The sequence below is a fragment of the Pseudarthrobacter phenanthrenivorans genome (genome assembly GCF_036455295.1).
Taxonomy (GTDB): Bacteria; Actinomycetota; Actinomycetes; order Actinomycetales; family Micrococcaceae; genus Arthrobacter; species Arthrobacter phenanthrenivorans_C.
This window is the reverse complement of sequence record NZ_JAYXNX010000003.1, coordinates 115,344-227,923: the sequence shown is the minus strand read 5'-3', so window position 1 is coordinate 227,923 and position 112,580 is coordinate 115,344. Positions and strand designations below refer to the sequence as shown.

At 66.4% G+C, this 112,580-nt stretch carries 110 protein-coding genes (2 of these 110 cut by a window edge); 52 read left to right on the top strand and 58 right to left on the bottom strand.

What is annotated here, in order from left to right; genetic code table 11:
• From VXJ37_RS05275 to VXJ37_RS05250, 6 genes are all read left to right on the top strand, one after another.
• On the top strand, nt 1–520 hold the end of the coding sequence (locus VXJ37_RS05275; RefSeq protein WP_331322020.1) for a sugar-binding protein. Its footprint begins 575 nt before the window's first position; 520 of the gene's 1,095 nt are visible here — the last part of the coding sequence; its start codon lies off the left edge, out of view; it ends in the stop codon at nt 518–520.
• 166 nt (nt 521–686) lie between these two features.
• Nucleotides 687–1,757, top strand: a complete 1,071-nt coding sequence (locus VXJ37_RS05270; protein WP_331322019.1) for a Gfo/Idh/MocA family protein — start codon at nt 687–689, stop codon at nt 1,755–1,757.
• A 198-nt stretch (nt 1,758–1,955) separates the two neighbouring features.
• Nucleotides 1,956–2,924, top strand: a complete 969-nt coding sequence (locus VXJ37_RS05265; protein ID WP_331322018.1) for a hypothetical protein — start codon at nt 1,956–1,958, stop codon at nt 2,922–2,924.
• A gap of 88 nt (nt 2,925–3,012) precedes the next feature.
• Complete coding sequence (locus VXJ37_RS05260) at nt 3,013–4,878, top strand: hypothetical protein (protein ID WP_331322017.1); 1,866 nt, start codon at nt 3,013–3,015, stop codon at nt 4,876–4,878.
• A 286-nt stretch (nt 4,879–5,164) separates the two neighbouring features.
• A complete protein-coding gene (locus tag VXJ37_RS05255; RefSeq protein WP_331322016.1) occupies nt 5,165–6,442 on the top strand; it encodes a serine/threonine-protein kinase in 1,278 nt (425 codons plus the stop codon).
• Nucleotides 6,439–6,933 (top strand): hypothetical protein, encoded by a 495-nt coding sequence (locus VXJ37_RS05250; RefSeq protein ID WP_331322015.1) that lies wholly within the window; start codon nt 6,439–6,441, stop codon nt 6,931–6,933. Before VXJ37_RS05255 ends, VXJ37_RS05250 begins: the two co-directional genes overlap by 4 nt.
• Before the next feature lie 96 nt (nt 6,934–7,029).
• Here VXJ37_RS05250 and VXJ37_RS05245 read toward each other — a convergent pair whose 3' ends face one another.
• Complete coding sequence (locus VXJ37_RS05245; protein WP_331322014.1) at nt 7,030–9,249, bottom strand: NADP-dependent isocitrate dehydrogenase; 2,220 nt, start codon at nt 9,247–9,249, stop codon at nt 7,030–7,032.
• A gap of 332 nt (nt 9,250–9,581) precedes the next feature.
• Here VXJ37_RS05245 and VXJ37_RS05240 point away from each other — a divergent pair, with 332 nt between their 5' ends.
• Nucleotides 9,582–10,559 carry a trypsin-like serine peptidase gene (locus tag VXJ37_RS05240; protein ID WP_331322013.1) on the top strand — a complete coding sequence of 326 codons (978 nt, stop codon included), beginning with the start codon at nt 9,582–9,584 and terminating at the stop codon, nt 10,557–10,559.
• A 22-nt stretch (nt 10,560–10,581) separates the two neighbouring features.
• Nucleotides 10,582–10,710 carry a hypothetical protein gene (locus tag VXJ37_RS05235; protein ID WP_331322012.1) on the top strand — a complete coding sequence of 43 codons (129 nt, stop codon included), beginning with the start codon at nt 10,582–10,584 and terminating at the stop codon, nt 10,708–10,710.
• Between the two features lie 136 nt (nt 10,711–10,846).
• Here the strand turns inward: VXJ37_RS05235 and purH are convergent, their stop codons facing one another.
• Complete coding sequence (gene purH / locus VXJ37_RS05230; protein WP_331322011.1) at nt 10,847–12,532, bottom strand: bifunctional phosphoribosylaminoimidazolecarboxamide formyltransferase/IMP cyclohydrolase; 1,686 nt, start codon at nt 12,530–12,532, stop codon at nt 10,847–10,849.
• 142 nt (nt 12,533–12,674) lie between these two features.
• Here purH and VXJ37_RS05225 point away from each other — a divergent pair, with 142 nt between their 5' ends.
• On the top strand, nt 12,675–14,027 hold the full coding sequence (locus VXJ37_RS05225) for an MFS transporter (RefSeq protein ID WP_331322010.1): 1,353 nt from the start codon (nt 12,675–12,677) through the stop codon (nt 14,025–14,027).
• A 25-nt stretch (nt 14,028–14,052) separates the two neighbouring features.
• On the opposite strand, the gene purN is transcribed toward VXJ37_RS05225, so the two are convergent.
• The gene (gene purN, locus VXJ37_RS05220; protein ID WP_331322009.1) at nt 14,053–14,634 is read right to left on the bottom strand and encodes a phosphoribosylglycinamide formyltransferase; all 582 of its coding nucleotides are present in this window, start codon (nt 14,632–14,634) and stop codon (nt 14,053–14,055) included.
• 39 nt (nt 14,635–14,673) lie between these two features.
• Here purN and VXJ37_RS05215 point away from each other — a divergent pair, with 39 nt between their 5' ends.
• On the top strand, nt 14,674–15,105 hold the full coding sequence (locus VXJ37_RS05215) for a hypothetical protein (RefSeq protein ID WP_331322008.1): 432 nt from the start codon (nt 14,674–14,676) through the stop codon (nt 15,103–15,105).
• A gap of 14 nt (nt 15,106–15,119) precedes the next feature.
• Here VXJ37_RS05215 and VXJ37_RS05210 read toward each other — a convergent pair whose 3' ends face one another.
• On the bottom strand, nt 15,120–16,436 hold the full coding sequence (locus tag VXJ37_RS05210; protein WP_331322007.1) for a cell division protein PerM: 1,317 nt from the start codon (nt 16,434–16,436) through the stop codon (nt 15,120–15,122).
• Between the two features lie 427 nt (nt 16,437–16,863).
• Nucleotides 16,864–17,721 carry a PRC and DUF2382 domain-containing protein gene (locus VXJ37_RS05205; protein ID WP_331322006.1) on the bottom strand — a complete coding sequence of 286 codons (858 nt, stop codon included), beginning with the start codon at nt 17,719–17,721 and terminating at the stop codon, nt 16,864–16,866.
• 258 nt (nt 17,722–17,979) lie between these two features.
• Between VXJ37_RS05205 and VXJ37_RS05200 the strand changes: the two genes are divergently transcribed.
• Entirely contained in the window at nt 17,980–19,137 is a 1,158-nt protein-coding gene (locus VXJ37_RS05200) for a glycosyltransferase family 4 protein (protein ID WP_331322005.1), read from the top strand.
• Complete coding sequence (locus tag VXJ37_RS05195; RefSeq protein WP_331322004.1) at nt 19,134–20,507, top strand: UDP-glucose dehydrogenase family protein; 1,374 nt, start codon at nt 19,134–19,136, stop codon at nt 20,505–20,507. The genes VXJ37_RS05200 and VXJ37_RS05195 overlap by 4 nt, the downstream gene beginning before the upstream one ends.
• Nucleotides 20,508–20,542: 35 nt before the next feature.
• On the opposite strand, the gene VXJ37_RS05190 is transcribed toward VXJ37_RS05195, so the two are convergent.
• Nucleotides 20,543–21,406: an HAD family hydrolase gene (locus tag VXJ37_RS05190; RefSeq protein WP_331322003.1), complete on the bottom strand. Its 864-nt coding sequence runs from the start codon at nt 21,404–21,406 to the stop codon at nt 20,543–20,545.
• A 178-nt stretch (nt 21,407–21,584) separates the two neighbouring features.
• On the opposite strand from VXJ37_RS05190, the gene VXJ37_RS05185 reads away from it, so the two are divergent.
• Entirely contained in the window at nt 21,585–21,854 is a 270-nt protein-coding gene (locus VXJ37_RS05185) for a GlsB/YeaQ/YmgE family stress response membrane protein (protein WP_331322002.1), read from the top strand.
• A 152-nt stretch (nt 21,855–22,006) separates the two neighbouring features.
• Nucleotides 22,007–24,178 (top strand): putative bifunctional diguanylate cyclase/phosphodiesterase, encoded by a 2,172-nt coding sequence (locus VXJ37_RS05180; protein WP_331322001.1) that lies wholly within the window; start codon nt 22,007–22,009, stop codon nt 24,176–24,178.
• A 27-nt stretch (nt 24,179–24,205) separates the two neighbouring features.
• Here VXJ37_RS05180 and VXJ37_RS05175 read toward each other — a convergent pair whose 3' ends face one another.
• Nucleotides 24,206–24,715 (bottom strand): hypothetical protein, encoded by a 510-nt coding sequence (locus VXJ37_RS05175; protein WP_331322000.1) that lies wholly within the window; start codon nt 24,713–24,715, stop codon nt 24,206–24,208.
• Between the two features lie 224 nt (nt 24,716–24,939).
• On the opposite strand from VXJ37_RS05175, the gene VXJ37_RS05170 reads away from it, so the two are divergent.
• On the top strand, nt 24,940–25,488 hold the full coding sequence (locus tag VXJ37_RS05170) for a dihydrofolate reductase family protein (RefSeq protein ID WP_331321999.1): 549 nt from the start codon (nt 24,940–24,942) through the stop codon (nt 25,486–25,488).
• A gap of 2 nt (nt 25,489–25,490) precedes the next feature.
• Here the strand turns inward: VXJ37_RS05170 and VXJ37_RS05165 are convergent, their stop codons facing one another.
• Together VXJ37_RS05165 and mmuM are read right to left on the bottom strand one after the other, a co-directional pair.
• On the bottom strand, nt 25,491–25,778 hold the full coding sequence (locus VXJ37_RS05165) for a hypothetical protein (RefSeq protein WP_331321998.1): 288 nt from the start codon (nt 25,776–25,778) through the stop codon (nt 25,491–25,493).
• Between the two features lie 115 nt (nt 25,779–25,893).
• Nucleotides 25,894–26,826 (bottom strand): homocysteine S-methyltransferase, encoded by a 933-nt coding sequence (gene mmuM, locus VXJ37_RS05160; protein ID WP_331322149.1) that lies wholly within the window; start codon nt 26,824–26,826, stop codon nt 25,894–25,896.
• A gap of 123 nt (nt 26,827–26,949) precedes the next feature.
• Here mmuM and VXJ37_RS05155 point away from each other — a divergent pair, with 123 nt between their 5' ends.
• Genes VXJ37_RS05155 through VXJ37_RS05145 form a run of 3 tightly spaced genes read left to right on the top strand, consistent with a single transcriptional unit; the run spans nt 26,950 to nt 28,945 of the window.
• Complete coding sequence (locus VXJ37_RS05155; protein WP_331321997.1) at nt 26,950–27,399, top strand: hypothetical protein; 450 nt, start codon at nt 26,950–26,952, stop codon at nt 27,397–27,399.
• Entirely contained in the window at nt 27,396–28,145 is a 750-nt protein-coding gene (locus VXJ37_RS05150; protein WP_331321996.1) for a cyclase family protein, read from the top strand. Before VXJ37_RS05155 ends, VXJ37_RS05150 begins: the two co-directional genes overlap by 4 nt.
• 29 nt (nt 28,146–28,174) lie before the next feature.
• Nucleotides 28,175–28,945: an IclR family transcriptional regulator gene (locus VXJ37_RS05145; protein ID WP_331321995.1), complete on the top strand. Its 771-nt coding sequence runs from the start codon at nt 28,175–28,177 to the stop codon at nt 28,943–28,945.
• A 24-nt stretch (nt 28,946–28,969) separates the two neighbouring features.
• On the opposite strand, the gene VXJ37_RS05140 is transcribed toward VXJ37_RS05145, so the two are convergent.
• Nucleotides 28,970–29,743 (bottom strand): IclR family transcriptional regulator, encoded by a 774-nt coding sequence (locus VXJ37_RS05140; protein WP_331321994.1) that lies wholly within the window; start codon nt 29,741–29,743, stop codon nt 28,970–28,972.
• A gap of 144 nt (nt 29,744–29,887) precedes the next feature.
• Nucleotides 29,888–31,330: an amino acid permease gene (locus VXJ37_RS05135; protein ID WP_331321993.1), complete on the bottom strand. Its 1,443-nt coding sequence runs from the start codon at nt 31,328–31,330 to the stop codon at nt 29,888–29,890.
• A 287-nt stretch (nt 31,331–31,617) separates the two neighbouring features.
• Here VXJ37_RS05135 and VXJ37_RS05130 point away from each other — a divergent pair, with 287 nt between their 5' ends.
• A complete protein-coding gene (locus VXJ37_RS05130; protein ID WP_331321992.1) occupies nt 31,618–32,670 on the top strand; it encodes a homoserine dehydrogenase in 1,053 nt (350 codons plus the stop codon).
• Nucleotides 32,663–34,075 carry an aldehyde dehydrogenase family protein gene (locus VXJ37_RS05125; protein ID WP_331321991.1) on the top strand — a complete coding sequence of 471 codons (1,413 nt, stop codon included), beginning with the start codon at nt 32,663–32,665 and terminating at the stop codon, nt 34,073–34,075. The genes VXJ37_RS05130 and VXJ37_RS05125 overlap by 8 nt, the downstream gene beginning before the upstream one ends.
• Nucleotides 34,076–34,135: 60 nt before the next feature.
• Here VXJ37_RS05125 and VXJ37_RS05120 read toward each other — a convergent pair whose 3' ends face one another.
• Nucleotides 34,136–34,597: an Lrp/AsnC family transcriptional regulator gene (locus VXJ37_RS05120; RefSeq protein WP_331321990.1), complete on the bottom strand. Its 462-nt coding sequence runs from the start codon at nt 34,595–34,597 to the stop codon at nt 34,136–34,138.
• A 73-nt stretch (nt 34,598–34,670) separates the two neighbouring features.
• Here VXJ37_RS05120 and VXJ37_RS05115 point away from each other — a divergent pair, with 73 nt between their 5' ends.
• Together VXJ37_RS05115 and rlmC are read left to right on the top strand one after the other, a co-directional pair.
• Nucleotides 34,671–35,354 (top strand): HAD hydrolase-like protein, encoded by a 684-nt coding sequence (locus VXJ37_RS05115; RefSeq protein ID WP_331321989.1) that lies wholly within the window; start codon nt 34,671–34,673, stop codon nt 35,352–35,354.
• Nucleotides 35,355–35,464: 110 nt separating this feature from the next.
• Nucleotides 35,465–36,592, top strand: a complete 1,128-nt coding sequence (rlmC, locus tag VXJ37_RS05110) for a 23S rRNA (uracil(747)-C(5))-methyltransferase RlmC (RefSeq protein ID WP_331321988.1) — start codon at nt 35,465–35,467, stop codon at nt 36,590–36,592.
• A gap of 3 nt (nt 36,593–36,595) precedes the next feature.
• Here rlmC and VXJ37_RS05105 read toward each other — a convergent pair whose 3' ends face one another.
• Both VXJ37_RS05105 and VXJ37_RS05100 read right to left on the bottom strand, forming a co-directional pair.
• Entirely contained in the window at nt 36,596–37,219 is a 624-nt protein-coding gene (locus tag VXJ37_RS05105; protein ID WP_331321987.1) for an FMN-binding negative transcriptional regulator, read from the bottom strand.
• 10 nt (nt 37,220–37,229) lie between these two features.
• Nucleotides 37,230–38,156 carry a DMT family transporter gene (locus VXJ37_RS05100; protein ID WP_331321986.1) on the bottom strand — a complete coding sequence of 309 codons (927 nt, stop codon included), beginning with the start codon at nt 38,154–38,156 and terminating at the stop codon, nt 37,230–37,232.
• On the opposite strand from VXJ37_RS05100, the gene VXJ37_RS05095 reads away from it, so the two are divergent.
• From VXJ37_RS05095 to VXJ37_RS05080, 4 genes are all read left to right on the top strand, one after another.
• Nucleotides 38,155–39,567: an aminotransferase-like domain-containing protein gene (locus tag VXJ37_RS05095; protein WP_331321985.1), complete on the top strand. Its 1,413-nt coding sequence runs from the start codon at nt 38,155–38,157 to the stop codon at nt 39,565–39,567. The two genes, VXJ37_RS05100 and VXJ37_RS05095, sit on opposite strands and share 2 nt — an antisense overlap.
• Before the next feature lie 136 nt (nt 39,568–39,703).
• Nucleotides 39,704–40,723 (top strand): DUF6454 family protein, encoded by a 1,020-nt coding sequence (locus VXJ37_RS05090; protein ID WP_331321984.1) that lies wholly within the window; start codon nt 39,704–39,706, stop codon nt 40,721–40,723.
• A 59-nt stretch (nt 40,724–40,782) separates the two neighbouring features.
• On the top strand, nt 40,783–42,501 hold the full coding sequence (locus VXJ37_RS05085) for a phospholipase C (protein WP_331321983.1): 1,719 nt from the start codon (nt 40,783–40,785) through the stop codon (nt 42,499–42,501).
• 211 nt (nt 42,502–42,712) lie between these two features.
• The gene (locus VXJ37_RS05080) at nt 42,713–43,486 is read left to right on the top strand and encodes a hypothetical protein (protein ID WP_331321982.1); all 774 of its coding nucleotides are present in this window, start codon (nt 42,713–42,715) and stop codon (nt 43,484–43,486) included.
• 8 nt (nt 43,487–43,494) lie between these two features.
• Here the strand turns inward: VXJ37_RS05080 and VXJ37_RS05075 are convergent, their stop codons facing one another.
• The gene (locus VXJ37_RS05075) at nt 43,495–44,319 is read right to left on the bottom strand and encodes an SDR family NAD(P)-dependent oxidoreductase (protein WP_331321981.1); all 825 of its coding nucleotides are present in this window, start codon (nt 44,317–44,319) and stop codon (nt 43,495–43,497) included.
• Nucleotides 44,320–44,567: 248 nt separating this feature from the next.
• Here VXJ37_RS05075 and VXJ37_RS05070 point away from each other — a divergent pair, with 248 nt between their 5' ends.
• A complete protein-coding gene (locus VXJ37_RS05070; protein WP_331321980.1) occupies nt 44,568–45,974 on the top strand; it encodes a GntT/GntP/DsdX family permease in 1,407 nt (468 codons plus the stop codon).
• Complete coding sequence (locus tag VXJ37_RS05065) at nt 45,974–46,585, top strand: gluconokinase (RefSeq protein ID WP_331321979.1); 612 nt, start codon at nt 45,974–45,976, stop codon at nt 46,583–46,585. The genes VXJ37_RS05070 and VXJ37_RS05065 overlap by 1 nt, the downstream gene beginning before the upstream one ends.
• A 76-nt stretch (nt 46,586–46,661) precedes the next feature.
• Here the strand turns inward: VXJ37_RS05065 and VXJ37_RS05060 are convergent, their stop codons facing one another.
• From VXJ37_RS05060 to VXJ37_RS05035, 6 genes are all read right to left on the bottom strand, one after another.
• Nucleotides 46,662–47,483: a plastocyanin/azurin family copper-binding protein gene (locus tag VXJ37_RS05060; protein WP_331321978.1), complete on the bottom strand. Its 822-nt coding sequence runs from the start codon at nt 47,481–47,483 to the stop codon at nt 46,662–46,664.
• A 617-nt stretch (nt 47,484–48,100) separates the two neighbouring features.
• Entirely contained in the window at nt 48,101–48,304 is a 204-nt protein-coding gene (locus VXJ37_RS05055) for a cold-shock protein (protein WP_015936345.1), read from the bottom strand.
• A gap of 213 nt (nt 48,305–48,517) precedes the next feature.
• Complete coding sequence (locus VXJ37_RS05050; RefSeq protein ID WP_331321977.1) at nt 48,518–48,865, bottom strand: PRC-barrel domain-containing protein; 348 nt, start codon at nt 48,863–48,865, stop codon at nt 48,518–48,520.
• Complete coding sequence (locus VXJ37_RS05045; protein WP_331321976.1) at nt 48,852–49,262, bottom strand: hypothetical protein; 411 nt, start codon at nt 49,260–49,262, stop codon at nt 48,852–48,854. The genes VXJ37_RS05050 and VXJ37_RS05045 overlap by 14 nt, the downstream gene beginning before the upstream one ends.
• Nucleotides 49,259–50,485 carry an Nramp family divalent metal transporter gene (locus VXJ37_RS05040; RefSeq protein WP_331321975.1) on the bottom strand — a complete coding sequence of 409 codons (1,227 nt, stop codon included), beginning with the start codon at nt 50,483–50,485 and terminating at the stop codon, nt 49,259–49,261. The genes VXJ37_RS05045 and VXJ37_RS05040 overlap by 4 nt, the downstream gene beginning before the upstream one ends.
• Nucleotides 50,482–50,973: a hypothetical protein gene (locus VXJ37_RS05035; RefSeq protein ID WP_331321974.1), complete on the bottom strand. Its 492-nt coding sequence runs from the start codon at nt 50,971–50,973 to the stop codon at nt 50,482–50,484. The genes VXJ37_RS05040 and VXJ37_RS05035 overlap by 4 nt, the downstream gene beginning before the upstream one ends.
• Nucleotides 50,974–51,211: 238 nt before the next feature.
• Between VXJ37_RS05035 and VXJ37_RS05030 the strand changes: the two genes are divergently transcribed.
• The 6 genes from VXJ37_RS05030 to VXJ37_RS05005 all read left to right on the top strand — a co-directional run bounded on the left by VXJ37_RS05030 (nt 51,212) and on the right by VXJ37_RS05005 (nt 55,816).
• Entirely contained in the window at nt 51,212–51,619 is a 408-nt protein-coding gene (locus VXJ37_RS05030; RefSeq protein ID WP_331321973.1) for a TfoX/Sxy family protein, read from the top strand.
• Between the two features lie 2 nt (nt 51,620–51,621).
• On the top strand, nt 51,622–52,884 hold the full coding sequence (locus tag VXJ37_RS05025; protein WP_331321972.1) for a flavin-containing monooxygenase: 1,263 nt from the start codon (nt 51,622–51,624) through the stop codon (nt 52,882–52,884).
• Between the two features lie 21 nt (nt 52,885–52,905).
• The gene (locus tag VXJ37_RS05020) at nt 52,906–53,328 is read left to right on the top strand and encodes an alpha/beta fold hydrolase (RefSeq protein ID WP_331321971.1); all 423 of its coding nucleotides are present in this window, start codon (nt 52,906–52,908) and stop codon (nt 53,326–53,328) included.
• Nucleotides 53,214–53,669, top strand: a complete 456-nt coding sequence (locus VXJ37_RS05015) for an alpha/beta fold hydrolase (RefSeq protein WP_331321970.1) — start codon at nt 53,214–53,216, stop codon at nt 53,667–53,669. Before VXJ37_RS05020 ends, VXJ37_RS05015 begins: the two co-directional genes overlap by 115 nt.
• Before the next feature lie 112 nt (nt 53,670–53,781).
• A complete protein-coding gene (locus tag VXJ37_RS05010; protein ID WP_331321969.1) occupies nt 53,782–54,690 on the top strand; it encodes an SRPBCC family protein in 909 nt (302 codons plus the stop codon).
• Between the two features lie 43 nt (nt 54,691–54,733).
• Nucleotides 54,734–55,816: a tellurite resistance/C4-dicarboxylate transporter family protein gene (locus tag VXJ37_RS05005; protein ID WP_331321968.1), complete on the top strand. Its 1,083-nt coding sequence runs from the start codon at nt 54,734–54,736 to the stop codon at nt 55,814–55,816.
• A 4-nt stretch (nt 55,817–55,820) separates the two neighbouring features.
• Here VXJ37_RS05005 and VXJ37_RS05000 read toward each other — a convergent pair whose 3' ends face one another.
• Nucleotides 55,821–56,522 (bottom strand): hypothetical protein, encoded by a 702-nt coding sequence (locus VXJ37_RS05000; protein ID WP_331321967.1) that lies wholly within the window; start codon nt 56,520–56,522, stop codon nt 55,821–55,823.
• 339 nt (nt 56,523–56,861) lie between these two features.
• Between VXJ37_RS05000 and VXJ37_RS04995 the strand changes: the two genes are divergently transcribed.
• The 3 genes from VXJ37_RS04995 to VXJ37_RS04985 all read left to right on the top strand — a co-directional run bounded on the left by VXJ37_RS04995 (nt 56,862) and on the right by VXJ37_RS04985 (nt 58,520).
• Nucleotides 56,862–57,401 carry a hypothetical protein gene (locus VXJ37_RS04995; RefSeq protein WP_331321966.1) on the top strand — a complete coding sequence of 180 codons (540 nt, stop codon included), beginning with the start codon at nt 56,862–56,864 and terminating at the stop codon, nt 57,399–57,401.
• Between the two features lie 18 nt (nt 57,402–57,419).
• On the top strand, nt 57,420–57,743 hold the full coding sequence (locus VXJ37_RS04990; protein ID WP_331321965.1) for a hypothetical protein: 324 nt from the start codon (nt 57,420–57,422) through the stop codon (nt 57,741–57,743).
• A gap of 90 nt (nt 57,744–57,833) precedes the next feature.
• Entirely contained in the window at nt 57,834–58,520 is a 687-nt protein-coding gene (locus VXJ37_RS04985) for a response regulator transcription factor (RefSeq protein WP_331321964.1), read from the top strand.
• Between the two features lie 10 nt (nt 58,521–58,530).
• Here VXJ37_RS04985 and VXJ37_RS04980 read toward each other — a convergent pair whose 3' ends face one another.
• The 7 genes from VXJ37_RS04980 to VXJ37_RS04950 all read right to left on the bottom strand — a co-directional run bounded on the left by VXJ37_RS04980 (nt 58,531) and on the right by VXJ37_RS04950 (nt 67,377).
• Complete coding sequence (locus VXJ37_RS04980; protein WP_331321963.1) at nt 58,531–60,210, bottom strand: GAF domain-containing sensor histidine kinase; 1,680 nt, start codon at nt 60,208–60,210, stop codon at nt 58,531–58,533.
• 123 nt (nt 60,211–60,333) lie between these two features.
• Nucleotides 60,334–61,509, bottom strand: a complete 1,176-nt coding sequence (locus tag VXJ37_RS04975) for an HAD-IC family P-type ATPase (protein ID WP_331322148.1) — start codon at nt 61,507–61,509, stop codon at nt 60,334–60,336.
• Nucleotides 61,398–63,005 (bottom strand): HAD-IC family P-type ATPase, encoded by a 1,608-nt coding sequence (locus VXJ37_RS04970; protein ID WP_331321962.1) that lies wholly within the window; start codon nt 63,003–63,005, stop codon nt 61,398–61,400. The genes VXJ37_RS04975 and VXJ37_RS04970 overlap by 112 nt, the downstream gene beginning before the upstream one ends.
• A complete protein-coding gene (locus VXJ37_RS04965) occupies nt 63,002–63,679 on the bottom strand; it encodes a class I SAM-dependent methyltransferase (RefSeq protein ID WP_331321961.1) in 678 nt (225 codons plus the stop codon). Before VXJ37_RS04965 ends, VXJ37_RS04970 begins: the two co-directional genes overlap by 4 nt.
• 40 nt (nt 63,680–63,719) lie before the next feature.
• Nucleotides 63,720–64,424: a hypothetical protein gene (locus VXJ37_RS04960; protein ID WP_331321960.1), complete on the bottom strand. Its 705-nt coding sequence runs from the start codon at nt 64,422–64,424 to the stop codon at nt 63,720–63,722.
• 92 nt (nt 64,425–64,516) lie between these two features.
• A complete protein-coding gene (locus VXJ37_RS04955; protein WP_331321959.1) occupies nt 64,517–65,572 on the bottom strand; it encodes a 2,3-butanediol dehydrogenase in 1,056 nt (351 codons plus the stop codon).
• 14 nt (nt 65,573–65,586) lie between these two features.
• Nucleotides 65,587–67,377, bottom strand: a complete 1,791-nt coding sequence (locus tag VXJ37_RS04950; protein WP_331321958.1) for an NAD(P)/FAD-dependent oxidoreductase — start codon at nt 67,375–67,377, stop codon at nt 65,587–65,589.
• A 142-nt stretch (nt 67,378–67,519) separates the two neighbouring features.
• On the opposite strand from VXJ37_RS04950, the gene VXJ37_RS04945 reads away from it, so the two are divergent.
• A complete protein-coding gene (locus VXJ37_RS04945) occupies nt 67,520–68,809 on the top strand; it encodes a GAF domain-containing protein (protein ID WP_331321957.1) in 1,290 nt (429 codons plus the stop codon).
• A gap of 9 nt (nt 68,810–68,818) precedes the next feature.
• On the opposite strand, the gene VXJ37_RS04940 is transcribed toward VXJ37_RS04945, so the two are convergent.
• Nucleotides 68,819–69,598, bottom strand: coding sequence for an SDR family oxidoreductase (locus VXJ37_RS04940; protein WP_331321956.1), 780 nt, complete (start codon nt 69,596–69,598; stop codon nt 68,819–68,821).
• A 350-nt stretch (nt 69,599–69,948) separates the two neighbouring features.
• Between VXJ37_RS04940 and VXJ37_RS04935 the strand changes: the two genes are divergently transcribed.
• A complete protein-coding gene (locus VXJ37_RS04935; RefSeq protein ID WP_331321955.1) occupies nt 69,949–72,189 on the top strand; it encodes a PKD domain-containing protein in 2,241 nt (746 codons plus the stop codon).
• Nucleotides 72,190–72,258: 69 nt separating this feature from the next.
• Here the strand turns inward: VXJ37_RS04935 and VXJ37_RS04930 are convergent, their stop codons facing one another.
• The 6 genes from VXJ37_RS04930 to VXJ37_RS04905 all read right to left on the bottom strand — a co-directional run bounded on the left by VXJ37_RS04930 (nt 72,259) and on the right by VXJ37_RS04905 (nt 78,237).
• Nucleotides 72,259–73,101, bottom strand: a complete 843-nt coding sequence (locus VXJ37_RS04930) for an esterase/lipase family protein (protein ID WP_331321954.1) — start codon at nt 73,099–73,101, stop codon at nt 72,259–72,261.
• A 281-nt stretch (nt 73,102–73,382) separates the two neighbouring features.
• Entirely contained in the window at nt 73,383–74,420 is a 1,038-nt protein-coding gene (locus VXJ37_RS04925; RefSeq protein ID WP_331321953.1) for an AAA family ATPase, read from the bottom strand.
• Nucleotides 74,421–74,513: 93 nt separating this feature from the next.
• Nucleotides 74,514–75,194 carry an SDR family NAD(P)-dependent oxidoreductase gene (locus VXJ37_RS04920; protein WP_331321952.1) on the bottom strand — a complete coding sequence of 227 codons (681 nt, stop codon included), beginning with the start codon at nt 75,192–75,194 and terminating at the stop codon, nt 74,514–74,516.
• Nucleotides 75,191–76,432 carry a sialidase family protein gene (locus tag VXJ37_RS04915; RefSeq protein ID WP_331321951.1) on the bottom strand — a complete coding sequence of 414 codons (1,242 nt, stop codon included), beginning with the start codon at nt 76,430–76,432 and terminating at the stop codon, nt 75,191–75,193. Before VXJ37_RS04915 ends, VXJ37_RS04920 begins: the two co-directional genes overlap by 4 nt.
• 1 nt (nt 76,433) lies before the next feature.
• Nucleotides 76,434–77,213, bottom strand: coding sequence for an HpcH/HpaI aldolase family protein (locus VXJ37_RS04910; RefSeq protein ID WP_331321950.1), 780 nt, complete (start codon nt 77,211–77,213; stop codon nt 76,434–76,436).
• A 34-nt stretch (nt 77,214–77,247) separates the two neighbouring features.
• Nucleotides 77,248–78,237, bottom strand: coding sequence for an aldo/keto reductase (locus VXJ37_RS04905; protein WP_331321949.1), 990 nt, complete (start codon nt 78,235–78,237; stop codon nt 77,248–77,250).
• A gap of 246 nt (nt 78,238–78,483) precedes the next feature.
• Here VXJ37_RS04905 and pdxA point away from each other — a divergent pair, with 246 nt between their 5' ends.
• The 4 genes from pdxA (at nt 78,484) to VXJ37_RS04885 (ending at nt 84,044) form a co-directional block, all read left to right on the top strand.
• Nucleotides 78,484–80,859, top strand: a complete 2,376-nt coding sequence (gene pdxA / locus VXJ37_RS04900) for a 4-hydroxythreonine-4-phosphate dehydrogenase PdxA (RefSeq protein WP_331321948.1) — start codon at nt 78,484–78,486, stop codon at nt 80,857–80,859.
• A gap of 98 nt (nt 80,860–80,957) precedes the next feature.
• Nucleotides 80,958–81,734, top strand: a complete 777-nt coding sequence (locus VXJ37_RS04895; RefSeq protein ID WP_331321947.1) for a DeoR/GlpR family DNA-binding transcription regulator — start codon at nt 80,958–80,960, stop codon at nt 81,732–81,734.
• Nucleotides 81,735–82,052: 318 nt separating this feature from the next.
• Nucleotides 82,053–83,387, top strand: coding sequence for an MFS transporter (locus tag VXJ37_RS04890; protein ID WP_331321946.1), 1,335 nt, complete (start codon nt 82,053–82,055; stop codon nt 83,385–83,387).
• A 354-nt stretch (nt 83,388–83,741) separates the two neighbouring features.
• Nucleotides 83,742–84,044 (top strand): YciI-like protein, encoded by a 303-nt coding sequence (locus VXJ37_RS04885; protein WP_331321945.1) that lies wholly within the window; start codon nt 83,742–83,744, stop codon nt 84,042–84,044.
• 352 nt (nt 84,045–84,396) lie between these two features.
• Here VXJ37_RS04885 and VXJ37_RS04880 read toward each other — a convergent pair whose 3' ends face one another.
• The 3 genes from VXJ37_RS04880 to VXJ37_RS04870 are packed head-to-tail and all read right to left on the bottom strand — an operon-like array spanning nt 84,397 to nt 86,261.
• Complete coding sequence (locus tag VXJ37_RS04880) at nt 84,397–84,903, bottom strand: gluconokinase (protein ID WP_331321944.1); 507 nt, start codon at nt 84,901–84,903, stop codon at nt 84,397–84,399.
• Complete coding sequence (locus VXJ37_RS04875) at nt 84,903–85,214, bottom strand: putative quinol monooxygenase (RefSeq protein ID WP_331321943.1); 312 nt, start codon at nt 85,212–85,214, stop codon at nt 84,903–84,905. Before VXJ37_RS04875 ends, VXJ37_RS04880 begins: the two co-directional genes overlap by 1 nt.
• Before the next feature lie 12 nt (nt 85,215–85,226).
• On the bottom strand, nt 85,227–86,261 hold the full coding sequence (locus VXJ37_RS04870) for a LacI family DNA-binding transcriptional regulator (protein ID WP_331321942.1): 1,035 nt from the start codon (nt 86,259–86,261) through the stop codon (nt 85,227–85,229).
• A 234-nt stretch (nt 86,262–86,495) separates the two neighbouring features.
• Here VXJ37_RS04870 and VXJ37_RS04865 point away from each other — a divergent pair, with 234 nt between their 5' ends.
• The 4 genes from VXJ37_RS04865 (at nt 86,496) to VXJ37_RS04850 (ending at nt 91,838) form a co-directional block, all read left to right on the top strand.
• Nucleotides 86,496–87,848, top strand: coding sequence for an NAD(P)H-dependent oxidoreductase (locus VXJ37_RS04865; RefSeq protein WP_331321941.1), 1,353 nt, complete (start codon nt 86,496–86,498; stop codon nt 87,846–87,848).
• Nucleotides 87,849–87,893: 45 nt separating this feature from the next.
• Nucleotides 87,894–88,928, top strand: a complete 1,035-nt coding sequence (locus VXJ37_RS04860; RefSeq protein WP_331321940.1) for a DctP family TRAP transporter solute-binding subunit — start codon at nt 87,894–87,896, stop codon at nt 88,926–88,928.
• 76 nt (nt 88,929–89,004) lie between these two features.
• Entirely contained in the window at nt 89,005–90,924 is a 1,920-nt protein-coding gene (locus tag VXJ37_RS04855) for a TRAP transporter large permease (RefSeq protein ID WP_331321939.1), read from the top strand.
• 5 nt (nt 90,925–90,929) lie between these two features.
• Entirely contained in the window at nt 90,930–91,838 is a 909-nt protein-coding gene (locus tag VXJ37_RS04850; RefSeq protein WP_331321938.1) for an NAD(P)-dependent oxidoreductase, read from the top strand.
• Nucleotides 91,839–92,126: 288 nt separating this feature from the next.
• Here VXJ37_RS04850 and VXJ37_RS04845 read toward each other — a convergent pair whose 3' ends face one another.
• The 13 genes from VXJ37_RS04845 to VXJ37_RS04785 form a co-directional block, all read right to left on the bottom strand.
• Nucleotides 92,127–92,606 carry a nucleoside deaminase gene (locus VXJ37_RS04845; protein WP_331321937.1) on the bottom strand — a complete coding sequence of 160 codons (480 nt, stop codon included), beginning with the start codon at nt 92,604–92,606 and terminating at the stop codon, nt 92,127–92,129.
• A gap of 37 nt (nt 92,607–92,643) precedes the next feature.
• Nucleotides 92,644–92,934, bottom strand: a complete 291-nt coding sequence (locus VXJ37_RS04840; RefSeq protein WP_331321936.1) for a hypothetical protein — start codon at nt 92,932–92,934, stop codon at nt 92,644–92,646.
• 100 nt (nt 92,935–93,034) lie between these two features.
• Nucleotides 93,035–93,511, bottom strand: a complete 477-nt coding sequence (locus tag VXJ37_RS04835) for an SRPBCC family protein (protein WP_331321935.1) — start codon at nt 93,509–93,511, stop codon at nt 93,035–93,037.
• Between the two features lie 20 nt (nt 93,512–93,531).
• Entirely contained in the window at nt 93,532–94,269 is a 738-nt protein-coding gene (locus VXJ37_RS04830) for a mycothiol-dependent nitroreductase Rv2466c family protein (RefSeq protein WP_331321934.1), read from the bottom strand.
• Between the two features lie 163 nt (nt 94,270–94,432).
• Nucleotides 94,433–95,281, bottom strand: a complete 849-nt coding sequence (locus VXJ37_RS04825) for a class I SAM-dependent methyltransferase (protein WP_331321933.1) — start codon at nt 95,279–95,281, stop codon at nt 94,433–94,435.
• A 94-nt stretch (nt 95,282–95,375) separates the two neighbouring features.
• On the bottom strand, nt 95,376–95,696 hold the full coding sequence (locus tag VXJ37_RS04820) for a putative quinol monooxygenase (RefSeq protein WP_331321932.1): 321 nt from the start codon (nt 95,694–95,696) through the stop codon (nt 95,376–95,378).
• A gap of 67 nt (nt 95,697–95,763) precedes the next feature.
• Entirely contained in the window at nt 95,764–96,936 is a 1,173-nt protein-coding gene (locus tag VXJ37_RS04815) for a Gfo/Idh/MocA family protein (protein WP_331321931.1), read from the bottom strand.
• Between the two features lie 63 nt (nt 96,937–96,999).
• The gene (locus tag VXJ37_RS04810) at nt 97,000–97,821 is read right to left on the bottom strand and encodes a sugar phosphate isomerase/epimerase family protein (protein ID WP_331321930.1); all 822 of its coding nucleotides are present in this window, start codon (nt 97,819–97,821) and stop codon (nt 97,000–97,002) included.
• Nucleotides 97,818–98,972: a Gfo/Idh/MocA family protein gene (locus VXJ37_RS04805; RefSeq protein WP_331321929.1), complete on the bottom strand. Its 1,155-nt coding sequence runs from the start codon at nt 98,970–98,972 to the stop codon at nt 97,818–97,820. Before VXJ37_RS04805 ends, VXJ37_RS04810 begins: the two co-directional genes overlap by 4 nt.
• A 5-nt stretch (nt 98,973–98,977) precedes the next feature.
• A complete protein-coding gene (locus tag VXJ37_RS04800) occupies nt 98,978–99,964 on the bottom strand; it encodes an ABC transporter permease (RefSeq protein WP_331321928.1) in 987 nt (328 codons plus the stop codon).
• A 2-nt stretch (nt 99,965–99,966) separates the two neighbouring features.
• Nucleotides 99,967–101,475 (bottom strand): sugar ABC transporter ATP-binding protein, encoded by a 1,509-nt coding sequence (locus VXJ37_RS04795; protein ID WP_331321927.1) that lies wholly within the window; start codon nt 101,473–101,475, stop codon nt 99,967–99,969.
• 73 nt (nt 101,476–101,548) lie between these two features.
• A complete protein-coding gene (locus VXJ37_RS04790; protein ID WP_331321926.1) occupies nt 101,549–102,709 on the bottom strand; it encodes a substrate-binding domain-containing protein in 1,161 nt (386 codons plus the stop codon).
• Nucleotides 102,710–102,754: 45 nt separating this feature from the next.
• A complete protein-coding gene (locus VXJ37_RS04785) occupies nt 102,755–103,237 on the bottom strand; it encodes a hypothetical protein (RefSeq protein WP_331321925.1) in 483 nt (160 codons plus the stop codon).
• 220 nt (nt 103,238–103,457) lie between these two features.
• Here VXJ37_RS04785 and VXJ37_RS04780 point away from each other — a divergent pair, with 220 nt between their 5' ends.
• Both VXJ37_RS04780 and VXJ37_RS04775 read left to right on the top strand, forming a co-directional pair.
• Complete coding sequence (locus VXJ37_RS04780) at nt 103,458–104,519, top strand: LacI family DNA-binding transcriptional regulator (protein WP_331321924.1); 1,062 nt, start codon at nt 103,458–103,460, stop codon at nt 104,517–104,519.
• 316 nt (nt 104,520–104,835) lie between these two features.
• Complete coding sequence (locus VXJ37_RS04775) at nt 104,836–105,324, top strand: HNH endonuclease (RefSeq protein WP_331321923.1); 489 nt, start codon at nt 104,836–104,838, stop codon at nt 105,322–105,324.
• 21 nt (nt 105,325–105,345) lie between these two features.
• Here VXJ37_RS04775 and VXJ37_RS04770 read toward each other — a convergent pair whose 3' ends face one another.
• Together VXJ37_RS04770 and VXJ37_RS04765 are read right to left on the bottom strand one after the other, a co-directional pair.
• Nucleotides 105,346–106,236, bottom strand: a complete 891-nt coding sequence (locus VXJ37_RS04770; protein WP_331321922.1) for an SDR family oxidoreductase — start codon at nt 106,234–106,236, stop codon at nt 105,346–105,348.
• Nucleotides 106,233–106,682 (bottom strand): nuclear transport factor 2 family protein, encoded by a 450-nt coding sequence (locus tag VXJ37_RS04765; RefSeq protein ID WP_331321921.1) that lies wholly within the window; start codon nt 106,680–106,682, stop codon nt 106,233–106,235. The genes VXJ37_RS04770 and VXJ37_RS04765 overlap by 4 nt, the downstream gene beginning before the upstream one ends.
• 98 nt (nt 106,683–106,780) lie before the next feature.
• On the opposite strand from VXJ37_RS04765, the gene VXJ37_RS04760 reads away from it, so the two are divergent.
• Both VXJ37_RS04760 and VXJ37_RS04755 read left to right on the top strand, forming a co-directional pair.
• A complete protein-coding gene (locus tag VXJ37_RS04760; RefSeq protein ID WP_331321920.1) occupies nt 106,781–107,443 on the top strand; it encodes a TetR/AcrR family transcriptional regulator in 663 nt (220 codons plus the stop codon).
• A 102-nt stretch (nt 107,444–107,545) separates the two neighbouring features.
• Nucleotides 107,546–108,328, top strand: a complete 783-nt coding sequence (locus tag VXJ37_RS04755) for a GntR family transcriptional regulator (protein ID WP_331321919.1) — start codon at nt 107,546–107,548, stop codon at nt 108,326–108,328.
• A 46-nt stretch (nt 108,329–108,374) separates the two neighbouring features.
• Here the strand turns inward: VXJ37_RS04755 and VXJ37_RS04750 are convergent, their stop codons facing one another.
• Both VXJ37_RS04750 and VXJ37_RS04745 read right to left on the bottom strand, forming a co-directional pair.
• Nucleotides 108,375–108,611 (bottom strand): hypothetical protein, encoded by a 237-nt coding sequence (locus tag VXJ37_RS04750; RefSeq protein WP_331321918.1) that lies wholly within the window; start codon nt 108,609–108,611, stop codon nt 108,375–108,377.
• 192 nt (nt 108,612–108,803) lie between these two features.
• Complete coding sequence (locus VXJ37_RS04745) at nt 108,804–109,934, bottom strand: epoxide hydrolase family protein (RefSeq protein WP_331321917.1); 1,131 nt, start codon at nt 109,932–109,934, stop codon at nt 108,804–108,806.
• Between the two features lie 107 nt (nt 109,935–110,041).
• Between VXJ37_RS04745 and VXJ37_RS04740 the strand changes: the two genes are divergently transcribed.
• Nucleotides 110,042–110,719, top strand: coding sequence for a TetR/AcrR family transcriptional regulator (locus tag VXJ37_RS04740; protein WP_331321916.1), 678 nt, complete (start codon nt 110,042–110,044; stop codon nt 110,717–110,719).
• Between the two features lie 88 nt (nt 110,720–110,807).
• On the opposite strand, the gene VXJ37_RS04735 is transcribed toward VXJ37_RS04740, so the two are convergent.
• Entirely contained in the window at nt 110,808–111,809 is a 1,002-nt protein-coding gene (locus VXJ37_RS04735) for a nucleoside hydrolase (protein WP_331321915.1), read from the bottom strand.
• Nucleotides 111,810–111,835: 26 nt separating this feature from the next.
• Nucleotides 111,836–112,580, bottom strand: partial view of an MFS transporter gene (locus VXJ37_RS04730; RefSeq protein ID WP_331321914.1) — the 3' portion only. Its footprint extends 698 nt past the window's final position; 745 of the gene's 1,443 nt are visible here — the last part of the coding sequence; its start codon lies off the right edge, out of view — the gene reads right to left on this strand; its stop codon occupies nt 111,836–111,838.

The following is a 112,580-nucleotide window of genomic DNA, read 5'->3' as shown; positions in this document are numbered from 1 at the left end:
TGCCATGAGCGTCCTGAAGCCCAAGATCGACGACGGCACGCTCAAGGTAGTCTCCGGCCAGACCAGCTTCGAGCAGGCCGTGACCCAGGGCTGGAAGGCTGAAAACGCCCAGCGCCGTATGGACACCCTGCTCAGCGGCAGCTACACCAGCGCCAACCTCGACGGCGTCCTGTCCCCCAACGACACCCTGGCCCGCGCGATCCTGACCTCCGTCAAGGCCGCCGGCAAGCCGATCCCCGTTGTTACCGGCCAGGACTCCGAAGTTGAGTCGGTCAAGTCCATCCTCGCCGGTGAGCAGTACTCCACCATCAACAAGGACACCCGCAAGCTCGTTGAGCACGCGATCACCATGGTCAAGGACCTGCAGGCCGGCAAGAAGCCTGAGGTCAACGACGACAAGTCCTACAACAACGGCAACAAGGTTGTTCCCGCCTACCTGCTGGAACCGGTCATCGTGACCTCCGCCAACGTCAAGACGGCCTACACGGACGATCCCGTACTCGGCCCGATCACCAAGTAACACCTTGTAATACCCGCCGGATACAACCGGCAGCAGGAAGGCCCGGTCCCCTCACGGGGGCCGGGCCTTCCTGTATGTGGGCACAGCAGGCTCTTTCCACTGGCCGGCGCTGCGCAAGGCCCGGGGTTCCAGGGCCGCGCTGCGGCCCTGTGACAGGATTGCAGCTATGACTGCCCCCATCGCCACACCGTGGCTTTCCAGCCAGCCCAACCAGGACCCCCGGTCCGGCACCGGAGCGCCGCTGCGCTGGGGAATCATCGCCACCGGCGGCATTGCCCGCGCCGTCTCGCAGGACCTGGCGCTGCTTGAAGACGCCGAGCTCTACGCGGTCAGTTCGCGGGCGCAGGACACGGCGGACGCGTTCGCCGTCGCCTACGACTTCGCCAAGGCCTACGGTGACGACGGCGGCGTCCCCGGCTACCAGCGGCTGCTCGCCGACGATGCCGTGGACGTCGTCTACGTCGCCACGCCGCACGCCCAGCACCACGAGATGGTCCTCGCCGCCCTCAAGGCCGGCAAGCACGTGCTCTGCGAGAAGGCTTTCACCATCAACGCGCGGGAAGCGGCAGAGCTCATCGATCTGGCCCGGAGCCGAAAGCTCTTCCTGATGGAGGCGGTGTGGAGCAGGTTCCTGCCCTCAATGCAACGTGCTTTCGAGATCGCCGCTTCCGGAGAGCTGGGAGACATCCACTGGATTACTGCAGACTTGGGGTTCCCGGCGCCCTACTCCCCCACGGCCCGGCTGTGGGCCCGGAACGATGGCGGGGGCGCCCTGCTGGACCTCTCCGTCTACCCGCTCCTGTGGGCGCTCGGCACCCTTGGCTTTCCACAAACAGTCAGCGCAACAGGCGTTATCAATGACGATGGCGTCGATGCACAAAACGTCATGACCTTGGGCTACGACCACGCTGCCCAGGTCCAGCTCACCTCCTCGCTGCTGGCACACGGACCGCGGACCGCAACCGTGGCCGGGAGCCTCGGCTTCCTGCAGAGCGTAGGCTCCATCAACAACCCCCGCGAGCTCCTGATCGCCAAAGGGTGGGAGGACCGCCGGACGGAAACCTTCGACGTCGTCGGCAAGGGGTATGCCTACGAGCTGCGCGAGGTGATGCGGTGCATCCAGCGGGGGCTGACCGAAAGCCCGGTCATGCCGCTGGAGGACACCTTGAACACCATGCGGCTTTTTGACGGCGTCCGGGCCCAGCTAGGGGTGACCTACCCCAACGACAGGCACTAGGCATCGCATAAAAAGCACGACGGCGGTGTTGCCACCTTTGGAAATGGTCACGAAGATTGCGGGGACATGACCGGTGATGCTTTTCATGCCTGTCGGCAGCATTCGTAAAATCCCTTGAGCAACATCTGGACTTCCGGTAATAAGCAGTCTTAGGATTTAGGCAGCATCGATTGCGCCGGTCACTGGGGGGTGGTACGCATGGCTCGTAAGAGTACGCCATGGCGTGCCCTGCGCCCGGCGCTTCTGGCCGGGGCCGCAGCGATTACCTGGCTGACCCTGTCATCCACCGCTGCCTCAGCCGATGCCGGTACGGAATCCCCGCCCCTTCTTGGCGGTGTCACCAGTTCGGTTTCGTCCTTGGCCCATGATCTTTCGGTTGCAGTGTCACCGGTTCCTGCCGGCTCCCCGGCTGGAGCCGTTGCTGGCCCCGGGCTGCTGCAACCTGCAGTAACGCCCGTCTCGGGCCTGGCAGACAACGTCATCGCGTCAGTTCCGGTGGTCAACCAGGTGGTCCCGGTGGGAACTGTTTCCTCAGTGTCCACTCCCCTTGCGGGCGCCGTCGACGACGTCTCGGCAGGTGTTGCGCAGGCTGTTGTCGCCCCTGCCGCCGAAGCCGTTCCCGTACTCGAACCGGTACTGCAGCCGGTGTCTGACCTTGTGACCGGTTCTGCTCCGCTGCCCGTTGCGGTCCCTGATGCGCCAATTGATGCTGGACCCGCGCAACTTCCCGTTGCAGCAAACCTGGCTTCGGCAGATGCCGCCCTTTCAGCGCCGGAAGCCACTGCGGACATTGCCGCGACGGCCGCGGAGCCGGACGAGGCTGCAGCAGCCTCGCCTGCCGCGGCGCCTGCCGGCAGCAGCAACGCAGCTCACCAGCAGCTCGATTCGGTCCCCTCGGGATATTTCCTGCACTTTGACGTATCCGCGGTCTCTGCTCCCGTGGATCCGCCACTTACCAGTGACCCGGCTCCCCTGCCCGGACAGGTCCCCGCGGCCCCCGGATCCGGAACGGGCAGCAGCGGGTCATCGGCCAACCCGTCCGGTGCCGCCGCATGGTTGAGCCCTTTCGATCTTGGTCTTGAACGTCCCGGCGTCATACCCGTCGGTGACCCTTCCCAGCACCTCCCTGCACCGGTGTCATTCGACCCCGGTTCTTCTCCTGACTAGTTGAGGCCACCTGCCCCTTCCGGCAGCACGTGGCTTTGCGGGCAGCTGACCTGCGCCCGGACAACATCAAATTCTCAGGAGAACCATCATGAACTGCACCCTTCGCAGGGGGCTGCTTAGCACCCTCTTTGCCGGCGGCCTTCTGGCCTTCGGCTGTGCCGCGGCAAACGCCGCAGACACCACCAGTGGGACGGACCTTTCCGCTTCCGCCCTCATCTCGGCAGCGGCACCCGCTGACTCGACGTCGTTGGGCCTGCTGGGTGACTCAACGCCGGCCAGTTCAACTGGTGTCGCTGCCGCAGTAGACGTCAACCTCGGCCTCGGCAGCACCAGCACCGGCCCCGCAACCGCAACCACCGGCACCACGGCGGACCTCGCCGCAACCGTAAACCTCGGGACCGGCGGGGCCACCACCGCCCCTGCAACCACCGGCACCACGGCCCTGGCCACCGCAGCCGACGTCAACCTCGGCAGCACCAGCATCGGAACCGGCACCACGGACGGCACCACGGCGGACCTCGCCGCCACCGTAAACCTCGGGACCGGCGGGGCCACCGCCCCTGCAACCACCCGCACCACGGCCCTGGCCACCGCAGCCGACGTCAACCTCGGCCTCGGCGGCACTGGCACCGGCCCCGCAACCGCTACTACCGGCACCACGGACGGCACCACGGCTGACCTCGCCGCAACCGTAAACCTCGGGACCGGCGGGGCCACCGCCCCTGCACCCCCCCGCACCACGGCCCTGGCCACCGCAGCCGACGTCAACCTCGGCCTCGGCGGCACTGGCACCGGCCCCGCACCCGCGACTACCGGCACCACGGACGGCACCACGGCTGACCTCGCCGCAACCGGAAACCTCGGGACCGGCGGGGCCACCGCCCCTGCACCCCCCCGCACCACGGCCCTGGCCACCGCAGCCGACGTCAACCTCGGCCTCGGCGGCACTGGCACCGGCCCCGCACCCGCGACTACCGGCACCACGGACGGCACCACGGCTGACCTCGCCGCAACCGGAAACCTCGGGACCGGCGGGGCCACCGCCCCTGCAACCACCGGCACCACGGCCCTGGCCACCGCAGCGGACGCCAACCTCGGCAGCACCAGCATCGGAACCGGCACCACGGCAGACCTCGCCGCCACCGTAAACCTCGGGACCGGCGGGGCCACCGCCCCTGCAACCACCGGCACCACGGCCCTGGCCACCGCAGCGGACGCCAACCTCGGCAGCACCAGCATCGGAACCGGCACCACGGCAGACCTCGCCGCCACCGTAAACCTCAGGACCGGCGGGGCCACCACCGACCCTGCAACCACCGGCACCACGGACCTGGCCACCGCAGCCGACGTCAACCTCGGTCTCGGCAGCACCGGCACCGGCACCACCGCAGACCTCGCCGCAACCGTAGGCCTTGGCGCTGGTTTGGGCAGCGGAACTGCGGGGACCGGAACTCTTGATCCTGCGGTCGATCTTGCCATCGACCTGGGCATCGGAGCCGGCGCCAGCACCAGCACGGGCACCCCAGGCACCGACCTGCCAGGCACCACGGACCCCGGTACCACGACCCCGGGTGACGGCACCATCGGAGACGCCGGCACCCTTGTCCCGGGCGCCGTCGATCCAGGCACCACGGACCAGGGGCGGGGTGACCCTGCCGGCAACGGGAGTGGGACGACCGCCGGCAATGATCAGACGGGCGTGATTGGCGATGCCGGGACGGCAGGGATGGGTGATGTCCCAGCAGCACCGGCCGGTTCGAGGGCTGTCAGCGGAGCCATCGCCCCCGTAACAGCATCGGGCCACACGGCAGCCAACGGCCGCTCGGCCCTTGCCAACACGGGCGCTGCCCACACCGGCCTCGCCGCGACGGGCTGGGACGGCACCCTGGTCCCCGTAGCCCTGCTGCTCCTGGCCGCCGGACTGCTGGTACTCCGCAAGCGCAAGGTGTCCTAGAAACCGCACACAGGAACGTTGAAAACAGCCCGCGAAGGTGCGCCTGAAGCGGCAGCGCCCTGCGGGCTGGAGAGAGGAGGACCGCAGCCCCGAAACGAAACAACCATACAAAACATGTCATCAGCACACATGTCCTTGTAGCCAATGGTCCGGCGGCGAAAGTGTTTGCAATCGCCGCCGGACCGTCGGCGTGGAAATGCAGAAGCCTGGGTCAATCGCTGGTTCCGGTGTCCCGCCCGTATAATTTGAGGTACGACAGTGCCGCAGAGCACCGGGAGGAACGGTCATGGTGGCGGAATCGCCTAGCTCCATCAAGAATGAAGTTGTCGGCGGTCGCTACCGTTTGGGTGATGTCATCGGGCGCGGGGGGATGTCCTCCGTGTACTGCGCCCGCGATGAGAATCTGGGGCGCGATGTCGCTCTGAAGCTGTTCGCTCCCCAGGCTCCGGACGCCGAGGAACTGAAACGGCAGGAAGCCGAAATCCGGCTCCTTGCCACCCTGAACCACCCCGGACTGGTAACGCTTTTCGACGCCGGCATTGATGACCGGATACCGGACGAGCCGCGCCCGTTCCTGACCATGGAGCTGGTGGAGGGCCAGGACCTCCGCGGCCGCATACGGCACAGCCGGGTGCCCCTTGAAGAACTTGCCGTCATTGGTGCCGGGATCGCCGATGCGCTGGCCTATGTGCACGGCCTCGGCATCATCCACCGCGACATCAAACCCGGCAACATCCTCCTGGTCCAGATCCGTCCGGGCGAGCCGCTGCGTCCCAAGCTCACGGATTTCGGCATCGCCAGGATCGTCGATTCCACCCGGCTGACGGCAACGGGAACCATGGTGGGGACCGCTGCCTACCTCAGCCCGGAACAGGCCCTCGGCAAGCCGCTGTCGTCGGCCACAGACATTTACTCCTTGGGCCTCGTGCTGCTGGAATGCATCAAGGGCACCGTGGAGTATCCCGGCAGCGCGGTGGAATCCGCCGTGGCCAGGCTCCACCGCGCCCCGGAGGTCCCCGACGACGTTCCTTCCGAATGGGCGGATCTCATCCGTTCCATGACGGCCATTGAGCCGCTGGAGCGGCCGAATGCTGTGGACATTGAGACTGCCCTGCGCCAGGCTTTGGTTTCCCCAGCATCAACGCCGGGAGAACTGGATACTGAATCCACCCGGGTACTGCCGGCGATGCCTTTCCACCCTCCCACCATCACTGCCGAAGAATCAGTGGATGAAGTGCGTGAGGCCGCCGAAGCCACGGGCGCGATGGTTCCCGAACCCCCTGCCGGGGTATCCGACCGGAATGCGGCCGCAGCTGCTGCCCGGCCCCCTGCTTCGACGGCCACAGCCGCTTCGCCCGCGGCCACGGCCACTAAGAAGCCCCGACTTCCATGGAGCCGGCGCGTCTGGCTGGCTGTTGTCATCGGTGTGTTGGTGATCGCCGCGGCGGCCGCAGCGGTGATAATGAGCGTCTCGGCGCGGCCCGCAGACGTGGTGCCGTACCCCACGGTGACAGGCGTTTTGGGCGACCACCTGCAGGAGCTTCAGAAGAGCGTGGAGCCGTGACCCTTGCAGCGGGTCGCGGTGGCCGCGTCCTCACCGGGTGCCTCGCGTTCGTTGCGGCGGCAGGCGTCCTCAGCGGATGTGCCCCGAGCAACAACGGGCTGCAGCGCGAAGCCGCCACACAACTCCAGGCGCGGGTGCTTGAAGTGACCGCGGCGGCCTCCCAGAACGACCCCGCCACCGCGCTGAAGGCCCTCGAAGGGCTGGAGACGGACCTGTCGGCGGCGCAGTCAAAGGGCCAGGTCTCCGAGGAGCGGCGCCGCAGCATCACCACTGTGGCCACTGCTGTCCGTGCTGACCTGAACGACATCCTCGCCGCCCAGCAGGCTGCGGTAAAGGCAGCCCAGGACGCCCCCACCCCCACAGGCCAACCGACACAAGACACTCCCCCCGCGCCGCAAGCTCCTGTGTCCCAGGCAGCTCCTGCCCCGGGACCTGGCAACGCCGGGGACGCTGGGAAGAACAACAGTGACAAGGGCAAAGGCAAGAACTGACCCCGGGCGGACAAACCAACTACTAAAGAAGCGGTGCTCCGGTCATGGACCGGAGCACCGCTTCTTTTATGTCAAAGCTGCGGCAGCAGCCCGTCGCTAGCTCAGGCTGCCGATGACCTTGTTGAGCGTGGCGGAAGGACGCATCACGGACGAAGCCTTGGCGTCGTCCGGGCGGTAGTAGCCTCCGATGTCCACCGGAGAGCCCTGGACCTCGGCGAGCTCGCCCACGATCGTTTCCTCCTTGGAGGAAAGCTCGCCGGCGACCGAGCTGAACGCGGCGGCCAGGTCGGCGTCGTCGGTCTGCTTGGCCAGTTCCTCTGCCCAGTAGCGGGCCAGGTAGTAGTGGCTGCCCCGGTTATCCAGCTCGCCGGCGCGGCGGCTGGGGGACTTGTTCTCCAGCAGGAAGGTGCCGGTGGCGCGGTCCAGGGTGTCGGCCAGCACCTGGGCGCGGGCGTTGCCGGTGGTGGTGGCCAGGTGCTCGAAGCTGACGGCCAGCGCCAGGAATTCACCCAGGCTGTCCCAGCGCAGGTGGTTTTCCTTCAGCAGCTGCTGGACGTGCTTGGGGGCGGAGCCGCCGGCGCCGGTCTCGAAGAGCCCGCCACCGTTCATCAGCGGAACGACCGAGAGCATCTTGGCGCTGGTGCCCAGTTCCAGGATGGGGAACAGGTCCGTGAGGTAGTCGCGGAGCACGTTGCCGGTGACGGAGATGGTGTCCTCACCCTTGCGGATACGCTCCAGGGTGAAAGCAATGGCCTTGACCGGGGACAGGATCTGGATGTCCAGGCCCTCAGTGTCGTGTTCCTTGAGGTACTCGTTGACCTTTGCGATGAGGTTGGCGTCGTGGGCGCGCTCCTCGTCCAGCCAGAAGACAGCGGGGGTCTGCGAGGCGCGGGCGCGGGTGACAGCAAGCTTGACCCAGTCGCGGATGGGGGCGTCCTTGGTCTGGCAGGCGCGCCAGATGTCGCCCACGGAGACCTCGTGCTCGATCAGGACGTTTCCGGAGCCGTCCACGACCTGGACCTTGCCGGCTTCCTGGATCTCGAACGTCTTGTCGTGGCTGCCGTATTCCTCGGCCGCCTGCGCCATGAGGCCCACGTTGGGGACGGTGCCCATGGTGGTGGGGTCGTAGGCGCCGTTGGCCCGGCAGTCATCGATGACAACCTGGTAGATGCCGGCGTAGGAGCTGTCCGGCAGGACTGCCAGGGTGTCGGCTTCCTTGCCGTCCGGGCCCCACATGTGGCCGGAGCTGCGGATCATGGCGGGCATGGAAGCGTCCACGATGACGTCGCTGGGAACGTTCAGGGTGGTGATGCCCTTGTCGGAATCCACCATGGCCAAAGCGGGGCCGTCTTCCAGGCCCTTCTTGATCAGGTTCTGGACACCTTCACGGACGTCCGAGGGCAGGTCCTCGAGGCTGCTGAGGATGGCTGCCAGACCGTTGTTGGCGCTGATGCCGGCTGCGGCGAGCTGCTTGCCGTAGGTCTCGAACAGTTCCGAGAAGTAGGCCTTGACCACGTGGCCGAAGATGATGGGGTCCGAGACCTTCATCATGGTGGCTTTGAGGTGTGCGGAGAACAGCACTCCCTCTTCCTTGGCGCGGGCCACCTGGGCCTTGAGGAATTCGTCCAGGGCGCCAGCACGCATCACGGTGCCGTCGATGACCTCGCCGGCCAGGACCGGGAAAGCCTTCTTCAGGACCTTCACCGAGCCATCCTCGCGGACCAGCTGGATGGAGATGGTTCCTTCGGGCTCGATGACCACCGACTTCTCGTTGGAGCGGAAGTCGTCCTGGCCCATGGTGGCCACGTTGGTCTTGGAGTCGGGGGTCCAGGCGCCCATGGAGTGCGGGTTCTGGCGGGCGTAGTTCTTGACGGACAGGGGTGCGCGGCGGTCCGAGTTGCCTTCACGCAGGACCGGGTTCACGGCGGAGCCCTTGATCTTGTCGTAGCGCGAGCGGATGGCGGTTTCCTCGTCCGAAGACGGGTTGTCCGGGTAGTCCGGCAGCGCGTAGCCCTGGCCCTGCAGCTCTGCAATGGCCGCCTTCAGCTGCGGGATGGAGGCGCTGATGTTGGGCAGCTTGATGATGTTGGCTTCCGGCGTCTTCGCCAGCTCACCGAGTTCAGCAAGGGCGTCACCGATCTGCTGCTCGGGGGTCAGGTAGTCACCGAAGACGGCAATGATGCGGCCGGCGAGCGAAATGTCGCGGGTCTCCACCTCCACACCTGCTGTCGAAGCGAAGGCCTCGATGATCGGCAGGAACGAATAGGTAGCCAGCATCGGCGCTTCGTCGGTGTGGGTGTAGATAATCTTGGACATGCGCGGGCGTCTCCCTGTGGGTCGGCTTGGTTGTGAAAAATTCGGTCTATTTCACCATGTACAACTTACCCGAGGACGACGGTTCGAACCTTAACGGGGCTCCCGCATTACCGCGCTTGAGAGCAGGATTACAGCGATAGAGAACGTCCGACGGCGGCCCGGCGCACCCGGCTGCCCGGACCCGCCGTCGTCACTGGCCCGGGCAAGGAGACGCAGGAAGGGGCGTAAGGCCTTTTCTGGTATCTCATTACTGTGTACAAACTTGCCGGGTAACGATAAATTCGCTGAGTCACTCCCGATCCCGGGCCCAACCCCGTTCAGACAGGACAATAATGACACGCAGAAGGTCTCTGGCCTCCAGCCTCCTCACTCTCTCGGCCGCCGCCGCGCTGGCGCTTGTTTCGGCTGGTGGGGCGTCTGCCGCGCCGGCCCCGTCCGATGGGAAGGCCAGCCCGTCCATCGCCAGCGTCGCAGTGGACGGCAGCGGTGCAGCAGATTACTGGACTCCTGAGCGCATGCAGGCCGCAGTGCCCGGCGACACGCTGGCCGGCAAGGCGCTGGAACGCGGCAACCGCTCAAACCCTCTCCTCGTGGAAAAGGGCAAGGCCACAACCACCAAGGGGACCAAGGGCAAGCCCAGGATCGCACAGAGTGAAAGCCCCGTTTCACACATCGGCAAGGTCTTCTTCACCATGGGCACCACCAACTATGTGTGCTCCGGCAACGCTGTCACCTCGGGTAACCACAGCACCGTGGCCACCGCCGGGCACTGCGTGAATGAGAGCGGCGCGTATGCCACCAATTTCGTCTTCGTTCCGGCGTACGACAACGGCGCGGCGCCGTACGGCAAGTGGGCCGCCAAGGGTCTTTATGCTCCCACCCAGTGGGTTTCCAACGGCGACATGACCTACGACACCGGCTTCGCGGTGGTCAACCCGGACAGCAAGGGCGAGCTGCTCACTGACGTCGTTGGCGGTTCCGGCACTGCCTTCAACCAAGCCTATGGGCTGACTTACAAGGCCTACGGCTACCCGCAGGCCTCACCGTTCGACGGCACGTCCCTGTGGAGCTGCACCGGCAAAGCCACGAAGGACACCAACAATCCCCAGTTCGGCACGCAGGGCATCCCCTGCGACATGACCGGCGGGTCCTCGGGCGGTCCGTGGTTCATCCAGACGAACTCCACCACCGGGTCCGATGGCCTGCAGAATTCCATCAACAGCTACGGCTACAACGGCTCAGCCGTGATGTACGGCCCGTACTGGGGCGAGACCATCCAGGATACCTTCAACCTTGCAGCAGCCTCCTAAACCTCAGCCCGACGAGGGTTCCGTGAGCCACGCAGACGTGAACCAGTCCCCCGAGGAAGTCCTCGAGTACTGGACGGAAGAGCGGATGGCGGAAGCCAAGCCCCGGGAAATTCGGCTCCCCCAGCCGCAACCACCTGAGGAGCAGGACTAAGCAAGCACAACGACGACGGCGCCCGTCCCCTGCGAAGGGAACGGGCGCCGTCGTTGTTGTGTCACTATCCATTGCTCCGTACTTGTCGTTATCACGCTCGAAAACGACAGTTACGGAGCAATCGATGGGTGTGGTTTCAGTGGAAGAAGTGCCGGGCACCGGTGAAGTACATGGTGAGGCCGGCCGCGTTGGCGGCGGCGATGACTTCCTCATCGCGGACGGAGCCGCCGGGCTGGACGACGGCGCGTACGCCTGCGTCGATCAGGATCTGCAGGCCGTCGGCGAACGGGAAGAACGCGTCCGAAGCTGCCACCGCACCGCGGGCACGCTCGGGTGCGCCGCTCGCGTCGGCGTTGGAGGCACCGCCGGCACCTTCGACGTCGGACTCCACCGTCACGCCAAGGGTGTTGGCCCGCTCCACAGCCAGCCGGCACGAATCCAGGCGGTTGACCTGGCCCATGCCGATGCCAACAGCGGCGCCGTTCTCCGCAAGGAGGATGGCGTTGGACTTGGCGGCCCGGCACGCGGTCCAGGCGAAGGCGAGGTCCGCGAGGGTCTTCTCATCCGCAGCCTCACCCGCTGCGAGGGTCCAGTTGGCGGGGTTGTCGCCCTCGGCGTCCACCTTGTCGGCGACCTGGACCAGCATGCCGCCGGAGACCTGGCGGAACTCCGTGGGGTAGCGGCCGTAGCCCTCGGGCAGGGCCAGGAGGCGGATGTTCTTCTTCTTGGAGAGGATTTCCACGGCCTCGGGCTCGAAGCCGGGGGCGATGACAACCTCAGTGAAGATGTCCTTGACGGTGTTGGCCATGCCGGCCGTAACCGTGCGGTTGGCAGCGATGACGCCCCCGAACGCGGAGACGGGGTCGCAGGCGTGGGCCTTTGCGTGGGCATCAGCGATGGGGTCGGCGGCGTCGGCGGAACCCACGGCGACACCGCAGGGGTTGGCGTGCTTGATGACGGCGACGGCGGGTTCGCTGAAGTCGTAGGCGGCGCGCAGGGCGGCGTCGGCGTCCACGAAGTTGTTGTAGCTCATGGCCTTGCCGTGCAGCTGGTCTGCCTGGGCGATGCCCACCGGCGCAGCCTTGTCCACATAGAGCGCAGCCTGCTGGTGCGGGTTCTCGCCGTAGCGCAGGACCTCGGAGCGTTCCAGGGACAGGCCGGCGTAGGCGGGCCAGTCGATGACGCCGTCGCCGTCCTCGTCCAGGAACTGGCTTGCGGTCCAGGTTGCCACGGCGTTGTCGTAGGCAGCCGTGTGGGCGAAGGCCTTGGCGGCGAGGCGGCGGCGGGTCTTCAGGTCAAAGCCGCCGGCTTGGGCAGCCTCCACGACCTGGCCGTAGAAGGACGGGTCCACCACAATGGCGACGGCGGCGTGGTTCTTGGCTGCCGACCGCACCATGGCGGGGCCCCCAATATCGATCTGTTCCACCACGTCGTCCTGCGCGGCACCGGACTTGACGGTCTCCACGAACGGGTAGAGGTTTACCACCACCAGGTCGAAGGCCTCAATGTCCATGCTGGCCAGGGTCTCCATGTGCGCCGGAACGCGCCGGTCGGCGAGGATGCCGCCGTGGACGCGAGGGTGCAGGGTCTTGACGCGCCCGTCCAGCATCTCCGGCGAACCGGTGACTTCCTCCACCTCCTGCACGGGGATGCCTGCGGCGGCAATCTTCTTGGCAGTGGAACCGGTGGACACGAGCTTGACGCCCGCTGCATGCAGGCCCTTGGCGAGATCCTCCAGGCCGGTCTTGTCGTAAACCGAGATCAGGGCCCGGCGGATGGGTACACGGTCAATGGATACGCGCTCATGCTGCGTGAAGCTCACAAATGTCTCCGTCTTATCTCGCGGACCACGGCCGCGGTTGGTGGGGATAGGGCCAGTTTATCGCGAAGGGCGCGGTTGCCCGGTGCGTCCTCCGGAGTGTGAACGCGGCGGGGCCCGGCTAGAGTTTCAACAGGAGGCGGCGATGAACACTTACACCACTGTGCCCAGCGGCGAACAGGTGGTCCAGGAACTTCCCTGGCGATGGAAAGTCCAGGGCAGGATTTTCCTGGTCGGCGGCCTTGGCTTCATGTTCGACGCCTGGGATGTGACGCTCAACGGCATCCTGATTCCCCTGCTGTCCAAGCACTGGTCCCTCTCCGCCGGCGAGGCCGCCTGGGTGGGAACATCCAACCTCATAGGCATGGCCCTGGGTGCCTTCATTTGGGGAACAATCGCGGACACAGTGGGACGGAGGAAGGCCTTCACCGCAACGCTGCTTCTGTTCTCGGTGTTCACCGTGCTGGGCGCGCTCTCCCCCGACTTCATCTGGTTCTGCGTCTTCCGGTTCCTGGCTGGCTTCGGACTGGGCGGCTGCATCCCCGTGGATTACGCACTGGTGGGCGAGTTCACGCCGCGGAAACAGCGCGGCAGGGTGCTCACGGCGATGGATGGCTGGTGGCCGGTGGGTGCCGCCCTCGCCGGGTTTGTCTCGGCCGGGCTGGTGGCCCTCTCCGGCGACTGGCGGCTGACCCTGCTGGTAATGGTGCTGCCGGCGCTCCTGGTCTTCTGGGTCCGGCGCAGCGTGCCGGAGTCCCCGCTGTTCCTCATCCGCAAGGGCCGGCGGGAGGAAGCGGCCCGGATCATTGACGGGCTGGTGGAAGCAACGGGGGCGGAGCCACGGGCCTACAGCCTCCCCGACGCCAGGGACGTACCGCGCCTCTCCGCGGGCAGCGCCTGGACGCAGCTGCGCTCTGTCTGGCAGTTCAACTGGAAAATCACCGCTGCCGCCTGGTCTCTTTTCTTCAGCATCCTGCTGGTCTACTACCTGTCCCTGACCTGGATGCCGCGGATCCTGATCGGCGCGGGATTCGCCGAGTACAAGGCGTTCGTCACCACCGCGTCCATGGCCGCGGTGGGATTTTTAGGCGTGGTGGTGGCGGCGCTCCTGGTGGAGCGCGTGGGCCGCAAGTGGATCCTGGCCATCACCGGGCCGCTGTCCGCGCTGGTCCTGGTGATCGTGGCGTTCGTGGTGGACATCCCCACGGCCGCGGTGTTCTGGCTGCTGGTGTTCGGCTTCGTGGTGCAGGTGGCCATCCCGGTCCTGTATGCGTACGTGTCCGAGCTCTACCCCACGGAACTGCGCGGTACCGGGTTCGGGTGGGCGTCCACGTTCTCCCGCCTGGGCGCAGGGTTCGGACCGCTGATCTTTGCCAACTATTTCTGGCCCGAGCTCGGTCTGGCCACCTCGTTCGCCCTGGCCGGTGCGCTGGTCCTGGCGTCCGTGCTGTGGATGGCGTTCTTCTCCCCCGAGACACGCCGGCGCCGGCTGCAGTAGCGGCCGGGGTTCCCGACGCGCGGGTCTAAGACGCGGATAAAGCCGGGTCTGCGGCCAACGCGGCCAGCGTGGACACCAGGAGCCGTCGCTCCACCACCTTGATGCGTTCGTGCAGGGTATCCTCGGTGTCGGTGTCCTCGATGGTCACCGCTTCCTGGGCAATGATGGGTCCGGTGTCAACGCCGGCGTCGGCCCAGTGCACGGTGCAGCCGGTGACCTTCACCCCGTACGCCATCGCGTCCCGCACACCGTGGGCTCCGGGGAAGGCAGGGAGCAGGGCGGGGTGGGTGTTGAGGTACTTGCCGTTGAATGCCTCGATGAAGTCCGGGCTGACGATCCGCATGAACCCGGAGGACACCACCACGTCGGGCCGGTAGGCGGCCACGGCTTCTGTGAGCGCGGCGTTCCAGCCGGCGCGGTCCGGGTAGGCCCTGAAGTCCACCACGAAGGTGGGGATGCCGGCGGCGGCCGAGCGTTCCACGCCGTAGGTTCCCTGGCGGTCGGCGCCAACCGCTGCGATCTCCACATCCAACTCCCCTGCCTTGACGGCATCGATGACTGCCTGGAGATTGGACCCGGTTCCGGAAACGAGGACGACGATACGCATTGGTCCAGCTTAGGTGCAGGCTCGCGTACGCTGGAAAACATGAACAGCGAACGGGGCCGGAGCGGGCAGCAGCAGGTAAAGCCCCCGCTCAGCGACGCGGCGAAGGCCTCGCTGGCCAAGACCCACACCCTGTTCCGGACGTTCGTGGTCTCTGTCCTTGGTTCGTTCTTCGTGTACCAACTCGACGTCGGTTATCTGTGGCTGACAGCCCTGCTTACCGCAGCGAGCCTGGTCCTGGGAGCGGTCCTCCTGGTGCGGGCCATCCGGTTGAAGGAATCCAGGCTGATTCTCGTGGGCACCATTTCCGGCCTGGTGGTGGCCGCGGTCATGGTGCTGCTGACCGTCACCACGATGGTCTTGTTCGACCAGGTGCGCGAGTACCAGGCCTGCCTGGGGCGGGCGCTGACGGACCAGGCCTCCCATGCCTGCATGGTGCAGTTCCAGAACGTCCTGCCCACGACGGTCCGCTAGCCGCGGAGCGGTCCCTAATGGACCAGTTCGCCGTGCCGATCCGCGCCTGCCGTGTTCTCCCGTTCCAGCCACGGTCCCGCTGCGTAACCGATCACGACGCCGACGCCCACCTCTGCAGCCACCCAGAGTCCCGTCCACAGGGGGTCGGGGCCGATGTCTGTCAGGCGCCCAAGGCCTGCTGATCCCCTGGCGATCCATGCCAGGCAGGCCGTCAGCAGGCCCGCCGCCACCCCCACGAGCGCACCGAGCACCAGGGTGGAGAGGGTTGCCGTGAACCAACGGGCATGCACCTTGATGGCGAGCCACTCGTCGAAGTGGTTCTCCCCCTCGCGGAGGAACCACCAGCCTGCCATGACTCCTGCCAGCACCGGAACGATCAGGGCGACGAACGCGTAGTCCAGGGGGCCCGAGGGGATGGCTGCCAGCAAGGGAATGGACGGGAGCGGCCCCACCGCTGTGGCCAGCGGACCGACCTGGGAACCGGCCCCCATCGCAAAACCTGCCCCGGAGGTCCACGCCAGGGCAAAGACCACCAGGTTTGGCAGGAAGCCCAGCTCCGCAATGGTGAGGGCGGCGCCTCCCACGGGCCCTGCGCCGAGCGCTTCGTAAACGGAGACCACGAGGTTCCAGTGGATGAACAGGTCCACGGCCAGCAGTGCTGCGGCGAGGGTCAGCGCGGAAACCGCCGCCACGAATCCTGCTTTCGCGGCCGATGCCAAATAGGAGCCGGCCCAGCGCGAATGCTGGCTGGTGCGGGAAATCCAGTCCACGGCGTCGACGCCGATGAGCCGGCTCCAGGAGCCTGCTTCCCGCCGGGCGCCAACCACCATGCCCAGCCCGTACGGAATCAGGGGAACCAGCATGGCGTACCAGAGGTTGATGGAGACGTCGGCAGTGCGGCAAACGAAGCCGGTGGCGACGCCGAAGGCCGCATAAACCGCCCATGAACCGAGCAAGGCCTGCCATAACTGGTCGGTGTAGGAGGCACGGGCGAGCCGGCGGCCGGCACGCCAGGCGAGGAGGAACGGGATCAGGGTAAGGCCCAGGGGAATCAGGCTCAGGACGCCCGAGCCGCCATGGCTGGCAGTAGCGGGTCCTGCCCCCGAAAGCCCAAGCGGCACGCCGTGGACCAGGAGCCAGGACTGGCCGGCCAGCCGGGCGAGCACTTCGAACTGCCCGTTCTGGAAACCGGCGGTGGCCCACACGGCAACGATGGGCGCCACCACCACCAGCGCGGAGATGACGGCCGCCTGCGCCGTTTCAAGGGCTCCCTGCAGCCACAAGGGCATGGGAAGGCCACGGTCTCCGGTCTGATCAGCGCGCAGTTTCATCGTGTTCCATGGTGTCACGGAGGGTGCGCCGTGCCCGCGAACGACAGGCTCTGCCGCCGTACTGATCGTCAATCAAACGTCTGGCCCGTCGGCGCTTTTTCCTGGGTCCGGCCGTAAAATTGGTAGAAACCGACACCCGCCCCCGCCGAGGGGGTACCGCGATTTCTGCTGGCCGCCGGCCGCCCGGCGCCAGCGAGGGCCCGGATTGCCGTAAGCCGGGAAAACAGGAGCCGCGAATGAGAGATGAACTGTAAGTTCTGAAGATATTCGTCCTACTGGCTGGTGCAGCCGCCGCTTCCAGCGCGGCTGCACCAGCGTTCTTAAACGCGACGGCGCCGGGAGCCTCCAAGTAGGCTCCCGGCGCCGTTCACCGTGGCAAGGGCGCTGATCCAGTCAGCTTGCCCGCCGGCGGTGGATCCCTGCCGGATCAGCGGCGGGTGTCGCCGTCCGTTTCGATGTTTTCCTTGCGGACTTCCTCGTTGACCGTGACGTCGTCCCGGACAACGTCCTTGTCCAGGCGGACCCGCTCCACCGGAACGGCCTCCTTCTCCACTACGGGGCGCTCCTCGTGCAGGACCACCTCATGCTCTTCCTCGCTGATGGCCGGGCCGTCAAGAGCCGAACCGCGGTTGGCGTCCGTGATTGGTTCGCGCTCGATGCGGACTTCTTCACGTTCCACGGGAATGGTCTTGGTGACGTTCTCCGTGGTGACGTACTTCCGCAAACGGGCGCGCCCGGTGGCTTCGCGCTCCTTGCCAACGTGCAGCTGCTCCTCGGAGCGCGTCATGGCATCGTCCGTCGTGGGGCCGGACGTATCGTGCCCCACTGCCCCGCGTGCCTCGGTGTCGCGGTCGTAGGTGTCGCGTCCTGCGCCAATACCGGCAGTAGGCGTTCCTGCGTTCAGGTCGGCGTCGCCCTGGAGGTCCACGTCCCCGGCGGTGCCGGACTGGGCTTCACTGTAGGTGCGTGCGCCACGGTCGTAGTACGTGTGCAGCCGGTCCTCTTCCTCAGGGCTGAGGTGGCCGTCCGCATCCACGCGGGGGGCGTCCTTGACATGTTCCTTGGAGAACGGAACCACCAGGTCCTCCCCCTGGCTGTGCGCGCCTTCGACGGGGACGAAGGATTCAGAGGTGCCGAAAAGGCCCGTCTTGACGGTGACCCATGTGGGCTCACCCGTGTCGTCGTCTGCGTACAGCTGTCCAATCGAACCGATCTTGCTGCCGTCGGAACCGACGACGTTGCCGCCCTTGGTGAGCAGGTTTTCAAGGTTTTCCCTGTTAAGCATGACGTCTCCTTGGATTGTCTTTGCATTGGGGGCCAGCAGTGGATATCCCGGACCGGGGCGATCTCCCGACATCCGGCCTCCGCCCCGGCTGCTTGAGGCTCTGCGCTGACTGCCCCACTACCGTAAGCATGCTTAGCATCAAATGCCAAGCCTACTTAGTAATTTTTTTGGGGAGAGTGAGCAGTTGTTCATCCGGCCTTTTCCTCCGGGTAACGCTCCCTCCCCCGCCATTTCAGGGAAGGCGCCCACGGTTGAGGGGTGAGGATCGCAATCGTTGCAGAATCTTTTTTGCCCTTGATGAACGGCGTCACGCATTCCATCCTGCGGGTCCTGGACCATCTCCAGGAGCGCGGCGACGAGGTGCTTGTCATCGCCCCTTCGGCCCATGACGGCGAGGCGGCCGCCCATGTGAAGGGAGCGGAGGTTCACAGGCTTCCGGCCGTTCCGCTGGCCGGCTATACGAACGTGCGGGTGGCACTGGGAGGGGTGTACCGGGTCAAGCGAATCCTTGCCGAGTACGCACCTGACGTGGTGCATCTTGCCTCGCCGTTTGTCCTGGGCTGGCGGGCCGCCCAGGCTGCGGAGCAGTTGGGCATTCCCACGGTGGCGGTCTACCAAACCGAGGTTCCCAGCTACGCTGCACGGTACGGGGTGCCCTTCCTGGAAAACTGGGCGTGGAGCCGGGTGGAGAACATCCATCTGCTGGCCACGCGCACGCTGGTGCCCTCAACGTTCGCGCTGAACCAGTTGCGCGGCAGGGGCATCCCCAGGGTGCGGATGTGGCGCCGCGGCGTGGACACGGCGCGTTTCTCACCGGAAAAGCGCGACGCCGGCTGGCGGGCAACGGTGGCCCCCAACGGTGAGCGGATCATCGGCTACGTTGGCAGGCTCGCCGTCGAAAAGCAGGTGGAGGACCTTGCCGCCCTCACCGACATCCCCAACACAAAGCTGGTAGTTGTCGGCGATGGGCCGCAGCACGCGATCCTCAGGGACGCACTCCCGGGCGCCCTGTTCACCGGGTTCCTCGGCGGTGACGACCTGGCCCGGGCCATGGCGTCCTTCGATTTGTTCGTTCATCCCGGCGAGTTCGAAACCTTTTGCCAGACCATCCAGGAGGCCATGGCATCAGGGGTGCCGGTAGTGGCCACGGGGCGCGGTGGCCCCCTGGACCTGGTGGAGAATTCGCGGACCGGATGGCTTTACGAACCCGGGGACCTGGCCGCGATGCGTTCCCGTGTCCAGGACCTGGTGGGTGACGACGCCAAGCGCCGGGCATTCGCGGCGGCTGCGCAGGCCTCAGTGCAGGGCAAGACATGGCCGGCGCTTTGCGCTGAACTGGTCCAGCACTACCAGGACGCCGTCGCGGCCGTTCCCGCGGTGGCCGGCCCAACGAGCCACAAGGGGGCACAACTGTGAAAATTTCGGTGATCGGCTGCGGCTACCTGGGCGCTGTCCACGCTGCAACCCTGGCTTCCATGGGCCACACAGTGGTTGGAGTCGACGTGGACCCGGGCAAGGTGCGGCACCTGGCAGGGGGCGTGGCGCCCTTCCACGAGCCCGGCCTGGACGAACTCCTCCGGGACGGCAGGGCCAGCGGCAGGCTGCGGTTCTCCACCAACCCAGCGGACGCCAGGGACGCACAGGTACATTTCCTGTGCGTGGGGACCCCGCAGGGAAAGACTTCCGACGCCGCAGACCTCACCTATCTGGTCTCCGCCACCCAAGCACTGCTGCCGCACCTGGCCGCGGGCGCCGTCGTCGTCGGTAAATCCACGGTGCCCGTTGGCACTGTGGAGATGCTCCGCGGCGAACTGGCCACCCGGCCGGACGTGCTGCTCGGCTGGAACCCTGAATTCCTGCGGCAGGGTACCGCGGTGAAGGACTCGCTGGTGCCGGACCGGCTGGTGTATGGCGTGGAAGGCGGGCGGTGCGCAGCCTTCCACCCGGCCACCGGTGCAGCGCTGGGAGTGACGGCCGCGCTGGATGCGGTCTATGGACCGCTGCTCGCCGCCGGCATCCCGCGGCTGGTGTGCAGCTTCGCCACGGCAGAGCTCATCAAGTCCGCCGCCAACGCGTACCTCGCCACCAAGGTCAGCTTCATCAATGCGGTCGCCGGCCTGTGCGACGCAGCCGGCGCCGACGTCACCGAACTCAGCGAGGCCATGGGGCTGGACCCAAGGATCGGCGGCCGCTACCTGCACGCAGGACTGGGTTTCGGCGGTGGGTGCCTGCCCAAGGACATCCGCAGCTTCCGGGCGCAGGCTGCCATGCTGGGCATATCCGCCGTGGAGGACTGGATGGGCCTGGTGGATGCGGTGAACGTTGGCCAGCGAATGCGCACGGTCAGCCTGGCTGGGCAACTGTGCGGCGGGTCGGTGGCCGGGCGTGCGGTCACCGTCCTGGGCGCCGCCTTCAAACCCGACACTGACGACATCCGCGACTCCCCTGCCCTGGACGTCGCGGACCGGCTGGCCGCCGCCGGCGCCCACGTCACCGTCACGGATCCCAAGGCCGTGAACAATGCGTGGCTGCGCCATCCAGGCCTCCGCTTCGAGTCTTCAACGCCGAAGGCGCTCCAGGACGCTGAGCTGGTGCTGCTGTTGACCGAATGGGACGAGTACCGGCACCTGTGCCCGGCCACGGCCGGGCAGCTGGTGCGGCGGCGGGTGGTCCTGGACGCGCGGAACGTGCTGGATGCCGCTGCCTGGCAGGAAGAGGGCTGGGTGGTGCGCGGCCTGGGAACCGCAGCCACTTCGGGCGGCGTGACGGCAGCGGCGTCCCGCTGACGCCCGGCCCCGTGCAGCTGGGGCGGGTTCCGGACCTACCCCAGGAGTCCCAGTTCGGCGAAGGCCACCGCAACGCCGTTGCCGGCTGGCGGGGCGGTGACCCTGTCCGCCACGGCAAGCACTGCGGGGTGGCCGCCTTCCACCGCGATGCCGACGCCTGCGTACTCAAGCATCTCGATGTCGTTGGCGCTGTCACCGATGGCGATGATGTCCGCCCGGTCCAGGCCCAGGCGTTCTTCCACCACCTGGATGCCCACCGCTTTGTGGGTGCCCGCCATGAAAATCTCCCCCGCGCGCTCGCCCAGGGCGGACAGTGAACTGGGGATCAGTCCAACCTCCGGGCCAAAGTGGTCCATCATCCGGCCGAGCGGCACGGGCGAATCGAAGCAGGAGATTTTTGCGTACGAGGTTGACCGCAGGTCATCGCTGTACTGCATTGGTCCCAGGATGTCCTCGAGCGGATCCACGTCCGTGCTCAGGATCCCATCATGCTGCGGGCGCCCGGCGAAGATGGGGCCAAGCACCTCCCTGAGCCGCTGGTCCACGCCGGTGCGTCCATAGAGAGCCTCCGGGGCTTCGAGGATGTAGGCAGCGTTGTGGGCGTCCAGGGCGTCCACGATGCGCGCCGCCAGTTCCGGTTCGAACCGCGCATCCTTGAGGATCTCGCCGTTAACTTCCACCCTGGCGCCGGCACCCGTAATGGTGCCGTCAAAGCCGGTCTCCAGGATGTGGCCGGGAACCATGGCCAGCGGCCGGCCCGTGCAGACAAAGACGAGGTGGCCAAGCTGCCGGGCAGTCCGCACGGCATCCACGTGGGCTTCGGGGGCGAGGCCGTGGTCGGCGTAGGTGCCGTCAATGTCAAGGAAGATGGCACGGGACCTGGCGGTGCGGCTGGGCATTCGTGTGCTCCTTGGGTCTGCTGCAGAGGGTGCCATCATACGGGCGAAGTGCTTATTGGCGCCGGAAACTGACAGCCATCCTGTGATATTCAAAGTCTTGCAGAATAGTAAGCCTGCTGATTGAATGATGGAACCGGAAATGGGGACCCGGCACAACTGACTGACAAGGAGTGGCAACATGGGCATTATCGGATTTCTTATTTTGGGCCTGATTGCTGGAGCCATTGCAAAGGCCATCCTGCCGGGGCGCCAAGGCGGCGGCTGGGTGGTGACCATGGTCCTGGGCGTTGTGGGGGCCATCCTGGGCGGCTGGATCGGATCGTTGATCTTCGGCGGCGGCCTGGCGGAGTTCTTCGACATCAGGACGTGGCTGCTGGCAATTCTCGGGTCCATCATCGTCCTGCTGATCTACGGCGCCGTGACCAACCGCAGCGGCCGCAGGGTATAGCCGCTCCACGAATAAAAACATCAGTAAGAAGCGCCGGACTCCAAAAGGGAGGACGGCGCTTTTTACGTTAAGCATCCACACGTCCTATTTGCCCTTCGCCATTCACGCCCAATTAATGCCATCGCCCTTTATGATGGCGAAGGGGTGGTGCAATGACCGGTTTTCTGGAGCATGGCAACAATGTGGCATTACAGAGTTTTGGCGTGGTCCTGGACGCCAGCCCGGACGCGCTGCTCGCGTTGACCGCTGAAGGCACCGTCCTGGCAGCGAACGCCGCGGCAGCAAGGCTCTTCGGATTACAGCGGGATGCCTTCACCGGACTGGACCACCGCCTCCTGATCGCGGAGGGATTCCGCGAAGAGGTGGGCCAGCTGCTGCAGGAGATCCTCAGGCAGCCGGACGCTCTTCCGCCACCGCGTGAGGTTCAGGGGCTGCGCAGGGACGGAACCGAGTTCCCGCTGGAAGTGGCCGCCGCCCTCCTCCCCCGGACAGGCGGGGCCGGGGCGCCGGATTCCCATACGGCCCCGGCGGACGCGCCCGGTGCCCGCTTGGTGTTGTCTGCCCGCGGAACAGCGCACCGCAAGGCCGCCGACGCCAACCTCCGGGAGGCAATGTCACTGCTGACGGCCACCCTGGAATCAACTGCCGACGGCATCCTGGTGATAGGCACCGACGGCCGGGTGGCAGGGTACAACGAACAATTCCTCTCCATGTGGCGGCTTCCCCCTGATGTCATGGAGGCGGACAGTGAGGAGCCTGCGCTGCGGCTGGTCATGGAGCAGGTGGCCGACCCTGAATCCTTCGCGGTCCGGCTGGGTGAAGTCCAGGGTGATCCGGCGGCGGAAAGCCACGACGTGGTCGAGCTTCGCGACGGCCGCACCTTCGAGCGTTACTCCCGTCCCCAGCGGGTGGGCAGCAGGATCGCGGGTCGGGTATGGAGCTTCCGCGATGTGACGCCCCGGCGGAGAGCACAGGAACAGGCGCACCGGGCCATGATGGACCTCGCAGTGCAGGCTGAAAAGCTGCGCGCCATGGCCTTCCAGGACCCCCTGACCGGCCTCGCCAACAGGGCTGTCTTCAATGACGCCCTTGCCGAGGCATTGCAGGAACCGCGGCTGAAATCGGTGGATGTCCTGCTCCTGGACCTGGACGACTTCAAGGAAGTCAACGACATCCTGGGCCACCAGGCCGGCGACGACATGCTGATCGAAGTGGCACGCCGGCTCCGCGGCTGCGTCCCCACGGCGGACGTGGTGGCCCGGCTGGGCGGCGACGAGTTCGTGGTGCTGCTGACTGCCTGCCCTGACGCGGACGCGATTGCGGCCTGCATCGTCCGTTGCCTGCACGTGCCCGTAACCATCAACGGCACGGTCCAGCGTCCCAGCCTGAGCCTTGGCGTGGCCTCACTGGGCCAGGACAGCGTAGGCCCCTCCGAGCTGCTGCGGCATGCGGACATTGCGATGTATGCGGCCAAGGCTGCCGGCAAAAACCGTTTCCTGCGGTTCCATCCCGACATGATGCAGGCCCTGGTGCAGCGCACGCATATGGAGGGCGGGCTGCAGTTGGCCGTCTCCCGCAATGAAATTACCGTCGACTTCCAGCCAATCGTTTCGCACCGGATGGGCCAGGTGGTGCAGTTTGAGGCGCTGGCCAGGTGGGACCGCGGTGGCGAACGGGTGCCTCCATCGATCTTCATTCCCCTCGCCGAACGCACCGGGCTGATCGGCGAGATCGGCACCGAAGTAATGGCCACCGGGATGGTGCAGCTGGCGGGGTGGCTCAGCAGGGATCCCTCACGCTCCCTGGCGGTGAACGTCTCCGGTGTCCAGCTCCAGGAACCGGATTTCGCCAGCACCGTCCTGCAGCTGGCCGAAGCCAGCGGCGTGGCGCCCTACCAGCTGGTCCTGGAGGTGACCGAGAGCGTATTTTTCGACGCCGACTGCGGCCTGATCCAGCAGATGAGCATCCTGCGGGACGCCGGGGCCCGGGTAGCGCTCGACGATTTCGGCACCGGCTACTCCTCGCTGGGCCGGCTGCAGGACCTGCCGGTAGATACGGTCAAAATCGACAGGACGTTCGTGTCGATGGTGCGGACCGGCAACGAGCGCCTGCCCATCTTGAGCTCCATGATCAACATGGCCCACAGCCTGGGCCTCACCGTCACGGCCGAGGGAATCGAGACGGCGGCGCAGGCGGACTATCTCGCAGCCCTGGAGTGCGACTCTCTGCAGGGCTACCTCTTTTCGCTGCCGGAGCCCGGCGAACGGCTTGGCCACGCCCTCCACCACGCCGAAGAGGCGCTGAACGCCTTGAAGGGGCGGTAGCAGGAGGACCGGAAACCGGGTACGGTCCTAGGCTGCCTTGCGTCCGGGCCGCGGCGCCTTGGTGGGCGGGGACGGTGAAGATGCAGGCTGGGAAGCACCGGCAGAAGGAGCGCCCTGCCCGGATGCGTGAGGGCCGGAGTCCGACGGCGCCGCATCACCCACGGGCGCAGCAGCAGGTTCGGCACTGGCGCCCTGGACAGTGCCGGCCTCCTGGACAGCGACGCTCTCCTGGACACTGACGCTTTCCTGGATGGTGCCGGCTGCCTCGACGGCGCTGGTTGCGGGGCTAAGGGCGGCAGCACGGTTGCGGCGCCAGCGGCGCAGCAGGTCTGCGGCGGCCAGCAGCCCGGCGATGGGGGTCAGCACGGCGGCGGCGTAGACGAACAGCAGCCAGGTGAGGGTGGTCAGCGGCGGCTGGTTGTTGTTGAGCAGGGACAGTCCACCCAGCATGCCCACCGCCCAGAACAGCAGCACGCCAGTCAATACGGCGCCGGCAGGGAAATACTGGTTGGTCACGACTTTTTTCAGGGTTTCCATGCACTTCCTCCTGCCTGGCCGGGGGGACGGCAATAAAGCCGTTCAAAGACCAGTATGGGGCCCCGCCGGGACGAAACCGCGCAAGGCAACACGGCGAGTGATGAAGCTAACGCGACCACCCGCCGTCGTACTCCACGCAGGACGGAAAGGTAGCCCGAAAGCCTTCCCGGATGGCACCGCGCCTAATACCGTAAGGCCTGTCCCCTCAAACTTTTGGAGGCTCCATGCGCAACGTCACTGCCGGACTGTTCCACTCCGTGGACGGAGTGGTGTCCGAACCGTTCAAGTTCCAGTTCGACAGCTTCGACGACGAACTCGGCGAGGGGCTGGCGCGGATGATGAACACGGTGGACACCGTGGTGCTGGGCCGTATCAGCTATCAGGAATGGGCAAGCTACTGGCCGAACGCCTCGGCAGACCAGGACTTCGCAGCCTTCATCAACCCGGTGGAAAAGTACGTCGCCTCGCGCACTTTGACCGGGCCGCTGGAGTGGCGGAATTCGCAGTTGATGGACGCGCCGCTTGAGGAGTTCGTGGGCCGCCTGAAGGAGCGCGAGGGTGGGGAAATTGCTGTGTGCGGAAGCATCTCGGTAGTGCGGCAGCTGCTGTTCGCCGGGCTGCTGGACTCGCTGCAGCTGATGACCCATCCGGTCATCGCGGGGACAGGCCGGCGGTTGTTTGAAGACGGCGATCCGCTGACGCGCCTGGTGCTGCAGGAGCAGAAGACCACCAGCAAGGGCAACGTCCTGAGCACTTACGGGGTACGCGCGTAGGCTCAGGCCGCCAGCTGCGCGCCGAACAGCTCCCCGGCAAGCCTGGCAAGGTGGTCAGGGATGTCCGCCTCCGCACCGTGTTCGCCGCGGCCCAGGAACACCGCGGTGCCGCGGATCCCGTCAAGGTCCAGGCCACATTCATGCATCATCTGCCCGGCGCGGAAGTTTACCGGGAGGAGCATCGTGACGCTTTCCGCATTCAGGTAGACGTGCCAGTCGCCGCGGATTACCGACTCCAGGGCCGCCCACCAGTGCTTCCAGAGCGTGCGGATCCGGGTCCACCTGCCCAATGCGTATGGGCTCCGAGTTGGCGGCCGGTACTACAAGTGCCGAGTAAGTCCTGCTGTCCATCGTTCTCTTCTCCATAGCTGTTAACACCTATGGAGAGCCCGGTGTTCCCGGCTGCTATGCGTGTGCGGCCACGTGCGCGATGTCCCGGGGCGTGGTCCGGCAGCAGCCGCCCACGATGCGGGCACCCAGTGCCAGCCATTCCCCGGCACTGCCGGCAAGGCTTGAAGGGGCTTCGGCACGGACCTCGTTCCACGTCTTGGTGGTTGGATCGTAGGTCTCCCCCGAATTGGGATACGCCACCAGCGGCTTGTCCGTGTGTCTCCGCAGGACGGCGAGCGCCGGGCCCACCAGATTAAGCGGCACGCAGTTCACCCCCACCGCCGCGACGTGGGCCTGTCCGTCCACCAGCTGCGCCACGTCGGCTAGCGGCGTTCCGTCGCTGATGTGGCCGCCGTCGCGAAGTGAGAAGGAGAACCAGGTGTCGACGCCGGATGCCCGGCCGAGCTCCATCAGCGACTCCGCTTCGGCGAAGGACGGCAGCGTCTCGAAGGCGAGGAAGTCCACACCGGCATCAACCAGCGCTGCTATGCGGGGAGCATGGAAGTCCTCGAACTCCCCCGGGGTAAGGGCGTAGTCCCCCCTGTACTCGGAACCGTCTGCGAGATACGCGCCATACGGTCCAACGGAGCCGCCAACCAGCAACGGCCCGGCATCCGGATGGTCCGCCAGGTGCTCCTGCCGCGCCTCATCCGCCAGCCTGGCGGACAGCGCGACCAGCCCGAGGGCTTCCTCCCGGTCCAAACCCCGCGCAGCGAAACCCTGCGGTGTGGCCTGGTAGCTGGCTGTGGTGGCGATGGTCGCGCCGGCAGCAAAGTAATCCCGGTGTACTTGCCGGATCAGTGCGGGTGTTTCGAGGAGGACCTTGGCGGACCAGAGGGGGTCGTTCAGGTTGCAGCCGCGGGCTTCCAGCTCCGTGGCAAGGGCCCCGTCGGAGACCAGCGCCGCCCGGCGTGCAATGAGACCGGACAGGGATTCACGGTGGGTCATGGTGGCTCCCGGGGATCGACAGTAAGTTCTGATGTTCATTATATGCAATTTTGCATGCTTGTAATGAACATCACTCTATGCCACTATGACAGGCATCTACCCGTCACCATAGGAGGACCGCACGTGAGTGTGCAGCTGAATACCGTCCGCAAACTTCGCGTGCACTGGCCCATCAGCGCGGAAACTTTCACCCGCATCGCCGCCGGGGAAGCCTCGGCGCTGCAGCTGGACCCGGGCGTCGCCGACCTGCTGAACACCGTTGAGCAGTTTCAGGACCTGGGCGACTTTGGGAACTATCAACATGTCTTCGAGTCGGGGCTCGGGCTGGAAGGGTTTACCTGCGGCGAAGGCGCCGAACCAACTCTCGGCAGGGTCGGGGAAAAGACCGTTTCACCCACCTTTGTCTTCACCACCTACTTCGACGCGGCCACGGAGAACGCTGTGGTGGAACAGTTCCTGCAGGAGTTGGTGGACATCCACCCATGGGAACTGCCCGTCATCGAAGTCACGGGGCCCCTGACCGTTACCGGTGGCCTGCACAGCAAGGCGCACTCCGGGGCGGCGGCATCATGATCGACACCGCTACAGGCCTTTGGCCCATGCTGAAGTCCGCACTGAGTGGGAAGACCTTCATCGACCTCACCCATGCCTTCCATTCCGGCCAGCCGCATTTTCCTGCCTTTCCGGATGAACAGCGTGAGACCCTTTTCGACCTGGAAAAAGGCGACGGCTTCACTGCCCACCGGTATTCCATCGTCGGTCAATGGGGAACCCACGTGGATCCCCCGTCCCACTTCATCCGCGGTGGCCGCACCCTGGATCAAATCCCGGTGCAGGACATGATCCTGCCCCTGGTGGTCCTCGACATCACCCACCGCGTTGACACCGACCCGGACGCCACCCCCGTCCTGGCGGATGTCCGGGCATGGGAGGACCGGAACGGGAGAATTCCGGAGGGCTCCTTCGTGGCCCTGAGGACAGGCTGGAGCCGGCGCTGGCCGGACAGTGCGGCCATGGCCAACCGGGATGGTGACGGTGTCAGCCATACTCCCGGCTGGTCCCGGGAAGTGCTCTCCTTCCTTGTCGAGGAGCGGGCGATTTCGGCCATCGGCCACGAGCAAACGGACACGGACCCGGGTGCAGCAACGTCCAAGGGAGACTTCGGCCTCGAGACCTACATCCTTGCGCAGGACCGCTGGCAGATTGAACTTCTGGCCGACCTCGCCGGCGTTCCGGAAGCAGGCGCGGTAATCGTTGCAAGCTGGGCCAAACCACGTGAAGGAAGCGGGTTTCCCGCACGCGCGTTTGCCATCTGCTGACCGAAGGGACAGTCATCTAGACTCGGACCATGTCGAGGACTTCAAGCATGGGACGGGGACTTTCTGCAGTCCTGGCTGCCGGGGAGCGCCATGCACGGGGCCTCCCCGGCGGCACTGTGGCAGAGATCGCCGCCGACCTTGGAAGGGACCGCAGCCAGGTTTCACGCAGCCTGCGGACAGCAGAGCAGGAAGGGTTCCTGCGGCGCACCCCGCAGCGGACGTTCGCCCTTGACTGGAGCCTCCTGACCGACGCGCACCTGCTGACGCGGCGTCGCCTGCACACCGACGGAATGCTGGCCCTGGAGCAGCTCTCGGACGAAACAGACGAAGGATGCTTCCTTGGCGTCCTTAGTGGGGACAGCACGGTGACGGTGGGCGAAAGTATCCCGGCAAGCAGCAAAATGGTGGGTTCTTGGCTGGGACGGCCCTACCCCGCGTATTGCAGCGACGCCGGGCAGGCCCTCTTCTGGGAGGCGTCCGACGTGGAGATCCGCAAAGTTTTCGCCAAAGTCCCTTTTCAGCGGCACGGCCCGAACACGCCCACCAACGTAGAGGATTTCCTGTCGCGGCTGGACGCCGCCCGGTCGCGCGGCTACTCGGTCGTCGATGAGGAAGCGGAACCGGGCCTGTATTCGCTGGCTGTTCCCGTCCGGGACTTCAGAGGCGAAGTGGTCGCTGCGCTGCAGGTCGTCGGCCTGAAGAGCCGGCTTGAACCGCTGGCGGACCACCATTCCCGCGCCTTGGTGGCCCGCGGGAAGTGGCTTGAAGCCATGCTGGGCTGCCCTGCCGCGAACAACTAACAGACGGCGCCGCCTTTCAGCACGTCATGCTCCCCCGCCGGGACGAGCAGAGCCCAGCCTGGTGGAAGCCTGATGAAGAACGCCTGCGAGTTCGCCGGCACGGGAAGCAACCTCCGCACTGCTGCCCAGGACGCTGAGCGAGGCCAGGATTCCGCCCCGCGCCTCCCGGACGGGCACCGCCACTTCGACGATGCTGTGTTCGAACTCCTCCACCGCGGTAACGAAACCCTGTTTTTTGTCCCGGACCATCAGCTCCCACACGTCCTGGGCGGAATGGGCGGCCCGGGGTCCGCCCACCCCGACGAAGTTCACGTCGGAGAGCAGCGCCTCGACGCCGTGCTGCTTATGGTCCCACAGCAGGGCGCGGCCGGCCCCCGTGCACCAGACGGGCGTCACCATGCCTGGCTGCACAAAGCTGCCGGCCCGGGAATCGTTGCTGGATGCCAGCAGGAGAATGACCCTGAATCCGTCCCGGACCGAGACCCGGGCGCGCAGCCCCGTGGCAGCCACCAGCGCTTCCAACTCCGCTCCGGCGTCGCGCAGCCACCCGATATTCAGTGTTGCCGCAAGGGCGAAGAAGCCGCTTCCCACCCGGAACGGGCCACGTTCCCGGCGCTCCAGGAGGCCCAGGTCGCAAAGCTCCTGCGTCAGGCGCGATACCCGGCTTTGGTCCATGTCCAACTCGGCGGCCAGCTGGGAGACCCCCAGGAGTTGCTTGCCGGCCTTTTCCCGGTCAACCACCACGCGCACAATCCGCAGTCCCTGCGCCAGCGACGACGCCTCGGGGGAGGTATCCACCCTTGCTGCTCCTTCCGACCGGCAACCAGCCTATCTTCACACGGACAACGCTCCGGGCAGGCAGGACAACCCGGGCGATACGCAGCTGTGGCCCGGCGCAGGCGGCGCCGCCGCCTGCGCCGGGCCACAGAGGTGCGGGTGGTTCTACGCTGCCGGCTCGTGGGTGCGGGCCCTGCGTCCATACCTGAAGTGGAAGTAGACGTAGCAGGCTGCAACGAAGGGAATCCCGAAGTAGAGGGCCGCTACCTGGGTGGGGTCAAGTGCGATGCCCACAAGGGAGACCAGGCAAAGCGTAAAGGCCAGGATGGGCACCAGGGGGAAGAACGGGGCGCGGTAGGAAAGCCCGGCCACGTCCCCTCCGTTCCTGACAAATGACCGCCGGTGGAAGAAATGCGAGGCGGCAATGGACATCCATACCCCCACGACGGCGAAGCCCGCCACCGATACCAGGGCGAGGTACACCGTCTCCGGAGCGACCACGCTGCTGATGAGTGAGGCCAGCCCTCCAAGCATGCTTACCGAGAGGGCGATCATGGGAATACCCCGCCGTGTCAGCTTCTTCAGGGCCTGGGGCGCATGGCCTTCATCGGCGAGTGAGTAGAGCATTCTGGCGCACGAGAACAATCCGCTGTTGCCGGCCGAAAGCAGCGCCGTGATGATGACGAAGTTCATGATGTCGGCGGCGAAAGGAAGACCGGTGGCCGTAAATACCGTCACGAACGGGCTCTCGTCGAGTCCCACCTCCTGGTAGGGGATGGTCGCGGCGATAACGGCAATGGCACCGACAAAGAACACGAGAAGGCGGATGACGGTGCTCCGCATTGCCTTGGGGATGCTGGTGGCGGGATCTTTGGTCTCGCCTGCAGCCACACCGATGAGTTCGGAGCCGGAAAAGGCGTAGAAGACGGCGAGCGCCGTCACCAGAACGCCGGTGAATCCGTTCGGAAAGAGTCCGCCGTCCGTGTTGAAGTTTTCAAAGAGGAACGGGTGGTTGCCGGTTTCACTCAGCGGGTGGAAGCCCAGGAGCGCCGCACCGCCCAGGACGATGAGCGCGATGATGGCACCGACCTTGATGATGGCAAACCAGAACTCCGACTCGCCAAAGAACCTGGACGACACAGCGTTCAGGCCGAACAGCGTGGCCGCGAATACGAGGCACCAGACCCACACGTCCACCCCGGGGAACCAGCGCTGCATGAGCAGGCCGGAGGCAGTGAATTCCGAGCCGATGGCAACCGCCCAGCACAACCAGTACAGCCACGCGGTGGTAAAACCCGTGGCAGGGCCGATGGAACGGGCCGCGTAGATGTGGAACGCACCCGACACCGGATAGGCAATGGCCAGCTCCCCCAGGCAGGCCATCACCAGGTAGACCACAAAGGCGCCCACCAGGTAGGCGATGACTGCCCCAAGGGGGCCCGCCTGGGAGATGGTGTAGCCGGAGCTGAGGAACAGGCCTGAACCGATCACGCCGCCCATGGCGATCATGACGAGGTGCCGCGGCCCCATGGAGCGGCGAAGGCCTGATTCCGCCGAAAGGGATGCGCCCCTCTCTGGCTTGAGCGGGACTGGGGTAGAAGTTTCCAAGAGATGCCTCCAGTGGGGGGATGGTCGGAAGGACGGCCGCAATTCGGCTGCCGTGTCCAGGAAGAGCTAGAGCGCGTCGACAGTGACGAAAGTAACACAAACACCGCTTTTTAGTCATCAAAATCATACGAGGATGCCAATGTTGCACGTTTACTACGGTTACCTCTTATGTCGATGTGGCGGTGGAATGGTCGTTTCGCCTGCCCCTCAGTGCGTTTGGACATGGGGTCACGGACAGCCGGCGGGGCCACGATTGGAGCATCCAATCACCAAAGCGAAGGAACACCATGACCACTTACGACATCGCGCTGATCGGTTTCGGCGGCGTCAACAGGACACTCGCCGAACTGATCGCGACCAGGGGCGGCGAACTCAGCCGTGATCTTGGCTTCGGTCTCCGGGTTGTTGCCATCACGGACCTTCGGCTTGGCTCACTGGTGCGCAGCGAAGGCATCGACCTCGAAAAGGCCCTGCGGCTGGTGCCGGGTGAGGCGACGTTCCGGGACCACGGGGGTTCCGCGGAGGCGGACAACGAACGCGTCATCCGGACGTCCCCCGCGGACATCATCTGCGAGGCGACGTTCACCAACCCCGCAGACGGCGAACCGGCAGCCTCACATGTCCGCTGGGCCCTTGACGCAGGCAAGAGCGTTTGCACAACCAACAAGGGTCCCGTTGCCCTGCACGGCGCAGAACTCAAGGCCATGGCCCGGCAGAACGGACTGCATTTCGAATTCGAAGGCGCCGTGATGAGCGGGACACCGGTCCTCCGCTTCGCAGAGCGGCTGTTTCCAGGCCTTTCCGTTCAAGGGTTCGAAGGCATCCTCAACGGCACCAGCAACTACGTTCTGGGCAGGATGGAAGACGGCCTCCGCTTCGACGAAGCGGTCCGGGAAGCCCAGCAACAGGGTTACGCGGAGGTGGACCCCACTGCCGACATCGAAGGCTACGACGTCCAGCTCAAGGTCCTGATCCTGGCAAATGAACTGCTCGGCGCGAACTTGACGCTTGCGGACGTGAAACGCGAAGGCATTTCCGCGCTGACCCCCGCCGACCTCAGGCAGGCAAGGAGCGAAGGCCGGCGATGGAAGCTGGTCGGCTCCGCCCGGCGGAATCCGGACGGCACAGTAACTGCGGAAGTCGCCCCGGCAGCGCTGCCCCTGGACCACGGGCTGGCGGGGGTTTCCGGGGCCAACAACGCCGTGTCATTCAGCACCGATCTCCTTGGGACGGTAACGGTTTCCGGCCCCGGGGCAGGACGGATGGAAACGGCATACGCCCTGCTGTCGGACATTATTGCCATGCACCAGGCACGGAGCCGGGAGACGGCAAATGCGTGAATCGACTCTGGTACCCCTTGACCAGGTACTGCCCGCCTTCCGCGAGGTGCTGAGTCCCTACGATGGCCGGGTGGTTGGTGCAGTTCCCCTGTCCCCGCCCGGGGCGGTGGACCGGATCGTGGCCACGGCCCGGTCCGGAGCGGCGCAGGCCCGGGCCCTCTCGCGGCATGCCAGGGGGAAAATTCTCGATGACGCCGCCTCGATGATTGACCGGCAGCGCGAGGACTTTGCGAAGACCATTACGGCGGAAAGCGGGAAAACCATCCGGCAGGCACGCAAAGAAGTCCTGCGGGCGGTTAACACGCTGAGGTTGTCCGCAGCCGAGGCACGGAGGAACGCCGGCGAGACCATCCCGTTTGACTCCTATCAGGGCTCTGAAGACCGCACCGGCTGGTTCACGCGCGAACCCTTGGGCATTATCGCGGCCATCACGCCGTACAACGATCCCCTGAACCTTGTGGCCCACAAGGTGGGTCCCGCCATCGCAGGAGGAAACGCTGTCATCCTCAAGCCATCGGCGCTGACACCATTGTCCGCGCAGATGCTGGCAGACGTCCTCGCCAGGGCCGGCCTGCCCGGCGGAGTCCTTACGGTGGTCCATGGAGACAGGGAAGTTGCGGAGGCGATCGTCAGGAACCCCGCGATCCGCATGGTGTCTTTCACGGGCGGATTCTCCACGGGCGAAGCCATCGCCCGGACGGCAGGGCTCAAGAAGCTTTCCATGGACCTTGGCGGCAATGCGCCGGTCATCGTCATGGATGACGCGGACCTGAGTGCCGCCGTTGAGGCCTGCGTCTCCGGAGCGTTTTGGGCCGCGGGCCAGAACTGCGTTGGAGTGCAGCGCATTCTCGTGGCCGACTCCGTGTACGGCGAGTTCCGCCGTCGTTTCCTGCGGGCGACGGCCCAGTTGCGGGCCGGCGACCCTGCCGGCGAAACCACCGACGTCGGTCCCATGATCACTGCGGGCGCCGTGGACCACCTCACGGCCAAAATCGATGCGGCCGTCGCCGCCGGGGCGGAGGTCATCGCCGGCAACATCCGGGAACACAACGTGCTGCACCCCACGGTCCTGGAAAACGTGCCCGAGGGCAGCCGGCTGTGGACGGAGGAAGTGTTCGGACCGGTGGTAATGCTCCAGCCATTCGCGACCCTCGACGACGCTGTGGCACTTGCGAACGCCGTCGACTTCAGCCTGCACGCCGGAATCTTCACCAGTTCCCTTGGTACGGCGCTGAAGGCGGCCGGCAGCATCGACGCCGGCGGGGTCATGATCAACGATTCCTCGGATTACCGTTTTGACGGCATGCCGTTCGGCGGATCCAAATACGGGAGCATGGGCCGCGAAGGAGTCAGGTTCGCTTTCGAGGAGATGACCCAGCCCAAAGTTGTCTGCATTAAACACTAGGAGGGAAGGTGCCCGGCCTCCCCCACCGACCGGGAGGACGCGGAGCGTGAAAGCGTGGTCCTACGTTGGCATCAGCGGTGCAGCCCGGCGCACGTAGTTGGACAGCGTCATCGCCGTAACGGTATCCGCGACGCCGGGGGTGGCTGCTATTTGCTCCCAGATTTCCTGGATGCGTTCCAGGGAGCGGGCTTCCACCCGGACCAGCAGGTCGAAGTCACCGCTGACCACATCACACAGGACCACTTCCGGGATTGCCTGCAGTACGGCGATAACGTCCGCTCCGCGGACCCTGTCCTTCCGGTAAACCATGAGGAACGCGGAGACGAGGCCCTGCCCGGGTGCACCGGCCACCACCGTATAGCCCTGGATGTACCCCTGCCGTTCCATCCGGTCGATCCGTTGTCGGACGGCATTCCGGGACAGCAGCACCTTCGCTGCAAGCTCCGCGTGGCTGATCCGCGCGTTGCGCGTCAGTTCGGCCAGGATGCTCTGGTCGATCCGGTCAAGACTCGCCCGATCCATGTCCACCTCTCACCGCATGACTTGCCAACAGCAGACAAGAGTCGGCCCGGCTCCAGAACGAAAGCACAAAGAGATGATACTTCGGCACCAGCCCGTCCAAAGCCGCCGGACGGCAGCCAGCTGCGTGCTGTTCGACATGGATGGCACCCTCCTGGACTCGGCAGCGGGCGTGACGGCCAGCGCCGCGCAGGCCCTTGCGGCCGTGGGGGCACCCGTCCGGGAGGAGGAGCTGCTCCGGCTGGTGGGGCCGCCCATGCTCGAATCCTTCAGGGATCACCTGGACAGGGACGAGGTCCGTTCCCGGCTGGCGCTGGAGCATTACCGCAGGATCTATGCGGAGCAGGGGGCGCAGCAATCAGTGCCCTACACGGGGGTTCGGGAATTGCTGGAGCAGCTGCGCCTTGCCGGTATGCCGATGGCGGTGGCCACATCGAAAGCGGAGGACCAGGCACTCCTGATGGCCCGCCGCTTTGGCCTGGACCACTATTTCGTCAGCATCTGCGGTGCGTCGGACCACGACAGGAGATGGACCAAGGCGGAGGTGATTGCCGAGGTGCTGGACAGGCTGGCCGCGGCGGGCGTGGACGTGTCCCGTCCGCTCATGGTGGGCGACCGGAGCTATGACGTCGCGGGAGCCGCCGTCCACGGAATTCCCGCCGTCTTCGCGGGGTGGGGCTACGGTGCCGCGGAGGAAGAAGCCGGGGACGCCTTCGTGGCATCCTCACCTGCCGCAGTCCTTCCGGCCGTCCTGGGCTAGCGGCCCGGGCGGGAAGGTTCCTTCAAGGCACGACGACGGCGCTCCCCCGGGGGCCGCCGTCGTACCTTCCCGTCGTGGCCGGGAAGGCGACCGGGTAAACTTGACCAGTCATGCGCTGTTCCTACTTTGATGCCGGCACCTGCCGCTCCTGTACCCAGATGGGCACGCCGTACGCCGAACAGCTGGCCGGTAAGCAGCTGCACTGCCAGGGCCTCCTGTCCGATCACACGGAACTGGAATGGCTGGAGCCAGTGGCCAGCCAGGAGTCCGGCTTCCGCAACAAGGCCAAGATGGTGATCGGCGGCACGGCGCAGAACCCCACCATCGGCATCCTTGACGCCGACGGGCACGGCGTGGACCTACGCAAGTGCGGCGTCTGCTCCCCCGGCCTGCGGGCCGTATTCCCCGTGCTGGCCACCTACATCCGCCGCCTGCGCCTGACCCCCTACGACGTCCCGCGCCGCACCGGTGAACTCAAGCACGTCATCATCACCGAATCCCCGGACGGCGCGATCATGCTCCGCCTGGTCCTCCGGTCCGAGCAGACGCTGCCGCGGATCCGGAAACACCTGCCGGACCTCCTGGCCGACCTGCCGCAGGTCGACGTGGTCTCCGTCAACCTTCTCCCCGAGCACAAGGCGGTCCTCGAAGGCGAGCGCGAGATCCTGCTGACGGAGCAGTCCACCCTGGAGATGCGGGTCAATGACATCAACCTGCACCTCCGCCCGCAGAGCTTCTTCCAGACCAACACCGACATGGCCGCGGCCCTGTACCGGCAGGGACGCGAGTGGGTCAACGAGCTGGCACCGGCCTCCGTGTGGGACCTGTACTGCGGCGTGGGCGGATTTGCCCTCCACAGCGCCGCCCCGTCCCGCACGGTCACCGGCATCGAAACCAGCAGCGAGGCGATCGTCTCGGCCCGGCTCAGCAGCGTCGAGGCAGGACTGGACGGGGTGGAGTTCCACGCCGGCGACGCCACGGCCTTTGCCCTCGCGGCGGAGCAATCGCCGGACCTGGTGATCGTGAACCCGCCACGGCGCGGCATCGGCCGGGAGCTGTGCGGCTGGCTGGAATCCTCGGACGTGCAGCACGTGGTGTACTCCAGCTGCAACGCCCAGTCGCTGGCCCGCGACCTGGCCGCCCTCCCCTCCTTCACGGCGCGTCGGGCCCGGGTCCTGGACATGTTCCCGCAGACCACGCACTACGAGGTGATGGTGCTGCTGGAACGTGCCGCCTGAGGCTCACCCCATCCGAACGCGTTCGACGGCGGCCGCAGCGGCTTCCCGCCCTTCGGCCCGGAGGCCCGCCGCCACCCCTGCGGCGTCCGCGTCGGACCGGTTCTGGCTGAGTTTTTCCTTGGCCTCGATCCTGGTGATTATCAGTTCCACGCCCACAATCGCCCGCAGCTGCCCGGCGATAAATTTTTGCGGGGCATCCTCCACGGCCCACGGATGCTCGCGGCCGCCCTCGTGCAGCCCGGTCAGGTGGCGGACGTGCCGTGCCAGCCAGCCGGCGTCGTCATGGATGGTGAGTTCCCCGTACACGTGCAGGGTGCTGTAGTTCCACGTCGGCACCACGCGGCCATGCCCGGCTTTGGACGCGTACCAGGACGGCGAGATGTAGTCGTCGGGGCCTTGGATGATGGCGAGCGCCTCCCCTGTTGCCGGGGTGGACCACTGCTGGTTGTTCCGTGCCATGTGCGCCTGCAGCGCACCGTGCTCCCCCACCTCGGGCGTGAAGGCGAAGGGCAGCAGCGTGGCCAGCAGCCCGGCGTCGGTCATGGTCACCAGGTTGGCGGCGCCGGGGCGGGCCAGGAGGTCCTGGATGGCGTCGGGGCCGGCGGCGAAGTGGGCGGGGATGTACATGGGGACCCTTTCATGAGGCGGGGGTGAGCCGGACGCGGACGGCCGCGGCGGCGAAGAGGATGACGGCAAGGGCGCCCATCGCTGTGGTCCAGGCGAGTGCTTCGCCCAGCAGCAGCGCTGCCCAGGCAATGCTCATCAATGGCTGCAGCAGCTGGATCTGGCTCACGTGCGCCATGGGGCCCAGGGCGAGGCCGCGGTACCAGGCAAAGAAGCCCAGGAACATGCTGACCACAGCGAGGTAGCCAAAGGCGGCCCACTGGACGGGAGAGGCCGACGGCGGCTGGTCCAGGAGGGAGAGCACTGCCAGGACCAGCATGGCCGGCAAGGCGAGGACCAGAGCCCAGGCGATGGTCTGCCAGGAGCCAAGTTCCCGGGCCAGCAGGCCGCCTTCCGCGTATCCGACGGCGGCGCAGGCCACGGCGCCGAGCAGCAGGAGGTCCGCCCATTGCAGGTGCCCCACCCCGCCGGACTGCAGGAAGGCAAAACCGATTGCCGCCAGCGAGCCAAGCACCATGACCACCCAGAAAGCGGCCCGCGGCCTCTCGCCGGTGCGCAGGACGGCCACTGTGGCTGTGGCGGCGGGGAGGAGCGCGATGACCACGGCGCCATGCCCCGCCGGGACAGCGGTCAACGCGTAGGACGTGAGCAGCGGAAAGCCGGCGACGACGCCGGCGGCCACAAGCGCCAGGCGCGCCCAGTTGCGGGGGTGGGGCAGCCGTTGGCGGGTGAGTGCGAGCGCCGCGGCGGCCAGGACGGCGGCCACCACGGCCCGGCCCGAGCCGATGAACAGCGGCGGCATCCCCGCCACGGCCACGCGGGTGAAGGGGACGGTGAAGGAGAAAGCTGCGACGCCCAGGAGGCCCCACCAGATGCCGGCGCCCGAACGGGACAGTATCACTGGGGTGTTCAACCGAGTAGCGCTACTATATTCTTTCATGAATAACGATAGCAGCTCCCGGATCACCGCTGCCCTGCGGCAGTGGATCGCCGGAGCGGCACCGGGAGCGAAGCTGCCGTCGACCCGCTCCCTGGTGGCCGAACATCAGGCGAGCCCGGTGACGGTCCAGAAAGCACTGCAGGCGCTGGCCGCTCAGGGTTTGATCGACAGCAGGCCGGGAGTCGGGACGTTCGTCAGTGCCGTCCGCACGGCCCGCCCGTCGGACTATGGCTGGCAAACAGCAGCGCTCCGCTCGCGGTCCTCCCCGCTCCCGTCGTCGTCGGGCACCATGCGCAACGTTCCGGGCGACGCCATCTGGTTCCATTCCGGCTACCCTGACCGGGAGCTGTTGCCCGAACGGCTGGTCCGGTCGGCCCTCGCCCGCGCCGCCCGCGGTGATGCGGCCCTGTCACGGCCGCCTGCGGCGGGCATGCCGGAGCTGCAGCAATGGTTCGCCCGGGAACTGGGATTGGCCACCCCGGTGGGAGTGACGCCGCCGACGCCGAATGACGTGATCATCCTGCCCGGCAGCCAGAGCGGCCTCAGCTCCATGTTCCGTGCACTGGTGGGAGCCGGGCAGCCCATGCTCATCGAATCGCCGTCGTACTGGGGCGCCATCCTGGCCTCCGCACAGACCGGGGTGCGGCTGGTCCCGGTGCCCACGGGGCCAGACGGGCCGGACCCTGCCGACGTTGACCGCGCCTTCGCCGAGACGGGAGCCCGAGCGTTCTACGTCCAGCCCAACTATTCAAATCCCACGGGGGCGCAGTGGGCACGTGACAGGGTCGACGAAATCCTGGACGTGGCCCGCCGGCACGGTGCTTTTTTGGTGGAGGACGACTGGGCCCACGATTTCGGCATCGCCTCGGACCCCGTACCGCTGGCAACCCGGGACGATTCAGGCCACGTGGTGTACATCCGGTCACTGACCAAGAGCGTCTCCACCGCGATCCGCATCGCCGCCGCAGTGGTGCGCGGACCGGCGCGCGAACGCATCCTGGGCCACCGCGCCGCCGAATCAATGTACGTCAGCGGGCTCCTGCAGGCCGCCGCCCTGGACGTAGTGACCCAGCCCGGCTGGCAGACCCACCTGCGCAGCCTCCGCCAGCAGCTCCAGTCACGCCGGGACCTGCTGGCCACGAGTATCCGGGAACACGTGCCGCAGGCACAGCTCGCCACCCTGCCCAAAGGCGGGCTGAACCTCTGGCTGCGCCTGCCGGACACCACCGACCTGCCGCGGCTGGTGCGTGATTGCGAAGACGCGGGAGTGATCATCGCCGCCGGAACGGAGTGGTTCCCGGCCGAACCCGCCGGCGCCTTCATCCGCCTCAATTACTCCGGCCCCAACCCAGGCGCTTACCCGGAGGGTGCACGCATCATCGGTGAGGCCCTGGCGCGGAATAGCGCTTAGGGAGGCCTGGCGGCCGCTGCGCCCCAACCCGACAATCCCGCGACAGCGGCAGTTCACCGGGGGGCCACGCCCGGTTCATTACCCATTAGTAACTTGAGAGCTCCTGTTGAGACCCCAACCTTAAGAGGCCCCCACCATGAGCTCCAAGCCTTCCCGACGCGCCCTCACCGTCGCGGCGTCCCTGATAGTCGCTGCCTGCGCCGCCGCCGGTACTGCCGCGGCGCAGGCCACAGTTCCGGAGCAGGCCCCCGCACCCGCCGCCGGAACCCACCATGAAACGAACACCGACCTGGCCGACGCGTTCGACTCCGTTACCCGGACCACTGCCTGGCAGCAGACGTCCAAGCTGAAGCTGAACTTCCCTACCTACCACACCGAGGGAATCGCCTACAGCCAGGACCACATCTTCCTCTCGGCCGTCCAGATCCTTGAACCCACCGTCAAGTACCCCACGCCCCAGGACGGCTATGACCGCACGCCCGGCAAGGGCATCGGCCACCTCTTCGTCATGGACAAGGGCGGCAACCTGCAAAAGGACATCATCCTTGGCGAAGGCGACATGTATCATCCGGGCGGCATCGACTTCGACGGCACCAATGTCTGGGTGCCGGTAGCCCAGTACCGGCCGGACAGCAGCGCCATCATCTACAAGGTGGATGCGCAGACCCTGGACGTCCACAAGCAGTTCGAGGTCAAGGACCACTTCGGCGGGATCGTCCTGGACAAGCAGACCGGCCACCTGGTGGGGAACACCTGGGGCTCGCGGCGGTTCGCCGAGTGGGACCTGCAAGGCAAGCAGCTGTCCACGTGGGAGAACCCGAACTACTTCATCGATTACCAGGACTGCCAGTACGTTCCCAACGCCAGGATGCTCTGCGGCGGGGTCACCAACCTTCCGCAGACCCCGGCTGCAGGCGGGACGGCGGCCACCTACGAACTGGGCGGCATGGCGATGATCGACCTGAAGTCACACCAGGTGACCCGTGAGGTTCCGTTCCAGCAGTGGTCAACGGCCGGCCACGCGGCGACGCGCAACCCGTTCAAAATGACCGCCGACGGCGGCCACCTCACCATGACGGTGGCCCCCGATAACGGTGACGAAGGCAACGGCACCGAGATCATCACGTACCAGGCCGACGTCACCCCGGCCCACTAGCACTTCCCCACCCTGCCGCGAACAGCGGCCGGGAACCCACAGGAATGATTGGATACCCCATGCCTTACCCGGCACCAAGATTCACAAGGAAAAGCGTCACTGCCGCCACCGGCGCGGCTGCCCTGGCGGCCTCAGCGCTGACGGCCGGGCTGGTCGGCTTCAGCGCCGCACCCGCCACCGCCGGCACCCATGACCAGACCGCGACGCCGATCAAGCATGTCGTAGTGCTCTTCCAGGAAAACGTGTCGTTCGACCACTACTTCGCCACCTACCCCAAGGCCGCCAACACCGCCGGTGAGACCCAGCAGGGCTCCGGCGCCGCCGCGGCCGCGTTCACTGCCGCGGAAGACACCCCCAAGGACATCAACACCCTTGCTAATGCCGGGCTGCTGGCACCGAACAACCCCAATTCCGTCCAGCCCGCACGGCTCTCCCCGATGCAGGCAGTCACCTGCGACCAGGACCACGGCTACAAGGCCGAACAGAACGCCTACAACGGCGGGGCGATGGACAAGTTCGTCCAGTTCACCAGCCGCGACGCCTGCGGCACCAACCAGTACGGACGCCCCGGCCTGACCATGGACTACTACGACGGAAACACGGTCACCGGCATCTGGAACTACGCCCAGAACTACGCCATGAGCGACAACCACTTCAGCACCGTCTTCGGCCCTTCCACCCCCGGTGCACTGAACCTGGTCTCCGGCCAGACCCACGGCGTCAAGGAGTACAACGCCGCAGGCCAGCCCGTGGCCACACCGGCAACCGGATCCAGCGCCGTCCGCCAGCCTGACGCCAACGGCGTGGGCACCGTCATCAACGACCCCGACCCCGTCTACGACGACTGCTCCAACAACAGCCACGCCAAGGCCAACAACCTGGCCGGAATGACCGGCAAGAACATCGGCGACCTGCTCAACGCGCAGGGAACCTCCTGGGGCTGGTTCCAGGGCGGCTTCGCGCCCACCACCCCCGCCACCAACAGCACCCCGGCCTCATGCATGGCCAGTCACACCAACGCCGCCGGCGCGTCCGTGGTGGACTACTCCCCGCACCACCAGCCCTTCCAGTACTACGCCTCCACCGCCAACCCGCACCACCTCCCGCCGGCATCGGATGCGGAAATCGGGCACAACGGCCAGGCCAACCACCAGTACGACCTCAGCGACTTCGGCAAGGTGGTGGACAGCGACAACATGCCCGCCGTGTCCTTCCTCAAAGCGGGGATGTTCCAGGACGGGCACGCCGCCTACTCGGATCCCGTGGACGAGCAGAACTTCGTCACCAAGACCATCAACCAGATCCAGCAGTCCAAGAACTGGGACAACACCGCCGTCGTGCTCGCGTATGACGACTCCGACGGCTGGTACGACCACGTCGCCGCCCAGCCGAAGAACGCCTCCATCGGCACGGACGACGCCGCATGGTGCCTGAACGCCGCAGCAAACGGCGTCCCGGCAGCAGGAGGCTATGCAGACCGTTGCGGCCCCGGCCCCCGCCAGCCCCTGGTGGTCATCTCCCCGTTCGCGAAGAAGAACTTCGTGGACCACACCGAAACCGACCAGGCCTCCATCCTGCGGTTCATCGAGGACAACTGGCACACCGGCACCATCGGCGACTCCTCAGCCGACGCCACCGCAGGGTCCATGAATGCCATGTTCAACTTCCACCACGAACGCAACGACAAGGTCCTGCTCAACGAACAGACCGGCGCCGTCGCATCCATCAGCCACAACGGGAACATCCAGGGCAACGAATCGGAGCCCGCCAACCGGTAACCCCATCCTGCACCACCGGGGCCGGGCTGCGAACTTCGCGGCCCGGCCCCTTCTTTGCGGCGCGCGAGGGCCGTTTTCAAAGGTTGCCCAAGGATTAAATCAAGATTGCCGCTTAACCCGTTCTGCCCAAGCTTGCAGGGCTACGCTGGCCGTGCCACTCGCACCGGTACACGTAATTGGGGGACGCATGCCTGCAATCCACAACTTTTCCATGCCTCGCGGACACCGCAGGGAAAGCTCGCTCCCGGCAGGAACTGCCCCGCAGAAGGGGCCGAACAAGGCCCTGGGCACCGCGGCCGCCGCCGCCGTCGTGCTTCTGCTTGCAGCCTGTGGCAGCCCGCAGGCGTCTCTTACCTCCGCCGCCGGGACCGCCAGCGCGACCGCCACTGCCACTGCCACTGCCACTGCCGCTGCCACGGCAAATCCCGTCGCCAACACCACGTGCGGTACTGCCAACGCGCAGCAGGCTTTCGCAGGCACCAGCTATGTCTGCACCAAGGATGAGTCCGGGAGGCTCGTGTGGCTCGACGCCGCCCAGTCCAAGCTGGTCACCGACAAAATTGCCGCAGCAGCTGCAGCGAAGGCTGCGGCAGACAAAGCGGCTGCAGACAAAGCAGCATCGGACAAGGCGGCAGCTGATAAAGCGGCCGCGGACAAGGCAGCGGCGGACAAAGCAGCTGCAGACGCCGCAGCTGCTGCCCGGCAGGCCGCCGACGCCAAAGCCGCGCAGGACGCCGCCGCAGCCCAGGCCGCCGCTGCGGCGGCAGCGAAGGCTGCTGCACCACCGGCCCCCGCGGCCCCGGCCGTTCCCGGAACCAATCCGGGCTGCGATCCCAACTATTCAGGATGTGTTCCCATCGCCTCGGACGTGGACTGCGCCGGCGGAAGCGGCAACGGACCGGCATATGTCCGTGGCCCCGTGCAGGTCATCGGCCGCGACATCTACGGCCTGGATGCAGACCATGACGGCGTGGGCTGTGAGTAACCCCGCGGTCAGGCGGAAGCCTTGACCAGTTCCTCGCTCTTCTCCCACAGCCCCCGGGCCAGTTCGGCGTCGTAGGCCTGGGCGTTGGCCTTGGCCAGGGCGCGCTTGGCGTAGTAGGCGCCGGAGATCCAGTCCGTCCCGGCGGTGCCGTTGATGAGCCAGAGCATGGTGTCCGCCCCCTGGTCCGGGCTGAGCATGAAGCGGTTGAGCAGCGTGGTGTACACGTGCCGGAACGGGCTTGAAGACTCCGCCGCGAAGTTGGTGCGGACCACGCCCGGGTGGAATGCCGCCGTCGTGATCCCCTTGTCGTGGAACCGGCGGTGCAGCTCGGAGGTGAACAGGATGTTGGCCAGCTTGCCCGTCCCGTAGGCCCGGTTGGTGCTGTAGCCGCGCTCGGCCGTGAGGTCGAACAGGTCCAGCTTGCCGAAGTTGTTGGCGGCACTGGACGTGTTGATCACCTTGGCGCTGCTGGCAATGAGGGTATCCATCAGTAACGTGGTGAGCAGGAACGGGGCCAGGTGGTTAACCTGGAAGGTCGATTCGTTCCCGTCCACCGTGAGTTTCCGTTTGCCCATGATGCCGCCGGCGTTGTTGGCCAGCACGTCGATGCGCGGGTACTTGGCCTTCAGTTGGTCAGCGAGTTCGCGGACCTGCGCCAGGTCGGCAAAGTCTGCGAGGTAGTGGTCCGCGCCGATCTGCCCGGCGAGGGCGCTGGTCTTCTGGGCGGATCGGCCAACGACCACCACCTGCTCCCCCGCCTTGGCGAGGGTCCGTGCGGCTGCCGCTCCGATGCCGTCGCTGGCGCCGGTGATCACAATGGTGCGAGGAGTCAAGGGGTGTCCTTTGCTGGGTGCCGTTCCGCGCAGAGTAGCACGCGCAGGAAACAACGACGGCGCGGCGCCGCCTGTTCCCTGCCGGAGCCCAGGTTGGCGGGGGCCGGTTCTTTCGCGCCCGTAGGCGCCCCGACGGCTCGAGGCACTTCTAAAGTCCTACTTATTCACTTTTTTGGTGTCATACGTCATACTTATTGGTAGCCCGCCACCAGCACCGTTGGCGGTTGCACTCCAACCGAGGAAGCCTCATGCAATCCCTTCTCCTTCCCGCCGCCGCAGAGCCTTGGAACGGACACGACACCCAACTGGTCGTAGTCGCCGCCATCGGCATCGCGCTGATCGTTTTCCTGATCGTCAAACTCAAGCTCCACCCGTTCCTGTCGCTGGTCCTCGGATCCGCGTTCGTGGGCCTCGCGTCCGGGGTTGAACTTGGGAAGGTCATCAGCAACTTCGAAGATGGTGTCGGTGGCACCCTGAAAGAAGTAGGCCTGCTGATCGCGCTCGGCGCCATGCTGGGCAAGCTCCTGGCGGATTCCGGCGGCGCCAACCGGGTGGTGGACACCCTGCTGGGCAAGGTCTCCCCGAAAGTCCTGCCGTGGGCCATGGCGCTGGTCGCCGTCATCATCGGTTTGCCGATGTTCTTTGAGATCGGCCTCGTCCTGCTGCTGCCGGTCATCGTCCTGGTCTCCCAGCGGTCGGGCCGGAAGCTGATGCGGGTAGCCATTCCGGCCCTCGCAGGCCTCTCGGTCCTGCATGGCCTGGTCCCGCCGCACCCCGGTCCGCTGGTCGCCATCGCCAGCCTCAACGCCCCGCTGGGCATCACCCTTGCCCTTGGACTCCTGATCGCCATTCCCACCGTCATCATCTGTGGCCCGCTGTTCGCCATCTACGCCGCCCGCTGGGTCCCCGTGGACGCCCCGAAGGTAGCCGGCGGCATCGACACCGAGCACACCCAGGCCGATCCTGACGTCAAGCGCCAGCCCACGTTCCTCGTGACCCTGCTGACCATCGTCTTCCCCGTGGTGCTGATGCTCCTCAAGGCCGTGGTGGACATCGTTGACCCCAACTCCAAGAACCCCAGCGCGGCCCGCGTCTTCTTCGACTTCATCGGTGAACCCCTGGTGGCCATGACCCTTGCAGTCCTGCTGGCACTGGTGACCTTCGGCTACGCAGTGGGCTTCACGGGCACCAAAATCGGCACCAAGATCGGCGCATCCGTTGGCCCCATCGCGGCCGTGATCCTGATCGTGGGCGCAGGCGGCGGCTTCAAGCAGACCCTCATCGGAGCCGGAGTCGGTGATGCCGTTGCCAAGTGGGCCACCGGGGCCAACATCTCCGTCCTGGTCCTGGGCTTCCTCATCGCTGTCGCCATCAGGCTCGCAACCGGCTCAGCCACCGTGGCAACGGTGACGGCGGCAGGCATCGTTGCACCGCTGGCGTCCAGCCTCTCCCCCGGCCACGCCGGCCTGCTGGTCCTGGCCGTGGGCGCCGGTTCCCTGTTCCTCTCCCACGTGAACGATGCCGGTTTCTGGCTGGTCAAGGAACTCTTTGGCCTGACCGTAGGCCAGACATTCAAAACCTGGTCAGTCATGGAGACCCTCATCTCCGTGGTCGGCTTCGCGCTGGTCATGGTCCTCTCAGTGGTGGTCCCCTGATGGAGGCCGCACCCACCCCCGAGTCCGTCCAGCAGCCGGTCCTGGTCATCATGGGTGTGTCCGGCTCGGGCAAGTCCACGGTGGCGGGCATCCTTGCCGGCCAGCTGGGCTGGGACCTGGAGGAAGGCGACGACCTGCACCCGGCCGAAAACGTGGAAAAAATGGCTGCCGGGATCCCTTTGACCGACGACGACCGCTGGCCCTGGCTGGACACCATCGCCTCGTGGATCATCGAGCACACCATGGCCGGGATCCCGGGCATCATTACCTGCTCCGCGCTGAAGAAGATCTACCGGGACCGGCTCCGCGAAAAGAACGTCGTGTTCGTGCACCTGTCAGGCTCCAAGGAACAGATAGGCCGGCGGCTGACGGCACGCATGGACCACTACATGCCCGCTTCCCTGCTGGATTCGCAGATCGCCACCCTGGAGCCGCCGGGCCCGGATGAGAACACCATCGTGGTGGATGTGGGGCGGACCCCCGCCGAGGAAGCCGCCGAGGTGGTCAGCCGCCTTGGCCTCGCTCCGGCTTCCGGTTCAACCGCGCTGGGCCACCCCCGCCCGGGCCGGTCGTCCGCACCGGGACAGCCCGGGGACCTGGCCGTTTCCTAGGCCTGTTCGTCCCAGGATGTGCAAATGACAACGTGCCCGGCTGGAGCGTTCGCTCCGGCCGGGCACGTCGATTTGGTTAATCTACGACTTTCACGTGGCCCACCATGCCCATGTAGTCATGGAGTGCGCAGATGTAGTCGAATGTTCCCGTCGCCTGGAACGTCACGGTGAAAGAGCCGCCGGGAGGAATGATTCCCGAACTGAGGTCGCCGCCCGTGAAATTCGACGGCGAGCCGGACGGCGCGAAGACGTTCGCCGGTTCAGTACCAAAAGTGACGGTATGCGGAGCGCCCATGCCGGAGTTGGTGAATACCACCGACTCGCCGCGGTGCACCGTCACGGTCGGCCGGACAAAGCGCATGACCATTGCGACGCCGTCGTCACCGCCGGCCATCACCTTGTGGTTGGTGGCCTGTTTGGCCAGTGAGGCGTCCAGCTTATGACCGTCCCGGAGGATGGACCGCTCCTGCGCCCTGGATGACTTGTCATAGTCGGCCTGGCTGTACGGGTAGTGGGTGCCCTGCTCGCGGACATGCACCATCCCCTTCATCACCATGCCGTGGACCAGGCAGTAGTAGGTAAAGTCACCTTCCCGGGGGAACGTCAGGGTGTAGTCCCTGGCGACAGGGAAGCCGGGCACGTCAACGTTGGCCAGGAGGCCTGAGTTGTAATACGAATGCCCGTCGTAGCTGCTTCCCCCGCGCTTCAGCAATTCGTCGGCGTTTCCCGGGTTGAACGGCTGTGTGGACTCCAGCGACTGGCCGGTCGCAAGGAATGTCACGGTATGGATTTCCGCGGCATTCGCCTGCCACTCAATGCTGTCGTGCTCGTTGATGAAAATTTCTGATGGAAGGAAAGCCATCCCCTGGATTTCCTGGTCGCGGGATTCTGAACCCACCTGCACCTCCCAGGTGCGCGGTCCCCAGCCGCTTGCTGCTGCAGGCCCCGCTGACGCCAATGACGCCAGGACTGCAACAGCACAGGCAACAATAAATGCGAGTTTGTCGGATCTCGAATTGATTCCCCGATGATGCTTCATAGCAATGCCTTCTTGAACGGCTATCGGCGAGGTGCCGATATATGGCTGCAGCCGGTTCAAGCCACTTCTTTTGGACAGGACCGGCCACGATTCTTCGGAGTGAAGGTGCCGGCTGCCGGTGCCGGGAAGGGCTGGTAGCCGGTGCCGGCAGGAGTTGCCGGACCTGCACCACCCCAACTGGTGCCGCGCTGATCCAATTAATTCCACACGCCCCAGCAGGCGTCGGGTTGGCACGCTGGAAGCGTACGCACCTAACAGATTGCTCCTTCGACGGTCTTTTGTCGAGGTCGGAAATTGGCCTTGCCGCACGCCGCACAGGCGGCTTCACGGCATGACCGGCCTGCCCGTCACAACCGCTGCAGCGCAGCACCGCTTATCCGGTAAAGGGCCGCTTTTTCGACACAAAAAAGCAGGGCCTGCCGAAAATCGGCAAGCCCTGCTTTTGAGAAACCTAACGGTCCCGGAACTCTAGGGAATTAGAGAGCCTGGATGTTGGTGGCCTGGGGACCCTTGGGGCCCTGCTCGGTGTCGAAGGAAACCTTCTGGTTCTCTTCGAGGGAGCGGAAGCCGGAGGAGTTGATCGCGGAGTAGTGCGCGAACACGTCCTGCGAGGAGTCGTCCGGGGAGATGAAGCCGAAGCCCTTTTCAGCGTTAAACCATTTGACGGTACCAGTAGCCATTATTTTGTCCTTCGTGAAGGTGGAGGGAATGTCCCGACTTTCGGGCCCTCCGGCGTGGGGTGTTCAAAAACCGCTACTTCAGAAGAACACGGACTTGCGACCGCGCGTACTGCCTGAACTACCAACTGCATAAACACAACAACAGGTTCAAGACTACAGGAGATTGGGCCCACACCTAATCGCTTCCCTGTTCAGGGCCGGATCAGGCCCGGATCAGGCCTGCGCGTGGTCATCCAGTGCAGTGCTGTAGCGGGTGAACCCGGGCCGGAGCCGGACGGAGCGGTTGCCCACCACCGCAATGTCCTCCCACAGCACCAGGAAGGATCCGCGGTGCCGCCACCGGAGAATCCGGGCAATCATGCGGGGCCGGGTGAGGCCTTTCCGCTCGTAGCCCATGAATGAGGCCGCACTGTGCGGGCCCACCACCAGCCCCAGCAGCCGCGGTTCGGCCATCAGCTGGTGCGGCGTCCCGTCCAGCACAAATCGGACGTCGGCCACGCGGCCCAGCCGGCCGCCGTCGGCATCCAGCACGGGCGTGCCCAGCAGGTCACCGAGGATCATGGCGGCCTCCTGGAATACGCGCGATGATCTTGTCCCGGACCCATCGCTCCACCCAACTGGCGTCCAGGGGCTCACCCTTGACCCCCAGCCGCACCACCACGCCAACCTCCGCCACGTCCTTCCACGGGATGCGGATCAGCCGGGACGACGGCGGCCTGCCGCCGAAGATGCGCGTGCCCAGCACTGAGCCGGTCAGCAGCGCGGTGAGCACCGGCGCGGGAGCCCCCGGCGCAATCTCCACGTCCACGGCAGGCCCGCTCACTTCAAGGTCGTCCACGGTGGTGACCGGGACGCCGTCGTGGTCCAACACCTGGCGGTCCATCAGGTGCAGCTGGGCATCGAGGATGCGCCCTCCCACCCCGGGGGCCTTGGGCAGCGGGGCTGACGCGGACGTCATGAGCCTGCTCCTGTCACGATCATGAGGGGAATGGCGGCAATGGAGGCCACCAGGATGATCACCAGGTAGACCATGCCCAGCACGTTCACGACGCGTCCGTTGACGTGCTCGCCCATGTATTGGGGATCGTTGGACACGATCAGGATGGGCAGGTAGGTCAACGGGAGGGCGATCGCGGAAAACACCACCGAGTATTCGGTCACCAGGACGGGGTCCACCCCGGTGGCCAGGACAGCCATGCCCACCAGCAGGCACACAATCATGGACAGGTGGAAGCGGGCGGCCTGGGCGGGACGGCGGAACTTGCCCCAGGACCAGCCAAAGAACTGCGCCAGGGTGTACCCGCTGGAAAGGGTGGTTTCCAGCGCTGCGCCGAAGGTTGCCGCCACCATGCCCACCAGGACGAAGGCCAGCCCCAGCTTGCCGGCGCCCTCGGCCACGGGCAGGACCACCTGGGACAGCGAGGTCACCGAAACCCCTGCCGGGAGGAGGACGATGGCGGCGCACACTGCGATGGAGACGGACAGCAGGCCGCCCAGGGGGAAGCCCACCAGGACGTTGATCCGGGACTGGGCCAGGTCCTTCACGCTCCACTTTTCCTCCACGGCGCCGGAGGAAAAGAAGAAGACTTCATACGGTGTCATCGCGGCCCCGAACAGGGCGATCGCGTAATAGCTGTAGCTCCAGAACGTTTCCTGTTGCGGCACCGTGGGCGCCAGCTGCCCCGCGAGCGACCCCCAGTCCGGCTTGAGCAGGAACACTGCCACGGCGAAGATGACCAGCGTCAGCCCCAGCAGGCCGGTGACGTTTTCCATGATGGAGAACCGGACGCGCCAGATCACCAGCCACACCGCCACCGCCGCCACGGGAATCCACAGCAGGTAGTCCACGCTGCTGGCCAGTTGCAACGACAGTGCGATACCCCCGATCTCCGCGGTCACGGTCATCAGGTTGATCAGGAATGATGCCGCGAGGTTGGCGAGCCCCGCCCGTGCGCCCAGCCGTTCGCGGATCACCTCGAAGGTGGCGCGGCCGGACACCGCGGCAACACGGCCGGACATGTTGGCGAACAGGCAGATCCCCACGACACCGATGGCCACCACCCACACCAGGGACAGGCCAAAGCGGGAACCCACCACGGCGTTGGTCACCAGGTCCCCGATGTCCACGAACCCGCCGATGGCGGTGAGGATCCCAAGCGCGACGCCGAGCAGCCGCTTCACTTTGATCCCACCTTGTCTTCGAGCTGCTTGAGGGCGTCCTGGGCGCCGGCGAGCGCCTTGTCACCGTCAGGGAGCGAGGGCGTGCCGCCGTCGCCCGTTGCCAGCGCGGCCCGGGCGGTGGCGAAACCCGCGGCGCACTGGTCCAACACGTCCAGCGCCTGCTTTTGGGTATCGCTGTCCTCCGGGGTGGCCGGTGAGAGCTTCAGGACCGTGCCCCGGCTGGACTGGATCTCCTTGAGTTCATCGTCAAGGGTGGTGGAGGTGGCGGCCCGGGTCAGCTTGCCGTCCATGTCCTGTCGAAGTGCGATCCGGGCGGTGGCGACGGCGGAGGAGCTGTCCTTGACGGCGGTGGACACCGACGGGCTGGTCCCGCCGCTGCAGGCGGTGAGCAGGACGAGTCCTGCGAGGGCCATTCCGCCATATAGGCGCTTCCGGCAGGACCGGCCGCGCCATCCGGCCGCCCGGGCACGGGCTGCGGTGATCAGCACCCTTGCCTCCAGCCCCCGGGGGGGAAGCCCCGGATCCTCGGAATCCGCCCTGTGCAGGCAGCCTAAAAATTAGTTGCCTACGGTCAGGTATAGCACCCACCGGAGAAGTTTGTCCTGCTCAGGCGCCGATTAATTGCCAGTTGTACGCTGCCACTTGTGGCCCCTATCGGCCGCCGGCAAAGAGGCATATCCTGCATCCAGATCCTGCGGAAAGACCCTGCCACCGGGAGATGAAGCCATGGACATGCCCAAGGCAACGGAGGAAGAAAAAGAGCGGTTCCGCCGCGTGGTCCCGGACCATCCGGACGTGGTGGTGAAACCGATGTTCGGCAACCTGGGCGCGTTCGTCAACGGCAACATGTTCGCGGGACTCTTCGGTCCCACTATCGGCGTGAAGCTCTCCCCGGAGGACAGGGAGTTGCTGGAGTCGTCCGAGCGGACCGTGCCCTTCGGCCCGGCGGACAGGCCCATGGGCGGGTACACCGGGCTGCCGGACGTATGGAATGAAGAGGGCGACGGCGATGACGCCCGGGCGAGGGCCTGGGCCGGCAAGGCGTTGGATTATGTCGCCTCGCTGCCCGCCAAAGCACCTAAGGAACCCCGGGCCCGGGCCGCGAAACCAGCCTCCCGCGGGGCGGCGAAGTAGCCATGTCCGCCTCCGCAGTACCCGGCAATGACGTCAACACGGTGGTGGTCGGCGGTGGCCAGGCCGGACTGGCCACCAGCTACTGGCTGACGCAGCGGGGCGTTGAACACGTGGTCTTCGACCGGCGTGAAGCGCTGGGGGGCGCCTGGCAGGACAGGTGGGACTCCTTCTACCTGAACACGCCCAACTTCGGCCTTGAACTTCCCGGCCGCCCGTACACGGGCACCGACCCCGACGGCTTCATGTCCCGCGACGACGTGGTGGCACTTTTCCGGGACTACGCCCGGAAGACCGCAGCGCCGGTGCAGCTGGGGACGGACGTCACCCGGATCGGGCAGGCGGACGGCGGTTTCGTCGTGGAGACCGATACACAGAATTGGCGGGCGCGGAACGTGGTGCTGGCAAACGGCGCCTTCCAGCGGCCCAGGATGCCGGCCCCCGCCGATATCCCCCGCCACGTCGTGCAGCTGCACAGCCACAATTACCGCAATCCCGCCCAGCTGCCGGACGGCGCCGTGCTGGTGGTGGGGACGGGACAGTCCGGCGGCCAGATCACGGAGGACCTGCTCGACGCCGGGCGCACCGTTCACCTGTCTGTTTCCACCTGCCCGGAGGCGCCCCGCCGGTACCGTGGCCAGGACATCTTCCATTGGATTGTCCAGGTCAACGTGCGCGGTCCCGAGTACGGCATCAATGCACTACAGGTCGGGGCGCTGCCCTCGCCTGCCGGCCGTTTCCAGTGCAATCCGCTACTGTCCGGCACCAACGGAGGGCACAGCGTGCGCGTGCGGGAGCTGGGCCGGCGGGGCGTCCGGCTGCACGGCAGGTTCGAGGGGACGGACCACGGCGTGCTTGCCTTCACTGACGACCTCCCCCAGCGTTTCGCCCTGGTGGAGGCGGGGTTCAGCCAGCGCCTTCAGCGCCTGGCCGATGCCTTGATCGCCGCAGCCCGGATGGAGGTGCCCGCCCCGGAAGAGCCTGTGGAGGACCACTGGCTGCCGGCCGAATCAGGAGCGAGGCTGGACCTGGCAGCGGAGGGCATCACGTCCATCATCTGGTGCACGGGATACGGGCTGGACTTCGACATGCTGGACCTTCCCATCCTTGACGAGTGGAACTACCCCCGCCACCTGAAAGGCGTGACGGAGCACCCGGGCCTGTACGCCGTCGGGCTTCCTTGGCTGACCCGGCACATCTCCGCCACCCTCGTGGGTGTGGGTCCGGATGCCGAGTACGTCACGGAACACCTGGCGGGGCGGGGCTGACCGGAAGTGGAAGGTAAAGGCATGGACCCGTACCGCGTCATCCTGCTGCCCGGAAGCGTGCTCCCCGCCGGGCCCGCGTACGGCCGGCTGCTGGAGGTTCTGGGACCGGCCGTGGACGCGGTGGCAAAGGACCTGGAGCTCTACGCCACGGACACGCCGCCACCGGACTGGAGTCTGGACACCGAGGTGGACGGCGTGCTCCGCGAGGCCGATTTACGCGGCTGGGACACCTTCCACCTGCTGGGATACTCCGGCGGCGGCGCCGCTGCCCTGGCGCTCGCCGCAAGGCACACTGAGCGGCTCCGCAGCCTGGCCCTGCTGGAGCCGGCATGGGCAGGAAACTGGGACTGGAGCTTGCGCACACCCGGCTGTGGCAGCGCTACGGGGACCTTGACGGGTTGCCGCCGGACCAATTCCTGCCGGCCTTCACCAGGCTGCAGGTGAAGACCGACGCCGTCCTGCCGCCTCCGCCGCCCGGGCCGCCGCCGCCGTGGATGGCCAAGCGCCCCGCCGGGATCACCGCCTTCCTGCGGGCGTTCAATACATATGGCCTGGCCAGGGAAGGCCTGGCCGCCTTCACCAAACCCGTGCTGTTTGTCCTGGGCGGCATGAGCAGCCCGGATGAGCAGGGGGACAACGCCGCGCGGCTGTCCCGGGTCTTCCCCGATTTCCGGCTTGAGGTCTTTCCGGAACGCCACCACTTCGATCCCCCGCACAGGGCGGAACCTGAGCGAGTCGCAACGCTGCTGCGGGAGCACTGGGCCCGGGCAGACGCGGCTTCCTAGCTGCGGCTTCCTAGCTGCGGCTGGGACCTTGTCCTCTGGCCCCGCGTCCCTCCGGGGACTGCACTGGAATTGCCAGCGCAGGAACCCGCGCGCGGCGGAAAGGAGAGACAACATGACCAGGAACATCCTTCAAAGCACCGTGATCAACGCCCCCGTGGATACCGTGTTCACCTTCCTCAGCGACCCGACGAACTGGATGAAAGCCTTCCCGGGAGACAGCGATGTCACCCAGCTGGATATCAAGCCCGACGGCGTGGGCACCTCCGCGCGCTGGTCCGCCAAGACATGGGGCGTCCCCATGCACGTCACGCACGAATACCGGGACGTGGTGCCCAACAAGCGCATTGTCTCCAAGGCATCCGTTGGCCCCGTCATCACGTTCTCCCTGGAACCGGTCAATGGCAGCGGCACGGAACTGACGGTGGAGTCCGCCCTGGAGATCGCAGCACCCGTGGTCCGGGTCCCCGCGCAGGCACTGTTCGTCCGGCTGACCGAAGACGACATCCAGGGCATGGTGGCCAACGTCAAGAGCCTGGTGGAGACCGGGAAGAAGACGGTTCCGGAAGCAAGCGAAGCCAAGTTCAGCCAGACCCTGACGTGGCGGGACAGCATCACGATCGCCGCGCCGGTAAGCCAAGTCTTCGACCTGGTCAGGGATCCGGCAGTATGGCTGGGGCCCGACGTGCAGGTTTCGGACCTGAAGACCACACCGGAAGGGGTGGGAACCACTTTCCAAGTAGTGTGGAAAGTCCTTGGCATTCCCCTGAAGACGACGCACGAATACACGGAGTTCGTCCAGGACCACCACTTCACGTCCAAGGCCGCGCTGGGTCCCGTCTTCAAAGTGGAGGTGACGCCCGAAGACGGCGGAACCAGGCTCAACATGCGCTCCGATGTGGTCCCCCGGAACATGGCCGACGCCGCCGTTGACGCGCTGGTCATCAAGATGTCCGAGCGCAGCCAGGCTGAGCTCCTGGCCAGCATCAAGGCAAGAGCGGAAGCCCAGCCCGGCGCACGCTGAACCGCATCCGCACCGCAGCATTTGCCGGTCCTAAGCTTGGTGCATGGACACCGCCACTGACGACCGGCACTCCTTCGGCTCCCGCGCAAAGCAGGCGGTGCGGACGCTTACCCCCGGCTACTTCGCCCTCACCATGGCCAGCGGCATCATCTCCGTGGGGCTTGAACTGGAAGGATTCCATGCCCTGTCGCTGGCCCTCCTGGCGGTGTGCGCGCTCTCCTTCCTGGTGATCCTGGCACTCAGCGTGCTCCGCCTGGCCCGGTTCCCGGCGGACATGCGCGGCGACTTCCTGGATCCGGGCCGGGCGTTTGGCTTCTTCACGTTCATTGCCGGGACGAACGTGCTGGGCACGCGCCTTGGCATGGCGGGATGGCAAGGCACGACGGCGGCCCTCCTGGTGGTTGCGGTGCTCGCCTGGGTGGTGCTCGGCTACATCGTGCCCTGGACGGCCGTGCTGGGCAGGTCCGAACGGCCGGTGGTGAAGGACGCCAACGGGTCGTGGTTCATCTGGTGCGTGGCCAGTCAGTCCGTGGCGGTCGCGGCCGCGTCCATCGAGCCGGAGGCCGCACCGGACTGGCGTGCGGCCCTGGCCCTGGTCGCCGTGGTTGCCTGGTCGGTGGGACTGGTCCTGTACGCCGCGGTGGGGATTTTCGTCTCGCTGCGGCTGATGACCTACCCCATCCGGCCGCAGGACCTGCGTCCGGCGTACTTTGTGGCCATGGGTGCCATGGCCATCAGCGTCCTCGCAGGGGCCCGGATCGTGGAGATGGCCGGAGCGCCCATGGTGGATGCGACGCGCGGGCTGGTGGCCGGCGCCTCGGTGGTGTTCTGGTCCTTCGCCTCATGGCTTTTCCCCGTGCTCCTGGCAGCCGGCTGGTGGCGGCACCTGGTCCACCGGGTGGCGTTGGCCTACGAGCCGGGCCTGTGGAGCGTCATTTTTCCCCTGGGCATGTACGCCGTGGCTGGCATCTACCTGGGCCGCGCCGACCAGCTGCCGCTGGTGGCTGCCATTGGCCGCGCTGAACTGTGGCTCGCCGTTGCCGCGTTCCTGGCCACCCTGGGCGGCATGCTGTGGCACCTGTGGGCCACGCTGCTCGGACCTTCCATGGTGCGAACTGGTCCGTAGGGGTTCAGCCTGCCTTGGGCCCGGGGCCGTGGGCCCCCTGGCGCCCGTCGCGGTGGGCGAGGTAGGCGTAGACCATGAGGGCGATGCCGGCCAGGATCATCACCGCGGGGAAGGCGAAATCCACGGGGATAAGCACGGCCATGGCCTGCAGCACGAAGATCAGGCCCATTACGGCAAGGATTCCCGCCGGAATCAGCGGCCACCTCATCCGTTCCCTGTGGTTGCTGGCCTCATCAACGCGCACCGGGATCAGGGACAGCACGCCGAAGGTGGCCGCCAGGCCCAGGAAGAGGACGGCAGCCGTAGGCGTGCCCTGGAGTGCCTGCGGCAGGGCCACGATGACCGCCAGGGTGAACATGACGCCGGACGGGATCAGGGCCCACCAGTTCCCGGGCTCCCGCAGGAACACGGCCGCGAAACCGGCACCCATGAACAGGAACAGGAGCGCCGCACCCCAGGCGCCGGCCGTGAGCTGGGTGGCGGTGATGACGGCAGCCAGGCCCAGGAACACGGACCCGGGGATGGCCGCCCACCAGTTTTCCCGGCGCCGGACGAACAGCGACAGGAACAACGCGCCAACGGCCGCGAAGATCAGCGGCGCCACGAATGCTCCCGTGTCCGTCACGCCCAGCCGGTCCAGCAGCAACAACAGGCCCAACGCGATGAGGATGACCCCTGTGATGATGCTTGCGTTTGCCGATTTCACCGTATGCCTCCCGGGTCCGGCACGCGGCCGTACGCCGCGCATCCTTTGTTCAGGCTAGGACCGGCCCCGTGCCGGAAACAGGGCATAAAGCCCCCGCCTTCCACCGGCCCGCAGCCAGCAGACCAGTAGGGGACCTGGCGCGAGACAGGACCTTTAGCCCTATAGCGGGGTTCAGGATGCTTGGCATGCTTGTAAAAGCGCCACCGGGTCCTCAAGCAGCGAGGCCGGAAGGCATCTCCCAGAAGACCCCAGCGACACTCCGTGCGGTGGCAGCAAAGAGGTTGCCCCACCGCCGTGCAGGCGCCCCCTGCGCGCTGGCTGGATTTTGAAAGGACCGGCATGTCCGCTGACATCCTCACGTTCCGTCCCGTTCCCGTGCCCCGGGCCGAAGCAGCGCGCCGGAGGGCGATGCTCCTGCACCCGTCCAATTTCAAATCCGCAGCGTCCACCGGAACCGAAGCGGGCGCGAGGGCACAGGAACTCCGCACCCGTTTCGACTGCCTTTACGCGGACCTCATGGGCCGGGGGCTGCCTGCAAACGAGGCCCGGACGGAAGTAGCGCGCATCGCAGCCCGCGAAGTGTGGGACGGCTTTGCCGCCGAACTGCGGAACCACCGGACAGCCGGCCGGCAGATGGACGCCAACATCCTTGCTGTCGCCTTGACCTCCATCCAGTGCGTGACCCGGGCACTGCCGCGCCACCCAGGGGAGCTGGAGTACGCCGGCCGCGCGGTGGGAACGGCCCGGCGCCGTCTCCAGTACAACGGCGGGCTCCTGCACCGCCTCCATCCGCACCGCAACCCGGCGTTCGAGGACGCCGTGGCCACCTTTGAGCAACTGGAAGACTTCCTTCTCCATCCGCAGCCGAAGGCGGCCTGATCCCGGATGGGAGAGACCATGGCAACCCTGGAAGAGTACAAGGCTGTGAACGGCGGGAACGAGCCGTCCAACGGGCAGCCTGGTGCCGCAGAGTTGGGCGACGGCGGATGCAACGTCATCTCCAAGGACAACGGCAAGGTGGTGGGCCGGTGGAGCTCGTGGGAGGCGGCCAGCGATGCGCTGGACCAGCTCCAGCAGCTTGGCGGCAAATATGGGTACCGCCTGGAGGAAGCGCACCAATGGGTGAAGGGCCCGGAGCACACAACCGTGTGCCCGGCGTGCGGCGCCAGGCGGGAGCTTCCGGCGTCCGCCGGGACCAACTTGGGAATTGAGTGGCCTTAGATGCCGGATGATTTACTGGAGTTCCTTTCGTATGGGGCGGCGGCCCAAAGTGGCAGCCGGGGAGGGCGTCGATTCGATGAGAGCGTCTTCATGGACACACAAGCAGCACCCCCGGATGAGACCAGATCCTCTGCCCTGCCCACCCGCGTCTTTATCCTGAATGACCACAAGATGGTCAGGCGGGGCCTGAGCGACCTGCTGGAACATCATGGGTTCGAGATCGTCGGCGGCAGCGGATCAGCCGCGGAAGCCATCCAACTTATTCACGTGCTGCAGCCGGACATCGCGGTGCTGGACGACAGGCTGCCGGACGGAACGGGCATCGAGGTGTGCCGTGAGCTTCGCTCCGCCGCCCCCGACGTGAAATGCCTGATCCTGACCAGTTGGGATGAGCAGCATGCAGTACGGGCAGCGGTATTGGCAGGGGCGTCTGGTTACGTGATCAAGCGGATCGGAGACCATAACGACCTGCTCAACTGCATCCGCAGCACCGCCGCGGGAATTCCGCCCATCAGGCCCAGCGTCAGGGAACGGGTGGCCGGGAACCTCCACGCCACTGCCTCGGCCCCGTGGTTGAAAGACATGACGCAGACAGAGCGCACGGTGCTGGCCCTCATGGCCCGGGGTTCGACGAACCACCAGATCGGGCAGGAACTGACGCTTCCCGATGCCACCGTGGCCGGATGCGTGTCCTCCGTGCTCCAGAAGCTGGGCTTCCGGCGGCGGGGCCAGTTGATCCCCGTGCCCATCCCCCGTGCGTGGGAACTGCTGCACTGATGTTTCCGGCCTAACCGGCAGTGGGTGCCGCCCAGGTCACGCTGGTGCCTTTGCCGGGGACGCTGTCGATGATGCAGGTACCGCCCACTTGGGCAGCGCGGTTCTTCATGTTGTTCAACCCGCTGACCCGTTCCGGATCCTTGAATCCCCGCCCGTGATCGCGCACTGTCAGGACGACTTCGCCCTCCTGCGCGGCAAGCAGGACCGAGATATCCTCGGACCCCGAATGCCTGACGGCGTTGCTGACGCTTTCATGGAGCACCCGCAGCAGCTGTTCGGCCACGTCGTCGCCCACTGCGTCATCGACTGGGCCCGAGAGCTGGATCCTGGGGGAGAACCCTGCAGCGTTGGCGGCTTCCTGGACGGCGCGCAGGACGCGGCCGCTGAGGAGTTCCCTGTCCGGTTCGCGGGCCTGCAGCGAGTAGATAGTGTCACGGAGCTGATGGATGCAATCGTCCAGCTCCCCCGTAATCCCGGCAATCCGGCGCTCATGCGCAGCGGGGTCCGAGGTATACCGCCGCAGGCCCTGGATGCTCAGTCCTGCCGCGAAAAGCCGCTGGATCACCAGGTCGTGCAGGTCGGCCGCTATCCGTTCCCGGTCGATGAACAGCGCGTGCTCTTCCCGCAACTGGTTCGCCTTCAGCAGGTCCAGGGTCAGCCCAATCCGGGAGGCGAAAACAGTACTCTGTTCAATGTCGACGTCCGTGTAGCGGACCCCTCCGGAGGCCCGGGCCAGGACCAATACGCTTTCGCGGTGGCCATCGCTGTTGCTGCCCAGCGCGGCCACCAGAACCGGGCCAAGCTTCTCAGCCGATGTGGGATCAAAAACCTGGAGTGGATCCCCCAGCGCCATAGACTCCCCCGTCTCCAGCACCTCGGAAAGGATTGCGGCAGCCGGCAGTTCCTCCCCGCGCGGCACCGACTGGGCGCCCACAGACGTCCGGCACCGGATCACTCCGTCCGCGCCTGAGGATGCGATCATGGCCAGCACCGACGAGGAGGCCTTTAAAGCGCGTTCCGCAATCATGTCCAGGTTTTCGGTATCGGACCGCGGCTGGTCCTTCAGGGAATCGCTGACTTCCATCCCCGCTTCCAGCCACCGCTGGCGCCGTTTGCTGTCGTCGAACAGTTTGGCGTTCTGAATGGCCACGCCGGCGGCAGCCGCCAACGCAACCGCCAGGTCCTCGTCCTCACCGGTGAAGTCCTGGTCGCCGATCTTTTCCGTCAGGTAGAGGTTCCCGAAGACTTCGTCCCGGACGCGCACCGGAACGCCCAGGAACGTGCCCATGGGCGGGTGTTTCGGGGGGAATCCGACAGCTATGGGGTGTTCGCCCAAATCGTGGAGCCGTAACGGTTTGGGTTCCCGGATCAGCTCGCCCAGCACGCCGTGGCCGGTGGGCAGGTCGCCGATGACCCGGGCGCCTTCGTCGTCAATGCCCACGGTGATGAAGTGGCTGAGCTGCTGGTCGTCCCCGATCACGCCAAGGGCGCCGTAGCGCGCGCCGACAAGTTCGCAGGCCGACTGCACCAGCCGGTCCAGCACTGCCTCCAGGCTTAGGTCCTCGGTCATGGAGACCACCGCGCCGAGCAGGCCCTCAACATGTTCCTGGGCCCGCACAAGATCGTCCGCACGCTCCACGAACTCCCGCAGAAGTTCCCGGGTCCGCCGCCTGATGGGTTCACGCCACATGAAAAAACGCTCCAAACATCGAACGCATCCACGGCGGACTGCATCACCTTTGAATACATTTTGAGGAGCCCCCAGCGTCCCTACCACCATGCTAACAACCCCCGGCTGCCGACGCCTTAACGATTACGGCACGGTCCTCCGCCGCCTCCGGGCGGCCTGCCCACCCACCGCCGGCAGCCTGAGCGGGGGCACCTTGACGGGGATGCTGAACCGGAATGCCCGCCGGGCGATGTGGTGCGTGGCGTGCCTGCGCTGCACCGGCGGCGGCGGGGCAGGCAGCTGCTGCGCGTCACGGGCGAAGAACCATTGCTTGGCGAACTCCACCAGCACAAGGTAGACCACCACCATGGCCAGGAGTGCCAGGAAGAAGGGCACCGGCAGCGGGTCGAAGCCCAGCACGCCGGCAAGGGGCGAGAGCGGCAGGAACACCCCCAGGGCCACAACGCCAAGGGACGCTGCGAGCAGCCCCGTGGACGGCCGGCTGCGCAGGAACGGGACGCGCCGCGTGCGGATGGCGAAGATGATCAGGGTCTGCGTGGCGATGGATTCGATGAACCAGCCGGCCCGGAACTCGCCGGGCGCGGCGGTGAACACGAACAGCATCAGGGCGAACGTGGCGAAGTCGAACAGTGAACTGATGGGTCCGAACAGCAGCATGAACCGGCGGATGAACGCGATGTTCCAGTGCGAGGGCGCCCGCAGCTGCTCCTGGTCCACGCGGTCCCCCGGGATGGCCAGCTGGCCGGAATCGTAGAGCAGGTTGTTGAGCAGGATCTGGCCGGGCAGCATGGGCAGGAAGCTGAGCACCACGGATGCGGTGGCCGCGCTGAACATGTTGCCGAAGTTGCTGGACGTGCCCATCAGCACGTACTTGATTGTGTTGGCGAAGATCCGCCGGCCCTCCATCACACCGTCGGCCAGGACGCCCAGGTCCTTGTCGAGAAGGACGACGTCGGCAGCGTCCTTGGCCACGTCCGTTGCGGTGTCGACCGAGATGCCGATGTCCGCCTTGTGCAGGGCCAGGGCATCGTTGACGCCGTCCCCCATGAATCCAACGGCGCCGCCGCTTCGCCGCAGGAGGGTGATGATGCGTGCCTTTTGTTCCGGGGATACGCGGGCGAAGATGGTGGCCGTCCGCGCTTTGGCGGCAAGGTCGGCGTCGGACATTGCCTCAACCTCGGCACCTGTCAGCGTGCCGCCGGAGATGACGTCAATGTCCGCGCAGACCTTCTCCGCCACCTTGGCGTTGTCACCGGTGGCAAGCTTGACCGAGATGCCCAGCGCTTCAAGCCGGTCCAGCGACTCCCGGGCGTTGGCCTTGGGCCGGTCGAGGAACACCAGGAACCCGGCCAGGGTGAGGCCCTGCTCATCAGCGGGGGTAAGCCGGCTGAGCCCGGGTGCAGGGCGGCTGGCCACGGCAACCACCCGGGCGCCGGCGGCGTGGGCCCGCACAGGGCCAGGACGTCCTCGGGTGCGCCCTTGGTGATCAGCAGCGCAGGGCCTCCGGCGTCGCGGACCAGCACCGTGGTGCGGCGGCGCTGGTGGTCGAACCTGATCAGGTCCAGCCGCTCGAACCGTGAAGGTTCAAAGGCGGCCGCTCCAGGACTTTCCCACAGCGCGGCGTCCAGGGGGTTCTGGCCCGCGGAGGAAACCCGGGCGCCGGCATAGTTCGCTTCGGTGGCGAGCAGGCCCAGGGTGAGCAGGCCGCCGTCGGACGTCGTGTCGCTGGCGGGAATCGCGCGGGTGAAGCTGATCTTTCCCTCGGTCAGGGTGCCGGTCTTGTCAGTGACCAGGATGTCCATGTCCCCCAGGTCCTCGATGCATACCAGCCGCTTGACCAGCACTTTCCGTTTGGCCAGCTGGCGCGTTCCGGTGGCAAGGCTGGTGCTCACCACTGCGGGCAGCAGCTGGGGCGTGATGCCCACGGCGATGGCCAGGGAGAACAGCAGCGATTCCAGCACGGGGCGTTGCAGCAGCAGGTTGGCCACGAAGATCAGCGATGTGAGCACCAGGGCCACCTGCAGCAGGAGGAAGGAGAACCGTTTGAGGCCCAGCTGGAATTCGGTCTGCGGCTGCCGCTCCCCCAGGCCCAGGGCGATCCGGCCGAACTCCGCACGGCCGCCGGTGGCCACCACGACGCCGCTGCAGCCGCCGGACTGGACCACTGTCCCCATAAACACGCAGGAGGTGAGGTCGGCAAGTGGGGAGCCGGCGGGAACGGGGGCCGGGTCCTTGGCCGCAGGCTGGGACTCCCCGGTGAGGATGCTTTCGTCGCAGTGCAGGTTCTCGGCGGTGAGGAGGCGGATGTCCGCCGGAACAATGGCACCCAGGGAGAGATGGACGACGTCGCCTGGCACCAGGGCGGTGACGTCCACCTCCAGGGTGGTTCCGCCGCGCTGGACGGCTGCTTTGTGGGTGACGCGGGAGTGCAGGGCCTCGGACGCCAGCTCCGCCCGGTATTCGTTGGCAAACCCCAGCCCCACGCTTACCAGCAGGATCACGCCGATGACGATCGAATTGGTGGCGTCGCCCAGGAACAGGGACAGGCCGGCGGTGACGATCAGGAGAATGAGGATGGGGCTGGCGAACTGCCGCCCCAGCACGGCCCAGGCGTTGGCCCGATGGGTGCGCACGGCGTTGGGGCCCAGCTGCTCCAGCCGGGTGGCCGCTTCATCCTCAGCGAGGCCTTCAGGCCCGGAACCCAGCCGCACCAGAGTCTGGTCCGCCGTCAGGCTGGCGGCCTCGGTGATGGGAAGCTGGAGGCTGCTGCGCTCCTGGACGTTCAGGTCTGTCATGCCGGATCCGTTCGTGTTCCCGGGGGCCCTGGACTGGTGGCCGTGCCCAGGATGTGGGCGAGGGAAGGGTTCAGCCGCTGGACGGCGAAGCCGAACCGCTCGTTGTCCTGCACATTGAAACCCGCCGCCGTGATGGCCGCAAGGGTGTCCCGGTTCAGGTGACAGCCGCCCATGAACCGCCCCCACACCGGGGTCAGCACGTCTTCCGCCTTCGCCAGCACAGGATGGGCGGACCGGACGTGCTCGTAGTAGGCCAGGGTTCCGCCGGGGCGCAGGACCCGGCGGATCTCGGCGAGCACCGCGGCCTGGTCCTCGACGCTGCAGAGCACAAGGCTGGCCACCACGGCATCGGCGCTGCCGGTTTCTGCGGGGATGTGCTCTCCGGCGGCAGCGACGACGGTCACGGGGACCCTGGCGGCGGCCGCCTGTTCCTGTGCCACACCCCGCAGGTAGTCATCCGGTTCCAGGGCCAGGACGTGGGTGACCGCTGGCGGGTACAGCGGAAAGGAGGATCCCGCGCCCGCTCCGATTTCGATCACTGATCCGTGCAGGCCCACCAGCATCCGGCGGCGGTGCTCAGCGGCGCCCCGCCGGTCAATGGTCCCCACCGCGCGCGCAAACGCACGGGCGAACAGCGGGTGCTGCAGGCGCTCCGTCCCGTCCCTGCCCGTCATCCGGCTGCGTCTTCCCGGTGCCCCGGGTGGTGGATCCGCGTCATTTGAGGCTGAGAACCTCGTCAATCGGCCGCCCGTTCACGAACACCTGCGCGCTGGTGGCGCCCGACGCGCTCATTGCCGTGTACTCCAGCTGCGCCTTGGCCCGCGGGATGTCGCAGACGCCGCCCAGCATGAACTGCCCGGACAGCCAGATGGTGATGGTGCTGCCGTCCAGCTCCCCGCCCAGGTACGTGAGGCTGGACTGGTACAGCACATTGATCAGCCCGGACATGCCGATGTCGCGGCTCTTGTTGGCGAGCAGGGTCTTGATGCTCGGTCCCACCTGGTCGGTGAAGGTCACGGGCGCCGTGGTAGTGGCCACCAGGCTGTCACCGCAGCCGATTTTCGGCCCCGAGACGCCGTTGTCCCCGACTGCCACGTAGTAAATGGTCAGCGGGGCAGTCTGTTCAGGGAGGCCCGTGGGAGTGGGTTCCTGGGTTGGCGGTGGGCTGGCGGGGGCGGACGACGGCGGCACGGCAGGTGTGGTGGTGGGCGCGGCTGAGGTGCCCGGCGGCGCAGTGGTGGTCGCCGGGGTGGTGGGAGTCGCCGTCGCACTGGGGCTGGCGCTGCTGGCCGTGGCGCTTGCCGTTGCGGTGGCGGACGTGTTGGTGGGGGACGGACTGGGCGGGCCGAAACAGCCGGTGAGCATCATCAGGCCGCTGAGCCCGAGAACGCTGAAGACGGTACGCCTGGGCCTGGTCATCGTGCTCCCCCTTGAATGTGGGCCCGCCGTTGCGGGACCCACATTCAAGCTACGCCTGAGGGTTGCGCGGGAACAGGGACTTAAGCCGCCCTTTAGGGATGCACCAGCACCTTTACCGCGGTGTCCTTGTGGTTGATGAGGGTGTCGAAGCCCTGTTCCACCAGGTCCTCCAGCGCGATCCGGCCGGTGATGAACGGCTTGAGGTCCACCTTGCCGTCCTGGACCATCTTGATCACGGCCGGGTGGTCGCGGACGTAGGCGATGGTGCCCCGCAGGTCGATCTCCTTGAGCACGATTTTCTGCATATCGACGGTGGCCGGCGCGCCCCAGATGGACACGTTGACCACCACGGCGCCGGGCCGGACGGCGTCGAGCATGGTGTCCAGCACGGCGTTCACCCCCGCGCATTCGAAGGCAACGTCCGCCCCGGTGCCGCCGGTCAATTCGCGGACCCGTGCCGGGACGTCCTCCTTGCTGGTATCCAGCACATGGTCGGCAACGCCGCTGGACGTTGCCTTCTCCTTGCGGGCCTGCCTGAGTTCGCTGATGATCGTGGTGACGCCCATGCCCTTGAGGACCGCCGCGGTGAGCAGGCCGATGGGCCCCGACCCGCCCACCAGCGCCGTGTCGCCGGCCTTGACGCCGCTGCGCGCTACCGCGTGGTGCGCCACTGACAGCGGCTCGATCAGGGCTGCCTCGTCCAGGGGAATGCTGCCGATGGGATGCACCCAGCGCCGGTCCACCACGATCTTCTCGCTCAGCCCTCCCCCGCCGCCGGACAGCCCGATGAACCCCATCTGCCGGCACAGGTGGTAGCTGCCCGCCTGGCACATGTCGCAGTCGCCGTCCACGAAATAGGGTTCGACGACGACGTTGTCACCCACTGCCAGCCCGTCCACGCCTTCGCCGACTTCAGACACGGTCCCGGAGAATTCGTGCCCCAGGGTCACCGGGGATTCCTCGTGGGACAGCGGGTGCGGGTGCCCGGGCGCGGGGCAGAAGATGGGCCCTTCCAGGTACTCGTGCAGGTCGGTGCCGCAGATGCCGCACCACGCGACGTCGATCTTCACGGCGCCTGCCCGGAGCTTCGGTTCCGGGATGTCTTCGATCCGGATGTCCTTGCGGGCATGGAAGCGTGCTGCCTTCATGATGGTCCTTCCATTCAGCGGGTGTGGTGGCTGGGCTGCAGTTCGTAGACGGGGGTGTCGAGTCCTTCCATCCGGGCCTTCAGCTGCAGCGCCAGGTAGGCGGAGTAGTGCCGGCTCTGGTGCAGGTTGCCGCCGTGGATCCAGAGGTTGGGGACGTTGGTTGGTTTCCACATATTGCGCAGCTCCCCCTCCCATGGGCCAGGGTCTTTTGGCGTGTCCGAGCCGTACCCCCAGCACTTGCCCACCTGGTCCGCGATCTCGGGAGAGACCAGGTCCGCCAGCCAGCCGTTCATGGACCCGTAGCCGGTGGCATAGACGATCAGGTCGGCTTCGAGTTCCGTGCCGTCGGCCATGACCACGGCATTGCCGGTGATCTTGGCGACCTGCCCGGACTTGAGCTTGACCCGGCCGTCGATGATCAGCTGGGAAGCGCCGACGTCGATGTAGTAGCCGGAGCCGCGCCGCAGGTACTTCACGAACAGGCCCGAACCGTCCACGCCGAAGTCCAGGTCGAAGCCTGCCGCCTCCAGCTGGGAGTAGAAGTCCGCGTCCCGCTTGGCCATCTCCTGGTACACCGGCACCTGGGCTTCCGGCAGGACGCGCATGGGCAGCGAGGCGAACAGCAGGTCCGCCTTCTCCGTGGTCACGCCGGCGGCGAGCGCCCGCTCCGAGTACAGGTCCCCCAGTGCCAGGTCCATGAGCGATTCGCTGCGGGCAATGTGCGTGGAGGAGCGCTGGACCATGGTGACGTCGGCGCCGTGCTCCCAGAGGTCCGCGCAGATGTCGTGGGCCGAGTTGTTGGAGCCGATCACTACCGCCTTCTTGCCCGTCCAGTCCCCGCCGCCGGGATGCTGGGAGGAGTGCCGCTGCTCGCCCAGGAAGGTCTCCGCGCCATCGAACGCAGGAATGTTCGGGTATCCGGAAACTCCCAGGGCGAAGATGAGCTGCTTGGGCCGGAGGGTCACAGGTTCGCCGTGGCGAAGGACGCTGACCTCCCATTCCTGGGTGCCGTCGTCGTACGCTGCCTTGACGCACTCGGTGCCGGACCAGTAGTTCAGCTCCATGATGCGGGTGTAGTGCTCCAGCCAGTCGCCGATCTTGTCCTTGGCGGCGAAGACCGGCCAGTCGTCCGGGAATTTCAGGTAGGGCAGGTGGTCGTACCAGACGGGGTCGTGCAGGTGCAGTGACTTGTAGCGGTTGCGCCAGGAGTCCCCGGGGTTCTGGTTCTTTTCGACGATGATGGTGGGCACGCCCAGCCGCTTGAGCCGGGCGGCCAAGCCAATCCCGCCCTGGCCGCCGCCGATGATCACGCAGTAGGGCTGCTCCTCGTAGCCAAGGCGCGCTTCCTGCTCCTCCTTGAGCTCCTTCCAGGACCGGCGGCCGCGGACAATCTCGTGCGCCACGCCCTGCTCGCGCCGCGGGCCTTTCTTCTCCTCGAAGCCCTTCAGTTCCTGCATAGTGGTGAGCAGCGTCCAGCACTTGCCGTTCCGGAGCCGGAGGTGGCCATAGCCCCGGGCGGCACCGGTTTCGAACGTGAACCACGCTTCCACGTTCTCCGCGTCCCCGGTGGCGTCCTCCGAGAGCGCCCAGTTCGCCGGCTGCACATGGTCCAGCGTGGCCTCCAGCATGCGGCGGACGTCCGCCTTGCCCTCCAGGGTTTTCAGGTTCCACGTGAACGCCACGAAGTCCCGCCAGTAAGTTTCGTCCTCGAAGAGTTCCAGCGCGGCGTCCACGTCGCGCCGCTGCAGCGCATCGTCCAGGCCGGCAAGCCAGGCCTGCGCCGCAGCGGTGGGTGTTTGGGTCATCTCCACTCCTTTGTGCTGTTCCTTGGGCTCCGCCTGCCCGATATGCTGGGGCGGGCGTGAGCTGCATCACCAGTGGAACCCTGCGGGGGTAACAGCGGCGTTACACGGATCCGGCAAGGGTGCCGGCTGTGAGGAGGAGACAGTGGACCACGGGCTGAAGTTCTCGGACCCGGCACGGTACGCGCGGACGCTGCGGCGTGCGCACGAGCTGGTCATCTCCGGTGTCCCGCAGCCCGAGATTCCCACGCCGCTGGTGGAGTCGTGGCGACGGTCCATGGCCCTGGGCATCAGCCCGGACCAGCACAGCCCGCGGCACCTGCACGAGGTGTCCGAGGTGCTGGAGCTGCGGCGTGGCCACCGGCTGCAGCAGGTGATGCCGGCGCTGCATGATCTTTTGGCCGACGATTCCCGTTCCGGCCGCCATCTCTTGGTGCTCACCAATTCCAGCGGCGAAATCCTCTGGCGGGTGGGCAGCCCGTCCGTGCTGCGGCGGGCCGACCAGCTGGAGTTCCTGGAAGGCGCGGACTGGTCCGAAGCCGGCATCGGCACCAACGCCATCAGCGAGGCCCTGGTCACCGGCAGCCCCGTGCAGCTGTTCTCCGCCGAGCACCTGGTCCGGACGCACCACGAGTGGGCCTGCACGGCCGCGCCCATCACCGATCCCGCCACCGGCCGCGTGCTGGGCGTCCTGGACGTGTCCGGGCCGCTGGACACCATCAGCGCGGACACCCTGCGGATGGTGCGGTGCGCCGTGCGGGTGGCGGAAGCCCTGCTGGGGACGTCCGACGCCGGCGTCTCCCTGGGTGCCCCGTCCCCGCCCCGTGCCACCGGGCAACCTTCGGCCCGGGTTGCTCCCCCGGCTGCTGTCCAGTCATTGGAGCTGCTGGGCGACAAGCCCGCGGCCGTGTCCGCCGGCGGCCGGCGCATGCCGTTGACGCTGCGCCGGGCCGAGATCCTGGCCCTGCTGGATTCACGGTCCCAGGGCTGGTCTGCCGAGGAACTGGCCTACGAGCTGCATGGTGACGCGGGGACGCCGCAGGCCATCCGGACCGAGATGTTCCGGGTGCGGTCCATGCTGGGCGGCGCGGTGGAGTCGGGTCCCTACCGGCTGACCCCCAGCCTGGCCGGGTGCTCCGACTCGGGCCGCGTACTGCGCCTGCTCCGCGAGGGCCTGGTGGCCGAAGCGCTGGAGGCGTACCGCGCTCCCCTGCTTAGCCGGTCCGGCACGCTGGCCATCCAGTTGCTCCGGGACCAGCTGGACATGGCCGTGGGATCAGCGGTGCGTGCCAGCGGCGACGCCACACTGCTGGCGCGTTGGCTTGCCACCGACATGGGTTCCGCGGATTTCCTGGCCGTCGACGCGCTTGGCCGGCTGGTGGGACGCGGTGATCCGCGGTACCTGGCGTTCCGCGCTGCGTGCAGCCTTAGCTAAGACCGCGCTTCACCAGACCGAGTCGCCGCGCATGACAGCGTCGCTGCCGCCGTCGACATAGACAATCTGCCCGCACAGATGCGTGTTCTCCACGCTGTTGAGCCAGGCCAGCAGGCGGGCCACGACGACGGCGTCGGCGATGCCGTTCAGCGGCATGGGGACCTGTTTCAGCAGTGCCGTCCGGGCCTCCTCGGTGGCGATCAGTTCGGCCGTCATGGGGGTGGCGATGACACCGGGCGCCACGGCGTTCAGCGGGATTCCCGCACCGGCCCAGGCTTCCGTGGCGGCCTGGCGGCGGACCCACCGGGAGAGCGCCAGTTTGCTGGAACAGTAGATGAGGCCGCCGGTGGCTGGCTCCTTGGCCAGGACCTCCGCGCGGGCCAGGGCCCCGGCCTCGTCACCGGCGGTCAGTTGCGCTACAAGCTCGTCGTCGGTGGCAAAGAGGGCCGCCATGGAGGAAACCACCACGGCGCGCGGGGCGTCCGAGTCCTTCAGCAGGGGCCGGAGTCCTTCAAGGGTGGCGACGGCGCCGAAGAAGTTCACGGCCGCAGTGGCCGCGATTGGGAAATCGAGGCCGGCCACCGCGTAGATGGCATCAATCCTGCCGCCGCTGACCTTCCGCACCGCGTCCACCAGGCCGGAGCGTCCTTCCGAGGTGGAGAGGTCGGCCACCACCTCGGCGTCGTGAAGGTCCGCCCCGATGACGCGTTCACCCCGCTGCTCGAGCAGTTCCTTGGTTGCCTTGCCGATGCCTGAGGCGGCGCCGGTGATGACGGAGGTGCGGGGCATGGTGCCTTCTTTCACTGGCTGGTTAAGGTCCGGCGCCTACTCTGCCCGGCAGGAGGGCATCGGGCCAGAGTCCAAAGGCCCGCGCGTGCGGCCCGCGGATTCCCCGGGTGGCTGCCGGTTGCGTTTCCGGGAACCTGGGAATAGGGGTTTCCAGGTGCCCGCGAATAGGGGTTTCCGGGACCCGCGAATAGGGGTTTCCGGGGGGCCGCGCGCAAATAAATCCAATCCCTTGCCGCTTGAGCGGTTCACGCCTATTGTGTGAGCTTCAGGGGTTGCGTCGTGTCTGGGGCGGCGGGCAACGACCCCAAGACAAGTAAAGCTGTCAGAGCGACGTGACCCAGGAGCCCGCCATGAAGATTTCTGCTATCCCTGGCCGGTTAGGGCAGGCATTGGTCCTGGCCCTGACAGCAGCACTGGCTCTTCTCGGGTGGGCACCTGCGGCCTCGGCAGATCCTGTCTACGGCACGCAAAGCATCGCCTATTCCGGCGTTGCCAACCCGCCGACGTCGGACAAGCCGCAGAGCAAGCTGTGGTGGAACGATGGCTCCTGGTGGGCGGACATGTGGACCAGCGGCAGCGGCTGGAGCATCTACCGGCTGGACCGCGCCACCGCCACCTGGGTGAACACGGGCGTGGTAAATGACAGCCGCAGCAGCACACTGGCGGACACCATGTGGGACGGCAGCCACCTGTACATCGCCTCGCATGTGGTCACCGTCTCCACGGATTCCAACCCCGTTGACTCCGTTTCGGGACAGCCCGCCTACCTCTACCGGTACAGCTACTCCGGCGGGAAGTACACGCTGGACGCCGGGTTCCCCACGGTCATCACGAACAACAGCAGTGAGTCCATGACCATCGACGAGGACAGCACCGGTGCCATCTGGGCCACGTGGACGCAGGTGTCCGGCAACAGCACCAGCGGGTACACCAATACCGTCTACGTCAATGACTCCGCGGCCGGCGGAACCAGCTGGGCCACGCCGTTCATTATCCCGGTGTCCAACCCGCATCCCGCCCCAGATGACATCTCCGCCGTCGTGTCCTTCGCCAAGAACAAGATTGGCGTGATGTGGAGCGACCAGCTCACTGGCTCGGTCTGGTGGGCCACCCGCACCGACGGGACCTCCCCCACCGCGTCGTCGTCCTGGAACTTCCAGCCCGCCATCCAGGGCAAAGGGCAGGCCGACGACCACATGAACCTCAAGTCGCTGCAGTCCGATACCACCGGCAGGGTGTTCGCCGCCGTCAAGACCAGCCTCAACGACACCTCGACTGATCCCACGCTGCCGCAGCTCCTGCTGCTCGTGTTCAAGCCGGGCACGGGGGCCTTCACGCAGTCGGCGATCTCGTCCGTTGGCGACTGCGTCAGCCGGCCGCAGATTGTGCTGGACACCACGAACAACCTGGTCCACGCGTTCCAGACAGCTCCGCCGACATCAGTCAGCGGCTGCGCGTACTCAGGCGTGGCAGGCAGCATCTACGAGAAGACGGCATCCATGGACAACCCGTCCTTCGGCAGCGGCCGCGGGACCCCTGTCATCCAGAGCGCCTCGTCGTCCAACATGAACAATGTGACCACCACCAAGCAGGGGGTTAACAGTTCCACCGGCATCGTGGTCATGGCCAGTGACGACGTGGCCAAGCGCTACTGGTACTCGGACCGGCCCCTGGGCCCGGCCACCACGGCACCGGTGGCATCGTTCACAGCCTCCCCCACCTCAGGGACCGCGCCGCTGAACGTCGCCTTCACTGACACGTCCACCGGCTCCCCCACCTCCTGGGCCTGGGACTTCGGCGACGGCGGCACCTCCACCGCCCAGAACCCGTCCCACAGCTACGCGGCGGCAGGAACCTACACCGCCAAGCTCACCGCAACCAACAGCGCCGGTTCCAGCTCCGCCAGCACAACGATCACCGTCGGCACGGCCACCACACCGCCACCGGCCACGGGCATAAGCGTCGTCGGATCTTCAACCACCTATTCGGGAACGGCGGTGACGGGCGTCTCCATCGGGGCCCCCGCCGGGACCGCGGCCGGTGATGTGCTGGTTGCGGCCATCACCGCGGACACCAACCCGAGCATGGCGTCCGTGCCCGCCGGCTGGACCGCGATGGTGAACGGGCTGTCCATCAACAGCACCTCCACCTCCGGCGCCAGGGTTTACGTGTACTACCACGTGGTGGGTTCGTCGGATCCTGCCAGCTACGCCTGGACACTGAGCGCTGCCGCGAAGTGGGGCGGCGGCATCACCGGCTACCGCGGCGTGAACAACACCACGCCGCTGGATGCCCCGGTGGTGACGGCCCTGGATGCCACGTACAACGCCACCAGCATCACCGCACCCAGTACCACCACGGCCAGTAATGGCGCCATGGTGATTGGCGGCGTGGGCTGCGACTGCGCCTCGCCCATGGTGTCAGCGCCGCCCAGCGGCTGGACCCAGCGGTGGCAGGCGGCGGGCGGCCAGATCGCTGAGCTCGCCGACAAGATGCAGGCAACAGCCGGCGCAACCGGCACCGCCACGTGGACTCTGAGCGCGGCGCGGGCAATCGCTGCCTGGCAGGCCGCCCTGAAGCCCGCCGGCTGACGCTTGCGCACGACGGCGGGTGGGCGGCTCTCGTGGGCCGGCCACCCGCCGTCGTACTGCTTCAGGATGCTAGAGGCAGACGGGCTGGAAGGCAGGGTCCGCGGGCCCGGACGGCTGCGCCAGGGCGTTGCCCACGAGCTGGTGCACCACGGGATCGTTGGGCGCCTGGTCATGCTCGATGACGTCGGCCGGGCACTTGTCCTGGATGGCGATGTTGGTGACCTGCCGCGCCGAACCGTTCAGGAACTGGCTGTTGTACGGGATGACCACCTCGTCGTGGGTGGTGGAGATGACGGTGTAGGACGGACCGGCCACCGTATCGCCGATGGAGTTGAGCTCCTGCATGAAGGGCGACCCGGCCTGCTGGTCCGCGCAGGCGGCGCAGCCGGCGGCGGTGTAGTCGGGCGTGGGCACCAGGTCCGGCGGCGGGAGGATCACACCTTCGGTGCCGTGGTTGGACGGCGCTATGCCGACGAGCTGGTGGACGTACTTTGCCCCGCCCAGGAAGCCCATGTAGCACCGCGGCATCATGCCGCCCTGGCTGTGGCCCACCAGGTCCACCTGCTTGGCGCCGGTGGCGGAGCGGACGGCATCAACGAACGGCGCGAGTTGAGAGGCGGAATCCTTGACCGGAGCCGTGGCATAGACGCCGTTCGTTTCGCCGTAGTTGAGGGCGAAGACGCAATAGCCCTCGCTTTTGAGGTACGGCGAGAGGGTGGACCAGTTCTTGTCCATGCTCTCGAAGGTGCCCGGGACCAGGACCACGGGGTAGGGATGTTCGGCTGAGGGTTTGCAGGACCAGTCGTTGGCGCCCGGCGGGGAGATATCGATGGCCTGGGCGGGGGCTGAAACCAGCGAGGTGGAGAGCAGCGCGGCGGCGGCAATGGACAGGGTGCGGGTAAGGAAGGACATGGAAACCTCTTTGTTCGTCTGTCTTCGGGAGCGGCTGGCGCTGATGGTCTTGGGGGTGCCCATCACTGCCAGCCGGGTTTTCCATGCTGGCAGCGCTGCTGCTCCTGCGCAGCAGAAGTGCACGGATGTGCGGCCAGAAAGGGCCGTCCAAGGGGAGGCCGGTGCCGCTCCGACACCCCGTCAAATCGGGTTTTGTTACTGGTCAGTAGCTAGAGAGCCTGCGGCTGGCTGCGCACGGGCCGTCTACCGCGGTATGCACCAACGTGCAGACCTGCGGGCCGTCAGGCCAGCAGCCAACGCTTCCAGCGCGGCTGCTCGGGTTCCGGCGCGGGTTCGGGCTCCGGCTCCTCGCCCAACGCCTGCGCGGCCTGGACGATGTCGTCCGCAGTGAGCGTCATGACGGCTTCGCGGTCCAGCGCGTCCAGGCTTTGCTCCTCGTCGAGGGACAGCCGCAGCGCCTGCCGGTTGAGCGCCTGCTCGAACAGGGTGCGGGCGAACCGGGCGTTGCCGGAGTCCTCGCCGGCGTGAAGCCCCGTGAAGATGCGGCGCAGCATCTGGTCCGCGTCCGGCTCCAGCATGTACTCGTGCTGGGCCAGCATCTGGTGGAAGATCGTCTGGAGCGCCTCGACGGAGTAGTCGGGAAAGGTGATTTCGCGGGCGAACCGGGAGCGCAGGCCTGGGTTGGAGAGCAGGAAGGCCTCCATCAGCCGCGGGTACCCTGCCACGATGACCACCAGGCGGTGGCGGTGGTCCTCCATGCGCTTCAGCAGGACCTCGATCGCCTCGGGCCCGAAGTCCATCCGGCCGTCCTCCGGGGCCAGAGCGTAGGCCTCGTCGATGAACAGGACGCCGTCCAGCGCACGCCGGATTACCCGGTCCGTCTTGATGGCGGTCTGGCCGACATACTGCCCCACCAACCCGGAACGGTCCACCTCCACCAGGTGGCCTTTCTGCAGCAGACCCACCGCGCGGTACATCTCGGCCAGGAGCCGGGCCACGGTGGTCTTGCCCGTGCCGGGGTTTCCGAGGAACACCAGATGCTGTGAGGTGGCTACTTCCGGCAGGCCGTGGGCCTTGCGGCGCGCCTGGACCTGGAGCAGCGCCACGAGGGCCCGCACCTGTTCCTTCACGGTCTCGAGTCCCACCAGTGCATCGAGTTCGGCCTGCAGCTCGGACAGGGGCCGCGCCGGCCCGGGCCGGGCACCCATGAGATCGCCGACCACTTCATCGACGCGTTCCGAACCGGGCAGCTTGAGCTGATCGGCCAGGTGGCCGATCGTTTCGCGCAGGTCATCGAGCGGGTTGCGGCTGAGAGCCATGCCTCCACTGTAGACCCCGACTCCCCTGCGTGGTGGACCCGGCGCCACGGGTATCAGAGCCGAAACCGGATCGCCGTCCCCTTCCGGTGGGGTCTACAGGGAGGCGCCCCCGCAGATCACGTAGTTCTGGCCCGTGATGGACTTGCCGTGCGGGCCGAGCAGGAACGCGGCCAGTGCAGCCACGTCCTCCGGATCCACCAGGGCGCCGAGGGCCGGCAGCTTCACCGGAGTGGCGGCACGGCCGGGGTCGTTCAGCATCGGGGTGTCGGTGGGTCCCGGGGAGAGCACGTTCACGGTGATCCCCCGCGGCGCCAGTTCCTGCGCCCACGTCCGGCCGAGCCCCATCAGCGCGGCCTTGGTCGCGGCATAGTGGCTCTTGCCCGGCATCCCCGTGGAGGTGCGGCTGCCCAGCAGGACGATCCGGCCGCCGTCGGGCATGGCCGGCACCAGCGCGTCGGCCAGCACCGACGCCGCGGCCACGTGGACGGTGAACATGCCCTGCAGCGCGGCCGGGTCAAGGGAACCGAGGTTCGCTGTCCGCTGGAATCCGGCGGCGTGCACCAGGGCGTCGGCCGGAGCCAGCCCTGAAACCAGTGAAGCCAGGGACTCCGGCTCGGCGAGGTCTGCCTGCAGCCACTCGAACTTCCCGTCCAAGGAGGACTCGGTGCGGCTTAGCCCGGTCACCTTCCACCCGTCCGCCAGCAGCCGGGAAGCGATGGCCTTGCCGATGCCCGAGCTCGTGCCGGTGACCACCGCGTGTTTGGCCACCGTCACGCGTCCCCGCCCGGCGTGGTGGTGCCGTCGTAGGCCCACTGCGGGTCAACCCGGACGAACTTGATGGCCTGCCGGAAGTAGGTGTACGCGATGTTCAGCGCACCGTCCGGGCCCTGGTGGATGGACGGGTAGGAGTATTCGCGGTTGAGCCCGTCGCGGGAGTTGTTGGACAGGCAGTACCCGTCCCCCACGTCCAGGTTCCGGCGGATGGGCCAGGAGCGTCCGGAGTCCTCGGAGATCGCGAGGGTCATCGGCGAGCGCGGGGTGCCCCAGAAGGCGCGCTTGACGCCGTCATCCTCGGAGAAAGCCGAGGCGTCAGGTTCGGCCACCTGCCCCTGTTCATCGGCCAGGCCGTCGTCGTCAATCTCGTCGTACAGCGAGAGGCGCCGCGCGGTGCCCTCCCCCGCCCGGCTGTGGTTGTAGACGAGCGCCAGGCGGCCGTCCGTCAAAGCAACAAACTGGATGGAGGAGTTGTTGTTGGGCAGCTCGGTGGGGACGGGCTCGCTCCAGGTGGAGCCGTGGTCGGTGGAGCGGGATTCGTAGATGGAGTCGGCCCAGCGGCTGCGGAACAGCGCCAGCAGCGAGCCGTCGGCCACGGGCTGGATGTTCATGTGGACGCAGCCCAGACTGCCGGGCAGGACGTGCTCGGTCCAGGTGGCGCCGGCGTCGTCGGAGATCATCACGGCGCTGTCGTCGCTGTTGCCCACCCATTTCTCTCCCGGCGTGGTGATGCAGCGGAAGATGGGAATGATCAGCCGGCCGGACGGGAGCACCACGGGCAGCTGCCGGACGAACACGCCGCCGGTCTCGTTGGCCGGGAACAGGGTTTCGACGGCGCCCCAGGTGCGGCCGCTGTCCAGGGAGATACGACGCCGGACCTCGGCCGTGTCCTGGTTGCCCGCCTTTTGCGCGGTGTACAGGAGCCAGAGGGCGCCGTCGGTGTTGGTGAACAGGATGGGGTTCTGTTCGGAGCGGGTGGAGTCATCCGACAGCTGCTGCGGTGAGGACCACTGGCTGCTGCCCGGCTCCAGCGTGGAGAACCAGATGGAGATGTCCGGCACGCCTTCCTGGGTGCCGCCGAACCAGACGCAGCCCAGCCGGCCGTCCGGGAGGGTGAGCAGGTTGGCCGCGTGGCTCTGCACGGTGGGGGCGGGCAGGTAGGCGAAGCTGGCGCCGTCGGCCGTTTTGACCACGCCGTCCGGGGTGATGGTGCTGTAGCTGTCCGTGGTGATGGTCATGTTACTGGTCCTTGGAGGTGGCGGCGTCGAGGTGGGACTTGGCGATCTGTTCCAGGTGCGTCAGGTCCGAGGCGACGGTGGTGAACGTGTAGCCCTGCTTCAGGCGCTGCGCGGCGATGGTTCCGGCGGCGGTGTGGATGCCGGCGGCGATGCCCGCCGAGGCGGCAGCCTCGGCGACGGTTTCCAGCGCCGCGTTGAATTCGGTTTCGACGGCGGGATCCCCCGGGAATGCCCCGCCCACCGCAATGCAGAGGTCGGATGGTCCTACGTAGATCCCGTCCAGGCCGGGGGTGGCGCAGATTTCCTTGACGTTGGCCAGGCCCTCGGGCGTCTCGATCATGGCGAATACCAGGGTGGCGGCGTTGGCGTCGGCCGGCACGGGCCCGATCCTGAGGGCCGAGCGCATGGGGCCGTAGGAGCGGCCGCCCAGCGGCGGGTACTTGGCTGCCGCCACGGCTGCGGCGGCGTCCCCGGCGTTGTTGATCAGCGGGACGATGACCCCCACAGCGCCGGCGTCCAGTGCCTTGCCGATCGCGGTGAAGTCGTTGCCTTCCACCCGGACCATGCCGACGGCGGTCTGTCCGGCGTCGATGGCCATCAGGCCGTTGAGCACGCCGGAGTAGCCGAGCAGGCCGTGCTGCGCGTCCAGGGCAACGTAGTCGTAGCCGAGCCGGCCGATGCGTTCGGTGGCGACGGGCGCGTCCATGACCGCCCAGTAGCCCACTGCCTGCTCACGGGCGCGGATCTTGCGGGCGAATTCGAGGGCCAGTTGGGAGGTCATCAGAGTCCTTCGGTCAGTCGGTTCAGGAGAAATATCAGCGGTTGTACGCCGGCATCGGGCCGCGCAGCGAGGTACCCACAGCGTCGCAGGCTTCCACGACGTCGGCCGGCAGCGGTCCGTTGGCCACGGCGGCGATGTTGGCGCGCAGCTGTTCCACCTTGGAGCCGCCGAGCAGCATCGAGCCGACGCCGTCCCGGTAGGCGAGCCAGCGCAGGGACAGCTCGGCCAGGGTCACGTCAGCATCCGAGGCGATCCGGGACAGCTCGCCGATGGCGTCGAACAGCTGTTTGTCCCAGTACCGCTGCGTGTACATGGCGGCGAGCTTGGAGTCGCCGTAGCGGCCCTCGGTGGGCTTGGCGTCGAAGCTGTGCTTGCCGGTGAGCAGGCCGCCGCCCAGCGGGTTGTAGACCATGGTGTGCACGTTGTGGGTGGCGGCGAATTCGAGGTATTCCTCCTCCAGCCGGCGGGCCACCAGGTTGAAGAGCTGCTGGGCGACGACGGGCCGCGGTGCCCCCACTTCGCGAGCGGTGTGGATGACGTCGGCGATCTGCCAGGCGGCGAAGTTGGACACGCCCAGCGCGCCGATCTTCCCTTCGGCAACCAGCTCGGCAACCGTGGAGAGCGTCGAGGCAAGCGGGGTGGCGCGGTCCGGCTGGTGCAGGTAGAACAGGTCGATGCTCTCCACGTTCAGCCGGCGCAGGCTGCCTTCGACGCTGGCGCGCAGCCCCTCGGGCGAGAGCGGTGAGTTTGAGCCGTGGTCTACGTGGGGCATGCCGGCCTTGGACGCCAGGACGAGGCTGTCGCGCTTTCCCTTAAGGAGCCGCGCGAGCATCTCCTCCGTAGTACCTCCCACGTAGGCGTTGGCGGTGTCGATGGTGGTGATGCCGGCGTCGAGCGCTTCCTCCACCATCCGGGCGGCGGTGGCCTCGTCGGCGGTGTCGCCGAAGGTCATGGTTCCCAGGACCAGCCGGGAGATGGGGAGTTTCAGGCCGTCCACCTGGGTGCCTTGGGGTTGTGTGCTCATGCGTTGATTCCTCGTGCTTGCGTCATTGCTTCTCGTAGAAACAGTAGGTGGGGAGCCGGCGTCAGAAAGATCGGTCCTGGCTGACGTGGAGCCGCAGGCCCCGCATCGTGTTTTGTTGTGCCCATCACTTTGCCACCTTTGCGCAAACCGCGCAACCCTCTAGCGCGATTCGCGCAATCGTGTCATGATGATTGGAGTTTGCACCACTTATAAGGGTGCAGCCATCTACCAAGCGAGAGGAGCAACGTGGCTTCCGTATTTGTGCAGGCCGACGATTTCTCCGGGGCCGCAGAGGTTGGCTACTGCTTTGTGGAACACGGCCTGTCCGCCCAGGTCCTCCTGGGCGCGGGCACCGCTTTAGGAAGGCACGACGCCGAAACCTCCTTGGCGGAGCGGGGCACCGACGTGCTGGTCACCGACACCCACTCACGCGGCCTTTCCGCAGCCGCGGCCAAAGCGCTGGTCACGGACGCTTTCTCCGGTCCTGAAGCCTCCGCCGCGCAGGTGATGTTCAAGAAGATGGACTCGCTGTGGAGGGGCAACATCGGCGCAGAAGTTTCTGCGCTCACAAGCCTTGGTTTCCACGCCGTGGTTGCGGGGGCACTCCCCCAGCTGCAGCGTTCCGTAGTGGCCGGCCGGCCGCTGGTGGCCGGCACTCCCCTGGCCAAGACGGCCCTGTGGCAGGCGGAGCTTTCGGGGCCGCCGGCGGATGTGGCGTCGCTGCTCTGCCCGGAGGATCCGGCGTCGGTGAAGACGATGGACCTGGCCGCAGTCAGGTCCCGTTCGCTGACCACCAAACTCGCCGGGCCCCTGAACTCGGACCAGCCACAAGTAGTGGTCGCCGACGGTGAAACGGTGCAGGACCTGGAGCACGTCGTGGACGCGCTGCTGGAGCTGCACTTCCACGCCGGCGGCCGCCGCGTCGTCCTGGTGGGAACCGGTGGAGCTGCCGAAGTCCTCGCACGGCGGCTGGCCGCACAAACCGCGCGAAATACGCAAAGCGTGGCAGCCGCTGACGCAACCATCGCAGGACCGCAGGACGCTGCACGGCCGGTGCTCGCCGTCGTCGGCTCCGCGTCCACAACCGCGCAGGCGCAGCTGGCCCGGCTTGAGGCACACGGTTTCACGGTGGTCCGGCTCGACCCGCTGCGCGCCGGGTCCAAGGACGCCTACGCTCCCGAACTGGCCCAGCTTTCAGCCGATTTGAAGGCAGGCCACAGCGTAGCTGTCACGTTGGCGGCCGCAAAAGTGGACCCGTTCCGGTCGGCGAACATCGTGCAGGCCCTGTCCACGTTCGCGGCCCAGGCAGCGAAGGCGGCACCGGCCGACCTGATCCTTACCGGCGGTGAGACGGCCCGGGAAGTCCTGGACGCCGTCGGCCGCTACAGCCTGGTGCCGCTCGGGGCGGTGCAGCACGGGGCCGTGCTGAGCCGTGCCGACGACGGGACGCTGGTGGGCACCAAGCCGGGCAGCTTCGGCGACGACCTGGCCCTCCTGCAGCTGTATGACGATATCCGGAAGCGCCGCGGCCAGCCCGCGGAAGCTCCCGCCAACACCTTTCCCCGCAAGACTTCCCAAGAATCTGGAGCAGCAATGACTGACGAAACAATGAATAACCAGCCCCTCCCCTACGTCGCCGTCACCATGGGCGACGGCGCCGGCATCGGCCCCGAGGTGATTGTGCCGGCGGTGCTGGATCCGGGCATCCAGGCAGAGTGCCGACCCGTGGTGATCGGCGACGCGCTGCGGCTGCGCCAGGCCGCGGACGTTCTGGGCATCCAGGCTGACATCCGGGCGATCGAGGACGTGGAGGACGCGGAGTTCACGCCGGGCCGGGTCAACGTGATCGACCTGGCACTGCTGCCCGAGGACCTGGCATGGGGGCAGCTCTCCCCCGTGGCTGGGCACGCCGCATACGAATACATCCGGGTGGCCAGCGAGCTGGCCATGGCCGGAAAGGTTCAGGCCATCTGCACGGCGCCGCTGAACAAGGAAGCGCTGCACGCTGCCGGGCACATCTTCCCCGGGCACACCGAGCTGCTGGCGTCGCTGACCGGCACGGAGGAAGTGTCCATGATGCTCTCCACGCCAAAGATCCGGGTGATCCATGTGACCACGCACATCGGGCTCATGGATGCCATCCGCAAGATCAACCCTGACCTGGTGGAGCGCACCATCCGCCGCGGACATGAGGCACTGGTCCGGGCAGGCATCCCCAACCCGAAGATCGGCGTGTGCGCCATCAACCCGCACGCCGGCGAGAACGGCCTGTTCGGGCAGGGCGAGGAAGCGGAGAAGATCGAGCCGGGCGTGAAGGCAGCGCAGGCGGACGGGATCAACGCCGTGGGCCCGCTGCCCGCGGACACCCTGTTCTTCCTGGCCGGCCGCGGCGACTACGACCTGGTGGTGGCCATGTACCACGACCAGGGCCACGGACCGGTCAAGGTTCTGGGCATCGAGGCCGGCGTGAACATCACGGTGGGCCTGCCGGTGATCCGCACGTCCGTGGACCACGGCACCGCGTTCGACATCGCCGGCAAGGCGATCGCCGATTCCCGTTCCATGGTGGAAGCGCTGCACCAAGCGGCGGAAATGGCCACCCGCCCGGCCATGGCCGTGTAACTCGCCGGTGGTTGAGCCTGTCGGAACCCGATTGATTGGTCACCGGAACTACCATGGTTAGCACTGCCACCGCCATGCCCACGGGAAGGAGACCGGGAATGCTCAGCGCAAACGCGCGGCGCGAGGAGATCTACCACCTCGCCGTGACCACCGGCCTCGCCTCCGTGGAGGAACTCTCTGCCAAGTTCGAGGTGACCGCGTCCACCATCCGCCGCGACCTTGCGCTGCTGAATTCCCAGGGCCGTCTGGCCCGCACCTACGGTGGGGCGATGGCGCTGGGCGCGCACCCGGAGGCGTCGCTAAGGCAGCGCACGGGCGAGGCGTTCGAGCAGAAGCATGCCATCGCCCGCTGGGCGGCCTCGGTGATCCAGCCCGGGGAGAACATCCTGCTCGACGCCGGCTCTACCTCAGGTGCCCTGGCGCATGAACTGCGCGGATTCAGTCCGTTGTCGGTGACGACGCCGGGCATCAACACCCTCCAGGAGCTCGCCGACTGCGAAGGCATCGAGGTGGACTGCCTGGGCGGCCGGCTCCGGGGCATCTCCCAAAGTTTCGTGGGGCCGCTGGCCGAAGCGGCCCTTGAGCGGATGAGCTTCGACCGCGTGTTCCTCGGCGCCGACGCCGTCACCGCCGAGGACGGCATCTGCGAAGCAGACCACGCCCAGACCCGCCTCAAAGAGCTCATGGCCCGCCGCGGCCGGTCCGTCTACGTCCTGGCGGACTCCTCCAAGCTGGGGCTCCGGCCCTTCCACGCCTGGGCCCAGCTGCCGTTGCCGTGGACCCTCGTGACGGACGACGCCGCCGACCCCAACCAGGTGCGGGCGTTCGAGAGCCGCGGGGTCACCGTGGAAACCGTCGCCGTTTCAGCAGAATGATCACGTCCGCTTAGGACATCCCCGCGAAACCCCGCCGTCCTGGCTGCTGTGCACAAGGGCGTATGACCCTTGGCGCGCCTGTCACCGCAGCCCGCCCCGCCAAAATTTATGCGCACAACGCGCACCTATCGTCCAAAACTGCCTTACTGATCAGCAAACTTCTGCGTGAAACACCTAAATGTGCGCGAAGTTAGCGAAAGCACTAGCGCGTTTCGCGCATCTATGGCATGCTTGCTTGTGACGCAGATCTCCCGCCGAAGCGCGGGACTCCTTCCAGCAAGAGCCACCCTCCCCTACACCGCAGTAGAAGGAACAGCAATGTCCAACGTCATAACCCCCACCCCAGAGCAGCGAGCCAAGTGGGTCCGCCGGGCCATCATCGCCGGCGTCGTCGGCACCACCATCGAGTGGTACGACTTCGTCCTGTTCGGCACCGCGTCCGCGCTCGTTTTCAACACCCTCTTCTTCCCGAAGATGGACCCCCTCATCGGCACCGCTGCCGCCCTGACCACAACAGCCATCGGCTACTTCTTCCGCCCGCTCGGAGGGTTCGTCTTCGGAGCGCTCGGTGACCGGCTCGGGCGGAAGAACGTCCTTGCCGCCACCTTGGTCCTCATGGGCACCTCCACTGCGCTCATCGGTTTGCTCCCCACCTATAACCAGGTAGGCATCTGGGCTCCAATCCTGATGCTCGTCCTCCGCATCCTGCAGGGAATCGGCGCGGGTGCGGAGTTCGGCGGTGCCCAGGTCATGGTCTCCGAGCACGCGAGCAAGAAGCGCCAGGGCCTCCTCACCAGCCTCCCCGGCGCGGGCCTGGCGCTGGGCATCATGCTCGGCACCTCCTTCTACTCGCTTCTTGACTCCATGCCCAAGGACCAATTCATGGCGTACGGGTGGCGGCTTCCCTTCCTCGCCAGCGTGATCGGCATCGCGGTGGGCCTCTTCATCCGGATGCGCGTCGTCGAGTCCCCCGAGTTCCTGGCCGTCACGCGGACCAACGAGAAGCCCAAGAGCCCCGTCAAGGAAGTCTTCGCCTCCCACACGCGCAACTGGTTCGTGGCCATGTTCGCCTGCTTCGCGGAGAACGCGACCACCAACCTCGTCAAGACCTTCGTCCTGGCCTACGCGGCAACCTTCCTCCACCTGGACAAGAGCGTGGGGCTCAACGGCCTCTTCGTCGCCTCGTTCGTGAGCCTGTTCACCTACCCGCTCTTCGGCTGGCTGGGTGACCGCCTGGGCATCGGGCGCGTCTACATCGGCTCGGCGATTGCCGTCGCAGCGTTCATCTTCCCGATGTTCTGGATGATCGACACCAAGTCGGTCCCACTGGTGATCATTGCCATCGTCATCATCTACGCGATCGCCGTGCGCGGCATGTCCGCCACGCAGGGTGCCTACCTGGCCAACCTGTTCCCGGCCCACATCCGCTTCACCGGCCTTGCCTCATCCCGCGAAGTGGGAAGCGCGATCTCCGGCGGCATCGGCCCCGTCCTCGCCACCCTCCTGCTGGCTGCGACCAACTCGTACTGGCCCGTCGCCCTCTACATGATCAGCCAGGCGATCATCACCATCGTGGCCGTCTGGATCGGCCCGAGCAAGCGCACCAGGACTGAGGTCCAGGAAGACGAGCAGTCCCGCCACGCCATCGCGTAGGGATTCCGTTACGCGACCAGGCTGCCTGATCGCTTCCCCCCAAGTGAAACGGCCGGCCAGCAGATATGCTGACCGGCCGTTTCTGTGCGTCTCCCCCTAACCACCGGCTTGGCCTCCGTTTGGAAACTCTCGGCCGGGTTCGCGGTACTTGCAGAAGCAGGGCGATGCCCAGCTACGGGTCTCGCGCTGCTGAACTCGCAGGGCCGGCTGGCCCGCACCTACGGTGGGACGATGGCGGTGCAGAAGTTCCGGGATGCGGGGGTACAGGTTGAGGTGGCTGCGGTTTCTGAGTAGGCCCGGTTGGGTACGCTGCTGCTACAACGATTGCAGCCCTTAGCCTGAGCGGAGAAACCCATGCACGCCGTGCTCGAATACACCTACGCCGATGACTACCTCGAGTCCCGCGAACAGTACCGGGCGGACCACCTCCGGGCCGGGTGGGAGGCAGTGGAACGCGGAGAGCTCCTCCTTGGCGGAGCTATCGGCGAAGGACCCTTCAAGGGTCTGCTGATCTTTAGCGGCGAGAACCCGCTGGAGGCTGCCAAAGCCTTTGCAGCCGCAGACCCCTACGTCCTCAACGGCGTCGTCACGTCGTGGACTGCCAGCCCGTGGACCACGGTGCTCGGCAACGAGGCTGCCACCCCGGTCCGCCCCTAACGCCACCGAACGGCAGTGCATGGCCGCGCCCTTGTTGCCTGCAGTTTTCCCCGAAGGCCGCGCCTGCCCGGTGGAGGGCCCAGGCAGAGCCGCCTTGGCTGTGGCTAACGCGTAGGTGCCGACGCCGTCGGCGATCCGTCCTCCCACCCGGATTTGGCACAGCTGGGCCACTACCTGGCCCGTACTTCCCCAACCGCAGGCGTAGGGTGGGTATCCCGCCCAGGCGCGCAACGCCGTCGGACTTTTCGGACATCCCGCGCATCACCCGCGACGCCTACCTCAAGGCCGGGCACTTCGCTGCGGACCATCCGTACCTAGCTCGTTCCCGGTGAGGACGTCCTGCTTTGGGTATTTACGCTGGAGCTCCAGTGCGCGCGACGGCGGTGATGCTGTCGAGTATCGACTCCAGGTCGCCCGACGCCGGTACCGTGAGGCCGGCTTCGTCTGGTCCAAGGGGTTCCAGCGCACTCAACTGGGAACCGAGGAGCAACGGGGGCATGAAGTGCCCGGGGCGTTGATTCAGTCGCTGTTGCAGGAGTGGCAGCTCCACGTCGAGTTGCAAGAAGGCCGTATCCGGCGCCTTTGCTCTGATCGCATCCCGGTAGGCGCGCTTCAGCGCCGAGCAGGCCACGATGATTCCCTTCGGATGGACGGCCTCGAGCTCGTCGCCGACGAGTGCCAGCCAAGGCCAGCGGTCCTCGTCCGTCAACGGAATGCCGGCAGCCATCTTGTCGATGTTGGCCCTGGGATGCAGCGAGTCCGAATCAATGAAATCGGCCCCCAGGCGCCGCGCCAGCGCCGCACCCACGGTTGACTTTCCCGCCCCGCAGACGCCCATGACGACTATGACGGGTTTCATCAAAGCGCGCCCTGCTGCTCGGTTCCGGCCGGCATCGGCGTCAGCCTGGTGACCTCCACCGGCTTCTGCAGGAGACCCTCAAGCGAGGCGTTGAGGCGTGCGACCGCTTCACCCGCACCATGAGCGTCGAGCAGTTCGGCAGAGTCCCATTTTTCGATCATAACGATCTGGCCGTTGGGGGCCTCATGGATGGCGTAAAGCTGGCAGCCCGGCTCCTTGTGCACCTCAGCGATGGCAGGGGCAAGTGCTGAGGCAACGGCGTCGAAGGCTCCGCCCTTGGGCGTGAAGACGGCGGTGACGATGACGGTCATGGTGGGTATTCCTTATCTGGTTGGAGTGAGCACGACTGGTGAGCAGCTGTTGCGCGGAACAAAGTCCGCTTTGACCTCGATGGTCCGCTGACCGTCGGGCAACTTGCCCTGCATCCGCCCCAGCACCAGCTCCAGCGAGTGCAGCGCAAGCATGGCGATGGGCTGGCGGATAATGCTGAGCGGAGGGCTTGTCAGTTCGGTCCAGGGACTGTCGTCAAAGACAATGACGGACAGGTCGTTGGGGATGCGGGTACCCGTCTGGACCAGGCGTCGGACGGCGCTCTGGACCTGGGCCGTGTTGGCCACGATGATCCCGGTGGGGCGATCCGGCAGCGCCAGCAGGGATCCGACGGCATCGCCGCCGCCGTCACCCCGGAACGGCACATCCCGGATCAGCTGCGGGTCCACCGTGACGGAGCAGATGTCATGGGCGGCCTGGTACCCCTTGATCCTTGACCTGCCCGTGGAAGTACTGACAGGCCCGGTAATCAGCCCGATCCTGGTATGCCCCAGGCCGAGCATGTATTCCGTGGCGCGGCGGGCCGAATCCACGTTTTCGATGCTCACAACGTCAACATCCGCCAGCTCCGGGATGGTGCGGTCAACGAAGACAACGTTGACGCCAAGGGACTGCAGGCGCGCCCACTTTTCAACGTTCGCCCCGGTAGGCGTGGCGATGACGCCGCCGACGGACCGGTCAAGGAGCGTGTCCAGGGAGTCCGCCTCCAGGTGCGGGTCTTCCTGCGTGGTCATGACTACCACCTGCACTCCGTGGCTGCGCGCCTCCCAGACAATCCGGTCAGCCAGCTGGGCGAAGAAAGGGTTGGCCAGGTCGGCAACCACCAGCCCGACGGTCGGGGCGTGGCCCACGCTCAATTCCCGCGCGGCGGCACGAGGGCGATAACCGAGATCCTCGATGACGCGGAGCACCATGTCCCGCTTGGCCGGTGCAACCGGGCCAGACTCAGGATTAAGCACCCGGGACACCACGGAAACGGACACGCCTGCCGCCGACGCGACATCGCGGATTGTTGGAGCCTTCTTCACTTCTCCTCCTCATTGAAGGTTCTACCGATCGCCGGCATCAATAGTTTCGCCGTCATGAAAGGCGTCCAAAAGCGCGTTTCCGTTGTGATCGTTGACACAGCCTAGCACCCGCTGGTACAAAAGTGGAACCGGTTCCACTCCGGCCCTCGAATTCACATCCCGCGACAAAGAAGTTGCCCACCCGTGCGGTGCAGGTGCTTCCCGGACGCGGAAACGCCAATCAGAGAGATCCCCATGAACCTTTACAAGCTCCTCAGCGACCGCGAGCAGCAGGGACGTCCCATCCGGGTGGGACTCATCGGAGCCGGCAGGTACGGCACCATGTACCTCGCCCAGGCCAACAACATCCCCGGGATCCACGTGGTGGCCATCGCCGATGTCAACGTCAAGCGCGCCGAAGGAGCCTTCGAGCTTGTCGGCTGGCCCAAGAACCAGATCGCGCCGGACATCGCCACCGCCCTCCGCGACCGCAGCACAGCGATCATTGCGAACGCCGACGAGCTGTTCGACGTCGACATCGACGTCATCGTCGAAGCGACCGGCAACCCGATCGTGGGGGTAAAGCACGCGCTGCGGGCCATCGACACCAGGAAACACATCATCATGGTGACCGTTGAAGCCGACGCCTTGGCGGGGCCGGCACTGGCCCGCCGCGCGGAGGCCGCCGGCGTGGTCTACTCCATGGCCTACGGTGACCAGCCGGCCCTGATCATGGAACTCGTGGACTGGGCACGGACCAGCGGATTCGACGTCGTCTGCGCCGGCAAGGGCGCCAAGTACCTTGAGCACTACCACGAGATGAACCCGGACAACGTCTGGGAAAACTGGGAGTTCTCGAGGGAACTTACCGACTCCGGCCAGCTGAACCCGTACATGCACACCTCGTTCCGGGACGGCACCAAGGCATCCATCGAGATGGCCGCCGTCGCCAACGGTGCCGGGCTGGTCCCGTCCGATAACGGGCTGAGCTTCACGCCCGGCGACGTCGAGCAGATCGCCACGGTCTGCCGGCCCAGCGATGTGGGCGGTGCCCTCGCCCACGAAGGCAGCGTCGACGTCATGTCCAGCGTCAACCGCGACGGCAGCTGGATCAGCCACAACACGCAGGAAGGCGTCTTCGTGGTGGTCAAGGCGACGAACGGATATGTCTCCGGCTGCTTCACCGAATACCCCTGGCACCCGGATCCGACCGGCCAGTATGCCGCGCTGTACCGCCCTTACCACTACGTCGGCCTGGAACTCAACGTCTCCATCGCCAACGCCGCCCTCCGCGGTATTGCCACCGGCTCGCCCGTGGGCTTCTTCGGCGATGTGGTGGCCACGGCCAAGAAGGACCTCAAAGCCGGCGAATTCCTCGACGGCGAAGGCGGCTACACGGTCTGGGGCAAGCTCGTGTCCGCCCGGCACTCGGTGGAAACCGGGGCACTGCCGGTGGCGCTGGCCCACCACGTGGAGCTGCGCAATGACATCGCCAAGGGCGCAACCGTGGGCTGGGACGACGTCATCATGGACGACTCCCTGGCCCAGGCCCTGGAACTGCGCCGGGAAACCGAAGCGCTCGTCACGGAATCCGCCCTCACCGCCTGACCGGCACCCCTTGAATTGACTCCTTCCAACGAAGAAAGGCTTCACATGAAATCGAAACTCCGTGCTTTCACCGGAGCACTGGCCTGCACTCTCGCCGCCTCGCTCCTGGCCGGCTGCGCCTCCGGGGCTGCCGGCGGGACCGGCGGCGCAGCCCCGGCGAAGATCCAGCTGTCCATCCCGGACCCGATCGACTCGTCTGTCGGCGTTTCGGCCCAGCACTTTGCCGACCAGGTCAAGAAGACCTCCAATGGGTCCGTCCAGGTCACCGTAGTTCCCAACGGGACAAGCTTCAGCGGCGACCAGAACGCGGCCGTGACCCGCCTCCAGGGAGGATCCCTGGACGCCCTGATCCTGTCAACGTCGGTGTACGCCTCCGTGGTGCCGGAGATGAACGGCATCAGCATCCCGTACCTGTTCAAGGACACCACGCAGGAGGCGGCTTTCCTCAACGGCAAGCCAGGCCAGGTCCTGAAGGACAAGCTGGCCCAGAAGGACACCGTGGCGCTGAGTTTCATGACCAGGACGGGACGGGTGATCACCAACTCGGTGCGTCCCATCCAGCAGCCGTCGGACCTGAAGGGCATGAAGATCCGCGTTCCGGGCAACCCACTGTGGACGGACTACTTCGGATCGCTCGGGGCGAGCCCCACCACCATGGCGTTCTCCGAGGTCTTCACCGGGCTGCAGACCGGGACCATCAACGGGCAGGAAAACCCGATCGAGGTGCCCTGGACCAACAAGTTCTCCGAGGTGCAGAAGTACGTGTCCCTGACCAACCACATCAATGACGCGTGGGTCCTGGCGCTGTCCTCGAAGAAGTGGAGCACGCTCTCGGAAGACCAGAAGAAGGCCCTCACCGATGCCTCGGCCGAGACGGCCACGTTCAAGACCGGCTACGACGAGGAGCAGTCCAAGAAGCAGCTGGACGACCTGAAGGCCAAGGGAATGCAGGCCAACGAGCTCAGCGCCTCCGCCATCGAGGAATTCAAGACCGCCTCGAAGTCCCTGTACCCCAAGTTCTCCGATCTGATCGGCAAGGATTTCTTCGACCAGGCGATCGCCTTCACTGCCTCCAACTAACCGCAAGGGTGCCGGGGCGTACGGCCCCGGCACCCGTGCACCACATCCGCTCTCAACGTCGACAGTCTGGAAGAACATGAAACGCACCCTCCCTCCCGAGGAACTTGAAGAGGTCCTCCCCCCTGACGCGGAAGAGATCCTGCACCACGGTCACGTCCCGCCTCGCTGGAGCGGTGCCGTATGGTTCGACAAGGTCCTCGAAGGCACTGTTGGGGCGGCGATCATTGCCGAGCTCCTGGTCATCCTGTTGAACATCATGGTCCGGCTGTTCACCGGCGATTCCGTGCTGTGGACGCAGGAGGTGTCGGAGATCGCGCTCTTGACCATTGCCTTCATCGGCGGGGCGATCGCCTACCCCAAGGGTGCGCACATGTCCGTCCAGGCCCTCATCATGCGGCTGCCGGCCACCTGGAAGCCCTACCTTGCGGCGCTTGTCGACTGCCTGGTCTTCGTCATGAGCGCGGGATCGTTTGCCCTCTATGTCCCCACCCTGGTGCAGCAGATCGAGGAGAAGACCCCGATCCTCCAGTTGCCGGTTTTCTGGGTGTCCCTTCCCTTCTCGGCCGGGATGCTCCTGATCGCATGGTTCGCGCTGGTCAAGCTGAAGCGGCAAGAGCGGCGGCCCGTGCTCGTCGCGGCCGGCATCACTGCGGCACTCATTGCCCTGGTGGTCCTCAGCCCGCCGCTGTTCTATTACGCGTCCCCCAACCTCCTCCTCGGCGTCGTCCTTGCCGTGCTGTTCATCCTGCTGTTCCTGGGCCTTCCCATCGCCTTCGTCCTGGCCCTGGCCTCCGGAATCTACCTCTACCTCGGCGGCATCTCCGACGTCAGCGCCATCCCCATCGGCATGGCCTCCGGCGCCAAAGGCTTCGTCCTCCTCGCCATCCCGTTCTTCATCCTCGCCGGGACGGTCATGAACTCCGCCGGGCTCACGCTCCCCCTGGCCAAACTCGTTGACGCACTCATCGGGCACCTGCGCGGCGGCCTGCTTCAGGTGGTGGTGGTCACGATGTACATCTTCTCCGGCATCTCCGGCTCCAAGGTGGCCGACGTTGCCGCGGTCGGCACCACCATGCGGAACATGCTCGAAGAACGCAAATACCCCCGCGGCGAAGTGGTCGCTGTCCTGTCGGCGTCAGCCATCATGGGCGAAACCATCCCGCCGAGCATCGTCCTGCTGGTCCTGGGATCCATCACCACTATCTCCACCACCACCCTGTTCCTGGCGGGATTCCTGCCGGCGGCCTTCCTTGCACTGGTAGTGATGGCGCTCGTGTTCGTCCGGGCCCGCAAACAGGGCGGCGTCGCCGGCTCCAAGGCAACGTGGCGGACCCGCGGATCAGCCACCTTCTTCGCGATTCCCACGCTGCTGCTTCCGGTGGGCATGGTCGCCGGGATCCTCAGCGGGTTCGCGACCCCCACCGAGGTGTCCTCCGTCGCCGTCGCGTACGCCTTCATCCTGGCCGCCGCCTACCGCCGCGGCAGCAAACGGCTGCTGGGTGACACGCTCCGGGAAACCACCACCACGGCGGGCATGGTGCTGTTCATCATCGCCGCCGCCTCTCCCCTGGCGCAGACCCTGGCCCTTGCCGGCGTCTCCCAGCAGATCCATGACCTGATGTCCAGTCTGGGTGATTCTCCGGTCCTCTTCATGCTCTTCACGGTGGTGCTGCTCGTCATCATGGGCCAGCTGCTTGAGGGCCTCCCCGCAGTCCTGATCTTCGCGCCCCTGCTGCTCCCGATCGCCACCAGCTTCGGCGTCAACCCGGTGCAGTACGCCATGGTGCTGATCATCTCGATGGGCATCGGCTCCTTCGCGCCACCGGCCGGCGTTGGCTTCTACGTGGCCTGCGCCACCGGACACGAAACCGTCGAGAAGAGCCTCAAGCACTTCTGGCCCTACCTCATCGCCGTGTTCGCCGGACTGCTCGTCCTCGCGGCCGTGCCCTGGTTCAGCACATTCCTCCCCGCCCTCGCCGGCCTCATCCCCTTCTAGAGAACATGACCACATTGACAGTTGAGCAACAGCAGCCGCCCGCCATCCACGGGTCCGTGGCCCTCCTGGGCACCGGACCGATGGGGGCGCCCATCGCACGGAACATCCTGGCAGGCGGCGTCCCGCTGGCGCTGTGGAACCGGACAGCGGACAAGGCCCGGGCCATCGCGGGGGGCAGCGTTGCGCCCTCCCCTGCCGGCGCGGCCCGGGACATCGTCCTGACGGTGCTGCCGGACCTGCCACAGGTCGAGGCCCTGCTGGAGGGCGACGACGGGCTGCTGGCGGGGTGGCAGCGCGCCGGTACCGAGCAACCCATCCTCGTGATCCACGGGACGGTCTCGCCAGTGGCCGTTGCGGCGTTCGGTGAGGAGTGCCGGCGGAACTGGGGGGTGACGGTGGTTGATGCGCCGCTGAGCGGCGGAACCATCGGCGCCGAAGAGGGCCGGCTCAGCATCATGGCCGGCGGTCCGCGGGAGGCGTTCGAACGCTGCGCACCGCTGTTCGGGCTGTACGGCGCCAAAGTGGCGTGGTTCGGGGAGACGGGGGCCGGATCAACCGTCAAGGCCTGCAACCAGATCGTGGTCGCCGCCACGGTGACGGCGCTGGCCGAGGCCATGGCCCTGGCTGCGGCGTCGGGCCTGGACCTGGCGGACGTGCAGTCCGTCCTGGCCGGCGGCCTGGCCAACTCGGAGGTGCTGGCCCAGAAGGGCCGGCGCTTCATCGACCAGGATTTCGACGGCGGCGGCTCGGCGAAGAACCAGCTGAAGGACCTCAATTTCATCGCCGAGACTGCTGCGAGTTCGGGATTGAAGCTCCCCTTGGCCGGCTGCCTGCGGGGTGCTTTTGAGACGATGATCGCGGCAGGCGACGGCGGCCTGGACCACACCGGGATCTACCGGACCATCAGGGGTTAGTCCCGGCTTGAGCGGAGCCGCCGGGGCACGCGTCGCCGCGCCTGGCGGAGCAGTCGCAGTATGAGGGACGAATGACTCTAGCTACGGACTTCTGGCCGCGTTGGACTCCACCCGGGGACCCTACACAGGATCGAGGATTCCATGGCCAGGTGGCTAGTCACAGGCGCCGTATCAGTGGGCGCCGGAACGTACTTTGGCCTGAGGGCGATACCGCGGAAACTGCCAGTCCATCGCCTCATCTGGAAGGACTACTACCGGAACCGCTGAGCTCGCCGACAGCGGCCAACGCTATTCGGCGATGTCCTCCGCCCACAGCTCCGGCTTGTCAACCTGGAACGCGGCCATCATGTCCACGCAGCGCTGGTCGTCCAGGACCACCACCTCAACCCCGCGTGACCGCAAAAGCTCCAACTCGCCGTCGAACGTCCTGCCCTCCCCCACCACCACGCGGGGGATCTTGAACTGGATGATGGTTCCGGCGCACATGGCACACGGGGCCAGGGTGGTGTAGAGCGTGGTGTCCCGGTAACTCTTCTGCCGGCCGGCGGCGCGGAGCGCGGACATCTCCCCGTGCGCGATCGGATCGGCGTTCTGGACGCGTTCGTTGTGGCCGCTGGCAACGACCACGCCGCCCCGAGCCAACGCCGCCCCGATGGGAATGCCGCCTTCGGCCAGGCTCTTCTGCGCCGCCTGATAGGCGGCGTTGAATGCGGAAAGGTCGGCGCTGTCCACTTCCGGCGCCGTGGATGAAGGCTGCTCAGGGGTCATGGCGCCATTGTTGCACGCAGTAATGCCCCACGGCGGCTCAATCCTTGAGACTGCTGGCCGTGACCTCGAATTCCTCGACAGAGACGATCTGGGTCCTGTCCGCCTGGCTGCTCTCCTCGCGGATCCTGCTGGCTGCCTGGCGGCTGGCCAGCATCGATTCCTCCGTGTCCCAGAGCGTGATGGACAGGGCGTTGTCCATCCCCTTCCCGTTCAGGTAGTAGACGCCTTTACATCCCGGGAGCTGGAGCACGCTGTTTACTACGTCATCGGTGGGGTTATCCCTGCGGGTATCGGGTCCGGTCTTGTAGGTGCTGATTCTGGCGAACATGATCCTTCTCCCTCAGGGCGTAGACGGGGCGGCCGGATGCCGCTCCTCCCATCAGTAATGGCCCTCCAGGCAGACGGAAACTAGGGTCAAAAGTCAGGCCCTATTTGAGGGACTCGGCGATCCGTTTGATCGCGGCGAGCGTTTTCGGGATGCCGTCCAGGGCCTGCTGGGTGCGCTCGGCGATTTGGGCGTCTGCCTCATCGCCGTATTTCTCCCTGAACATCGCGATCCCTTCCGGCAGGAATTCCCACGACTCGGTTAGCGTCGTCCCGTTATCTGCCGGCGTCAGGGTGAAACCCCAACGGACAAAGCGGCCACCCACCACCCAGGCGAACTCGCGGCCGCGCTCGGCGGCCACCACCTGCGACCGGGTCTCCCACGTCCGCCCCGGGATCTCGTTGCGGCCGGTGAACCAGGCTCCGGGCTGGCCGGCGGTGGCCTCGTCGTCCCACCAGCACGACGTGCAGACCGGGCTCCATTCGCCGGTGCGGGTGATGTCGGAGACCAGGTCGTAGAGCGTCTCGGCTGTGACCTGGACCGTGACGGATTCCTGGTGTTGGCGGGTGTTTGTCTTCATCGATCCATCCTCTACTGACGTCATTTCTTCTGCCGCCGGCTGCCGCCGTGCCAGTCCTCCTGCTGACCGACCGTATCGGCGTCGACGCCGAAGGCAGCAAGCTGCGGCTGCTCGCGCAGGCTCCGCTTGAGTTCGGCAAAACCGGGGAAGCGTGCCAGCCCCACGACGTGGTCCCACAGCTCGGCGGCCGAATCGTCGTCCGAGAGCCGGCTGATCACCGGACCGAAGAAGGCGACCCCGGCCGGCGGTTCGAAGTGGATGATGGGCGTGCCCACGTCCTTGCCTGTCAGCGCCAGTGCCTCATCTGTCTCCTGGCGGATCTCGCTGTCCCAGGACTCGTCGTCGAGGGCGTCCGCCAGTGCCAGGGGCAAGCCTGCCTGGGCGAGGATTGGCTCCACGAACTCACGTGTCCCGCGCCGCTCGCGGATTTCGCCCTCGGTGCGCTGTTCGGCCGGGTCCGGCGCGGTGTCGAAGATGTGGGAGCCGAACGCCTCATACAGCCGGGCCATCGACTCGCGGCCATGCTCCGCTCGCGCCCGGGCGGCCACCCGCAGAAGCCGGAGCCCGGCAGTGTGCCCGGCCTCGTACTCCGGCGGGAAATGCGCGTCGTAGTCCACGTTCGAGTTGATCAGGCGCAACGAGATGAACCGCCAGTCCACTGTGTAGTCGCGCTGCGCCTGCACCTGCCGCACCCATTTGCTGGTCATCCAGGCGAAGGGGCAGACGGGATCAAAGTAGAAGTTGATGTCGGCATCCATTCGACCACCCTTGCACCTGGTAACGACTTACGTCTATTCAACAAGCCCGGCGCCAAGTGGCGCCCGCACCCCCCGCGAAGGAGCAGCGCCCGGTGGAACGACGACGGCGGGAGTACCTGCCGCCGTCGTCCTCCCTCAGTGTTGGCGAACGTCAGCCGCACCCCTAAGCGACGGTCTCTACGGCCTTCGTCAGCGTGAAGATCCCGTAGTGCATCGCACCGGTGCGGTAGGCGAGGATCAGGCGGGGAATGCTCAGAATGGCGCCGCGGTTGTGTGCACCAAGGGCGAGGCGGCGTGCCCCGCGGTCGGTAAGTAGCGCCTTCACAAGCCGGCCGGCGCAGATCATCCAGGTCCGGGCAACGCTGCTGCTGACATCCTCATAGCCGGTGACCGCAAAGCCCGCCGCCTTTGCCATCGCCTCATAGTCCTCGCGCGTGCCCATCGAAGGCAGGCGCCCCTCGCGGCAGATCGGTTCGAGCAGGTGGCGGACCTTCCACTGGCCGGCATTGGTCTCGGCGAGCCACGCACAGATAACGAAGCGGCCGCCGGGCACCAGCACCCGGTGCGCTTCGGCGAAGAACCTGGGCTTGTCCACCATGTGCTCGCTCGACTCGATCGCCCACGCGGCGTCGGCCGAGGCGCCCGGTAGCCCGTTCGTGAGCCAGTCGCGGACCCGGATGTCCACGTCCGGTAAGAAATGCGCGGCGGCGTAGTGGGCCTGCTCTGCGGAAAGGGTGAAGCCCGTGACGCTGACCCCTCGTGTCACCGCGAGCCGCCTCGCGGTGGAGCCGTAGCCGCAGCCGATGTCCACGCACAGCTGGCCGGGCATGAGGTTCAGCCGGTCGCCGACGGCATCGACCAGCGCCTCGACGGCTTCACTGGGTGTCTCGCGGCCCGTGGCCCAGAGTCCGTGGTGGACGTGGTCTCCCCACACCCGCCGATACATGGGATCGAGCTCGTCGTAGTGGTCCGCCACCGCCTCGGCGTTCTGGGAAATATCGGGGACGATCACGCGATGACCCTACAACGGCACTCCGCCGCGAAGGAAGGGGAAGGACGACGGCGGGACTCGCGTCCCGCCGTCGTCCTTCCTCACCCGGCAGGCATCAGATGAGAGGAGTGATGGGGTTTACGGAGAACGGTACGGCCAGCATTGGCTGCACCGCGTCCACGAATTCCTTTACGTGGTCTTCTTCGTTGTGGGCCTTCAGATCCTCATGGCTGGCCCACCCCTCAAAGAGGATGAACGTATCTGCCCTTTGATCGTCAGAGAAGACGGTGTATTCCAGGCATCCTGCGTCCTTTCGACTCGCAGACTGCAACCCCACGAGTGCTTCGTGGAGCGGTGCTTCGGACCCTGCTCTTGCGGTGAACACTGGCATGAGCCAGACCTGCGTTTCTTCGTGACTGACAGCATTGTGCGGCACTCTAACCTCCTCAGGATGTTCCTGCCCCTGCGGGAGAGGCGGCAGGAACACCGCCCCTCCCGCCCGGTCATGCGTTGATTTGCGGGACCTCGACCCAGGATTCTTTTGCCGCGGACTCGACGATCGCGTCGTCGATGAGGGCCACCTGGTAACCGTCGGCGAAATTGGGGCTTACGCTGCCGCCTTCTGCGATGGCCTTGAAGAAGTCGTAGGCCTCGATGATCTTCGTTTCCCCGTATCCGATGCCGAGGGCAGGGATGGGCCAGAGTCCCTCACCGTAAGGGTGTGCGGGTCCGGTGTAGACGGTGCGGAATCCGCGGCGGTCACCGGGATCGGACGCGAAGCAGACCTGCAGTTCATCGCGCCGCTCGTAGTTGAACACGATGCTTCCGTCGGTCCCGTGGATTTCGAAGGTGATGTAGTTGTTCCTTCCGTGGGCGTTGCGGGTTGCTTCCACGGAACCCACGGCACCGTTGGCAAAGCGGATCATGGTCATGACTTCGTCGTCCACGTCAACCGGCCCACGGGGGCCTTCTCCGCCACGTACGTTACCGAGCGCGTCCGCACCAGCGGTCTGCAGCGGCCGCTCGGGGATCCAGGTGGACATGAGGGCATTGACGGCGCTGAACTCGCCCACCAGGTACCTTGCCATGTCGATGACGTGCGTTGCGATGTCGCCGAGGGCGCCGGAACCTGCAATGGATTTCTGGAAGCGCCAGGACAGCGGGGAGTTAGGGTCGGCGCTCCAGTCCTGTAGGTAGGTGCCACGGAAGTTAAGGATCTGTCCGATTGCCCCTTCCTCAATGTATTTCTTTGCCAGGGCAACTGCGGGGGTGCGCCTGTAGTTGAAGGCCACCATGTGGACGATGTTCTTGTCCTTGACAGCGTCGTACATCGCTTTGGATTCTTCACCCGTACGCGCCAAGGGCTTCTCGCAGATGATGTGCTTGCCCGCTTCCGCGGCGGCGATGGCAATCTCGGCATGGAGGTGGTTGGGCGTGGCGATGTCGACGACGTGGATGTCCGGATCGTCAATGATGCTGCGCCAGTCCGCGGTGGAGTTCTCGAACCCGAAGCGGCGGGCCGCTTCGGCGGCGAGATCCGGGTTGGCTTCGGCGATGACTTTGCGGACCGGGAGCGCCGGTGCAGGCCAAAAGAACATGGGCATGGCGGCATAGGCCAGGGAGTGGGCCTTGCCCATGAAGCCGCCTCCGATGAGGCCGACGTTGAGGTTTTGCATGTGGATCGTGTTCCTTCCGGAAGGCAGGGCGTTGCCGTCTATGGCAGTCCCGGCGGTTGAAATTTAGTGGGAGAGGAGATTTTCGAGGTACTTCTTGCTGAGGGCTGCGGCTTCGCGGGGGTCGCCGTCGTAGTTGTCGAGCTCCACCATGAGCCAGCTGTCGTATCCGCTTTCCCGGATTGCGGCGATGATGTCGGGGAAGTCGAGCTCCCCCTGTCCCAGGGGCAGGAAATTGAAGGGGTCCTTCTGGAAGTCCTTGAGGTGGACGTGCTGGATCCGGTCGGCGTACTTCCGGATGACTGCGGCCGGGTCTGCTCCGCCGGCCGCAAGGTGGGCGGTGTCCGGGCAAAAGCCGATCCGGGTGAGCGGCATGAGCCTGTCCAGTTCCTCCGGGCTTTCGACGATGGTGCTCAGGTGCGGGTGGTAGCTTGCCGACAACCCGAAGCCTTCCGCGATGTCCGTGACACTGTCCAGCGCCTCGCCGAGCCGGAGGTAATCCGCGTCGGTGGTGCCGGCTGCGCGGCGTGCTCCGCCACCCACCACGAGCCGTTCCGCTCCAAAGGTGGCAGCCAGTTCGGCGGCACGATGGATCCGGTGCAGCTCGTCGGGAAGTATGTCCGCGTAGATGAAGTTCGCGCCGGTGTAGACGCTTGTCAGTTCCACGCCGGCAGTGGCCAGGATTTCCTTGAGTTCTTCAGGCTTCTCCGCGTATTCCGCGAGGTTGCCGTCAAACATTTCAACACCCTGGTAGCCCACTGATGCGATGTCCTGGACTGCGTCCTGCATAGAACCGTGGGTGAGGTAGAAGAGGTCCTTCACGCTCGTCACGCCTTGGGGGTGGCCCACCACGCCGCCCCAGGTGATGGAACAGTAACCAAGTTTCATTGCTTCTGCCTTTCAGCTGCGGGGGAAGACTGGAGTAATTCGAGTGAGGCTTCAGTGCGGGGAACGTCAACCCATGACTGTTGTGCAGCGGAGGTGACCACTGCATCGGTAAGGAGGGCTGCGCGCAGGCCGTCCCGGAACGTGGGCAGGCCTTCCGGTGTTTGCCCGTGAACAGCTGCATATACGTCCGCGACGAACGAGTTGAAGCTGTCCTGGTATCCCTGGGGGTGGCCCGGTGGGAGTTTGGAGTACCGCCGGCCGCCTGGGGTGGTCAGCGTTTGCGGGCCAACGGCGATTTCCGAGCTGGACCCGAGGCCTCCCACGTGCAAGGTGTCCGGCCGCTCCTGGTTGAAGGAGAATGACGCTTCGGTTCCGTCAAAGGAGAACCACAGGCGGTTCTTGCGGCCCGGACTGACCTGGCTGACCACCAGGGATCCGGTGGCACCCTTGTCCGTCTCGAACAGGAGCGTGGCCCCGTCCTCGGTGGCAACGGAGGACAGCTGTCCGCCGGTTTCCCGTTCGTCGTAGGCCCGGCTGGTCTTTGCCACAAGCCTGGTGATTCTGTGTCCGGTGGTGAACTCCATCAGGTCGCACCAGTGCACGCCGATGTCACCGAAGGCCCTGGAGGCTCCCCCGAGCTTTGAATCGACCCGCCAGTTGGTGGCTTCGGCGCCCACCAGCCAATCCTGCAGGTAGGACCCGTGCAGCAGCCAGAGGCGGCCGGCGTCGCCGCGGAGGATACGGTCGCGGGCTTCGCGGACGGCCGGATAGAACCGGTACACGAACGGCACGCCGGTGACCACACCTGCCTGCTCGGCGAGCTCGGCCAGTTCCCGGGCGTCCTCCACGCTGGTGGCCAGGGGCTTCTCGCACACCACCGGTTTCCCTGCGGCGATGGCTTTGCGTGCCAGGTCGGCGTGGGTCGCGTTCGGCGTGCAGATGTGGATGACGTCCACGTCGGCGCTTGAGATCAGTGCTTCAGGGGATTCGGCGGCGGTGCGGGCGCCGAGCACGGAGGCTGCTGCTTCGGCTGACGCCTGGCTGCTCCCGGCGACTGCGGTGACTACCCCGCCTGCTGCGCGTACAGCGTGGGCGTGGACAGAGCCCATAAATCCTGTTCCGATAATTCCTGCGCGAAGTTGGGAGGCCATGGCGGCTACTTCTTTCGGGCCAGGGCGACGGCCAGGATGATGATTGCGCCGCGGACCACCTGCTGCTGGCTGCTGTCGAGTCCGGCCAGGATCAGCCCGTTGTTGATCAGGCCGATCAGCAGGGCACCGAAGAGGGTGCCGATGATGGAGCCGAATCCGCCGAAGAGGCTGGTTCCACCCAGGATGACGGCAGCGATGGCGGAAAGCTCATCTCCCGATCCCCACTGGAACCGGCCGGACTGCAGCCGGCCGGCGTAGAGCATGCCGGCAACGCTTGCCACCATGCCCGAGATCAGCAGTACCTGGAACTTAATGCGCTTGGTATTGATACCGGTGAACTCTGCGGCGTTGCGGTTGCCTCCGGTGGCCAGGACCTGGCGTCCGAACCTGGTGCGGTTCAGCACCACGGCGCCAAGGGCGACGAAGATGGCGCTCCAGACCACAAGCCCCGGAACTGGACCGAAGTTGCCGGATCCAAACAGCGTGTTGAAGGTGTCATTCAGGATCGGCTGGGGCGCTGACGCCGTGATCCACTGGGCAACGCCGACGGCGATTCCCAGCATGCCGAGGGTCACCAGGAACGACGGGATGCCGAGGAGGCTGACGAGGGCACCGTTGATCGATCCGACGACGAGCCCGACGGCGAGGCCGGCAAGGATGCCGGGGACCAGGCCCCACTGCGACAGCGCCATCGCAGTGCACACACTGGAGAGGCCGGCCACGGATCCGACGCTGAGGTCGATCTCGGCGCAGGCGATCACGTATGTCATGCCGACGGCGATGACGGTGATCGTGGCCGTCTGCCGGAAGATGTTCAGCAGGTTGTTCGGCGACAGGAAGCCCTGGTCGCGGAGCAGAACGGCGAAGAAGAGGAAGACCACGACGAAGCCGATGTAGATGACGTAGCGCCGCCAGTCGAGGTCTTTGAGGATGGTGCCGAAATTCTTGGGGGCCGCGGTGTCCCGGGCCGCCATGGTGTTTACTTTGCTCACTTTCAGACTCCCTGGACTGCAAGTTGGAGATATTCCTCGTCAGCGATCTCGCTGCGGGGGATGTCACGGATGACGGAGCCGTCCTTGAGGACGAGGACGCGGTCGCTGACCGCGAGTAGTTCCGGGTACTCGGAGGAGATGACGATGACGCCCTTGCCGGCACTGGCAAGCTCCCGGATCATGTCGAGAATTTCGCTTTTGGTGCCGATGTCCACCCCGGCTGTTGGCTCGTCAAGGATCAGGATGTCCGGATCCGTGCCCAGCCACTTGGCGATGACCACTTTCTGCTGGTTGCCGCCCGAGAGAAGCCGCACCGGCCGGTGGGGATCTGCCACCTTCACGGCGAACCTCTTAATCAGTGACGAGGACAATTCCTTCCCCTTCGCACCGTCCAGGAGGGGTCCCCGCTGGATCTGGCCGAGGAGGGGAAGCAGCAGGTTGTCCTGGACGGAGTGCTCCAGGACAAGGCCTTGGGCCCTGCGGTCCTCCGGGATGAGGGCCACTCCCGCGTTGATGGCCTGCTGGGGCGAGCCCAGGTTGACCTTCTTGCCCCGCAGGAGAATTTCGCCGCTGTCCAGCTTGTCAATGCCAAACAGGGCACGGGCGAGCTCGGTCCGCCCGCTGCCCATCAGCCCTGCGAGGCCGAGGATTTCACCGGGCCGGAGCGCGAACGAAACATCCCGGACCCGTTGCCCCGCATTCAGCCCGCGGACTTCCAGCAGCGGTGCCCCGTCGTGGGCCGCATGATCACGCGCACGGTAGGAGAGCTGGCCCTCGATCTTCTTGCCAACAATGCCTTCCACGATCTGTTCGGGCGTGACATCCGTCAGTGGCGCGGTGAGGAGGTGGCGGCCGTCGCGGAGGATGGTGATCCGGTCCGCCAGCCGGTACACCTCATCCATGCGGTGGGAAATGTAGATGATGGAGATGCCCCGCTGCTTGAGGCGGTCAATGAGTTCGAAGAGCGCTTCGGACTCATGCCGGGCGAGGCTGGCCGTGGGCTCATCCATGATGAGCACCTGGGCATTCTGTGCGAGTGCCTTGGCGATCTCGGTCAGCTGCCAGTAAGCGGTGCCGAGCCGTGCGACTCCGGCGCGCGGGTCGACGTCGACCTCCATCTCACTGAAGACTTCCCTGGCCCGGCGCACCGAGGCACGGTCGTCGATGAGCCCGCCGGTACCGAGCGGTTCGGCGGCGAGGAAAATGTTCTGTGCAACGGTCAGGCTCGGTACCAGGCTGAACTCTTGGAAGACCATGCCGATCCCGGCGGCCTTCGCGTCCTGGATCGAGTCGATGGCGGTGGGCTTGCCCCCGATCAGAATCTCGCCGGCGTCCGCCTGGTAGACGCCCTGGAGGATCTTCATGAGCGTGGACTTCCCTGCGCCGTTTCCTCCTGCGAGCGCATGGACTTCACCCTTGCGGACGTCGAAACTGACATCCTTCAATACGGGAACGCCGTTGAAGCTCTTGGAAATCGAGCGCATTTCGACGACATTGTCTGCGGTATTCATCGTTGCCCTTTCGGCGCGGGGGGGGGGGGGGGGGGGGGGGGGGGGGGGGGCCCCCCCCACCGCCGGTTTTTGGCTACTTCTTGTAGGAGTCCTGGATGTCCTTCGGGGCGTCCTCGTGGTAGACCTGCTTCCAGGCATCCAGGACGTTGGAGTGGTCAACCGGGAGGGCGCTCAGCGCCACATAGGCGGGCGCCTGCTTGCCGATAAGCGCCCCTGCCGCCAGCCGTGCTTCCGTGACACCCTGGTCGAACGGAACCTGCGCTCCAAGGCCCACGACGAGTTCGTCCTTGGCCAGGGCAATCGCGACGTTCTTGCCGAGGTCTTCCGTGGCGATTTTCAGGTCCGGCCGGCCCGCGGCCCTGGCTGCGGCCATGACGCCTTCTGCGGGGACATCCCAGACCGCCCAGATTCCGGAAAGGTCGGCGTACTTGCTGAGCATTGCGTTTGCTGCGGCCTGGGCATCACCGGCGAAGTCCGGCCCGGCAATTCCCTTTTCTTCGACGATCTTGATGTCCGGGTATTCCTTCGTAATCGTGTCCTTGAATCCCTGGTAGCGCTGCTTGGTCACGAAGAAATCGGCCTGGTGGAAGACGACGCCGATTTTTCCCTTGCCGCCGAGGGCTTTGGCCATTTGGTGGGCCGAGACCACCCCGTTGCCGTAGTTGTCGGCGGAGACAACAGAGACATAGTCTTTGCCGGCCGTCAGGCCCTGGGGGATGTTGTCCATGAAGACGAGCTTGGTTCCGGCATCCGCGACCTTCTTGTAGGCGGAGGCCGTAGCCACGGGATCCGTGGGGATGGAGACCATGATGTTCGGGCTCTGCGACATGACCGTCTCGATGTCCGAGACCTGCTTGTCCGGCTTGAAGTTCGCGTCAGTGGTGGCAATGACCTTGACCCCGAGCTTTTCAAACTCGCTCTTTAGTCCGTTGATCTGGGCGGTGGCCCAGTCGTTGCCGCCGTAGTGCATCACGATGGCAGCCTTGGCGTTGAGCGCCTTGACCTTCGCAATCTCGTCAGGAGTCAGGTCAGCTGTGGACGCCGGGGAGGGCGTCTCGCCGTTGGGGCCTTTACTCAGGACCTGTCCCTTGATCGCGTCAAGGGCCTGCTGGGCTTTGCCGGACACACCGGCGTCGGGAGCATTCGACGAGGCCGTTGTGGAACTGCTGCAGGAAGCGACGGAAAGTGACAGGGCTGCGGCAAGTGCCACAAGGGGAAGCCTGCGGATCATCATTGTTCTCCAGTGCTTGAGGGGATGGGTGTGGGTGCCTGGGGTGGTTCAGGCGAGGGCGATAGCGAGGGCCGGGGGAACCGGGGACAGGACGAGTCCTCCCGCGGCCGCGGCTGTGCGGATGGCAGTGGCCTTGTCTGAAGCTCTCAGGAGCGCCTCTGCATGTACTTTTTCGACGAAGAAGCCCAAGGAACACGGCCCGTGGTGGGCCTGAACCCACTTCACCGCCTCGTGGGCTGCCTTCGCCATGTCACCGAGTGTTTCCCGGGCCGGTCCGGGAACGGTGGACACTGAAGTGGGCTTGCCAGAGCTGTCGACGGAGACCACCAGGCTTGCCCAAAGACGATCTTCATCGAAGATTCCGACGACCGCCGATGAGTCGTCAGAGACGAACTTGCGGACAGCGGCTGCGAGGTCGCCGGGGGCTGTATCTTCCAGGAGTACTTCGAGATTTGCCCACTGGGTCTGGTCGACATTCCGAAGTCCGCCATGCGGATCGAGCGCGAGTGCGTAGACGATCTGGTCGGGCATCCCGCTCCCTTTCCTCTTTGAAGTGTTTAGCGTCGTAAGCGTTTACGAAGCGACCGTAAACGTTTACGGACATCATCGTAAACGTTTACGGAGATACGTGTCAAGCATCACATCAGCAGCGGTTTGAACGGGTGCGGAGGGCCAGCCGGACGTAAGATCAAAAAGCACGGAGCCGAGAGGCCGCGGCCGTGACCCCAAGACAGGAGTGAGTGTGGCAGGCATGACTGTTCCCCATGAGGCGAACGAGAAGCTACCGGATGCTCCATTGCGGCGCCGAAAGCCCACCATCAACGATGTTGCAGGCATGGCCGGAGTCTCCTTCGGCACAGTCTCGCGGGTACTCAATGACGCGCCGGATGTAAGCGCTGCGACCCGGCAGCGGGTCCTGCAGGTGATCAAGGACATCGGTTACCGCCGGAACCGGGCAGCCACGGCACTGGTGACCAGCCGGTCCACGTCCATAGGCATACTCTCGGACGGCTCCCCGCGGTTCGGACCCGTGGGAACGCTCATGGCCCTCGAGAACATCGCGCGCAAGAAGGGTTACGCCACGACTGTCATCAGCGTCGAGAAGCCCTACGGAGAGTCGGTCCAGGCTGCCCTGGACACCTTGGACGATACCGGCGTGGGGGGAATCATCGTGATTGCCCCGGTGGTCGATATGGCCGCAGCCGTGTGGAACGCGACCTGCCGTGTACCGGTGGAGATGATCGCCGCTGGAGCATCCTCGACTCCCAACGTCTTCACATACTCGGAAAACCAGGAGCTCGGCGCACGGCTGGCAACACAGCACCTGATAGACCTGGGCCACACCGACATTGCCCACTTCGGCGGCTCCACGGAATGGTTCGACGGCCGGGTCCGTAAGCGCGGGTGGGAGGCGGCGCTTCGCGACGCCGGCCTCCCACCGGGGCTTTACCTCGAAGGCGACTGGAGCCCTCGGTGGGCCTACGAGACTGCCCTCCAGCTCGTGCGGGAACAGAAGGTACCCCAGGCGATCTTCGCCGCAAGCGACCACACGGCTCTCGGGCTGATACGCGCTTTCGCGGAAAACGGGATCCGCGTCCCGGACGACGTGAGCGTGGTGGGCTTTGACGACATTGAAGGCTCAGACTACTTCCTGCCGCCCCTGACCACTGTGCGCCAGGACTTCACCGCCTTGGCGCTCATGAGCATGGAAGTGCTCCTTGGCGCCATGGAAGGCCGGGACGTGGACCGCACCCCAACCGCGCCCGCCCTTGTCGTACGCGACAGCACCCGCCGGGCCACCTCCCCCAAGTAAGTCCGTCCGGCGGCAACGGGCCTGCCGGCACACAGGAGCTGGGCATGGGTGATGGCGGGATTGTTGCCCAGGCTCCCCCACCCTGCGCCGCCCCAGCCGCTGCCACGACCCGCCGCGGAAGTTCGGCAAAAACTGAGCGGAACCTGGGGCTTCAGCCTGCACCCGGCCTATAGGCTTTCCTGGGCATCCGGGACAATGGACGCCGCGCGAACAAAATTTGGGGGAATCAATGCCGGAACTCGGCCGCATTTACTGGACCCGTCACGGGCTTCGTTTGGCGTACTCGGCGCTGCTGTTATGGCTCGCCGCCTCGGTGATGACGGCTCTCACGGCCAAGGCAGCACCGGTTTCCGGAGCGGGGCCATCTGTCGCCGGTGAGGTGTTGCGTGGCATGTTCGGCCGCGTCGTCTCTTCAGCTGCGCTCCCCCTTGTGGTCGTAGTCGTGCTCGGCATCGCCGCAGCCGTCGTCACCAGTCGGGATGCGCGGCGCCGCGACCCCGTGCGTCGCTTCACCCGCCAGCAGCGCCGCGAAGGGATGGCCCGCGCCAACGGCCTGTGCGAGCTGGAAGCCGGCTTCGGCCGTCGCTGCGGCCGTCCGGCGGAGGATGGCGACCACTTTTACCCGTGGTCCAAGGGCGGCTCCACCAGTCTGCAGAACTTCGTTGCCGCCTGCGCCAGATGCAACCGCGCCAAGCGGGCCAGGATCCCGTCACCTGGCCAGCAGCGCCGGTTGGAACGACGACGGCGGGAGTACCTGCCGCCGTCGTCCTCCGTCAGCGTGGGCGAACGCCAGCCGCTCCCCTAAGTAGCCAAACCGACCAGGGCCCTATGCCGGAAGCCCCTTCCCGCCGGCCTTCTCAAGGACCTGTTGCAGCCCGGTGACGGGGATGTCGGGAAACTCGTCGCGCGCCGGCCCGAACTGGAAGGCGCCAGCCCCCGATTCCTCCCAGACGCCGGCCCCTGCCACCCTGGCAAGGAACGGTGAAAACGGCCTCGCGGCCACGGACAGCAACCGCACAGCGGCGGCCGGTATCCGCTGGACGGAGCCACGCCCGTCTTGGGCGAGCAAAGCTTCCGCCAACTCATTGGCGGTGAGCGTCTGGGAGCCCCATTCGATGACGCGGTTCCGCAGCGCAGGATCGTTAAGGGCACGGACCACAAGTGCGGCCGCGTCCTGGACGGAGGTATAGGTCATGGGGGCGGAGCCGGACCCGAACACGGGGACCTTGCCCTTCGACTCAAGCGGGTCCCTCATGATCACGAGCCGCTGTTCCAGGAGCGATCCCATCCGGATGACGGTCCAGTCCATGCCGGACGAGCGGAGGGCATCCTCGGCCGCAGCCTTACAGCGCAGGTAATCGATGGGCCCGTTGAGGGCGGCGCCGTGCATTGACATCATCACCATGTGCCGCACCCCGGCTGCGGCGGCCGCATGGACCATCCGGATGGCGCCGTCGCGGTCGACCGTGCGCGGGTCCGTGTCTTTGGCACCGAATCCCGAGGCAGCGAACACCACTTCGGTGCAGCCCGCCACCGCTTCCCGGCAGTCAGGTTCGGAGCCAAGGTCGCCGCGGAAAAGTTCGACGCCGTCGCTCACCGGTGCGGCGAAGGGCTGGGAAGTGCCGCGGGCCATGATGCGGACCCGGTGGCCACCCTGCACCAGCAGCGGAACCACGGCGCGGCCAAGGCGGCCCGTGCCGCCGACGACAAGGATCATGACCGGTCACCTCCGGACGCCCCATAGGCTGCCTCCGTGACGGCTTGGTTCACGTCGCCGGAGTCCTGGTCCAGGGGTTCAAGGTAGAACTGGGCCGCTGCGATTTTGTCGCCGCGGACGGTAAGGATGGACACGCCGGCGGCGCGCTGCACGGATCCATCCGGCCGGGTGCCGCGGTTGCTCCATTCCATCCAGACTTTGCCGTCCGGCCCCGTTGCGGCGTCGTGGACGGTGAGGGCGAGGTCCGGCAGGCCGGCAAACAGTGCGGTCCAGTTCTTCCGGACCTGGGCGGACCCGGTGAAGCTGCGGGCCGGGTGGGCCGGAGTGGTGTTCCGGTAGTCCTCCGCAAACTCGGACACCATGGCTTCAAGGTCATGGCGGTTGGCCGCGGCCAGCATGCGCCGGACCGGGCCTTCGGGGACGCGCTCGATTCCTGAAGCGTCCATGATCTGCTCCTTAGTTTCCGTCGCGGGAGGCGGAGAGGCTGGTTCGCTAATTTTGATACAGTTAGCTGTATCCAACTGCTACAAGGAGTTTAAGCCCGATGGGACCGGCGGTCAACGGCGCGGAATCCCGCCCCCGCAGCTACGACTCGCGGCGCCGCCAGGAGGCGGCTGAGGAGTCCAGGAAGCGCGTGCTCGCCCACGCGCGGGCGCTGTTCCTGGCCAACGGATACGGCCGGACCACCATCGCCGCCATTGCCCGCGCGGCCGACGTCTCCAAAGAGTTGGTGTACAAGGCGTTCGGCGGCAAGCCCGGGCTGGTCCGGGCTATTTACGAGCAGAGCCTCCTGGGCGGCGGGGGCACCCCGGCGGAGGAGCGGTCGGACCGTGCACAGGCCACTGTCGAGGACCCGCACGAACTCATGGAGCAGTTCGGCCGGTTCATTTCGGAGGTCAGTCCCCTGGGCTCGCCCGTCTACCTCCTCATCAGGGACGCCGCAGCGGGCGGGGACCAGGACATGGCCGAGCTCCTGCGCGAGGTGGACGGCGAACGGTACCAACGGATGCTGCACAACGCGCGCCAGGTGCTCGCGCGGGGATTCCTGCGGCCAGGCCTCACGGCGGAGGAGGTGGCCGATGTCTTCTTCATGAGCACCTCGGCCGAACTCTACGAGACCCTGGTCCTCAAGCGCGGCTGGAGCGCAGAGCGGTTCGGCCGCTTGGCCGCCCGGACTCTCGCGGCAAACCTCCTTTCGGAGGACTGACCAACCCTTCACGCCACTTGTCCAACAAACGGGTGCAACGTGTCCTAGGCTGGAATCCCCGGGACCAACCCGGACCAACCCACGAAAAAGAGCGAGGCTAACGTGCACCAGGACGCCGCCCGGTTCCTGTCCCAGCCGGTGGCCGCCCAGCCCGGCTCGCCGCTGCGCGTGGCGGTCTACTCGCGCATCGCCGAGGCTATCCGCAATGGCCTCCTCACCCCCGGCTCCATGATCCCCACCGAGACCGAACTCGGCGCCGACATGAAAGTCAGCCGCACCGTGGTCCGCGAAGCCCTCATGCTCCTGGAGGAGGACGGCCTGATCAGGGCGAGGCGCGGCGTCGGACGCTTCGTCTCGGACACCCTCCCCCGCATCGGCATCGAACGCATCCGCCCCTTCGAGGAAGTCCTCGCCGGCCCCGGGCAGACGCTCGAGGTCAAACGCACCCAGGCCATCCGCCAAGCCGCCTCCGAGTTCGTCGCCCCCGGCATCGGCGTCGAGCCCGGCACCGACTGCTGGCTCTGGGAATCCGTCCTGATCCGCGACGGCGAGGCCATCGCCCACCTGCAGGAAAACGTCACTGCCCAGCCGGTCAGCTTCGGCAGGGGCGCCGCCGCTCCCCTTGAGATCGAGGACGACGGCGGCACCACCTTGCTGGCCGCGCTCAACAACCAACTGGGCAGGCTCGCCGGGCCCGGCGAGTGCCAGATCAGCCTCAGCCAGGTGGGTCCCAGCCGCGCGAAGTTGCTGGACCTGCGGCCTTCGGACCCGGTCCTGGTCCTCACGCAGTACGTCCGCCACGGCAACCGGCCCTTCTACCTGGCCAAGTGCCTGGTTTCGGGAAGGGCCGGGCACCTCTCCGTCATGCAGCAGTTCCAGTCGTAAAGCAACCAGACTTACCGAGGGCTAGCGGCCGCCGTCGCTCCTTGGCCTACTTTTCCCCCAGGTCGTCCGCCACGCGGCGAAGGTCCTGGACCCAGCCGGTTGAGCGGCTCGGTCCACTCACGCCGGTTTCAAAGTTCGCGAGCGCTTCCGCCATCAGTTCCAGTGCTGCCGATATGTTGGCTTTGACCCCGGGATAGCCTTCATCGGAGCGGGGGTCGGACGAAGCGGATAACAGCTGCTCCGCTCCGGACTTGATGATCAATGAGGCTTCGTACTCGTTCACAGTCGCACCCCGCGTCTTCCGGATATGGGACAGAGCGGAAACCGCCCCGACAGCCCCACCCTACCTGCAGGAAAACGTCAGCTCACCTGAGAGGACAGCGGCAGATCCCCGCACGGCTCCTGCGCGGGACCCGCCTTCTTGACCTGACCGGTTTGCTCCCGACCGGGCCGCCCAGCGTCCGCCAGGTTGGGCTTATTGGGAGGCAGCCGCGAGCTGGCTGTAGAAGCTGCAGATGTCGGCGGACATGGTCTCCGGAGATTCGTGGGCAGCGTAGTGCCCGTGTTCCGGGTAGACGGTCCAGACGGCGATGTTGCTGTGGTCTCGCTGGGCGAAGCGCCGGATTGACTGGAAGTCCCTGCCGCCCGCGGCGAGGCCGATTGGCACTGTGGTGGGGCCTTGCGGGCGTTCCTGGGACTTGGCCATTTCGTAGTAGAACCGCACAGACGAAGCCATGGTCCGGGTGAACCAATAGACAGCGACGTTGGCCACGATGAAGTCATCGTCAAGGTCCTCCCCGAAGAGCTGGCTGTTCCAGCCAAGAAGCCCGGCGGGCGAGTCGGCCAAGGCATGGGCCAGCGTCTGCGGAGACTGGGACTGCAGCTGATTGAAGGCCCCCATGTTCTGCCAGAACCAGTTCAAGTGCTCGATTGCTGCTTGTTCCTCGGACGTCAGGTCTGCGAACTCCGCGGGATCGCCGGTGGGGAAGGAAAAGAGCTGGGTGACGTGGACGCCGATGACGTGCGTGGGGTCCAGGCGCCCAACCTCCGGGGAAATGATGGACCCGCCGTCGTTCCCGACGGCTCCGTAGCGTTCGTACCCGAGCCGGCGCATGAGCTCCACCCAGGCTCTGGCCACGCGGTGCTGGTCCCAGCCCCGGTCTGTGGTGGGACCCGAGAAACCAAAGCCGGGCGTCGAGGGAACTACCACGTCGTAGCCGGCCGCCACGAGGGGCTCGATGATGTCGAGGTATTCCACGATGGAACCCGGCCAGCCATGGGTGAGGATGAGCCCGGTTGCGTCGGCCTTGCCGCTCCGGACGTGCAGGAAGTGGATCTTCTGCCCATCGATCTCAGTGATGAACTGCGGATAGCTGTTCAGCCTCGCCTCGAAGGCCCGCCAATCGAAGCCGTGGCGCCAGTGGGCGAGGAGCCGCTGCACCCGATCCAGGGGAACTCCATAATCCGCGCCGGAAGAGGGGATTTGGTCCGCCCACAACGTGCGGTCCAGCCTCCCATGAAGATCGTCCAGCTCCGACTGCGGAACGCTTACCTGAAACTGTTGGATGCTGCTGTTGCCCACGTCCGTTGCTGCTGCCTGTTCCATGACTACTGCTCCTAAGGTAAGTAGTGCCGCTTTCGCGGAACGGTTTATTCCGTTCTGATTTCAGACTAGCGGAACAAAGCGTTCCGTTCAAGTGCTAGTCTTGACCCATGAGCACTCCGCAGGATTTCCCAGCTTCAGTTGGTGACGCCGCGCGTCTCAGTGGCCGCCGGGCCCAGGCAGCCCGCAACGACGAGATAATCCTTTCTGCGGCGCGGACCGTCTTTCTGCAAAATCCGCAGGCACCAGTAGCGGCAGTAGCCACGGCCGCGGGCGTGGGCATTTCAGCCCTCTACAGGCGCTATCCGGGGAAGGAACAGCTCCTGCAAAAGCTCTGCGCGGACGGTCTTAGAACATTCATCTCCGTAGCCGAGCGGCATTCGGATGCACAGCCAGACCCCTTCACCGCGCTCAAGGAGTTCGTCCGGGGCATCGTCGATGCCGACGTCCACGCCCTGACCGTCAAGCTCGCGGGAACCTTCACGCCAACCCCGGAGCTCGGCGAACTGTCCGCCCAGGCAGGCACCCTGGGCGAGAGAATATTCAACCGCGCTTTCGAAGCGGGAACGCTGCGGGCAGATGCCGACGCCAACGATATTCCCATGATCTTTGAACAGCTCACTGCCATCCGTCTTCTTGACGACGCACGCACCGCAGCCGTCCGCCACCGCTACCTGGATGTCCTGATGGATGGACTCCGCGCCAATCCGCGCGCAGAAGCGCTCTCCGCCCCTCCCCCAAGCAGCGCGGAACTCGGGGAGCGCTGGGTGCCCAAGAAGCCCCAGTAAATCGCCCCTGACACCTCCGGACCGGTCTCCGGGTCATAAGAAGGCCCGCTCAAGTCCCTCGCGCACCAAGGTTGTGCCGGGGGTCGCGTCAGGCGACTGACCCCGCCTCGGCGAGCGCCGCCGTCGTGCCTTCGAAGTGGCCCAGCAGCGTCTCGACCAGGTGCGGCGCGAAGTCCTCCTCGAGGGACAGCACCACGCGGCACCGCGCGCCCTTCACGGGCGGGTAGCCCGAGTACAGCCCGCGCATGTCGCACACAGTCTGCCCGCGGCCCGGTCCGTCCGAGGTGTCGACGGCGGCCCGCACCACGGGTGCCAGGGCAGGCTTCACGGCCCCGACGGCGAGCGCCGCCGCCAGCGGATCGTGCATCGCGGAGCAGGGCCGGCCGTAGATGCCTTCGTAGAACCGGAAGTAGTAGCCCAGCATCTCCCCCAGCGCCCGCGGCACCGCCCCGGCAGAAGCGAGCAACTCTTGCCGGTGGGTTTCCTCCAGCACAGACGCCATGGTCACGTCCAGCGGCACCAGGGTCACGTCCCAGTCGGCGGCCAGCACCAGGGCGGCGGCCTCGGGGTCGTGCCAGATGTTCGCCTCGGCAACAGGCGTGATGTTGCCCGGCGCCAGCGCGGCACCGCCCATGATGGTCACGGACTGCACCAGGGACGGCAGCGCGGGGTCCAGCGTCAGAGCCTGGGCAAGGTTGGTGAGCGGCCCGATCGCCACCACCCGCAACTCCCCCGGGTACAGCCGTGCCAACCGCACCAGCATCTCCGCCGCGGACCCGGCAGCAAGCGAAGCATCGGATGCAGGCAGCTCAACCTCGCCCACCCCGTTGGACCCATGCACCCAGGGCGCCCCTCCGTGAAAGGAAGCAGCCAGCGGATCATGCGCGCCCAGCGCCACCGGAATATCGGCTGCACCGGCCAGCGCCAGCAGGTCCAGGGTGTTGCGGGCGCCGACGGCGGCACTGACGTTCCCGCTCACGGTCCCGATCCCGGCCACGGAGGCAAGGGGCGAGGCGAGGAGGTAGGCCAGGGCGAGGGCGTCGTCGATCCCGGTGTCGCAGTCCAGGTAGATCGGGTGGCGGGTGGTCATGGTGTCTCCTTGAAGGGGATAGAGCGTTAGAGCGTCTCGCCCTTGGGGGCGGCGACGAAGAGGCTGACGATGAACGCGGCGGCGGTGATGCCCACCGAGATCCAGAGGGCGGTGGCGTACCCGGCGGCCGTGGCCTGGGCGGCGAAGGGCGCCACGAGGACGACGCCGAGGCTCGCCCCGATGCCGAAGGACGCGCCGTTGATGCCGGGCAGCGCCGCCGGGGCCTCCTTGGGCGAGAGCAGCACCGAGAGCCCGTTGATGGCGGTGAGGAAGAGGCCGTTGTAGAAGATGCCCAGGCAGGCAACGGCAGCCAGGACGGTCACCGGCGACGTGGAGAACAGCGCAGCAACCACTGCGCACACCAGGCTCAGTCCCGTGCCGAAACGCAGGATCTTGATCCAGCCCCGCCGGTCGGCCAGCCACCCCGCCAATGGTGCGGCGAACACGCCGATCAGCGCGGCGGGGGTGAGGAACAGCAAAGCGGAAACGGACGCGGAGAGTCCGAAGCCGCCGTCGTGATCCTGGCTGAGCAGCACCACGGTGAAGTTGATGATCGCGAAGATGCCGGCGAGGGTGAGGACCGTGGTGGCGATGACCGGCCACACCTGGCGGGAGCGCAGGTGGTGCACGGCGATGAGCGGGTGGCGGCGGCGCTTCTCGATCAGCCAGAACGCGGCGAAGGAGGCCAGGGTGCCGGCCAGCAGGGCCAGGGCGGTGGGCGAGGTCCAGCCGGCGGAGGAGCCGTCGGAGACGAAGTAGGTCAGGAACACC

Coding starts and splice junctions, on each gene's coding strand:
- VXJ37_RS05055 (WP_015936345.1), bottom strand. CDS start 48,304: ATGGCTACTGGTACCGTCAAATGGTTTAACGCTGAAAAGGGCTTCGGC.
- VXJ37_RS04875 (WP_331321943.1), bottom strand. CDS start 85,214: ATGACCGTCATCGTCACCGCCGTCTTCACGCCCAAGGGCGGAGCCTTC.
- VXJ37_RS05265 (WP_331322018.1), top strand. CDS start 1,956: ATGGCTCGTAAGAGTACGCCATGGCGTGCCCTGCGCCCGGCGCTTCTG.
- VXJ37_RS04865 (WP_331321941.1), top strand. CDS start 86,496: ATGAACCTTTACAAGCTCCTCAGCGACCGCGAGCAGCAGGGACGTCCC.
- VXJ37_RS04955 (WP_331321959.1), bottom strand. CDS start 65,572: ATGAAGGCAGCACGCTTCCATGCCCGCAAGGACATCCGGATCGAAGAC.
- VXJ37_RS04910 (WP_331321950.1), bottom strand. CDS start 77,213: ATGACCTCCCAACTGGCCCTCGAATTCGCCCGCAAGATCCGCGCCCGT.
- VXJ37_RS04855 (WP_331321939.1), top strand. CDS start 89,005: ATGAAACGCACCCTCCCTCCCGAGGAACTTGAAGAGGTCCTCCCCCCT.
- VXJ37_RS04790 (WP_331321926.1), bottom strand. CDS start 102,709: ATGATGATCCGCAGGCTTCCCCTTGTGGCACTTGCCGCAGCCCTGTCA.
- VXJ37_RS04860 (WP_331321940.1), top strand. CDS start 87,894: ATGAAATCGAAACTCCGTGCTTTCACCGGAGCACTGGCCTGCACTCTC.
- VXJ37_RS04980 (WP_331321963.1), bottom strand. CDS start 60,210: ATGTGGCGTGAACCCATCAGGCGGCGGACCCGGGAACTTCTGCGGGAG.
- VXJ37_RS04780 (WP_331321924.1), top strand. CDS start 103,458: ATGACTGTTCCCCATGAGGCGAACGAGAAGCTACCGGATGCTCCATTG.
- VXJ37_RS05025 (WP_331321972.1), top strand. CDS start 51,622: ATGTCCGCCTCCGCAGTACCCGGCAATGACGTCAACACGGTGGTGGTC.
- VXJ37_RS04740 (WP_331321916.1), top strand. CDS start 110,042: ATGAGCACTCCGCAGGATTTCCCAGCTTCAGTTGGTGACGCCGCGCGT.
- VXJ37_RS05270 (WP_331322019.1), top strand. CDS start 687: ATGACTGCCCCCATCGCCACACCGTGGCTTTCCAGCCAGCCCAACCAG.
- VXJ37_RS05245 (WP_331322014.1), bottom strand. CDS start 9,249: ATGTCCAAGATTATCTACACCCACACCGACGAAGCGCCGATGCTGGCT.
- VXJ37_RS04840 (WP_331321936.1), bottom strand. CDS start 92,934: ATGTTCGCCAGAATCAGCACCTACAAGACCGGACCCGATACCCGCAGG.
- VXJ37_RS04950 (WP_331321958.1), bottom strand. CDS start 67,377: ATGACCCAAACACCCACCGCTGCGGCGCAGGCCTGGCTTGCCGGCCTG.
- VXJ37_RS04990 (WP_331321965.1), top strand. CDS start 57,420: ATGGCAACCCTGGAAGAGTACAAGGCTGTGAACGGCGGGAACGAGCCG.
- VXJ37_RS05170 (WP_331321999.1), top strand. CDS start 24,940: ATGCGCAACGTCACTGCCGGACTGTTCCACTCCGTGGACGGAGTGGTG.
- VXJ37_RS05225 (WP_331322010.1), top strand. CDS start 12,675: ATGAACACTTACACCACTGTGCCCAGCGGCGAACAGGTGGTCCAGGAA.
- VXJ37_RS04930 (WP_331321954.1), bottom strand. CDS start 73,101: ATGTCCTTCCTTACCCGCACCCTGTCCATTGCCGCCGCCGCGCTGCTC.
- VXJ37_RS05255 (WP_331322016.1), top strand. CDS start 5,165: ATGGTGGCGGAATCGCCTAGCTCCATCAAGAATGAAGTTGTCGGCGGT.
- VXJ37_RS04885 (WP_331321945.1), top strand. CDS start 83,742: ATGCACGCCGTGCTCGAATACACCTACGCCGATGACTACCTCGAGTCC.
- VXJ37_RS05065 (WP_331321979.1), top strand. CDS start 45,974: ATGGAGGCCGCACCCACCCCCGAGTCCGTCCAGCAGCCGGTCCTGGTC.
- VXJ37_RS05050 (WP_331321977.1), bottom strand. CDS start 48,865: ATGATCCTCGGTGACCTGCTGGGCACGCCCGTGCTGGATGCCGACGGC.
- VXJ37_RS04795 (WP_331321927.1), bottom strand. CDS start 101,475: ATGAATACCGCAGACAATGTCGTCGAAATGCGCTCGATTTCCAAGAGC.
- VXJ37_RS05205 (WP_331322006.1), bottom strand. CDS start 17,721: ATGCTTAACAGGGAAAACCTTGAAAACCTGCTCACCAAGGGCGGCAAC.
- VXJ37_RS04970 (WP_331321962.1), bottom strand. CDS start 63,005: ATGACAGACCTGAACGTCCAGGAGCGCAGCAGCCTCCAGCTTCCCATC.
- VXJ37_RS05100 (WP_331321986.1), bottom strand. CDS start 38,156: ATGAAAGAATATAGTAGCGCTACTCGGTTGAACACCCCAGTGATACTG.
- VXJ37_RS05130 (WP_331321992.1), top strand. CDS start 31,618: ATGACCACTTACGACATCGCGCTGATCGGTTTCGGCGGCGTCAACAGG.
- VXJ37_RS04880 (WP_331321944.1), bottom strand. CDS start 84,903: ATGAAACCCGTCATAGTCGTCATGGGCGTCTGCGGGGCGGGAAAGTCA.
- VXJ37_RS04915 (WP_331321951.1), bottom strand. CDS start 76,432: ATGACCATCACCACGGACAGCTACAGCACCATCACCCCGGACGGCGTG.
- VXJ37_RS05175 (WP_331322000.1), bottom strand. CDS start 24,715: ATGGAAACCCTGAAAAAAGTCGTGACCAACCAGTATTTCCCTGCCGGC.
- VXJ37_RS05005 (WP_331321968.1), top strand. CDS start 54,734: ATGGACACCGCCACTGACGACCGGCACTCCTTCGGCTCCCGCGCAAAG.
- VXJ37_RS05125 (WP_331321991.1), top strand. CDS start 32,663: ATGCGTGAATCGACTCTGGTACCCCTTGACCAGGTACTGCCCGCCTTC.
- VXJ37_RS05145 (WP_331321995.1), top strand. CDS start 28,175: ATGTCGAGGACTTCAAGCATGGGACGGGGACTTTCTGCAGTCCTGGCT.
- VXJ37_RS05260 (WP_331322017.1), top strand. CDS start 3,013: ATGAACTGCACCCTTCGCAGGGGGCTGCTTAGCACCCTCTTTGCCGGC.
- VXJ37_RS05010 (WP_331321969.1), top strand. CDS start 53,782: ATGACCAGGAACATCCTTCAAAGCACCGTGATCAACGCCCCCGTGGAT.
- VXJ37_RS04890 (WP_331321946.1), top strand. CDS start 82,053: ATGTCCAACGTCATAACCCCCACCCCAGAGCAGCGAGCCAAGTGGGTC.
- VXJ37_RS04925 (WP_331321953.1), bottom strand. CDS start 74,420: ATGGCTCTCAGCCGCAACCCGCTCGATGACCTGCGCGAAACGATCGGC.
- VXJ37_RS04995 (WP_331321966.1), top strand. CDS start 56,862: ATGTCCGCTGACATCCTCACGTTCCGTCCCGTTCCCGTGCCCCGGGCC.
- VXJ37_RS05030 (WP_331321973.1), top strand. CDS start 51,212: ATGGACATGCCCAAGGCAACGGAGGAAGAAAAAGAGCGGTTCCGCCGC.
- VXJ37_RS05190 (WP_331322003.1), bottom strand. CDS start 21,406: ATGCCCAGCCGCACCGCCAGGTCCCGTGCCATCTTCCTTGACATTGAC.
- VXJ37_RS05095 (WP_331321985.1), top strand. CDS start 38,155: ATGAATAACGATAGCAGCTCCCGGATCACCGCTGCCCTGCGGCAGTGG.
- VXJ37_RS04895 (WP_331321947.1), top strand. CDS start 80,958: ATGCTCAGCGCAAACGCGCGGCGCGAGGAGATCTACCACCTCGCCGTG.
- VXJ37_RS05180 (WP_331322001.1), top strand. CDS start 22,007: ATGACCGGTTTTCTGGAGCATGGCAACAATGTGGCATTACAGAGTTTT.
- VXJ37_RS04850 (WP_331321938.1), top strand. CDS start 90,930: ATGACCACATTGACAGTTGAGCAACAGCAGCCGCCCGCCATCCACGGG.
- VXJ37_RS04815 (WP_331321931.1), bottom strand. CDS start 96,936: ATGCAAAACCTCAACGTCGGCCTCATCGGAGGCGGCTTCATGGGCAAG.
- VXJ37_RS05015 (WP_331321970.1), top strand. CDS start 53,214: ATGGGCAGGAAACTGGGACTGGAGCTTGCGCACACCCGGCTGTGGCAG.
- VXJ37_RS05115 (WP_331321989.1), top strand. CDS start 34,671: ATGATACTTCGGCACCAGCCCGTCCAAAGCCGCCGGACGGCAGCCAGC.
- VXJ37_RS04965 (WP_331321961.1), bottom strand. CDS start 63,679: ATGACGGGCAGGGACGGGACGGAGCGCCTGCAGCACCCGCTGTTCGCC.
- purN (WP_331322009.1), bottom strand. CDS start 14,634: ATGCGTATCGTCGTCCTCGTTTCCGGAACCGGGTCCAATCTCCAGGCA.
- VXJ37_RS04960 (WP_331321960.1), bottom strand. CDS start 64,424: ATGACCAGGCCCAGGCGTACCGTCTTCAGCGTTCTCGGGCTCAGCGGC.
- VXJ37_RS05080 (WP_331321982.1), top strand. CDS start 42,713: ATGCCTCGCGGACACCGCAGGGAAAGCTCGCTCCCGGCAGGAACTGCC.
- VXJ37_RS04785 (WP_331321925.1), bottom strand. CDS start 103,237: ATGCCCGACCAGATCGTCTACGCACTCGCGCTCGATCCGCATGGCGGA.
- mmuM (WP_331322149.1), bottom strand. CDS start 26,826: ATGACCCACCGTGAATCCCTGTCCGGTCTCATTGCACGCCGGGCGGCG.
- VXJ37_RS04940 (WP_331321956.1), bottom strand. CDS start 69,598: ATGCCCCGCACCTCCGTCATCACCGGCGCCGCCTCAGGCATCGGCAAG.
- VXJ37_RS05045 (WP_331321976.1), bottom strand. CDS start 49,262: ATGACGTCCGCGTCAGCCCCGCTGCCCAAGGCCCCCGGGGTGGGAGGG.
- VXJ37_RS05120 (WP_331321990.1), bottom strand. CDS start 34,597: ATGGATCGGGCGAGTCTTGACCGGATCGACCAGAGCATCCTGGCCGAA.
- VXJ37_RS04835 (WP_331321935.1), bottom strand. CDS start 93,511: ATGAAGACAAACACCCGCCAACACCAGGAATCCGTCACGGTCCAGGTC.
- VXJ37_RS04905 (WP_331321949.1), bottom strand. CDS start 78,237: ATGAGCACACAACCCCAAGGCACCCAGGTGGACGGCCTGAAACTCCCC.
- VXJ37_RS05210 (WP_331322007.1), bottom strand. CDS start 16,436: ATGAAACTGCGCGCTGATCAGACCGGAGACCGTGGCCTTCCCATGCCC.
- VXJ37_RS05085 (WP_331321983.1), top strand. CDS start 40,783: ATGCCTTACCCGGCACCAAGATTCACAAGGAAAAGCGTCACTGCCGCC.
- VXJ37_RS05090 (WP_331321984.1), top strand. CDS start 39,704: ATGAGCTCCAAGCCTTCCCGACGCGCCCTCACCGTCGCGGCGTCCCTG.
- VXJ37_RS04845 (WP_331321937.1), bottom strand. CDS start 92,606: ATGACCCCTGAGCAGCCTTCATCCACGGCGCCGGAAGTGGACAGCGCC.
- VXJ37_RS05105 (WP_331321987.1), bottom strand. CDS start 37,219: ATGTACATCCCCGCCCACTTCGCCGCCGGCCCCGACGCCATCCAGGAC.
- VXJ37_RS04810 (WP_331321930.1), bottom strand. CDS start 97,821: ATGAAACTTGGTTACTGTTCCATCACCTGGGGCGGCGTGGTGGGCCAC.
- VXJ37_RS04830 (WP_331321934.1), bottom strand. CDS start 94,269: ATGGATGCCGACATCAACTTCTACTTTGATCCCGTCTGCCCCTTCGCC.
- VXJ37_RS04745 (WP_331321917.1), bottom strand. CDS start 109,934: ATGGAACAGGCAGCAGCAACGGACGTGGGCAACAGCAGCATCCAACAG.
- rlmC (WP_331321988.1), top strand. CDS start 35,465: ATGCGCTGTTCCTACTTTGATGCCGGCACCTGCCGCTCCTGTACCCAG.
- VXJ37_RS05150 (WP_331321996.1), top strand. CDS start 27,396: ATGATCGACACCGCTACAGGCCTTTGGCCCATGCTGAAGTCCGCACTG.
- VXJ37_RS04770 (WP_331321922.1), bottom strand. CDS start 106,236: ATGATCCTTGTCGTCGGCGGCACGGGCCGCCTTGGCCGCGCCGTGGTT.
- VXJ37_RS04735 (WP_331321915.1), bottom strand. CDS start 111,809: ATGACCACCCGCCACCCGATCTACCTGGACTGCGACACCGGGATCGAC.
- VXJ37_RS04805 (WP_331321929.1), bottom strand. CDS start 98,972: ATGGCCTCCCAACTTCGCGCAGGAATTATCGGAACAGGATTTATGGGC.
- VXJ37_RS04775 (WP_331321923.1), top strand. CDS start 104,836: ATGACGGCTCTCACGGCCAAGGCAGCACCGGTTTCCGGAGCGGGGCCA.
- VXJ37_RS05240 (WP_331322013.1), top strand. CDS start 9,582: ATGACACGCAGAAGGTCTCTGGCCTCCAGCCTCCTCACTCTCTCGGCC.
- VXJ37_RS04760 (WP_331321920.1), top strand. CDS start 106,781: ATGGGACCGGCGGTCAACGGCGCGGAATCCCGCCCCCGCAGCTACGAC.
- VXJ37_RS04935 (WP_331321955.1), top strand. CDS start 69,949: ATGAAGATTTCTGCTATCCCTGGCCGGTTAGGGCAGGCATTGGTCCTG.
- VXJ37_RS04985 (WP_331321964.1), top strand. CDS start 57,834: ATGGACACACAAGCAGCACCCCCGGATGAGACCAGATCCTCTGCCCTG.
- VXJ37_RS05070 (WP_331321980.1), top strand. CDS start 44,568: ATGCAATCCCTTCTCCTTCCCGCCGCCGCAGAGCCTTGGAACGGACAC.
- VXJ37_RS05215 (WP_331322008.1), top strand. CDS start 14,674: ATGAACAGCGAACGGGGCCGGAGCGGGCAGCAGCAGGTAAAGCCCCCG.
- VXJ37_RS04765 (WP_331321921.1), bottom strand. CDS start 106,682: ATGGACGCTTCAGGAATCGAGCGCGTCCCCGAAGGCCCGGTCCGGCGC.
- VXJ37_RS05185 (WP_331322002.1), top strand. CDS start 21,585: ATGGGCATTATCGGATTTCTTATTTTGGGCCTGATTGCTGGAGCCATT.
- VXJ37_RS05020 (WP_331321971.1), top strand. CDS start 52,906: ATGGACCCGTACCGCGTCATCCTGCTGCCCGGAAGCGTGCTCCCCGCC.